This window comes from Finegoldia magna (genome assembly GCF_003182075.1).
Classification (GTDB): domain Bacteria; phylum Bacillota; class Clostridia; order Tissierellales; family Peptoniphilaceae; genus Finegoldia; species Finegoldia magna.
In genome coordinates, this window is record NZ_QGTH01000002.1 from 1 (window position 1) to 114396 (window position 114396).

General features: G+C 32.9%; 100 protein-coding genes, 1 tRNA gene, 1 other RNA gene, 2 pseudogenes and 2 other annotated features. Of the genes and pseudogenes, 14 read left to right on the top strand and 90 right to left on the bottom strand.

Features of this window, described 5'->3' with window-relative positions:
- Positions 1 to 131 precede the first annotated feature (131 nt).
- The 11 genes from hcp to DES33_RS01225 form a co-directional block, all read right to left on the bottom strand.
- Positions 132 to 1793, bottom strand: a complete 1662-nt coding sequence (gene hcp, locus DES33_RS01175; RefSeq protein ID WP_110057878.1) for a hydroxylamine reductase — start codon at positions 1791 to 1793, stop codon at positions 132 to 134.
- Between the two features lie 89 nt (positions 1794 to 1882).
- A complete protein-coding gene (locus DES33_RS01180; RefSeq protein ID WP_094224444.1) occupies positions 1883 to 2536 on the bottom strand; it encodes a Crp/Fnr family transcriptional regulator in 654 nt (217 codons plus the stop codon).
- 83 nt (positions 2537 to 2619) lie between these two features.
- Positions 2620 to 4041: an O-antigen ligase family protein gene (locus DES33_RS01185; protein ID WP_094224443.1), complete on the bottom strand. Its 1422-nt coding sequence runs from the start codon at positions 4039 to 4041 to the stop codon at positions 2620 to 2622.
- Between the two features lie 59 nt (positions 4042 to 4100).
- Entirely contained in the window at positions 4101 to 5042 is a 942-nt protein-coding gene (locus DES33_RS01190) for a 2-hydroxyacid dehydrogenase family protein (RefSeq protein ID WP_110057879.1), read from the bottom strand.
- Positions 5042 to 5833, bottom strand: a complete 792-nt coding sequence (locus DES33_RS01195) for a PHP domain-containing protein (protein WP_110057880.1) — start codon at positions 5831 to 5833, stop codon at positions 5042 to 5044. The genes DES33_RS01190 and DES33_RS01195 overlap by 1 nt, the downstream gene beginning before the upstream one ends.
- Positions 5834 to 5884: 51 nt before the next feature.
- The gene (gene deoC, locus DES33_RS01200) at positions 5885 to 6526 is read right to left on the bottom strand and encodes a deoxyribose-phosphate aldolase (protein ID WP_110057881.1); all 642 of its coding nucleotides are present in this window, start codon (positions 6524 to 6526) and stop codon (positions 5885 to 5887) included.
- A gap of 1 nt (position 6527) precedes the next feature.
- A complete protein-coding gene (deoD, locus tag DES33_RS01205) occupies positions 6528 to 7232 on the bottom strand; it encodes a purine-nucleoside phosphorylase (protein ID WP_002835475.1) in 705 nt (234 codons plus the stop codon).
- A gap of 155 nt (positions 7233 to 7387) precedes the next feature.
- Positions 7388 to 7927 (bottom strand): ribosome hibernation-promoting factor, HPF/YfiA family, encoded by a 540-nt coding sequence (gene hpf / locus DES33_RS01210; protein ID WP_110057882.1) that lies wholly within the window; start codon positions 7925 to 7927, stop codon positions 7388 to 7390.
- A 151-nt stretch (positions 7928 to 8078) separates the two neighbouring features.
- Positions 8079 to 8342 (bottom strand): metal-sensing transcriptional repressor, encoded by a 264-nt coding sequence (locus DES33_RS01215; RefSeq protein ID WP_002841343.1) that lies wholly within the window; start codon positions 8340 to 8342, stop codon positions 8079 to 8081.
- A complete protein-coding gene (locus DES33_RS01220; protein ID WP_110057883.1) occupies positions 8342 to 8542 on the bottom strand; it encodes a heavy-metal-associated domain-containing protein in 201 nt (66 codons plus the stop codon). The genes DES33_RS01215 and DES33_RS01220 overlap by 1 nt, the downstream gene beginning before the upstream one ends.
- Positions 8542 to 10884: a heavy metal translocating P-type ATPase gene (locus DES33_RS01225; RefSeq protein WP_110057884.1), complete on the bottom strand. Its 2343-nt coding sequence runs from the start codon at positions 10882 to 10884 to the stop codon at positions 8542 to 8544. Before DES33_RS01225 ends, DES33_RS01220 begins: the two co-directional genes overlap by 1 nt.
- A 115-nt stretch (positions 10885 to 10999) precedes the next feature.
- On the opposite strand from DES33_RS01225, the gene DES33_RS01230 reads away from it, so the two are divergent.
- Positions 11000 to 12448 (top strand): nicotinate phosphoribosyltransferase, encoded by a 1449-nt coding sequence (locus tag DES33_RS01230; RefSeq protein ID WP_110057885.1) that lies wholly within the window; start codon positions 11000 to 11002, stop codon positions 12446 to 12448.
- A 79-nt stretch (positions 12449 to 12527) separates the two neighbouring features.
- Here DES33_RS01230 and DES33_RS01235 read toward each other — a convergent pair whose 3' ends face one another.
- Positions 12528 to 13046 (bottom strand): adenine phosphoribosyltransferase, encoded by a 519-nt coding sequence (locus DES33_RS01235; protein ID WP_094224436.1) that lies wholly within the window; start codon positions 13044 to 13046, stop codon positions 12528 to 12530.
- A 184-nt stretch (positions 13047 to 13230) separates the two neighbouring features.
- On the opposite strand from DES33_RS01235, the gene DES33_RS01240 reads away from it, so the two are divergent.
- A complete protein-coding gene (locus DES33_RS01240; protein WP_110057886.1) occupies positions 13231 to 14475 on the top strand; it encodes a hemolysin family protein in 1245 nt (414 codons plus the stop codon).
- Positions 14476 to 14746: 271 nt separating this feature from the next.
- On the opposite strand, the gene DES33_RS01245 is transcribed toward DES33_RS01240, so the two are convergent.
- Together DES33_RS01245 and DES33_RS01250 are read right to left on the bottom strand one after the other, a co-directional pair.
- Complete coding sequence (locus tag DES33_RS01245; RefSeq protein ID WP_110057887.1) at positions 14747 to 15355, bottom strand: ribonuclease H1 domain-containing protein; 609 nt, start codon at positions 15353 to 15355, stop codon at positions 14747 to 14749.
- Positions 15348 to 16793 (bottom strand): alpha-amylase, encoded by a 1446-nt coding sequence (locus tag DES33_RS01250; RefSeq protein WP_110057888.1) that lies wholly within the window; start codon positions 16791 to 16793, stop codon positions 15348 to 15350. The genes DES33_RS01245 and DES33_RS01250 overlap by 8 nt, the downstream gene beginning before the upstream one ends.
- An 89-nt stretch (positions 16794 to 16882) precedes the next feature.
- Between DES33_RS01250 and rlmB the strand changes: the two genes are divergently transcribed.
- Complete coding sequence (rlmB, locus tag DES33_RS01255) at positions 16883 to 17617, top strand: 23S rRNA (guanosine(2251)-2'-O)-methyltransferase RlmB (protein WP_094205355.1); 735 nt, start codon at positions 16883 to 16885, stop codon at positions 17615 to 17617.
- A complete protein-coding gene (locus DES33_RS01260) occupies positions 17607 to 18140 on the top strand; it encodes an NYN domain-containing protein (protein WP_110057918.1) in 534 nt (177 codons plus the stop codon). The genes rlmB and DES33_RS01260 overlap by 11 nt, the downstream gene beginning before the upstream one ends.
- A gap of 133 nt (positions 18141 to 18273) precedes the next feature.
- On the opposite strand, the gene udp is transcribed toward DES33_RS01260, so the two are convergent.
- The 10 genes from udp to hprK form a co-directional block, all read right to left on the bottom strand.
- Positions 18274 to 19047, bottom strand: coding sequence for a uridine phosphorylase (udp, locus tag DES33_RS01265; RefSeq protein WP_110057889.1), 774 nt, complete (start codon positions 19045 to 19047; stop codon positions 18274 to 18276).
- Positions 19048 to 19104: 57 nt separating this feature from the next.
- The gene (locus DES33_RS01270) at positions 19105 to 19620 is read right to left on the bottom strand and encodes a tryptophan transporter (protein WP_094224430.1); all 516 of its coding nucleotides are present in this window, start codon (positions 19618 to 19620) and stop codon (positions 19105 to 19107) included.
- Positions 19621 to 20011: 391 nt separating this feature from the next.
- A complete protein-coding gene (locus DES33_RS01275) occupies positions 20012 to 20464 on the bottom strand; it encodes an OsmC family protein (RefSeq protein ID WP_110057890.1) in 453 nt (150 codons plus the stop codon).
- The gene (locus DES33_RS01280) at positions 20457 to 21632 is read right to left on the bottom strand and encodes a cobalamin-independent methionine synthase II family protein (RefSeq protein ID WP_110057891.1); all 1176 of its coding nucleotides are present in this window, start codon (positions 21630 to 21632) and stop codon (positions 20457 to 20459) included. The genes DES33_RS01275 and DES33_RS01280 overlap by 8 nt, the downstream gene beginning before the upstream one ends.
- On the bottom strand, positions 21622 to 22449 hold the full coding sequence (locus tag DES33_RS01285; RefSeq protein ID WP_094205349.1) for a phosphate/phosphite/phosphonate ABC transporter substrate-binding protein: 828 nt from the start codon (positions 22447 to 22449) through the stop codon (positions 21622 to 21624). The genes DES33_RS01280 and DES33_RS01285 overlap by 11 nt, the downstream gene beginning before the upstream one ends.
- 15 nt (positions 22450 to 22464) lie before the next feature.
- Positions 22465 to 23580 (bottom strand): acyl-CoA dehydrogenase family protein, encoded by a 1116-nt coding sequence (locus DES33_RS01290; RefSeq protein ID WP_110057892.1) that lies wholly within the window; start codon positions 23578 to 23580, stop codon positions 22465 to 22467.
- 34 nt (positions 23581 to 23614) lie between these two features.
- Positions 23615 to 24736 carry an acyl-CoA dehydrogenase family protein gene (locus tag DES33_RS01295; RefSeq protein WP_094224426.1) on the bottom strand — a complete coding sequence of 374 codons (1122 nt, stop codon included), beginning with the start codon at positions 24734 to 24736 and terminating at the stop codon, positions 23615 to 23617.
- Between the two features lie 8 nt (positions 24737 to 24744).
- Positions 24745 to 25872, bottom strand: a complete 1128-nt coding sequence (locus DES33_RS01300) for an acyl-CoA dehydrogenase family protein (protein WP_094224425.1) — start codon at positions 25870 to 25872, stop codon at positions 24745 to 24747.
- A 294-nt stretch (positions 25873 to 26166) separates the two neighbouring features.
- Entirely contained in the window at positions 26167 to 29847 is a 3681-nt protein-coding gene (gene nifJ, locus DES33_RS01305; RefSeq protein WP_094224424.1) for a pyruvate:ferredoxin (flavodoxin) oxidoreductase, read from the bottom strand.
- Positions 29848 to 29982: 135 nt separating this feature from the next.
- On the bottom strand, positions 29983 to 30942 hold the full coding sequence (gene hprK, locus DES33_RS01310) for an HPr(Ser) kinase/phosphatase (protein ID WP_094224423.1): 960 nt from the start codon (positions 30940 to 30942) through the stop codon (positions 29983 to 29985).
- Between the two features lie 222 nt (positions 30943 to 31164).
- Here hprK and DES33_RS01315 point away from each other — a divergent pair, with 222 nt between their 5' ends.
- Both DES33_RS01315 and DES33_RS01320 read left to right on the top strand, forming a co-directional pair.
- Positions 31165 to 32883 carry a cell wall-binding repeat-containing protein gene (locus DES33_RS01315; protein ID WP_110057893.1) on the top strand — a complete coding sequence of 573 codons (1719 nt, stop codon included), beginning with the start codon at positions 31165 to 31167 and terminating at the stop codon, positions 32881 to 32883.
- 454 nt (positions 32884 to 33337) lie between these two features.
- Positions 33338 to 34984 (top strand): cell wall-binding repeat-containing protein, encoded by a 1647-nt coding sequence (locus DES33_RS01320; protein ID WP_094224421.1) that lies wholly within the window; start codon positions 33338 to 33340, stop codon positions 34982 to 34984.
- A gap of 44 nt (positions 34985 to 35028) precedes the next feature.
- Here the strand turns inward: DES33_RS01320 and DES33_RS01325 are convergent, their stop codons facing one another.
- The 43 genes from DES33_RS01325 to rpiB all read right to left on the bottom strand — a co-directional run bounded on the left by DES33_RS01325 (position 35029) and on the right by rpiB (position 73599).
- Entirely contained in the window at positions 35029 to 35985 is a 957-nt protein-coding gene (locus DES33_RS01325; RefSeq protein ID WP_094224420.1) for a hypothetical protein, read from the bottom strand.
- 78 nt (positions 35986 to 36063) lie between these two features.
- Positions 36064 to 37398, bottom strand: coding sequence for a PH domain-containing protein (locus tag DES33_RS01330; protein WP_094224419.1), 1335 nt, complete (start codon positions 37396 to 37398; stop codon positions 36064 to 36066).
- Complete coding sequence (locus DES33_RS01335; RefSeq protein ID WP_094203327.1) at positions 37395 to 37745, bottom strand: GntR family transcriptional regulator; 351 nt, start codon at positions 37743 to 37745, stop codon at positions 37395 to 37397. Before DES33_RS01335 ends, DES33_RS01330 begins: the two co-directional genes overlap by 4 nt.
- A 307-nt stretch (positions 37746 to 38052) precedes the next feature.
- The gene (locus DES33_RS01340; RefSeq protein WP_094224418.1) at positions 38053 to 38463 is read right to left on the bottom strand and encodes a DUF5301 domain-containing protein; all 411 of its coding nucleotides are present in this window, start codon (positions 38461 to 38463) and stop codon (positions 38053 to 38055) included.
- Between the two features lie 2 nt (positions 38464 to 38465).
- A complete protein-coding gene (gene thiE, locus DES33_RS01345) occupies positions 38466 to 39110 on the bottom strand; it encodes a thiamine phosphate synthase (protein WP_094224417.1) in 645 nt (214 codons plus the stop codon).
- Positions 39088 to 39894 (bottom strand): hydroxyethylthiazole kinase, encoded by an 807-nt coding sequence (gene thiM / locus DES33_RS01350; RefSeq protein WP_094224416.1) that lies wholly within the window; start codon positions 39892 to 39894, stop codon positions 39088 to 39090. The genes thiE and thiM overlap by 23 nt, the downstream gene beginning before the upstream one ends.
- Complete coding sequence (thiW, locus tag DES33_RS01355; protein ID WP_094224415.1) at positions 39887 to 40396, bottom strand: energy coupling factor transporter S component ThiW; 510 nt, start codon at positions 40394 to 40396, stop codon at positions 39887 to 39889. Before thiW ends, thiM begins: the two co-directional genes overlap by 8 nt.
- 72 nt (positions 40397 to 40468) lie before the next feature.
- Positions 40469 to 42295: an excinuclease ABC subunit UvrC gene (gene uvrC, locus DES33_RS01360; protein ID WP_094224414.1), complete on the bottom strand. Its 1827-nt coding sequence runs from the start codon at positions 42293 to 42295 to the stop codon at positions 40469 to 40471.
- A gap of 2 nt (positions 42296 to 42297) precedes the next feature.
- Complete coding sequence (locus DES33_RS01365) at positions 42298 to 44067, bottom strand: aminopeptidase P family protein (RefSeq protein ID WP_094224413.1); 1770 nt, start codon at positions 44065 to 44067, stop codon at positions 42298 to 42300.
- 382 nt (positions 44068 to 44449) lie between these two features.
- The gene (gene ychF / locus DES33_RS01370; protein ID WP_094224412.1) at positions 44450 to 45547 is read right to left on the bottom strand and encodes a redox-regulated ATPase YchF; all 1098 of its coding nucleotides are present in this window, start codon (positions 45545 to 45547) and stop codon (positions 44450 to 44452) included.
- Between the two features lie 96 nt (positions 45548 to 45643).
- Positions 45644 to 47974 (bottom strand): cell wall-binding repeat-containing protein, encoded by a 2331-nt coding sequence (locus DES33_RS01375; protein WP_110057894.1) that lies wholly within the window; start codon positions 47972 to 47974, stop codon positions 45644 to 45646.
- A 166-nt stretch (positions 47975 to 48140) separates the two neighbouring features.
- Positions 48141 to 48509, bottom strand: a complete 369-nt coding sequence (locus DES33_RS01380) for a Rid family detoxifying hydrolase (RefSeq protein WP_094224410.1) — start codon at positions 48507 to 48509, stop codon at positions 48141 to 48143.
- Between the two features lie 9 nt (positions 48510 to 48518).
- Complete coding sequence (gene rsfS / locus DES33_RS01385) at positions 48519 to 48821, bottom strand: ribosome silencing factor (protein ID WP_002835520.1); 303 nt, start codon at positions 48819 to 48821, stop codon at positions 48519 to 48521.
- Positions 48822 to 49397 (bottom strand): bis(5'-nucleosyl)-tetraphosphatase (symmetrical) YqeK, encoded by a 576-nt coding sequence (yqeK, locus tag DES33_RS01390; RefSeq protein WP_110057895.1) that lies wholly within the window; start codon positions 49395 to 49397, stop codon positions 48822 to 48824.
- Entirely contained in the window at positions 49387 to 49986 is a 600-nt protein-coding gene (gene nadD / locus DES33_RS01395) for a nicotinate-nucleotide adenylyltransferase (RefSeq protein ID WP_110057896.1), read from the bottom strand. Before nadD ends, yqeK begins: the two co-directional genes overlap by 11 nt.
- Positions 49979 to 50269, bottom strand: a complete 291-nt coding sequence (locus tag DES33_RS01400; RefSeq protein ID WP_002835523.1) for a YhbY family RNA-binding protein — start codon at positions 50267 to 50269, stop codon at positions 49979 to 49981. Before DES33_RS01400 ends, nadD begins: the two co-directional genes overlap by 8 nt.
- A gap of 8 nt (positions 50270 to 50277) precedes the next feature.
- Positions 50278 to 51543: a GTPase ObgE gene (gene obgE, locus DES33_RS01405; RefSeq protein WP_094205327.1), complete on the bottom strand. Its 1266-nt coding sequence runs from the start codon at positions 51541 to 51543 to the stop codon at positions 50278 to 50280.
- Between the two features lie 126 nt (positions 51544 to 51669).
- On the bottom strand, positions 51670 to 51957 hold the full coding sequence (gene rpmA, locus DES33_RS01410) for a 50S ribosomal protein L27 (protein WP_002835526.1): 288 nt from the start codon (positions 51955 to 51957) through the stop codon (positions 51670 to 51672).
- Positions 51957 to 52298: a ribosomal-processing cysteine protease Prp gene (locus tag DES33_RS01415; protein ID WP_094205326.1), complete on the bottom strand. Its 342-nt coding sequence runs from the start codon at positions 52296 to 52298 to the stop codon at positions 51957 to 51959. The genes rpmA and DES33_RS01415 overlap by 1 nt, the downstream gene beginning before the upstream one ends.
- Positions 52298 to 52606 (bottom strand): 50S ribosomal protein L21, encoded by a 309-nt coding sequence (gene rplU / locus DES33_RS01420; protein ID WP_094208313.1) that lies wholly within the window; start codon positions 52604 to 52606, stop codon positions 52298 to 52300. Before rplU ends, DES33_RS01415 begins: the two co-directional genes overlap by 1 nt.
- A 12-nt stretch (positions 52607 to 52618) precedes the next feature.
- Positions 52619 to 52691: a sequence feature (ribosomal protein L21 leader region), on the bottom strand.
- Between the two features lie 20 nt (positions 52692 to 52711).
- On the bottom strand, positions 52712 to 53716 hold the full coding sequence (locus DES33_RS01425) for a ribonuclease E/G (RefSeq protein ID WP_110057897.1): 1005 nt from the start codon (positions 53714 to 53716) through the stop codon (positions 52712 to 52714).
- Entirely contained in the window at positions 53713 to 54309 is a 597-nt protein-coding gene (locus tag DES33_RS01430) for a P-loop NTPase family protein (protein ID WP_110057919.1), read from the bottom strand. The genes DES33_RS01425 and DES33_RS01430 overlap by 4 nt, the downstream gene beginning before the upstream one ends.
- On the bottom strand, positions 54290 to 57616 hold the full coding sequence (locus tag DES33_RS01435) for a penicillin-binding transpeptidase domain-containing protein (RefSeq protein WP_110057898.1): 3327 nt from the start codon (positions 57614 to 57616) through the stop codon (positions 54290 to 54292). Before DES33_RS01435 ends, DES33_RS01430 begins: the two co-directional genes overlap by 20 nt.
- A gap of 8 nt (positions 57617 to 57624) precedes the next feature.
- Complete coding sequence (gene mreD, locus DES33_RS01440; RefSeq protein WP_094224404.1) at positions 57625 to 58116, bottom strand: rod shape-determining protein MreD; 492 nt, start codon at positions 58114 to 58116, stop codon at positions 57625 to 57627.
- Positions 58117 to 58971, bottom strand: coding sequence for a rod shape-determining protein MreC (mreC, locus tag DES33_RS01445; RefSeq protein ID WP_110057899.1), 855 nt, complete (start codon positions 58969 to 58971; stop codon positions 58117 to 58119).
- Positions 58972 to 59967, bottom strand: a complete 996-nt coding sequence (locus DES33_RS01450) for a rod shape-determining protein (protein ID WP_110057900.1) — start codon at positions 59965 to 59967, stop codon at positions 58972 to 58974.
- Positions 59968 to 60639, bottom strand: a complete 672-nt coding sequence (gene radC, locus DES33_RS01455; RefSeq protein WP_002838846.1) for a RadC family protein — start codon at positions 60637 to 60639, stop codon at positions 59968 to 59970.
- A gap of 2 nt (positions 60640 to 60641) precedes the next feature.
- A complete protein-coding gene (locus tag DES33_RS01460; protein WP_002835538.1) occupies positions 60642 to 61154 on the bottom strand; it encodes a Gx transporter family protein in 513 nt (170 codons plus the stop codon).
- The gene (locus DES33_RS01465; RefSeq protein WP_094224399.1) at positions 61154 to 61531 is read right to left on the bottom strand and encodes a NusG domain II-containing protein; all 378 of its coding nucleotides are present in this window, start codon (positions 61529 to 61531) and stop codon (positions 61154 to 61156) included. The genes DES33_RS01460 and DES33_RS01465 overlap by 1 nt, the downstream gene beginning before the upstream one ends.
- Positions 61532 to 61692: 161 nt before the next feature.
- Positions 61693 to 62334, bottom strand: coding sequence for a pyroglutamyl-peptidase I (pcp, locus tag DES33_RS01470; protein ID WP_094206821.1), 642 nt, complete (start codon positions 62332 to 62334; stop codon positions 61693 to 61695).
- A gap of 11 nt (positions 62335 to 62345) precedes the next feature.
- The gene (locus tag DES33_RS01475) at positions 62346 to 63332 is read right to left on the bottom strand and encodes a 5-oxoproline transporter, DUF979 family subunit (RefSeq protein ID WP_110057901.1); all 987 of its coding nucleotides are present in this window, start codon (positions 63330 to 63332) and stop codon (positions 62346 to 62348) included.
- On the bottom strand, positions 63325 to 63999 hold the full coding sequence (locus DES33_RS01480) for a DUF969 domain-containing protein (protein ID WP_002838831.1): 675 nt from the start codon (positions 63997 to 63999) through the stop codon (positions 63325 to 63327). The genes DES33_RS01475 and DES33_RS01480 overlap by 8 nt, the downstream gene beginning before the upstream one ends.
- 186 nt (positions 64000 to 64185) lie before the next feature.
- Positions 64186 to 65037 carry an RnfABCDGE type electron transport complex subunit B gene (locus tag DES33_RS01485; RefSeq protein ID WP_094208305.1) on the bottom strand — a complete coding sequence of 284 codons (852 nt, stop codon included), beginning with the start codon at positions 65035 to 65037 and terminating at the stop codon, positions 64186 to 64188.
- A gap of 10 nt (positions 65038 to 65047) precedes the next feature.
- Positions 65048 to 65629, bottom strand: coding sequence for an electron transport complex protein RnfA (locus DES33_RS01490; RefSeq protein ID WP_094205310.1), 582 nt, complete (start codon positions 65627 to 65629; stop codon positions 65048 to 65050).
- Complete coding sequence (rsxE, locus tag DES33_RS01495; RefSeq protein WP_094205309.1) at positions 65629 to 66258, bottom strand: electron transport complex subunit RsxE; 630 nt, start codon at positions 66256 to 66258, stop codon at positions 65629 to 65631. Before rsxE ends, DES33_RS01490 begins: the two co-directional genes overlap by 1 nt.
- Positions 66259 to 66268: 10 nt before the next feature.
- On the bottom strand, positions 66269 to 66841 hold the full coding sequence (locus tag DES33_RS01500; protein ID WP_094223212.1) for an RnfABCDGE type electron transport complex subunit G: 573 nt from the start codon (positions 66839 to 66841) through the stop codon (positions 66269 to 66271).
- On the bottom strand, positions 66838 to 67809 hold the full coding sequence (locus DES33_RS01505) for an RnfABCDGE type electron transport complex subunit D (protein ID WP_110057902.1): 972 nt from the start codon (positions 67807 to 67809) through the stop codon (positions 66838 to 66840). Before DES33_RS01505 ends, DES33_RS01500 begins: the two co-directional genes overlap by 4 nt.
- A gap of 3 nt (positions 67810 to 67812) precedes the next feature.
- Positions 67813 to 69141, bottom strand: coding sequence for an electron transport complex subunit RsxC (gene rsxC / locus DES33_RS01510; protein ID WP_094224394.1), 1329 nt, complete (start codon positions 69139 to 69141; stop codon positions 67813 to 67815).
- 28 nt (positions 69142 to 69169) lie between these two features.
- A tRNA-Leu gene (locus DES33_RS01515) sits at positions 69170 to 69255 on the bottom strand.
- Between the two features lie 29 nt (positions 69256 to 69284).
- Positions 69285 to 69926, bottom strand: coding sequence for a lytic transglycosylase domain-containing protein (locus DES33_RS01520; protein ID WP_110057903.1), 642 nt, complete (start codon positions 69924 to 69926; stop codon positions 69285 to 69287).
- Entirely contained in the window at positions 69923 to 70531 is a 609-nt protein-coding gene (coaE, locus tag DES33_RS01525) for a dephospho-CoA kinase (RefSeq protein ID WP_227930577.1), read from the bottom strand. Before coaE ends, DES33_RS01520 begins: the two co-directional genes overlap by 4 nt.
- Entirely contained in the window at positions 70518 to 73145 is a 2628-nt protein-coding gene (gene polA, locus DES33_RS01530) for a DNA polymerase I (protein WP_094224392.1), read from the bottom strand. Before polA ends, coaE begins: the two co-directional genes overlap by 14 nt.
- A 1-nt stretch (position 73146) precedes the next feature.
- Positions 73147 to 73599, bottom strand: a complete 453-nt coding sequence (rpiB, locus tag DES33_RS01535) for a ribose 5-phosphate isomerase B (RefSeq protein WP_094224391.1) — start codon at positions 73597 to 73599, stop codon at positions 73147 to 73149.
- Between the two features lie 106 nt (positions 73600 to 73705).
- Here rpiB and ssrA point away from each other — a divergent pair.
- Positions 73706 to 74067: a transfer-messenger RNA gene (gene ssrA, locus DES33_RS01540) on the top strand.
- A gap of 48 nt (positions 74068 to 74115) precedes the next feature.
- Here ssrA and DES33_RS01545 read toward each other — a convergent pair.
- Positions 74116 to 74448: a hypothetical protein gene (locus DES33_RS01545; RefSeq protein ID WP_094208301.1), complete on the bottom strand. Its 333-nt coding sequence runs from the start codon at positions 74446 to 74448 to the stop codon at positions 74116 to 74118.
- 229 nt (positions 74449 to 74677) lie between these two features.
- On the opposite strand from DES33_RS01545, the gene DES33_RS01550 reads away from it, so the two are divergent.
- Together DES33_RS01550 and DES33_RS09885 are read left to right on the top strand one after the other, a co-directional pair.
- Positions 74678 to 75838, top strand: a complete 1161-nt coding sequence (locus tag DES33_RS01550; protein WP_110057904.1) for an iron-containing alcohol dehydrogenase — start codon at positions 74678 to 74680, stop codon at positions 75836 to 75838.
- 86 nt (positions 75839 to 75924) lie between these two features.
- The gene (locus DES33_RS09885; RefSeq protein WP_265334470.1) at positions 75925 to 76050 is read left to right on the top strand and encodes a hypothetical protein; all 126 of its coding nucleotides are present in this window, start codon (positions 75925 to 75927) and stop codon (positions 76048 to 76050) included.
- Between the two features lie 639 nt (positions 76051 to 76689).
- Here DES33_RS09885 and DES33_RS01555 read toward each other — a convergent pair.
- The 3 genes and pseudogenes from DES33_RS01555 to DES33_RS01565 form a co-directional block, all read right to left on the bottom strand.
- Positions 76690 to 83300, bottom strand: a pseudogene (locus tag DES33_RS01555) (S8 family serine peptidase).
- A gap of 431 nt (positions 83301 to 83731) precedes the next feature.
- Positions 83732 to 84568, bottom strand: coding sequence for an ADP-ribosylglycohydrolase family protein (locus DES33_RS01560; RefSeq protein ID WP_110057905.1), 837 nt, complete (start codon positions 84566 to 84568; stop codon positions 83732 to 83734).
- 84 nt (positions 84569 to 84652) lie between these two features.
- Positions 84653 to 86446 (bottom strand): oleate hydratase, encoded by a 1794-nt coding sequence (locus DES33_RS01565; RefSeq protein ID WP_110057906.1) that lies wholly within the window; start codon positions 86444 to 86446, stop codon positions 84653 to 84655.
- Positions 86447 to 86655: 209 nt separating this feature from the next.
- Between DES33_RS01565 and DES33_RS01570 the strand changes: the two genes are divergently transcribed.
- Together DES33_RS01570 and DES33_RS01575 are read left to right on the top strand one after the other, a co-directional pair.
- Positions 86656 to 88341 (top strand): M3 family oligoendopeptidase, encoded by a 1686-nt coding sequence (locus DES33_RS01570; RefSeq protein WP_094224386.1) that lies wholly within the window; start codon positions 86656 to 86658, stop codon positions 88339 to 88341.
- Positions 88342 to 88441: 100 nt separating this feature from the next.
- On the top strand, positions 88442 to 88747 hold the full coding sequence (locus tag DES33_RS01575) for a hypothetical protein (protein ID WP_094224385.1): 306 nt from the start codon (positions 88442 to 88444) through the stop codon (positions 88745 to 88747).
- 30 nt (positions 88748 to 88777) lie between these two features.
- Here the strand turns inward: DES33_RS01575 and radA are convergent, their stop codons facing one another.
- From radA to DES33_RS01620, 9 genes and pseudogenes are all read right to left on the bottom strand, one after another.
- Positions 88778 to 90139 carry a DNA repair protein RadA gene (radA, locus tag DES33_RS01580; RefSeq protein WP_110057907.1) on the bottom strand — a complete coding sequence of 454 codons (1362 nt, stop codon included), beginning with the start codon at positions 90137 to 90139 and terminating at the stop codon, positions 88778 to 88780.
- 1 nt (position 90140) lies between these two features.
- Positions 90141 to 92561, bottom strand: a complete 2421-nt coding sequence (locus tag DES33_RS01585; protein WP_110057908.1) for an ATP-dependent Clp protease ATP-binding subunit — start codon at positions 92559 to 92561, stop codon at positions 90141 to 90143.
- The gene (locus DES33_RS01590; RefSeq protein WP_110057909.1) at positions 92558 to 93553 is read right to left on the bottom strand and encodes an ATP--guanido phosphotransferase; all 996 of its coding nucleotides are present in this window, start codon (positions 93551 to 93553) and stop codon (positions 92558 to 92560) included. The genes DES33_RS01585 and DES33_RS01590 overlap by 4 nt, the downstream gene beginning before the upstream one ends.
- A complete protein-coding gene (locus DES33_RS01595) occupies positions 93546 to 94145 on the bottom strand; it encodes a hypothetical protein (RefSeq protein ID WP_110057910.1) in 600 nt (199 codons plus the stop codon). The genes DES33_RS01590 and DES33_RS01595 overlap by 8 nt, the downstream gene beginning before the upstream one ends.
- Positions 94146 to 94155: 10 nt before the next feature.
- A complete protein-coding gene (locus tag DES33_RS01600) occupies positions 94156 to 94617 on the bottom strand; it encodes a CtsR family transcriptional regulator (protein ID WP_002835572.1) in 462 nt (153 codons plus the stop codon).
- A 158-nt stretch (positions 94618 to 94775) separates the two neighbouring features.
- The gene (locus DES33_RS01605) at positions 94776 to 95033 is read right to left on the bottom strand and encodes a type I restriction endonuclease subunit R, EcoR124 family (RefSeq protein WP_227930580.1); all 258 of its coding nucleotides are present in this window, start codon (positions 95031 to 95033) and stop codon (positions 94776 to 94778) included.
- A 168-nt stretch (positions 95034 to 95201) separates the two neighbouring features.
- On the bottom strand, positions 95202 to 95660 hold the full coding sequence (locus DES33_RS01610) for a Csac_0668 family 2Fe-2S cluster-binding (seleno)protein (RefSeq protein ID WP_486320521.1): 459 nt from the start codon (positions 95658 to 95660) through the stop codon (positions 95202 to 95204).
- A 43-nt stretch (positions 95661 to 95703) separates the two neighbouring features.
- A complete protein-coding gene (locus DES33_RS01615; RefSeq protein WP_002841437.1) occupies positions 95704 to 96231 on the bottom strand; it encodes a thioredoxin family protein in 528 nt (175 codons plus the stop codon).
- Between the two features lie 299 nt (positions 96232 to 96530).
- Positions 96531 to 96713, bottom strand: a pseudogene (locus tag DES33_RS01620) (N-6 DNA methylase); the annotation flags it as partial.
- A 475-nt stretch (positions 96714 to 97188) separates the two neighbouring features.
- Between DES33_RS01620 and DES33_RS01625 the strand changes: the two are divergent.
- Positions 97189 to 98436 carry a PDDEXK-like family protein gene (locus tag DES33_RS01625; protein WP_110057912.1) on the top strand — a complete coding sequence of 416 codons (1248 nt, stop codon included), beginning with the start codon at positions 97189 to 97191 and terminating at the stop codon, positions 98434 to 98436.
- 70 nt (positions 98437 to 98506) lie between these two features.
- The gene (locus DES33_RS01630; RefSeq protein ID WP_094224380.1) at positions 98507 to 98752 is read left to right on the top strand and encodes a 7(1) septoil knot domain-containing protein; all 246 of its coding nucleotides are present in this window, start codon (positions 98507 to 98509) and stop codon (positions 98750 to 98752) included.
- A gap of 408 nt (positions 98753 to 99160) precedes the next feature.
- Here the strand turns inward: DES33_RS01630 and DES33_RS01640 are convergent, their stop codons facing one another.
- From DES33_RS01640 to DES33_RS01685, 10 genes are all read right to left on the bottom strand, one after another.
- Positions 99161 to 100102: a 2-keto-3-deoxygluconate permease gene (locus DES33_RS01640; RefSeq protein WP_094224379.1), complete on the bottom strand. Its 942-nt coding sequence runs from the start codon at positions 100100 to 100102 to the stop codon at positions 99161 to 99163.
- Positions 100103 to 100117: 15 nt separating this feature from the next.
- On the bottom strand, positions 100118 to 101302 hold the full coding sequence (locus DES33_RS01645) for an amidohydrolase (protein WP_094224378.1): 1185 nt from the start codon (positions 101300 to 101302) through the stop codon (positions 100118 to 100120).
- Between the two features lie 252 nt (positions 101303 to 101554).
- Positions 101555 to 102670: a 5-methyltetrahydropteroyltriglutamate--homocysteine S-methyltransferase gene (locus DES33_RS01650; RefSeq protein WP_094224377.1), complete on the bottom strand. Its 1116-nt coding sequence runs from the start codon at positions 102668 to 102670 to the stop codon at positions 101555 to 101557.
- Between the two features lie 23 nt (positions 102671 to 102693).
- The gene (locus DES33_RS01655) at positions 102694 to 103536 is read right to left on the bottom strand and encodes a MetQ/NlpA family ABC transporter substrate-binding protein (RefSeq protein WP_094224376.1); all 843 of its coding nucleotides are present in this window, start codon (positions 103534 to 103536) and stop codon (positions 102694 to 102696) included.
- Between the two features lie 11 nt (positions 103537 to 103547).
- On the bottom strand, positions 103548 to 104204 hold the full coding sequence (locus tag DES33_RS01660) for a methionine ABC transporter permease (RefSeq protein WP_094224375.1): 657 nt from the start codon (positions 104202 to 104204) through the stop codon (positions 103548 to 103550).
- Positions 104204 to 105208, bottom strand: a complete 1005-nt coding sequence (locus DES33_RS01665) for a methionine ABC transporter ATP-binding protein (protein ID WP_094224374.1) — start codon at positions 105206 to 105208, stop codon at positions 104204 to 104206. The genes DES33_RS01660 and DES33_RS01665 overlap by 1 nt, the downstream gene beginning before the upstream one ends.
- A 50-nt stretch (positions 105209 to 105258) precedes the next feature.
- Positions 105259 to 105517, bottom strand: a binding site (T-box leader).
- A gap of 99 nt (positions 105518 to 105616) precedes the next feature.
- Entirely contained in the window at positions 105617 to 106684 is a 1068-nt protein-coding gene (locus DES33_RS01670) for a hypothetical protein (protein ID WP_110057913.1), read from the bottom strand.
- A gap of 5 nt (positions 106685 to 106689) precedes the next feature.
- The gene (locus DES33_RS01675; RefSeq protein WP_110057914.1) at positions 106690 to 109218 is read right to left on the bottom strand and encodes a ribonucleoside-diphosphate reductase subunit alpha; all 2529 of its coding nucleotides are present in this window, start codon (positions 109216 to 109218) and stop codon (positions 106690 to 106692) included.
- 168 nt (positions 109219 to 109386) lie between these two features.
- Positions 109387 to 109992 carry a P-loop NTPase family protein gene (locus tag DES33_RS01680; RefSeq protein WP_110057915.1) on the bottom strand — a complete coding sequence of 202 codons (606 nt, stop codon included), beginning with the start codon at positions 109990 to 109992 and terminating at the stop codon, positions 109387 to 109389.
- Between the two features lie 2 nt (positions 109993 to 109994).
- A complete protein-coding gene (locus DES33_RS01685) occupies positions 109995 to 111680 on the bottom strand; it encodes a hypothetical protein (RefSeq protein ID WP_110057916.1) in 1686 nt (561 codons plus the stop codon).
- Between the two features lie 188 nt (positions 111681 to 111868).
- Here DES33_RS01685 and DES33_RS01690 point away from each other — a divergent pair, with 188 nt between their 5' ends.
- Positions 111869 to 112561: a DUF554 domain-containing protein gene (locus DES33_RS01690; protein ID WP_249033604.1), complete on the top strand. Its 693-nt coding sequence runs from the start codon at positions 111869 to 111871 to the stop codon at positions 112559 to 112561.
- Positions 112562 to 114396 lie beyond the last annotated feature (1835 nt).

The window sequence follows — 114396 nt, forward strand, 5'->3', positions numbered from 1 at the left end:
AAATATTCTAGTACTAATTTTATTTTAAATTCTTTTGTGTATTTTGGCATACAAAAACCCCTCCATCCGTATTCCGGATTTTGGGGTTCAGGTTACTGCGGACTCTTAATTTTACAAGCTTTTATAAATTTTTATTTTGTTTTTATTCCAAATTTTTCCATATCTTCATCAACTTCTCCTATTGGAGCAATTCCAAAATTTTCTACCAAAACATTGGCTACATTTGGAGATAGGAATGCAGGAAGAGTTGGTCCAAGATGAATATTTTTAACGCCTAAGCTCAAAAGTGCAAGTAGTACGATTACTGCTTTTTGTTCATACCATGCAATGTTATAGCTAATTGGTAAATCGTTGATATCATCAAGACCAAAAGCTTTTTGTAAAGCTTGTGCTATTACAACTAAAGAATAAGAATCGTTACATTGTCCTGCATCTAAAACTCTTGGAATTCCATTGATATCTCCTAAGTTTAATTTATTGTATCTGTATTTTGCACAACCAGCAGTTAAAATAATTGTGTCATTAGGCAATGCTTTCGCAAAATCTTCGTAATAATTTCTACCTTTTTGTCTTCCATCACAACCTGCCATTACTACAAATTGTTGAATATCTCCATTTTTAACAGCTTCAACAACTTTATCTGCCAAAGCTAACACTTGATTATGTGCAAATCCACCGACTATTTTACCGTTTTCGATTTCTTTTGGAGATTCACATTTTTTTGCAAGTTCGATTATTTCTGAGAAATCTTTGTGACCATTTTCATCTGCTACAATGTGTTTCATTCCAGGATATGCTGCAACGCCAGTTGTGAATACTTTGTCTTTGTAAGAATCTTTTGGTGGAGTTATGCAGTTAGTAGTCATCAAGATTGGACCATTAAATGATTCGAATTCCTTGTCTTGTAACCACCAAGAATTTCCGTAATTTCCCACGAAATTATCGTATTTTTTGAAAGCTGGATAATAATTTGCAGGTAACATTTCACTGTGAGTATACACGTCTACTCCTGTGTTTTGAGTTTGTTCCAAAAGCATTTCCATATCTTTCAAATCATGACCCGAAATTAAAATCGCAGGATTGTTTCTAACTCCTATGTTTACTTCTGAAATTTCTGGATTTCCATATGCAGATGTATTAGCGTTATCCAAAAGAGCCATTGCTGCTGCACCATTAGAACCAGTTTGTAGTGTAAGATCAATCAAATCTTCTACAGATAAACTATCGTCCATTAATTTTCCAAGTGTTTCTTCCATAAAAATGTCGACATTTTCATCGAACTTACCAAGAACATTTGCATGTCTATTGTAGGCTGCCATTCCCTTCAATCCGTAAGTAATAAGTTCTCTAAGACTTCTCTTATCGTCATCCAAAGTATTCAACACGCCTATAATTTGTGATTTTAATTTTAACTCATCATCGTCTTTTTCGTTATACAAAGCTGCCTTTGACAAGTTTTCTTTGTCATCTAAGCCTTCGATTAATTTTTGGTTCAAATCGATAGTTTCTTTTACTTTTTCTAACAAATCTTCGTAGTGGAAGTTTGCATTAGTAATTGTAGTAAACAAATTATTGTTGACATAAGAATGTAAATCAGAGATATCTTTGTTTTCTTTTCTCATTCTAGTTAGGATTTCGCCTAATCCTTTTGTAACCCATACAAGCAAGTCTTCGATGTTTGCTACATCTGATGTTTTACCGCAAACCCCTTTTTTTGTACATGCGATGTTTTTTGCTGTTTCTTGACATTGATAACAAAACATTTCTTCATTTTTTTCAATAGTTTTTTCCATTTTATTTCCCCCTTGATTAAGTCTAACTTATGGTTTAATTATAATTAATTTACAGAATGGGTTTCTGTAACATAAGTTACATTTGTTCATTACAATAAGTTTTCCAATTGTTCTCTGTTTTTAATTTTAATTTTAGATCCGTTTAATTCTATAAGACCACTATCTTCCATGCTCAACAATTCCCTTGATAATGAAGGTCTGGTCGTAGCCATAAAATCTGCCATCTGTTGTCTTGTCATTCCAGTACTTGATACGTCTTTTTTTTCTGTTTGAATTAAAAAAGTTGCGATTTTTTGCCTCAAAGAAAAACTAGACAACAATCTTACCTTGCTATTTAAGAAAAATGCTTTTTCTGCAAGAATCGTTATAAGATTAGTCATAATTTTGTTTTTAATCGGAGTGGAGCTTTCAGATATATCGAAAAAACTTACAGGAATTTCAAGAATTTCGCAATCAGTGTTGCACACTAATGTAAAATCGCTGATTTTATTCAAATATGAATACACCTCAGCCATTACTTCCCCATGATTTTTGAAAATATTCACGACAGTGTTTTTCCCATTAATATCCGTCTTTTCAAGACTGAGCTTTCCGCTTTTCAAAACGTAGATTTTATTGCAAATATCTCCAGGCGAAAAAACATACGAATTTTTGTTGTATTTGTTTATTATCGAATTTGATTCAATAAGAAATTGTTTAAATTCTTCTTCTGTAAAATTTTTAAAAAGTTTTGAATTTATCATTTAATCACCATTATTTTTATACCCAATAATTTTATATGTACACTAAAAAACGCACCAGAATTTTCATTCTAATGCGTTTGGTTTTAAGCATATGGTAAATATTTTTTGTCGTCTGAATTGTAGAATGTAGCCATGCCATATCCTATACAGAAAAATAATGATGCCAGGTCATAAGCTGATCCACTGACTAATATCATAAATGCATTCCCAATTATAAATATTAATAATTCTCCAGTTATTTTTTTAGTTTTAATTTGCTTAATAACTCTAATAAATAACAACATAATACATAAAATAATTGGAGTAGCTAATAAAAATCCCAAATCAGCAAACATTTCTAAAGCAAAATTATGCGGATAAATTCCATACTTCATATTAAATCCAAAAGATCCTAGTCCTTTAAATGGTCTATTCTTCGCTTCGGCAAAAGCTAATTTATACAAACTTACTCTATCTCTTATATCTAATTTTTTTCCATCTTTAGAAACAAGCTCTTTTTCTACCCATTTATGATTATTTATTGGCTTCGGATCACTAACTAATTCATTTATATCTTCAGTTGTTAGTATACCCGTTTCTGAAGTTTTTATCTTTCCTTCTTCAATACTTTCAGTTATGACATCAAATCTGCCTTCACTAACTTTTGGAATTCCATAATTTATTTTTGGCAGTTCTATACTAGGAATTTTAATATTTCCAAATACAAACACACACATTACTAAATATATAGCAAATAAAATTTTAGGTTTCTTAGCCCATTTTTTATCTTTTATAAGCAAAATAATTAATATTATATAAAAAATTAATGAACCTAAAATCGCCCCTCTAGTTGTAGCAATTTGTATCATATACCATAAGAAAAACGCCATAATAATTCTAAAACCTGGATGAACATTGATTTTTTTATTAAAAATACTATATTCTATACTTACAAAACCATCTCTGTAAATATTTAATAATATTGCAAACATCATAGGCATCCAAGCATAAGACAACGACATATAGCTCATTGCTCCTAAATTTCTAGTCCAATAAACATCTTTCATATCTAATGAAATCTTAAAATAGCATATCATTGCTGGAATTGTTATAATAGATAATTTTTCCATCCAATAAAAGAAGTTTTTTTCCAAAGAACGCTTATTAATGTAATGACCTATTAAAAATGCGGGTATACTGAAAATTATAAATCTCTGCAAATATTGGATAATTTTTGTATTTATCCCCCATAATGCAAAAGCATAGACATATATTAATAACCAAATAAATATAGGTGTGTAATTTTTAAGCTTTTCTTTTACAAAAAATTCTTCCTTATACATATAAAATAAAACCCAAAGAAAATAACAAACATTTACTAAGATAAAAATTATTTTCCTGATTTTGCTATCAGCTCCACCTAATCCTAGTGGATATAATGTCATATTAATTAATCCATCTAAAATAAATGGAAGAGGTAAAAACCATAGTTTTTTTAAATTAATTGTTCTTTCTGTGTCAGTCATAAATTCCCCTTTTCATTTTTTTACTAAATTAGTATACCATAATTAAACGCGATAATAAACTAATTTACTTTATTTTTAGGGATTTCTCCGTTTTTAAATTGCATAATATTGTCAAAAGTAAATTCTCCCATTTGAACACGTGCAAGTTTAGTAGCATTTCCCAAATGAGGCGCCAATAAAATATTCTTAGCATTTCTCAAATCTTCTGAAATTTTGGGTTCAAATTCGTACACATCCAATGCACAACCAGCAATTTTCTCATCATTTAATGCATTTATCAAATCTTGTTCGCTTATAACTTTGCCACGAGATGCGTTGATTAGAAAAGCAGTTTTTTTCATTTTTGAGAATGCTTTTGCATCTATTAAGTGATGTAATTTTTCGCTATAAGCTGTGTGTAAAGTTATTACGTCACTGTTTTCAAGTAAATAATCTAACTCTACTTGCTTTGCCCCATCAACTTCCCTTTTGCTTCGATTGTAGAATATAACATCCATATCGAAAGCTTTGGCTTTTCTCATAACTTCAGTTCCAATTCTTCCAAGTCCAATTATTCCCAAAGTTTTCCCTTCCAATGTTTCTCCCAGACCATACACAGGCTTCCATCCTTCGAATGAATCGTCGTAGCAATCAGAATTCATTTTTGTAATATTTCTGAGTAGATCTATCATCAAACCAAAAGTCAATTCTGCAGTTGATTTTGTCGATGCAGATGCAGGTGCGTTTGTGACAATTATTCCTTTTTCTTTTGCGTAATCAATGTCAACATTGTCAAAACCAGCGCCGTAATTTGCAATTATTTTCAAATTTTTAGCTGCATCGATAATTTCTGAATCAATTTTTTCACTCAAAGGGCACACTAATCCTTCGACATCTTTTATTCTGGTTTTCAATTCTTCCTTCGACAAAAAGTCCAAACTATCGTGATAATCTACTTCAAAATTCTCTTCATATTTTTTTTTAATTTCTTCAGGGATTCTATTAGTAATCAAAACTTTCATTACATATCCTCCATTTTTATTGTAGTCATTTTTCTATTTTCAAACATCGCCAAATACTTTGCATCCACACTTTTTAATAATTTGAAAGCATCATCAAAGTGATATCTGTAATAATTTTCATAATGCGCATCGCTACCAACTGAGAATAATTTGCCCTTCATTTTTACATATTTTTTGAGCGCAAATGTGTAATATTCTAAGTTGTCGTATTGATACACGCTTCTTGTGTTAAGCTCCAATGCTTTTTCATCATTAATAAGTTCTGCGAAAACTTTTGTCAAAAATTCATCCACAATATCCATATTTTTAGATTCCAATTTATTAAGTCTTAATGCGTAATCAATGTGTGTTAACACGTCAAAATCTTTGAAATTATTCACAGCTTCCAGCATTTTTTCAAAATAATTTGTAAGAAACTCTCTTTGAGAATAATCTTCTGGCTTTGGATTCATAAAATCTTTGCCTCCATATTGATGAACTGATAGAAGTTGAATGTCATAATCTCTGCTGTTCACAGTGTTTTTGATTTTCTCTAAGTTTTCTGTTGTGTATCCAATTTCTATTCCTTTTAAGATTTTTTGTGAACTTTTTTGGTTGTGTTCTTCAATCACTTTTACGTATTTGCCATAATCAATGTCCACATCCTCAACTCTACCATCATTATAGGTAAATCCATAATCCAAGTGTTCGGTTGTGATAATGTCACCTTTTACAAGTTTCAAATAATTTTCAAATTTTTCTTTACTATCGAATGAAAATTCCGTATGACAATGTTGATCTCTATAATACATATAACTCCTTAAATGAACGAAAAGATGCTAAATAACTAGCATCTTTTACAATTATCCTTCTACTATTTTAATACCGCTTGATGCTCCGATTCTATCTGCTCCATTTTCTATCATAGATAAAGCTTCTTCTCTAGAATGAATTCCACCACTTGCTTTTACCATAGCTTTGTCTCCAACAGTATCTTTCATCAATTTGACATCTTCTACTTTTGCTCCTCCTGTTGAAAAACCTGTAGAAGTCTTCACGAAATCAGTGCCGCACTTCACGGAGATTTCACAAGCTTTTTTCTTTTCTTCATCAGTTAATAAACAAGTTTCGATAATTACTTTCAAAACTTTTCCTTTTGTAGCATCTCTTACAGCTTGGATATCTTTTTCAACATAATCATAATCTTGTTCTTTTAATTTGCCGATATTGATAACCATGTCGATTTCATCTGCACCATCTTCGATTGCTGTCTTTGCTTCAAAAGCTTTTGATTTGATACTCATAGCACCAAGTGGAAATCCCACAACAGTGCACACCAAAACGCTTGAATTTTCCAAAGACTTTTTAACCAAAGATGTGTAACAAGAATTTACGCACACGCTTTTAAAATCGTATTTAACTGCTTCATCGCAGATTTTTTTGATGTCAGCTGATGTTGCATCTGCTTTTAATAAAGTGTGGTCGATATATTTATTTAATTCCATATTATTCACCTAATTCCAATGCTATTTCCATCATTTTTGTAAATGATGTTTGTCTTTCTTCAGGAGTAGTTTGCTTATCTGAATGGAATGAGTCAGAAATTGTCAAAATAGTCAAAGCTCTTGCGTTGTTTGCTTTTGCTGTCAAATACAATCCGTAGCTTTCCATTTCAACTGCTAACACGCCCATTTTTTCCCATTTTTTCCATTCTTCAGATTTTTGGTTGTAGAAAATATCTGCTGAGAATACATTTCCAACGTGAACGTCGATGTTTTTTTCTTCTGCAACATTTACTGCTTTTCTCAACAAATCATAATCACAAATCGCTGAAAAAGTTCCTTCCAAATCGAATTGGTGAGCAAAGTTGGAATCTGAACAACTTCCCATTGCTATTACGACATCGTACAAATCAAGGTCTTTGCTGTAAGCTCCTGCTGAACCAATTCTAATTAGATTTTCTACTCCGTATTCGTTGATAAGTTCGTAAGAATAAATTCCTATAGATGGAATTCCCATTCCAGTTCCCATAACAGAAATTTCTTTTCCTTTGTATTTTCCAGTGTATCCGAACATATTTCTAACTGCGTTGAATTGTTTTACATCTTCCAAGAAATTATCTGCAATAAATTTCGCTCTCAATGGATCTCCTGGCAATAAAACTGTTTTTGCGATATCTCCTTTTTTCGCTTCGATATGTGGTGTTGACATAATTACCTCCTAATAATTTACAATGACAACATCAAAAATTTTTCTGATATATTTTTGATTGCATTTTTTCTTAAACTGATTTTAACATTATTTCCACTTAAATAAGAGAGAAATCCTGTTTCTCTCTTATTATATCATCAATTTGAACATTTTTGCTATTTTTCAAATCCTGGAACTAATAATCCGTAGTTGCCATCTTTTCTTTTGTAAACAACATTTACATTATTAGTTTTTGAATCCAAGAACACGAAGAAATCATGATCGATTAATTCCATTTGCATGATAGCTTCTTCCTTGTCCATTGGTTTGATTCCAAATTCTTTTGTCTTAACGATTGCACCTGTTGGGATTTCTTTGTCGTTGTTTTCTTCAACAGCTTCAAATCTTATTGAATTACTTTCTGTAAATCTCTTTTGTAATTTTGTTTTGTGTTTTCTTATTTGTCTTGCTAACGCGTCTTCAACTCTGTCGATAGCTGTTTTAATATCTTCGTTGGATTCTTCCGCTCTTAAAACAACTCCTTTATCTAAAATCATAGTGACTTCAACTCTCGCTTTATCTTTTTCTTTTTTGAATACTACACGAGCTTGTTGTTCATCATGGAAATATTTATCTAACTTGTGTAATTTAGATTCTGCCATTTGTTTCAAATCATCAGTCAATTTGATATCTTTTGTTACATAATTAAGTTTCATAAAATTCCTCCTGTTTATGAATTAAGAAATAATTTCTTATTTTCTTATTCTATATATACCCAATTTACATTTTTGCAAACGATACTAATCACTAAATCAAAAAAACAAAAAACTTCCCCTTACAAATTTTCATTTGCTGGGGAAGTCTTCGTTATTTGATATATTTGTCAATAATGTTGATTACTTCTTCGATTTTTTCATCTGCATTATCATTTTCTATTGCATGTTTAACGCATGTTCTCATGTGTCCGTTTAAAATGTCGATGTTCGCTTTTTTCAATTGACCAATACAACTCAAAATCTGAGTGGAAATATCCACACAATATCTGTCCTCTTCAATCATATTTACAATCGCATCGAGTTGTCCACGAACAGTTTTGATTTTTTTGAGGGCTTTTTGTTTGTGTTCTGTCATTATTTCACAGTAGCCTCAAATCCTATTTCATCAATAGCTTTGATGATGTCATCTTCATGAAAATCGCCTTCAACTACAGCTTTTTTGTCTTCTAATGAAACATTTACATTTGTAACTCCATCGACTGATTTACAAGCCTTTGTAACTGATTCTACGCAATGATTGCACACCATATCCAATACTTCAAATTCTTTTTTCATTATTTTTCCTCCTTAAAATTTTTAATTCTTAACGAATTTGTAACTACGGTTACCGAACTGAACGCCATTGCAGCACCTGCTATCATTGGATTCAAAAATCCAAATGCAGCAATCGGAATACCAACAACATTGTAGAAAAACGCCCAGAACAAATTCTGTTTTATTGTTTTTATTACTTTGTGACTTAATCTAATAGCAGTATTAACTTTATTTAAATCGCCATTTATAATTGTGATGTCACTCGCCTCAATCGCAACATCAGTACCAGTTCCAATAGAAAATCCAACATCACTTGTTGCAAGTGCTGGAGCATCGTTTATTCCATCTCCAACCATTCCTACTTTTTTGCCTTGATTTTTCAAATCCAACACTTTATCTGATTTGTCTTTTGGCAAACATTCTGCTATTACATGGTCGATGTTAGCTTTTTCTGCTATATGTTTTGCAGTATTTTCGCTATCACCAGTTATCATATATACATCGATATTATCGTCCTTCAATTTTGCAACAGCTGTTGGTGAGGATTCTTTTATTTTATCTGCAATCAAAATATATCCGTAAAATTCATCGTTCTTTCCAACAAGAACAACTGTATTTCCTTGAGATTGATATTTTTGAATATCTACATTGACATTAATATTATTATCTCTCATCAATTTTTCATTGCCAATATAGTAATTGTCATTATTTATTGTAGCTGAAAGTCCTTTACCAGTAATCGAATCGAAATTTTCAACTTTATAGAACTCCGAACTATTTTTTTCATATTCTTTAACCACAGCATCTGCAAGTGGGTGCTCTGAATTTTTTTCAATTGAGGATACAATTTTTAAGAAGTCTGTATCTTTTGATTGGTAATCTACAACTTCTGGTTTACCATTTGTTATTGTTCCTGTTTTATCCAAAATAACTGCATCGATTTTGTTTGCAGTTTCTAAAACTTCAGCACTTTTTATTAGAATTCCAAGCTCTGCGCCTTTGCCGCTTCCTACCATAATAGCTGTAGGAGTTGCAAGTCCCAATGAACAAGGGCACGCTATTACAAGAACTGAAACTGAATTTAACAACGCTCTGTCGAATTGTTTTGTCACAAAATAAGTGATGGCGAATGTAATCACAGCGATTACAATAACAATGGGTACAAAAACAGATGAAATCTTGTCTGCTAGTCTTTGAATTGGCGCTTTGTTGGATTGTGCATCTTCCACTAATTTCACGATTTGACTTAGAACTGTATCTTCGCCAATTTTTTTCGCTTCAAACACAAATGATCCATTTTTATTAATCGTAGAACCAATACATTCATCTCCAACTTGTTTTTGTACAGGCATCGATTCTCCGGTAATCATAGATTCATCAATCGATGAGCTTCCTTCAATTATAATTCCATCAACAGCGATTTTCTCTCCTGGTTTTACAAGAATTTTATCTCCAACCATTACATCTTCAATATCAGTTTCGATAGTTTTACCATTTTTTATTACGTTTGCTTTTTTCGCTTGAAGTCCCATTAATTTACTTATAGCATCAGTAGTTCTAGTCTTCGCTCTTTTTTCGAAAACTTTTCCGAGTAAAATCAAAGTGATAACAACAGCAGACGATTCAAAATACAATTGGTCAGATCCTATTAATACATGATAAATCGAGTAGAAGTAGGCAGCACTTGTTCCCAATGCTATTAGAACATCCATGTTTGCTCCTCCACCTCTTAATGATTTGTATGCATTCACATAATATCTTCTTCCGATGTAGAATTGAACCACAGTTGCCAACGCCCATTGAAAATATCCGTTATTTAAAATCGTGTGAACTCCTGCCATGTGAAAAAACATCGCTGAAAATAAAGGAATTGAAAAAATCGCAGAAATTATAAAATCACGTTTCAATTTTTCGTATTCAGTTATATTTTTTTCGTTAGCTATTTTATTGTCTGTTTTTATTTCTGCAGAATATCCTGCTTTGTCGACTAATCTTTTTACTTCAGAATTGGTCTTGTATCCCTCATAAAAACTAACCGTAAGTGAGTTTTGCAACAAATTTACGTTAACATCCTTGAAATTATTTTTGTTCAAAACTTTTTCAATTCTAGATGCACATGACTGACAACTCATTCCTTCGATATCAAACTTCGATGTCTTCACCGGAACATCATATCCCGCTTTTTTTATTTTCCCTACGATAGTTTCTATATCGTATCCTTCTTTTAATTTCAAATATGCGTATTCTTGAAGCAAGTTCACGTTAACTGTGTCTATATATTCGTATTTACTTAATACTTTTTCTATTCTAGCCGCACATGATTCACAGCTCATGCCTTGTATTTTTAATTTTATTTCTTCCATTTTTCTCCTTTCTATCCCCCCTACTGGTGGTATGGTTATTATATAATATTTAAAATACTTTGTCAAACATTTGAATTTGGATTATAATAATCATAATAAAATATGGAGGCAGATTATGGATTGGAAAAATTATGAAAATTTAAGCATGTTATCTGATTTCTACGAATTTACAATGATGGATGGATATTTGGAAAACAATATGGAAGATGAATATGCTTATTTTGATTTGTATTTTAGAAGAATTCCAGACAACGGAGGATTTGTTATCGTTGCGGGATTAGAAGAGGTAGTTAAATATATTCAAAATTTGAAGTTTGACGAAAAAGACATCGAATATTTCAAGAGCAAGAATATGTTCAGCGAAAAATTCTTAGATTATCTTAGAAATTTCAAATTTGAATGTGATGTATGGGCAATGCCTGAAGGTTCAGTTGCATTTCCTAACGAACCTTTGATGATAGTTCGTGGACCTGCTCCACAAGCGCAATTGATAGAAACTTTCGCACTTTTATCAATCAATCATCAATCATTGATTGCAACTAAAACGAATAGAATTGTTCATGCAGCTGAAGGAAGAGTTGTTATGGAATTTGGCGCAAGACGTGCGCAAGGTGTGGATGCTACAGTTCTAGGTGCAAGAGCAGCTTTCATAGGTGGTGCTACTGCTACAAGCAATACTTTAACAGATATCACTTACGATGTTCCTGCTTTTGGTACAATGGCTCACTCATGGATTATGATGTTTGATTCAGAATACGAAGCTTTCAAAAAATACGCCGAAATTTTCCCAAATTCTTGCTCACTTTTAGTGGACACTTATAACGTTTTAAAATCCGGTGTTCCAAATGCGATAAAAGTTTTTGACGAAGTTTTGAAACCTCGTGGAATTAAGAATATGTCCATCAGAATTGACAGTGGTGACCTTGCTTATTTATCAAAACAAGCCCGTAAAATGTTGGATGATGCTGGATATGAAAACTGTCAAATCATGGCAAGTAATTCACTTGATGAATACACAATTTCTGATTTGATTGAACAAGGAGCAAAACTAGATGGATTTGGCGTTGGCGAAAGATTAATAACTGCAAAATCAGATCCAGTTTTAGGCGGCGTGTACAAATTATGTGCGGTTGAAAAACCTAACGGAGAAATCATTCCTAAAATTAAAATCAGTGAAAATATCGAAAAAATCACAACTCCTGCATTCAAAACAGTTTACAGAATTTACGACAAGAATAGCGGCAAAGCAGAAGCTGATTTGATAACTCTTCACGATGAAAAAATCGACGAATCAAAGGATTTGGAAATCTTCCACCCTATTCACACTTGGAAGAGAAAAACATTAACCAACTTCACAACAAAAGAATTGTTGGTTAGAGTGTTTGACAAGGGAGAATTGGTGTACGACCTTCCAACATTAGATAAAATAATCGAAAGAAAAAATGAACAAATTGCTGAACAATGGGAAGAAGTAAAAAGATTTGAACATCCTCATTTGTTCCACGTCGATTTGTCACAAAAATTGTGGGATATAAAATACAATTTATTAATGCAAAGCAAATAGTAAATTTAGCACAACCATAAAATTTTGGTTGTGCTTTTTTTGCAATTAAAAATCCACATGCATGACATGTGGATAAGATTTAGATATCGTATTGTACTAAAGTATTGATGTAATAATTTTTGTTAACATCTCTTCCGCCAAGTTCAGTGAGTTCAATCAAAAATTCCATAGCAGTGATTTCGCCACCGTTTTTTTCAACTAACTTAGCTACTGCATTTACAGTTCCACCTGTTGCCAATAAGTCGTCAACTATAGCAACTTTGTCGCCTTCATGAATCGCGTCTCTGTGTACTTCTAATTTGTCGGTACCATATTCCAAATCATAAGAATACTCTGACACTTCTCCAGGAAGTTTTCCAGGTTTTCTAACAGGAACAAATCTAACTCCAAGCGCATATGCTACAGCTGATCCGAACAAGAATCCTCTAGCTTCTGGAGCTGCTATCACAGTTATCCCTTTGTCTTTTAAATCTTCTACCATAAGGTCTACTGCGTGTTTATAGGCTTCTTTGTCGTTTAACAATGTAGTAATATCTTTGAATGAAATTCCTTCTTTTGGAAATCCGTCTATAACTCTAATTTTCTCTTTTAAATCCATTTTCATCACCGTTTCTTTTTTACTGTATTATCTACATCTATAGTATACCATATTGAGGGATTTGTTTGTTGTTAAATTATTTTTAGTTTTCTAAATCGTTATGTTTTTTATTTAAAAATTTTGTCAAAATATTTTATTTACAACTATATTTATATATGTTACGATATGTTTGGAGAGTGATGTAATGGACAGTTCGAGTGTCTCGCAAATAATTGCGTTAGTGTTCTTGGTTGCAATGTCCGCCGTATTTTCATCAAGTGAAACGGCGATAACATCTGTAAGCAAAATAAAAGTTCGACAATTAGACCAAAAGGATAACAAAAATGCACATTTACTGAAGAAACTGCACGATAATATGCAAACTACCATATCTACTATTTTAATTGGTAACAACATTGTAAATATCGCAGCGAGTTCTATAGCTACAATTTTATTCACAAATATTTTTCATCAAAACGGAGCTTTGATATCTACAGTTGTAATGACTGTATTTGTATTGATTTTTGGTGAAGTTATACCGAAAACAATTGCACAATATAAAAACAAATCCGTAGCGCTGAAATTTTCTAGATTCATTTATTTTTTGACGATAATTTTTAAACCAATTGTAAAAGTATTGAACATCTTAACTCGTTTGGTAATCAAGCTTTTCATTGGAGAAGACGAAGATAGTTCGACACTTACCGAAGAAGAACTAAAAACTTTGGTGGAAGTTAGTGAAGAAGAAGGCGTACTGAAAAATCAAGAAACTGAAATCATGATAAATGCACTGGAGTTAAAGGAAACTCTAGCAGTTGATATTATGACTCCAAGAACTAGCATGGCATCAGTTGATATTGAAGATGCAGAAAATGATTTAAAGGAAATTATCAAAAATATTACTTATTCTAGAATTCCTGTTTACGAGGACAATATTGACGATATTATAGGCGTTCTTCACATAAAAGAATTAGCGCACAAAATCATCGAAGATGACCGAGATTTTAAAGTCAGAGATATCCTAAAACCAGCATTTTATGCTTATGAATACATTCCAGTAGTGGATTTGTTCAAACAAATGAGAACTAAAAATATTTCCATCAGTATAATTATCGATGAGTACGGTGGAACTAGTGGAATTGTAACGATGGAAGATATTTTGGAAGAACTTGTCGGAGAAATCGACGATGAATACGACCACGAAAAAGAAGTAACTAAACTTAGCGACAACGAATATTTAGTCGATCCTGAAATGAGAATTGATGAAGTAAACGAAAGATTTGACCTTGACATTCAAAGCGACAAATTCGATTCAATCGGAGGATTTGTAATAGAATTATTGGACAGAATGCCTAAATCAAAAGATGAGGTTGAATTTGAAAACTTGAAATTCGTCGTAGTCAATGTTGATAAAAGAAAAATTACACAACTAATGATAATATTCAAATAATTTGCTCTCACGATATTCGTGAGAGTTTTTTTTGTGGGAAAAGTTCCAAATATAATAGCATAAACAAAAAGTAGAAAATCATTTTTGCACGAACATCTGACTACATAAATTAGTGATTTCAAAATCTCGAACTACTAAAATCCAAAACTCGAGCAAGGCTCTCAAACAGTTGGATTTTATAACGTAGTTCTTCGATGAGAAATCACAACAATTTATTCCGTATGATGTCCTTAGCAAAAATGTAATCTACTTTAATTTTTTTAATACTTTATTATTTCCCTATTCCCAACGCCTCTTTTGCCAATTCATCAGCCATATCGTTATAAGTATCGTTGGAGTGACCTTTAACTTTTACAAAATTAATATCGATTTGAGGCTTTATTTCGTCGATAAATTTCTTGTAGCTTTTGGTTAAATTATTGTTTGTTTTCCAGTCGCCATTAGCCCAACTTTCAATCCCTTGATAATCATAAAAAATCGTGATTTTGTTCATTTTAAGTTCGACTGCTTTTTTAATTGCAAATACCGACCCACTTACTTCTCCCGATACATTTCTATGCGTTGAGAATTCTGATTTAGGAAATTTTTGATTGAATTTGTCGATTTTACTATTGTGAAACAACACACAACCAAAACTATATTCTCCCGTATCTTTTTTGAATGATCCATCTACATAAGCCACACACTCATTTTCATTTAAGTTATCAATGGACGCTACTTTTTTATTATCTTCGCCATTTATAAAATTATCTGCCTCTTCTTTTGTCTTAAAAGATTTGAAAATCGCTCCCTTAAAACCATTTACTTGTTGTTGGCACTCTGACCAACTATTGTATATCCCAGGATTTCTCCCAATTTTTACTGCATAAAATTTACCCATTACATACCCACACGCTCAAAGTTCCAGCTCCCACTTCAAAATCTCCGAATCCTTGATCATCGATTACAATTTCATTAGAATTTGTTCCAGTGATTTCCGTATACTTTTTACCTGCATTTTCCTTTCCTACATTCATTCTCAAAGTGTTGATGTCACCCGTGCTGATTACAACAGCCATTGGATTGTGAAAATCATCGCCGTGTCTAATCCAACCTATCAAATTTTCATTTTCCATGTAATCTGTCTGTTCTCCAAATGCGTAGTGTTTTCTGATGTACATCAAATTATCTATAATATCCTTTTGCCCTTCGATATTAAATTCTCCACCTATTTTACAATAATCGCCGTAAAATATGCAAGGATATCCGTCTTTTCTTAGTAGAATCAAACCATACGCTATCTTTTTAAACCAAGGCTCTACAAATGACTCCAACGATTGACCAGGTTCGCTGTCGTGATTATCCACGAATGTAACCGCAATGGTTGGATGTTCTTGAACCAAAGTATTGTCGAAAATTTTTCTCATATCAAATTTATCGCCCATTTTTGATGCAGAATACATATTAAAATGAAGTGCCACATCAAACAAATCCACATCGTATTTCGTATCGTACAAATAATGATTAGTGTTGTCCTTATCTTGTAACCAATATTCACCGAAAAAATAAAAATCGCGATTAACAACATTTTGTATATGTTTGGTGAAATCAATTATAAATTCATCGTCAATGTGTTTAAGCGCGTCGTATCTGAAGCCGTCCACATTAACATAATTCACAAACCATTCTCCCCATCTAAAAAGCTCATCTTTAACATCATGATTTTTGTGGTCAATATCTGCAAACATCAAATAATCGAAATTTCCTTTTTCGTTGGAAACATTCTTGCTAAACCCTTTGTTTTCTCCAGCGACTTCAAAAATTGCTTTCTTTTGTTGTTTATTATCAAAATCAACTCCATTAAAATGTTGGAAATGCCACACAAACTCAGAATATTTTCCATTCCTACCTTTAAAATCAAATCCAGTCCATGCTTCAATATCATAAGCATCAGTAATTCTTTTCGTCCTGTCGTTAGGATCCACTTCGTAAGCCTTAAAAGTTTCTGAGAAATCAGCTCCAGCTTTGTGATTTAAAACTACATCTGCATACACTTTTATATCATTTTCGTGCAAAACTTCGATTAATTTTTTCAATTGTTCTACAGTTCCATATTTCGTGCGCACAGATCCTTTCTGATCAAATTCTCCCAAATCGTACAAATCATACACACCATAACCAACATCATTAGTTCCTGTTGCTTTAAACATTGGAGCAAGCCACAACGCATCAATACCTTTTTCTTTTAAATTCTTCGCTTCTTTTGTCAAATTTTTATAATAATTTCCATCGTCTGGTAAGTACCACTCAAAAGCCTGCATCATTATTTCGTTTCCCATTTGTTCCTCCTATTAATTGTAAGAAATTGCTTTATATTGTATAATCTAATAAGATTATAACATTAAAATGATAAGAATAAGGAGAATAAATGCAATATTTAGTCGGTAGAAATCCTGTTATGGAAGCTTTGGAAATGGATATGGGAGTAACCAATCTATACATACAAAAAGGCGAATTAAAAGGATTTATTAAAAAAATAGAAAAAAAAGCTTACGATATGGGAATTAAAATCGAATACGTCGATAAAAAATACATCGAAAAATTCGCAGAAAACACTGCTCACCAAGGTGTTATGGCAAAAATGCCAAGTTTCGGATATTCAAGCGTTGATGAAATGATAATTTACGCCAAGAAAAGAAATGAAGATCCCTTTTTGATAATTTTGGACGAAATAACAGATCCTCACAATTTGGGATCCATCATTAGAACTGCAGAAGTTGCAGGATGCCACGGTGTTATAATTCCAAAACACCGAGCTTGTGAAGTAAATGCAACTGCAATCAAAACAAGTGCAGGAGCTGTTTTCAATATCAAAATCGCACGTGTAACCAACATAACCACGACAATTAATTATTTAAAAGAACATAACATTTGGATTTACGGGGCTTGTGGCGAAGCTTCACAAACTCACACACAAGCTAACTTGAAAGGACCTATCGGCCTTGTAATTGGAAATGAAGGCAAAGGAATTTCGAGATTAGTCAGAGAAAATTGTGATCAGTTAATTAAAATCCCTATGTATGGAAAAACAGAATCACTCAACGCATCAAATGCTGCGAGCATTCTAATTTATGAAGTCATACGCCAAAGGTATGAAAAATAAACAAATTTATCTTTATGTCGATGGTTATAATATAATAAATGCATGGCCTAATTTGTACAAATTATCAAACGATGTGGACTTGGATAGCGCTCGTGAAGAGCTCATTGATATAATGAAAGAGTATCAAAATCTAAGCGGAGAACAAGTTTATGTAGTTTTTGATGCTTATCTTGTAAAAGGTGGAATGAGCATAGAAGAAAAGCGTGATAATTTGACGGTGATTTACACAAAAGAACACGAATCTGCAGACCGATACATTGAGAGAAAAGTCAACGATATGAAAAAGCACGACAAAATGTATGTGGCAAGCAACGATGGAATGATTCAACGAATTATTTTATCGCGTGGAGGAATTAGAATTAGTGCCAATGAACTTTGGAAAAATTATCTAACTTTAAAAGAAAACCTCAGAAGATCTAAGCTAAGGAAAAGAAAACAATCTACTGAAAATATTGTTACTATAGATGATGAAATTTATCAACAATTAGAAAAACTTCAAGATGAAATAAAAAAACAAAACTAGGTTATGTGACCTAGTTTTGTTTTTTAACATAAGGAGATACCCATTTAATGGATAAAATGAAAACGTTATTAACTGTTTTTATTATATCATCCTACATATAATTTGTCAAAATTTAAAATTAAATTTCTAACATTTATTCTTGTTTATCTTTCTCTATCAAGTTTTTTATTGCTTCAATTGCAACTTTAATGGCTACATCAGTATCATGACACACAGGATTGTCTAAGTGTTTTTTCTCACGTTCTTGGTTCGCTACAACCAAAAAACAAGATCCACATTTTACTCGAAGGTAATTTGCAACTACAAAAAGAGCTGCCGATTCCATCTCACTTGCCAATGTGCCAAGCCTTTTCCAAGCTTCCCATTTGTTTAATAAATCGTATGACACAGGCATTTTTTCTGGCTCGTGTTGTCCATAGAAGCTGTCTTTGCATTGAACAACTCCAACGTGGTAATTGTGCCCCAAATCTTTTGAAGCTTTTACCAACGAATTTGTCACATCTAAGTTTGCAACTGCAGGAAATTCTATCGGAGCGTATTCTTTACTCGTCCCTTCTGCTCTTATAGCAGAATTTGCTATAACCACATCAGAACTTTTGACATCTTCTTGAATTCCTCCACAAGTTCCAACTCTTATAAAAGTATCTGCACCTGCTTTGACAAGTTCTTCCATCGCAATTGCTGCAGATGCACCTCCGATTCCAGTGCTAGTTACGGAAACTTTTTCTCCATTTATAGTTCCAGTGTATGTTACATATTCTCTATGATCTGCTACTAATTTTGCATTGTCAAAATACTTTGCAATTTTTTCGCATCTTTTTGGATCTCCTGGAAGGATTACATACTTCCCTACATCTCCATTTTTAATATTCAAATGATATTGAACGCCTTCTTCTGCGTATTTCATAAAATCACCTCTTTTTTATCTATATTACTAGTATATACTAATTTTAAATAAATAGCATTATTGAGCGTTGATTTTGACGTAATTTGTGCGATAAATTATTTTTTTGAAGAAAATTCCTACAATTGTACTCAAAACTGAAGTTGGTAAACACACTGCAACAAACATTGAAGGTAGTAGATTTGAAAAGTTTTCTGTACCCATTCCCATTGGAATTGCAAGAGATAAAAACACAAATCCACTTATCAAAGTTCCAATCGCAAATATCAAATTAGATTTTCTGCTATTTTTTCCCATTAATTTAAACAAATAAAACACTATAATTCCTGAAACTAATTTATCAATTATGTTTGGAAGCTGTCCCATTGGGAAACTTGTTGTAAAAGCTGCAATTGTCCCTGCAAACAAACTCAACACAAAAGCTTCTTTTACATTATCCATAAATAATATTGCTAAAAACATCATTACTAATAAAAAATCTGGCTTTACTCCCATAACCAACGCAGGTGTAACGTAATGAAGCAATAATCCTACACTTAAAAATATCGAACTTACTGTTAATTTTTTTGAATCCATAATATCTTCCTTTCTTTTTCTTAAAATTTTTCTCTTCTAAAATCATTTCATAAGTTCATTTCATTACACTCACCTGCCTTTATAATAAAAAAACACCTGTTCCCCAAAAGGAACAAGTGTCAAAACTCGCGTTACCATCCTAATTTATGTGCAAAAATGCACACATCTCCTTCAGATACTTCCATATCCTATCCCTGTAAAGTGAGAATCACTTTTTGAACTACTATTTTTCATTCAAAATTCAGATAACCCCATTCATATAAACTTCCCTTAGAAATTCACACCAACCATTTCCTCTCTTGAAGTTTCATTTATACTACTATCTTATCTATTGAATTTAATATTTTTAAATATTTTCTAATATTATATCACAAATAAAATAATTTACAAGTTATAAAACAGTTTTAAAATTAACATTTACCAAATCTTTTATAGAATTGTAAATCAAAGTTCTATCCAAAACTTCATCCAAAAACTCTTGTAATTCTTCTCCTTCATAAAATGAGAAGAAATAAATGTCAATATTGATTTTATTAATAATACTCTTATTTTCAAAACCAATAACATTCAACAAATACATTGGATTATCTATATCCAAGTTAACCTTAGCTTCGATATCTTGCAATATAGCATTTCTTTTCTTAGCAACCTTCGTCATCGTCAAAATCAATTCCGAAACAATAGAACTCACGAAAAAATCAATAGATGTGAATTCTTCTTTTTCTGAATCGAAAGAAATAGATGAGTCTACAGGAATACACGATTTTTCATTGTAAACTTTGACCAAATCATCGGATACAATAGCTCTGAAACTTTTTTGGAATGAATTTATATCATCATTCATATTCTTTCCTCAATTTATCTCTAGCATCAATCATTGATTGTAGTTTTTCTCTAATGTGGTCATACTCATTTACTGGTCTGTTGGAGAATGTCGCAAATCCACAGTCCGGATTTAACCACAATTTATCCTTGTCGATAAACGTAAGGGCTTCCTTGGCTCTTTTATAAATTCCATCTGTGTCTTCCTTGTCATCCAATCTTGGATTGAGCACTCCTAGACCCAAAATCACTTTGTTGTTAATTCTTTCATCTGCCAATAGTGCTTTTAATTCTCCTGCTCTTGGAGTAGAAAATTCTAACGCTAACAAATCAGCATTGATATCAGCAAATAAATCCAAAAGTGGAGTGTATGGTCCTGTCAATAAAATACTTTCGTTCTTGCTCCAGTTACCACGGCATACGTGTAGTGAAAAGATAGATTTATCCCTATCGACACTATCCATTACGCTTTTAATCAAATGTGTGGCAAACTTCAATTCTTCAGTTGGATCTTTTCTAGTTGACAAAGATGCACACATGAAAGTTCTTGGCCTTCCTTCAGTGAACACTATTTCTGTAAGAACAGGTTCATCGAATTGAATAACATCTACGCCGATTTCTTGAAGATTTTCGATTTCTTTTTTGTAAATTTCAATTACATCTTCACCCAAATCTTCTTTGCTGTCGTAGTATTTTGAGCTTACATTTGCAAGCCACATACTTCTTGTAACCAAGTATGGTCCAGGCATAGTTATCTTAACAGGTTTATCAGTCAAAGATTTCAAAAGCTTTAATTCTTCTGAAACAATATCTCCTTTGTATTCCAATTTTCCCGTACAAATAGCATTCTTAATGGATGTAGCTGGAACATCCAATGTTGTCAAAATATTTTCAAATTCTCTTTTATCATCGACATAATCTAGCATTTCTGCCATGCTCATTTGAGTTACTCCACCAAGCTTTTCAGAAATAAAAGAAACGTAATTATCTCTTTCAATTTCTCCACTTGTGATTACATCAATGTCCAAATCTTCTTGTAATTGTACAACTTCCTTGGTCTTATCGTATACCATTTGTTCGTAGTCAGAAAGGCTAATCATATTAGCCTTTAACATCCTACGAGCTTTCAAAATTTCATTTCCTCTTGGCATAGATCCTATCAAAGAGGTATTGAATAATTTATTGTTCACTATTGAATTCCTTTAAGAAATTTCCTAAATATTCATTAGCTTCAGTAATTTGTTTGAAACCATCTCTTCTGCCAGGAATCCATTCTTTAAGTCCTTCAAGATCCATGATTTCTTTTTCTTTTTCGTTGTTGTAATCCATCTTGAACATAATGTCATCAAATGCTTTGATATCTTCATCAGAAACTTCAGGATTGAATGTAAATATACAATGGTCAAAGTTATCAGTTTTATCTAAAACTTCAACTTCGTTTTTGTCTAGTGTACCATCACTAATCCAAGCATCATAATTTGTACTTAAGCAGAATGATGCATCAACTTCTCCATTAACCATAGCGATCATGCTGTCTTTTTCTCCACCAACGTGATCTCCATGTAAGCCAACACCGATATCAAATCTTTTTTCAGTGTAATCTTTACCATATTCTAAACCATTTTGGTGTAAATAGTTTATAGGAATAAGTCTTGCTTGTGGAGAGTCTATAGCCCCAAATCCTATTGTTTTGCCCTTTAAATCAGAAACTTTTTCAAAATTTCCCTTTTTAACTACTAGATAAGTCTTCTTATCTCTATCAGTATCTCTCATACATCCGATCTTATCTTTTCCGTCAGATCTCAAGTGAGCGTCTAAATGTGCTAATGGGGAATTCCATGCTCCATCAATTTCTCCATTCATTAAAGCATCTACTTGTAGTTTGTAGTCTTTGAAGAATACTCCTTCGATTTCTGCTCCATTTTCCTTGAAAAATTCTTCAATCATTTCCCATATTACTGAAACTCTTGGGGCGTAAATAACTGCACCTATTTTTAATTTTTTCATTTAATTCCTCCTATTTTATTTACTTGATAAAGACTGTCCTAACATAACATGCAACACATCTAAAGATGGTGCCATAATTTGTCCAGCGTAAGCATCTCTCATCAACTTTTCAATTTCAGTCTTTCTATTGTAACTAATTCCTCCACCCACTCTCATTGCAAGAGTTGAGGATTCCATCGCATGTTCAATTGCAATAACTCTGGAAGCTATGATTTTTTGTAAAGCATCTTCATCATTTCTATCTAATGCTTCGGCTGCATCTTCTGCTAATGTTCTTGAACTTTGTGCTTTCGAGTAGATCTTGGACAAATACATTTGAACAATTTCTATATCTGCTAAACATCTTCCATCTGGATACTTTCTATTTTTTGCATGATTTGTTGTGATTTTTGATAATCTAATATTTAAGCCAGAATATACGCTAGCTAGACCTAATAGAAAAAACTTAGTAACTATTTTCGAAACTTCAGGACCTTCTCCTTCCACTCCTAATCTATTCATGTCTGTTAACTTAACATCTTCGAGTTTCATTGGACATGAAACATTTCCTCTCATTCCAACTCCATCCCAATATTTCATATTGAAACTCAATCCTTCAGATTCCAAAGGAACTGTCCAATAAGTAGTCTTACCTTCAAAATCACATGATTTACTCAAGAACAAATAATAACTAGCAAACGTAGCAGTAGTTACCATTGACTTTGTTCCGTTAAATACAAAATAATTTTCATCTTTTATGCAAGTTGTTTCTGGATTACCAAAGTGAGTTCCTGTTCCAAATTCAGAATTAGCCAATGCCAAATACTTATTGTGATTGACTACATCATCCACAACTTTTTCATACAAATCTTTTTGTCCACATTTAATTACAGCATTCAATGCTACATTATGCATCATATAACATAATGCAGCTGACGGATTATACTCAGCAAAAGCCATAATTACTTTTTGGTGTTCCTTCGCTCCTTTGTCAAGTCCATCCATTTCTTCCGGAACCAAAAGTTTTAAAAAACCTTCTTCTGCCATTTTTTCAAATGCTTCTTTTGGAAATGAACAATCCACGTCTGAATTTTTCCCAGCCGTTTCTAAATAATTTTTCGCAAACTCTTTTGCTTGTTTGTAAATATCCATAATTTCTACCTTTTTATTGACATTTGTGTCCTATTTACTTGTTTTCTGTCGCTAAAATACCACCTAACATTACATGGAGAACATCCAATGATGGTGCCATAATTTGTCCAGCGTAAGCATCTCTCATCAACTTTTCTATTTCAGTCTTCTTATTATAAGTGATTCCGCCGCCAACTCTCATTGCAAGTGTAGCTGAGTTCATTGAATTTTCAATTGAAGTCACTCTTGCTGCTATAATTTTTTTAAGCATATCTTCGCTATTATTAACTATAGCTTCTGCTGCATCTTCTGATAGTGTTCTTGCACTTTGTGCCATTGAATATATCTTAGACAAATACATTTGAACAATTTCAATATCTGCTAAGCATTTTCCATTTGGATATTTTCTACTTGTAGCGTATTTATTAGTAATGTTTGATATTCTAATATTTAAACCAGCATATACACTAGCAAGTCCAAGTAAAAACATCTTTGTTACAACACTTGCGACTTCATCTGCTCCGCCTTCTTCTCCTAATCTGTAATCAGATGTCAACTTAACATTGTCAAATTTCATTGGACAAGAAACATTTCCTCTCATTCCAACTCCATCCCAATATTCCATATTGAAACTCAAACCTTCAGATTCCAATGGAACAACCCAATATGTCGTTTTACCTTCAAATTCAGCTGATTTACTGTTATATTGATAATAACTTGCATAAGTTGCACTTGTTACCATTGATTTAGTACCCTTGAACACATAGTCATCTCCATTTTTAGTACAGGTCATTTCTGGATTACCAAAATGTGTTCCACTACCAAATTCTGAATCAGCCAACGCCATAAACTTATTATTTTCAACGACATCTTTTACTATTTTATCAATTAAAGTTTTTTGACCATAATCCAACACTCCACTGATTCCAACATTATGCATCATATAGCATAATGCTGCAGATGGATTGTATTCAGCAAATGCCATTGTAACTTCTTGATGTTCTTTTGCTCCTTTGCCAAGTCCGCCCATTTCTTCAGGAATCAAAAGTTTTAAAAATCCTTCTTCTCCCATTTTTTCAAATGCTTCTTTTGGGAAAGTGCAATCCTTATCAGATTTTTTTCCTTCTTCTTCTAAATATTTTTTTGCAAATTCTTTTGCTTGTTCGTAAATACTCATTAAATCTCCTATAATAGTGGTTGACCTGTGATAGCTTTACCTAACCAAACGTTAAGAACGTCTAGTGATGGAGCCATAATTTGTCCAGCGTAAGCATCTCTCATTAATCTTTGGATTTCAGATGCGCAGTTGTAAGTCTTACCTCCACCTACTCTCATTGCAAGTGTTGAAGACTCAATTGCATTTTCGATAGCAGCAACTCTTGCTGCGATAATCTTGCAAACTGCATCTTCTTCACCATCAACTAAAGATCTAGCTGCTAATTCTGTAAGAGCTTTTGCACTCATACCATTAGCATAAATCTTAGCTAAGTGAACTTGAACTGTTTCAATGTTAGCTAAACATTGTCCTGAAGGGTATTTTCTCTTTAATGCGTAATCATTAGTAACTTTTGACAATCTTAAGTTCAATCCAGTGTATACACTAGCTAAACCTAAAATGAAATATGGGGCAACTACGTTAAATACTTGGTCAACACCTGAACCTTCTTCGCCGATTCTGTTAACTTCGTCTAATTTAACATCATTCATAGTCATTGGACATGAAACATTACCTTTCATACCAATACCTTTCCAATGACTCATCTTGAATTCTAATCCTTCTGATTCTAATGGAATTAACCAGTTGTTGATGTCTCCTTCTTTTTCAGTTGATGGAGTCAAAATTAAGTAGTAGCTTGCATGAGTTGCACTTGTTACCATTGACTTAGTTCCGTTGAATACGAATTTTCCACCGTCTTTAGTAACTTTGATTTCTGGAATGTAGAAGTGAGTACCAGTTCCAAATTCAGAATATGCTAATGCCATGAATTTGTTGTTTTCAACAATGTCTTTAACAACTTTTTTCTTTAATTCTTCGTTACCATTAGTAAGAACTGTCATTAAAGCTACGTTGTGCATCATGTAGCAAAGACCAGCAGTTGGGTTGCTTTCAGCGAATGCTAAAACAGCTTGTTGGTGTTCAACAGCAGTCTTTCCTAAACCACCCATTTCTTCTGGAATAAGTAATTTGAAGTAACCAGCTTTTCCCATTTCTTCAAATGATTCTACAGGAAATCTACCTTCTTCATCTGATCTCTTTGCATATGGTTCGACATGTTCCAATGCAAATTTTCTTGATTCTTCGTAAAAATTCATAAAACCCTCCTAAATTTTATATTTCATTTATATGATATCACTAATTCTCTAATAAAACCAGAAATATTGTTAAAAATTCTTCATTTATTGAAACTTTCTATAAATCCTACCAATTTCATTCTAATTTTAACAAATTAGAAAATTTCTTGATTTTTTTATTCGTCTTATCATTGAAAAATCAACGTTATAACTTTTTTAATCATTTATAGAAAAAATCTATAAATGATTATTCAAATTGTTAAATTTTTGTAATAAAAAACACCGTGAGATAATTCTCACAGTGTTTTTGTTATATTATCTATTTGTAGAATTTGGATTTACGACGTCTTCTTTCTTTGCGCCTTCTTCTTCCTTAGCTTTTTCTACAGATTCAACTTTTTTACCTTCTTTATCAAGGTTTTCTTCTTTTTCTGCTTCATCTGTATCTTCTACTGAGTTAGAATAATCCATTTCTGCCATTCTCTTGTAAGTGTTGTATCTTTCCTTAGCATCTCTTTCAGCTTCTTGGAATAATTCTTCAGCTTGTTCAGGGAATGATTTTTGTAATGACAAGTATCTTACTTCTCCTCTGATGAAGTCTTGGAATGATCCAGTTGGTTCTTTAGAGTCTAATTGGAATGGATTCTTTCCTTCTTCTGCAAGAGTTGGATCGAATCTGTATAAGTGCCAGTAACCAGCTTCTACAGCTAATTTTTCTTGACGTTGGCTCTTACCCATACCAGCTTTAATACCGTGGTTGATACATGGTGAGTAAGCGATGATTAATGATGGTCCATCATATTCTTCTGCTTCTCTAATAGCTTTTAATGTTTGATTTTGGTTAGCACCCATAGCAATTTGTGCTACGTATACGTATCCGTAAGTTGATGCCATCAAACCTAAATCTTTCTTTCTAACTTTCTTACCACTTGCAGCAAATTGTGCTACAGCAGCTGTTGGAGTTGATTTAGAAGCTTGTCCACCAGTGTTTGAGTAAACTTCTGTATCGAATACCATTACGTTGATGTTTTCACCTGATGCTAATACGTGATCCAATCCGCCGTATCCGATATCGTAAGCCCAACCGTCTCCACCGAAGATCCATACAGATTTCTTAATTAAGAAGTCTCTGTCCGTTCTTATATATTTCAATAATTCTTCAGCTTCTTCGTTGTTAGTGTTGTCATCTAAATGTTGTAAGATTTCTGCTGCACATGCTTTTGATGTAGCTACATCATCCATGTTTTCAACGAATTTTTTGAATGGTGCATTCAATGGACTTTCAATGTTCAAGTCTAAGAATGCTTGCATTTTTTCTTTTAATTGTAATCTAATCTTCTTAATAGCTAAGTGCATACCATATCCGTATTCAGCGTTGTCTTCGAATAAAGAGTTAGCCCAAGCTGGTCCTTTACCTTCAGCATTTGTGCAGTAAGGAGTTGAAGGAGCACTTGCACCCCAGATTGATGAACAACCTGTAGCGTTAGCTATAAGCATTCTATCACCGTATAATTGAGTGATTAATTTAGCGTATGGAGTTTCTCCACAACCAGCACATGCTCCAGAGAATTCAAATAATGGTTGTTTGAATTGTGAGCCTTTAACAGTTTTTTCTGCTGGCATTAAATCTTCTTTGTATCCAACTTTTTCTACAGCGTAAGTCCAATTATCTTTTTGTGCAAGATGTTGTTCTTCGAAAGGTTTCATTATTAATGCTTTTTCTTTTGCTGGACATACATCAGCACAGTTACCGCAACCTGTACAGTCTGCTGGTGAAACTTGGATTCTGAATGTTAAATCTTCAAATCCTTTACCAACTGCTTTTTTGCTTTCGAATGTTTCAGGAGCGTTCTTTCTGTCTTCTTCGTTTAATAAGAATGGTCTGATAACTGCGTGTGGACATACATAAGCACATTGGTTACATTGTATACATTTATCCATTTGCCATTCTGGAACATTAAGAGCGATACATCTCTTTTCGTAAGCTGAAGTTCCCATTGGGAATTCACCATTTGCTCTGTCTTTGAATGCAGATACTGGTAAATCATTACCTTGTTGTGCGTTCATTACACTTGCAACTTCTTTTACGAATTCTGGAAGGTTAGCGTCTTTTTCAACGTCTTCTTCAGCATTTTTCCATTCAGCTGGAACATTGATTTCTACAAGTTGATCGATACCTTGATCTACTGCAGCGTAGTTCATATTTACAATGTCTTCACCTTTTCTTCCGTAGTTAGCAACTATAGATTCTTTTAATTTCTTAATAGCTTCATCTATAGGTAATACTTTAGATAATTTGAAGAATGCAGCTTGCATAATCATGTTAGTTCTTCCACCTAATCCTACTTCTGCTGCAATCTTAGAAGCGTTGATAGTGTAGAATTTGATGTCGTTTTCAGCGATATATTTCTTTAATTTGCCTGGAAGGTGAGTGTCTAATTCTTCTTCATTCCAGATACAGTTTAGTAAGAATGTACCACTTTTTCTTAAACCTCTTAATAAATCATATTGATATACATAAGCTTGTTTTGAACAAGAAATGAAATCTGATTCATCTAAAAGGTAAGTTGAGTGAATTGGGTTGTTACCAAATCTTAAGTGAGACATTGTAACCCCACCAGATTTTTTAGAGTCATAATCGAAGTAACCTTGAGCGTACATGTCAGTACCATCACCTATAATCTTGATAGCTGATTTGTTAGCACCTACTGTACCGTCAGAACCGAATCCCCAGAACTTACATCTGATAGTTCCTTCAGGTGAAGTGTTTATAGTATCTTTTACTTCTAATGATCTATGAGTAACATCATCTACTATACCGATAGTAAATTGTGTTCTTGGTTGATCTTGTTTTAAGTTTTCGTAAACTGTGTTAATGTGAGTTGGAGTTGTGTCTTTTGAACCTAAACCGTAGATACCACCAACGATAACTGGTTTATTTTCATGATCGTAGAAACAATCTCTAACGTCAAGATATAGAGGTTCTCCTAATGAACCTTTTTCTTTAGTTCTATCTAAAACTGCAATCTTCTTAACTGTTTTTGGAATAGCATTTAAGAAATGTTCTTTAGAGAATGGTCTGTATAAGTGAACTTTTAATACTCCGACTTTTTCTCCTTTAGACACTAAATAATCAACAGTTTCTTCAATAGTTTCAGTTACTGAACCCATAGCTACTATAATATTTTCAGCATCTTCAGCACCATAGTAATTGAATAATCCGTAGTTTCTGCCTGTAATCTTGTTAATTTCATTGATATAGCTTTCAGTAATACCAACGATATCTTCATAGTATGTATTAGATGCTTCCATACCTTGGAAATAAACGTCTGGATTTTCAGCTGTACCCATAGTCTTAGGGTTTTCTGGATTTAAAGCATTTCTTCTGAATTCATCAATAGCTTCCCAATCAACAATCTTAGCTAAGTCTTCATAATCCATAACTTCGATTTTTTGAATTTCGTGACTTGTTCTGAAACCATCGAAGAAATGTAAGAATGGAACTTTACCTTTAATAGAAGAAAGGTGAGCTACTGCTGCTAAATCCATAACTTCTTGTACTGAACCTGAACATAACAATGCAAAACCTGTTTGTCTTGCTGCCATAACGTCTTGGTGGTCACCAAAAATGCTAAGCGCATGTGATGCTAAAGCTCTTGCTGATACGTGGAATACGCCAGGTAAGTTTTCTCCGGCAATCTTGTACATATTTGGAACCATCAACAATAAACCTTGTGATGCTGTAAATGTAGATGCCAAAGCCCCTGCAACTAAAGCCCCGTGTACTGAACCAGCTGCTCCACCTTCTGATTGTAATTCAGTTACTTGTACAGTTTCACCGAATAAGTTCTTACGTCCATCTGCTGCCCATACATCAATTGCTTCAGGCATTGGTGATGATGGAGTAATTGGATAAATAGTTGCCACATCTGAAAATGCATAAGCTACGTGAGCAGCGGCTGTATTTCCATCCATGGTTTTCATGTGTTTTGCCATTTATTTAACCCCCTATATATAAATAAATAAATTGTTTAATTTAAAACGGACGAACTCCGCTCTATGAGTTATTATAACTCAATAAAATCCTCATTGCAAGAATAACAAACTTCATCAAAAAATTTTATTGTGAAATTAATTTTTGTTATTTTTTAACTTTTTTCTGTGTTCTTCAGTATCTTTTTTCATATTTGCAATTAACTTATTATTTAATTCTTGTGCCGCATTATAACCCAAAAGTTTTTGTCTTTGATTTCTAACTGCAACCTCAACAATCATTGCAATATTTCTACCTGGTTTTACAGGAACTTCAAGATATGGAAGTTCAACTCCTAAAATTTCTGTAGTGTGATCGTCAAGTCCAATTCTGTCGTATTCTTTATCGTCTTGCCATTTTTCAAGCTTTATAACCAAATCGATAAACGTAGTTAATCTTACAGAACCTGTACCGTATAACCTTTGAATATCTAAAATTCCAAGACCCCTAACTTCCAAATAGTGTCTGATGTTAAGAGGAGCTTGTGCCAACAATCCTTTTTCAATTTTTCTAATTTCAACCACATCATCTGCAACAAGTCTGTGACCTCTAGTAACCAAATCTAAAGCAGTCTCGCTTTTTCCTACAGAACTGTCTCCCATCAACAAAACACCCATACCAAAAACATCCAACAGAGAAGCGTGGATTGTATCTTCCTCACTAAGAAAATATTCCAATACTTCATCCAATGCTGAGATAAGTCTGGTAGTTGTTCTATCTGAAATTAGTAGAGTTTTATCGTATTCTTCAGCTAAGTTTCTAACTTCATCAGGAATTTGAGCATAATGTGAAAACACAATACAAGGAATATCATATTCCATCATTGCTCTTACTCTTTCTTTTCTAAGCTCAATATCCATCGCCATATAATACGCAAGTTCAGCCTTACCGAACAACTGAATTCTTCTATATGGAAATTCTTCCAAGAAACCAGATAATTGTAAACCTGGTCTGTTTATTTCAGAATTTGTAATCTCAATTGTTTCGTAATCAGAACTTGTCCTTACAACGTGCAAATCTAATTTTTTAACAACCGCACTTAATTTTACTGTTTTCATAAGTTCCCTCCTTATTATATTTTATTATCTAATCTATATATAAGCAAACAATCCTCGATAATAAATGACGAAATCACAACTTAATTGTTACGTTTTTGTAATATTTAACGTTTTTTTAACCTAATTTATTACAAAAAAGTTACAACAAGTTACAAATGTGTTACAATATATTATATTAAATTTGCAGATTAAAAACTTTTAATCGTAAAATTAGGAGGAAAAATGAACAATATCAAAAAACCATTGTTAGTGATGGGATTAATGTTTACCTTTTCTGCTTTAAATGCAACTTCTTCATTTGCTGATGTTGACAATACAAAGCTTGTAGAAGAAGTAAAACATGACGCTTTAAATTACACTACAAATTTGCAAAATATAATTAAAGATCAAGAAAATGTGAATACAGAGGATTCCATCAAATCCAATGATACACAACAAACTGAAAAAGTTAATACTGAAAAAGAAGATAAAGAAGATAAAAAAGATTCTACAAAAGAAGATTTGATTGAAGGCTTTGAAGATTCAAAAGAACTTTTGAAAAAACCTGCTGAAGTAAAAGCAGTTAAAAGAGCCGATGTGAAGAAAATCACTTCATCAAGTAAGTCTGAAACAGCTACTAATATAAGAGATGAATATTTTTCAGAATCAAACACAGTTATTTTGACAAATAGCTCAACATTTGTAGATTCACTATCTGCTGTTTCACTGTCAAGAGGTAACACTCCAATATTATTTACTAACCAATCTTCTTTAGATAGTAAAACATTGGCAAACCTAAAAGCTAACAAACCTAAAAAAGTTTACATTTTAGGTGGAGAAAAATCCGTTAGCAATTCTGTAGTAAATCAACTTAAAAGTTTGGGAATAATTGTTGAAAGAATTGCTGGACATGATAGATACGAAGTTAATTCTAAAGTTGCAGCAAAAACACATAATCCAAATACAAAACAAAAAACAAATATACTTATAACTTCAGGCGAAAATCATAGTGATGCTATATCATCTGCTATTTTAGCTCAAAACAAAAAAGCTCCTATACTTTTCGTTAGAAAAAATGAAGTTCCTACATCTATAAAAGGTTATTTGTTATCTTTAAAGAGAAACAATGCTATAGGAAGTATAACAATCGTTGGTGGTAACTTATCAGTATCTCAACAAGTAGAATCTTACTTAAGAACTTTTAGCAATAATGTAAGTAGGATTGCTGGTCGTGACAGATACACTACTAACGTAAAAGTTGCAAAACAAGTTAACCCTAACGCAAAAAGAGTAATCGTAGCTGAAGGTAATGGTTACAACGATGCATTATTAATGTCACCTGTTGCTACAAAATTAAATGCTTCTTTAATATTGACAAAACCTAACGATGTAACAAGAGCAAAAGATTATTCTTCAAACGACAAAAGCTCTACTATGGAAGCATTCTTTAAGAACAACAAATCGATAGACCAAGTTATAGTTTGTGAAGGAAATCATTCAATTTCTGATTTCGTATCATCATCAATATCTGATTTGTTAGCAGGTAAAAAACTTAAAACTGCACCAAAAGCAGATGCATTATACAAAAAAGAAAAAGCTGAACTAAGAAAAAGTACAATTGAAAAATCTAAAAAGGTTAAAAAAACTGTAGATTCATTACAAGCTCAACTTGCAAAAGCAAAAAGAGTATTCACAGTAAGAGCCACAGCTTACACTTCTGATCCTAGAGAAAACGGTGGATGGAATGTAACAGCAATCGGAACTAAAATTAGACGCGGTGTTATAGCAGTAGACCCAAGAGTTATTCCTTTGAGAACAAGAGTATATGTAGAAGGATACGGATTTGCTACAGCAGAAGACACTGGTGGAGCTATTAAAGGAAATAAAATTGATGTAGTTATGGATACTAAAGCTCAATCTCGTAACTGGGGAGTTAGAAAGGTCAAAATCTACATCTTATAATATAACTACTAAGCACTGATTAAAATCGGTGCTTTTTTAATGTAATTTTTTACAATGATTTTGAGAAAGAATGTCAGTTTTCAGTCGTTACCAAATAAATTTTAAGCGATTTTTCATAAAAACCAGCAATTGTTACATTTTTTTAATAATTAAGTTTTTCAGTGGCGCATTTCATGTTTTTTTCTAAAAGTTACAAATTGGTTACAAACTATTCCCTATTTTATGGGAAGTGTGATTTTCAAGTAATTCACAAATTTTTCAATTTGTAAATAGTTTTGAGCAAATTTTACATAAAATCTAGCACATTGTGCAAATTAAACCAATAAATGTCAAATTTGTTTGAAAGTTATGAAAAATTCTTGTAAACTATTAGAGTAATTTGAATAAGTTACAAATTGGTTACAGAAATAATGAGCAATTAAAATTAGCTCATTGAAGTATATTAGGAGGATACATGAATAATTTTAAGAAGCCACTTCTTGTAATGACTTTGGCTGTATCATTATCTTTGGGAGCAAATGTTTCATTTGCAGATAATGAAAATAACAAGTCAGAAACAAATGTTAAAGCTATATTAGATAATTCAAGTAAAACTGAAACAACAACTAAGATACAAGTAAAGCTAGATGAAAATAACAAAGTAATATCTAATAAAAATCAAAATAATACAGAAAAAAAAGAAGCTGAAGTCAAATCACAAAAAAGTGCAAAAACAGAAAGAATAGACGCAAAAAACAGATTTGAAACAGCTAAGAGAATCAAAGAAAAAGAATTCAAAAATGCAGACACTGCTGTAGTTGTGAATTCAAACGAATTTTCAGATTCAATCAGTGCAACAAACATTTCAAATGGTAAATCACCTATTCTTTACACTGATTCCAACAAACTAGACAACTTGACTAAAGAAGCTTTGAAAGGTGTCAAAAAAGTCTACATAACTGGTGGCGAAAAAACTATTAGTTCAAAAGTAGTTAAAGAATTAAATGGTATGGGGATTGAAGTCATCAGAGTTAAAGGCAAAGACAGATACGAAGTTAATGCAAAATCAGCTACTACATCTCATCCAGTTTCTAATAAGAAACAAAACGTAGTTATCGCATCTGGCGAAAACTTTGCAGATTCTATTTCTTCAACTTCTTTAGCTAAGAAAAAGAACGCTCCAGTTCTTTTAGTTAAAAAGAATGAAGTGCCAAAGTCAATCAAAGAATACTTAAATTCATTCAAGAAAAAAAATCTTTTGGGAGACATTACTATAGTAGGTGGAGAAAATTCAGTTTCAAAAGCTGTTGAAAATGAACTTTCAAAACTTGCAAAAGTTACTAGAATTGCAGGATCTGACAGATACCAAACATCTGTAAAAGTTGCAAAACAAGTCGGTGTAAATTCTGAAAGAACAATCGTAGCTAGTGGAGAAAAATTTGTAGATGTACTTGCAGCATCTCCTGTAGCTCAAAAATACAACGCACCAATTGTTTTGGTTAAGAAGATGGACGTTCCAAGAAACGAAGATTACAAAACACAAGAACAAAAATCAAACTCTGTGGAATCTTTCTTTAGACAAAACAAATCAAACATCATGTACACAATGGTATTTGGTGGCAAAAATACTATCGATAATTTCGTAGTAAATGGAATTAAAGATTTGTTAGCTGGTAAATCACTACAAGCAAAACCAAAAGTAGATGCATTAGTAAATGTACCTAAAAAACAACCTCAAAAACAAACTAACAAATTAGACAAAATCGTAAATCTTGCTTACAAACAATTAGGTAAGCCTTATGTTTGGGGAACTCACGGCCCTAGATCATTTGACTGCTCAGGACTTACATCTTACCTATACAGACAAGCTTACGGAATTTCTATAAGCCCAAGTTCAAGAGCACAAGTTTCTTATGGACACAAAGTTTCCAAATCAAACTTGAAAAAAGGCGATTTGATGTTTTTTGCAACAGGTGGTGGCGGAATAAGTCACGTTGGAATTTACGTTGGTAACAACAAATTAATCCACGCTTCTACACCATCAACAGGAGTTATCTTATCAGATATCAACTCAAGCTATTACCAAAGAACATTCGTTACAGCAAGAAGATTATTAGGTTAAATTCAAAAGCAATGATTCCGATGAATCATTGCTTTTTTGATTGTCTATTTGAATTTTATAGTTTCATCATTGAAAACTCCAATTGAGTTTTTGATTTTCAAGCTGTACACGCTATCACCTATTGGAACTATCATTGTATCATCTTTTGCATCTTCAAAAAATACGAGTTTATCTTTTTCTAGATTATAAGCAATCTTATTATCCAACCAAGTCATATATTTTTTAGACACTTTAAATCTTTTCAATACATTTTCATAACCTTTAATAGTAGATTCCATTATCAACTTATCATTCTTGTACAACCTTGAATTTCCAGTTTTAAAATCGTACAAAGAATAGAAGACATCCTTATTATTCATCACAACATCAATCGGAAACTCATCTTCTGTCAAATCCCTACTGAAGATTTCCTTATCGTCCATATCCTTGACAGTTAATTTATCCTTTTCATAATGCATATACATTATAGACTTATCGTTTTTGATTAATTTCCCAATTTTGCCAGTAGATTCAAATGCGCCATTATTATTCCTGAAAATCTCACATTCAAAAAATTTAATTGGAGAATCAGAACGCAAAACCATAGCGTACACATTTTTATCCGATAACTTAGCATCACTAATATGCTCTGTTGATGTGAGATTGTTCATTCCATCATCACCTTTAATCATCAACTTAGAAGCAAAAGATTCATCTGATTTATAAAGGAGATAATCTTTATTATCTACATCGTGTATTCCGTATCCATCATCTAGTTGTACTAATTCGTCCTTGGAATCGTCGTAAATAAAGTTCTTGCCATCTTTTAACACGACAATTTTATCTCCATACAATTTCTGAATAAACTCAGAGTTCTTTAACTTATCTGTGTATTTGTTGTGAGAATCCATTTTTTTGATTCTATCTACTTTTACGCTGGATTCTACGCCCTTGTACACTTCTTTTTTTCCACACGACACAAAAATCATCATACATAATGCAACCATCAAAAATTTCTTCATAAATTCCCTCCCATATTAATAAAATATTTCTACTAATATTTATTAATTAATATATACCCAGAATTTACAAAAAAACTATTATCGTAAATTTTTATAAAACTTTTCGGTTTCTTTTACAGTTGGAAAATTAAATACAAGGTTTTTGTTATCCTTAGTCTTTATCCAAATAGCTCTTGGATTGTCGTTATGAATGTACACATCACAGTTTCCAATTCCTTTTATATTAAATTTCCCATAGGAATAGTGTTTAAGTGATGTTCCATTTAATCTAATGCCATCTGTTTTGTTGACATCTTCGATTAGCTCAACTTTTTCGATTGATTTTTTGTCAATTACAGTGGTGTAAACAGATTCAGTAATTGTGAGAGTGCTTGGTGTGTTATCTATAGTATACGTTTTTGGTAAACTCATATTTATCATCAAAAATTCAACTGAAATCAATAAAACTGCAGTCAATGCATATAGTATTTTGCCTGATAATTTTGCCCTATTAAATGTCATATTACCATTTCTCACGCTAATATCTTCAACCATTAGCCTGTCATCTTTCGGATTATAATAACCCCAAGGATCAAAGAAGTCCCCATTGTACAAGTCGCTATTAATCGCAGTTAAGTTTTTTGCTATGGTTTGATATTTAAAAAGAGCCAATATTATCGCTAGCGTGTACAAAACAATGTATGAAAAAATCGGGAAAATTCTGTAAACATCTTTTGATGAGTAATAAGCTACAACAAATCCTAAAACGATAAACATAATATATATCGCATACATTGTTTGTTGCACTTTTATGATGCTTTCTTCATTCAACTTTAAGTTTTCATCAGAATTAGTCGAATAAACTTTGGTATTTTTCCTTCCCAAAAACCATCCCGTTAATATTGTACTCACACTCATTGCGACTAGCAACAAAATGTAGACGAAGAACATCTCGCTGTTTTTGAAAAAAGCTACCAACAATACGATTTGAACTACCAGCGGAATTATCCAGGCTTTTAGTTTGATTTTCTTTTTTTCAATATCTCTTGAAGTCTTCAAATCATACGTCAAAATACTATTCTCAGTCGATATATTATTGTCCTTTTTGTATTGTCGTATTACTTTCATTGCGTTGTATTCGATAATATTTGCACTCACAAGATAAACAACTATTAAATTGTAATACACAAGCATTATCCAATCATAATCAAGCAACACAAGAAAAGATAAAACAATGCTCACCGCAAATAAAATATTCAATTTTTTCTTCGTTTTTCCCAACAAATCGACGATGAATTCATCATCTTCATAACCTTTTGGAAAATTTGTAAACAACATAAATGTATCGTTTATTTTCAATGTATATATGTTCATTCTTCGCATGATAAACAAAATAAACACCAAACTAAAAAATAAAATAAATTGCCACATCATTTTATAATTTCCTCCACTATATTTTTAATATCCTTTTGTGATTTGCCGCGAATTTTCGCTTCCATTAACAGTAGTTTCATTTCATCTTCAAATGAATTTCGTGAATAATCTTCGTCCACGCAAATCTTCGCCCCAACTCTTCTATCTATTACAATTATTTTTTCGTCCTTCAAAATATTGTAAGCCTTGCTAATCGTCATAGGATTTATTCCCAAATCATTTGCAAATTGTCTAACAGAAGGAAGTTCGTCGCCATTTTGCAAATTTCCACTAGCAATTTCTCTGATAATTTCGTTTCGAATTTGAGTGTAAATCGGAACATCACTCGTCGTATTTATGTTAATCATTCTGTCCTCCTTGTATTATTTATTATAATACAGATTAGACACAGATGCAATATTTTTTCAAAGAAAAAAGAGCGCATCGAAATGCACTCTAAATCATTACTCGTATTTAATAGTAAACCAATCATACTAAGAATATCATACGGAAAAAATTGATTTGATTTCAAATCGAGAAATCCGTTAAAAATTGTACTGTTTGAGTGAAACGAGTTTGCAATTTTAGGATTTTGAGATTTAGAAATCAACAATTTTTGAAGTCTATATATTTGTGTATGATGGTTTATCTACACAATAAATTTCTACGATAAAACTACATTGCACCGATTAATTTGTTAAACGTATCCTTGTCGATTTCCCACACTCCTTCGTATGGTTTTTCAATGTAGTATTTTTTGTTTTGATACAAATACAACGTCATTTTTTCGTCTTTTCCGTAGTAGATTTCTATTTTTCTAAAATCTTTTGTATTCGCAGGTGTATCATTGTTTGATTTTTTACTAGTTGGTTTTGCTTTTTCTTTTATCAATTTAATTGTGTCTACGATATCTTTTTTCGAAGTGATGGATGCCGTTGGTCCTTCCTTGTTTTCTTCGATTTTTGTAACTGTGATTACTTGTGAATCATTGGCGTTTGGAAGTGTTATTGGATCTGCTTTTTTGCAAGATACCATAACCAACATCAACACCATAACTAACAATACTAATTTAAATTTGTTTTTCATAATTACCTCAATTCTAAAATTTGTTTTGATTTTTCTAATAATCTGTGTGCTTTTTCTTGTGGATTGTCGTCATTCATCAACGCTCTTACGACTGCTATCCCACTTGCACCACTGTTTTTTAATACATCTATGTTATCCTCATTTAAACCGCCAATAGCGACAGTTTTTATGCTTATGCTATTGTTGATGTCTCTTAGAGTTTCAACCGATGTTATTTTCGTTTTAACGTGGGTTTTTGTCGGATAAATCGCCCCAACTCCAAGATAATCTGCGCCTTCTTTTTCACATTGGACAGCTCTGGCAACACTTTTCGCAGTTGCGCCAATAATGTAATTATCTCCCAAAATTCTTCTTGCATCTTTTATTTCCATGTCTTCATCTCCAAGATGAACTCCTGCACACTCGCTTGCCAAGCAAACGTCAATTCTATCGTCAATTAAAAGCGGCACATCAAACTTGTCGCAAATTACCTTCACTTTTTTCGCCAAGTCTATGTATTCTCTTGTAGAGATATTTTTCTCCCTTAGTTGTACCAATGTTACTCCACCTTTAAGAGAATCTTCAATCTTTGTTAAAAAAACTTCCTCATCTTTAACATTTGTCCTATCAGTAACCAAGTACAAGCTAAGATTCAACTTTTCTCGCATTTATATTCTCCTTTATTTGTTCCCATTTTATTTTGGATAAATTATCGTACAAACCGATTTTGAAAGAACTAAGTCCAACACTTTTATCCATCATTTCACAGCTAATATTCATCATGCTAATTGCTAGAACACATGATTCTATCGATTGGGATACGCTAAGTGTACACGCTATCAAACTTCCCACAACACAACCTGTCGCAGTGATTTTTGAAAGCCTTTCATCGCCATTATTAAGCAGATAAATCTCATCTGAACACACAATATCCGTATGGCCTGTTGCCACAACGATTGAATGGTACTTTTCATGCAAATTATTACAGTAATTAATCACATCAATTACTTCAAGCTTTCTTGAATCCACACCTTTTGTACTTAAATCTTTAATAAACAGTGATTCTATCTCGCTGTAATTTCCTTTTATACAAGTTATTGTGTATTTTTGCAAGATTTCTAACGTCAAATCCAACCTTAATCTTGACGCACTCACTCCAACCAAATCCAATGTAATTGGAATGTTGTTTTCATTTGCAATTCGTAGGGATTTTTTGATTGATTCTATTCTATAGTCAGTGATGTTTCCTAAATTTACCAACAGAGAATCAGAATTTTTCGTAACATCTTCGACTTCTCGTGGATTATCTGCCATAAATGGACTTTGGTTAACACTCAGAACTGCGTTTGCCATATCATTGATTGAAATCGCATTCGTAAGGCAATGAATCAGATTATTGCTGTTGTACAAATCAGAGTAAATCTCTGACATTTTTTGTATTAAATTATCCATTTATACTTTCCTTTAATTTATCTAGCATTTTATTTTTTTGCATAGCCTTTAAAAATGCGAATGCTACAGTCGCTCCCATTAAAGTCGCCAGCACAAATGATGGTGTGTAGAAAAACAAAGTCAAATTGCTTTTTCCGAAGAAAAACTTCATAACAGGAACGCTTACAATCGATCCGATTATTCCTGTTCCAATAACTTCTCCAATACAAGCCATAATTAATTTGTTCGTTCTTTTATACAAAATTCCCGACAAAAACGCCCCAAACACAGCTCCAGTCAATGCTAACGGTGGAATTGCCATTAGTGACATTCTGATTATCCCAATCAACGTCGCACACAAAAGTGCATACCATGGTCCCAAAAATACCGCACACACTATATTAACAAAATGTTGTGTTGGACAAAATCCAACAACTCTCAAAATTGGAGATATCACAACTCCTATTGCGACAAATATTGAAAGCATTATCATTTTAATTAAAGTAGAATTTTTTCTTGTCATAAAACATCCATCCTTCACTACCTTATATATTACCATCAATCAATATTTCTTTACAATAAAAAATATAGCAAATTATTGCTTAAAATAATTTACTATATTTTCTGCTGCTTTTTCATTCATTCCATCAACTTCGCAAAGCTCTTCTACACTGGATTTTTTTATTCTGTCAAGAGTTTTAAAATGTTTCATCAAAGCTTTTTTCCTTTTTTCTCCGATTAAGGCTATATTGTCTAATTCAGATTTCTTGAAGTTTTTTTCGTGAAGTTTTCTGTGATAATTGATGGCAAATCTATGTGTTTCTTCTTGAATCGCAAACAACAACCTGTACAGAGGAGTGTTCACTTTCAATCTGATTTCGTCGTTTTCGTAAATTATTCCACGCGTTCTATGCTTATCGTCTTTTACAAGTCCCAAAATCGGGATATCCAAGTTGAATTCGTCCAACACTTCTTTTGCGATGTTGACTTGACCTTTGCCACCATCCATCAAAATAATAGAAGGCATTTCATCAAAGCTCTTGTCTCTATTATCAGAATCCAAAAGTCTTCTGAATCTTCTCGTCAACACTTCCCTGTGCGATGCATAATCATCTGCACCTTCTACAGTTTTGATTTTAAATTTACGATAATCTTTGGAAGATTTAGCCCCGTTTTTGAACACAATCATACTTCCCACAGAATCCACGCCACTTGTGTTGGAAATATCGTAGCATTCAATTCTATCAATTGGTTTAACCCCTGTGATATCTTGCAAATCAAGTATTGCATTTTCACGATTACGTTCTCTTTTCAAATGTCTGGAAATGTATTTGTCCAGTCCTTCTTTTGCGTTTACTCTGACCATTTCCAAAAGGTCAGTCTTGTTACCTCTTTTAGGAATTTTGATTTCAACCTTGGAACCTTTTTTCTCAGTTAGCATTTCTTCGATAAGCTCTCTGTCTTCGATTTCAATATCGGTTAGGATTTGTTTCGGAACATAAGTCAAATCAATGTAGAATTGTTTGAAAAATTCTCCTACAATGTGTTCGTTTGATTCTTCGTATTTATTGTCGATAATGAAATGTTGTCTTTCAATAATTTTACCATTTCTCATGAAAAATACTTGAACGCATACAGTCTCCGCTTCTCTGGCCATAGATATCATATCCAAATCCAACCCCTTGGTGTTGGTGATGTTTTGTTTTTCCAAAATCACTTGGATGTTTGTGATAGAATCTCTTAGTTTCGCTGCCAATTCGAAGTTCAAATTCTTGGAGGCAGCCATCATTTTATCGGTCAATTTCTTAGTCAAGTCATCTTCACGACCATTCAAGAAATTTTCCACTTCTAACAATTCTTTGTTGTAATCTTCTTCGTTAACATCATAAACGCACATTCCGTCACAACGATTGATATAATAATTCAAACAAGGTCTCTTAAGCTTTTGACCCTTATCAAAATTCAAATTACACGTTCTGATTTTGTACGTTTCGTGAATCAAATCTATAATATCATTAACTGCATAAGCATTAGGAAAAGGCCCAAAATACTTCGCCTTATCCTTCAAAACACGTCTAGTTTTCAAGACTCTTGGAAACTTTTCGTTCGTGATTTTGATGTATGGATATTGCTTATCGTCTCTTAAAACGATGTTGTATTTCGGGCTGTTTTTCTTGATTAAGTTTGATTCCAGAACCAAAGCTTCACATTCATTATTCACGATAATATATTCAAAATATTCTACGTGACTTACCATTGCAGCGACCTTTGCGAGTTTTTTTGATGAATCAAAATATTGACCCACACGTCTTCTCAAATCAATCGCCTTGCCAACGTAGATTATCTCGTCTGTTTTATCGTGCATAATGTACACGCCTGGTTTGTGAGGTACTTTTTGCAGTTCTTTTTTTATATCAAACATTTCTATATTGCTTTTGTTTGTTGTTCAAGATATTCTAAGTCAGATCCTTCCAAGTATGGTGATAATTTTTCGTAGCATTCTTTATTGTAATTGTTCAACCATTCTAATTCGAAAGGAAGTAATTTTTCTTTGATAACAGGTCTTGTGTCAATTGGACAAATAGACAATGATTCAAATCCCAAGAATTCTCCAAATTCAGATTCTCCAACTTTGATGCAGTGCATAATATTTTCGATTCTGATTCCGTGTGAACCTTCGATGTAAATTCCTGGTTCGTCACTAGTAACCATTCCTTCGTCCATGTCTATATCGTTGTTTACGGATGAAATTCTTTGTGGTCCTTCGTGAACACCAAGGTAGAATCCCACACCGTGACCTGTGCCGTGTCTGAAATCCAACATTTCTTGCCAAATAGGTCTTCTTGCAATTGGATCTAAGCTCGATGATTTTGTCCCTTTAGGGAAGATTGTAGTCATCAAATTGATGTGTGATTTTAATGTTAAAGTATAGTGTAGTTTTTCATCATCAGTCAATTCACCAAGAGCAACCGTACGAGTAATATCAGTAGTTCCATCCAAATATTGCGCACCACTATCAACCAAATACAATCCCTTCGGTTGTAAAGTCACTGGATGATCAACTGATGGTTCGTAATGAGGAAGTGCCGCATTTTCTCCATATGCCGATATAGTACCGAAACTTAAATCCATGAACAAATCGCCTTGTTCTCTGAAATATCTCAACTTATCTGCTGCACTCATTTCAGTAACATTTCCAGTTGGAGTACCTGTTTCTACCCAATTGAAAAACTTAACCAACGCAACGCCGTCTTTGATGTAAGCATTCTTTTGATTTTTAATTTCTGTTTCATTCTTATGAGCCTTCATCAAAGTTGTAGGTTGAATTCCTTTTGAAATTCTAATATTTGAATTAATTGAATTGTAAATTCTTACATTTGTCTTAGAAGGATCCAAGAATAAAACACTTTTTCCTGGAAGCTCACTCAAATCTTCGAAGACTTTTTCGTAAGCTTTTACAGTAACACCTTGTTCTTTTAATAATTCAATCAAATCATCGTCGATTTTTTCATCATCAATGTACAAATTAGCAAAATCTTTTCCAACCAATGCATAACTTATGATAACAGGATTGTACAAAACATCGTTACCTCTAATATTGTAAAGGTAGCAAATATCATCCAAAGAGCCTATAAAATTGTAATCACAATCGTTAGAATCCATAAAATATCTTAACTCTTTTAATTTTGTCTTAGTATCCTTGCCACAATATTTTACATCAAATGCATAAGCCTTTGAGTTTGGTTTTTCTGGACGATCTTCCCAGATATCACCAACAAAATCCACATCAGTGATTATCATTCTATCGCCAAGATTTTCCAACCATTGATAATAATCATTGTAGTCCAAAGTAAGACCATCAACTCCTATTTTCCCACATTCGCCGACATTTTCATTCAAATATTCAATTAAAGTTGGAACCCCAGGTTCACCCATCTTCATCAATTCTACAGTAGATCCTTCAAGTTCCTTAGCAGCTTGAATAAAATATCTTCCATCAGTAAACAAAGCCGCTTTTTTCTTCAAAATTACAGCAGTTCCTGCACTACCACTAAATCCAGTAATATATTTTCTAGTCTTATAATAATCTGCTAAATATTCAGATGTATGAGGATCGCTCGATAATACAACATACGCATCGATATTTCTTTCGCTCATTTTTTTTCTTAGCTTTTCTAATCTTTCTGTAATCATAAATTACCTCCTCGTAGTTATAATAATTATATCACAAAAAATAACGATGTTTATTTTCACGCTAACAATAAAAAACTAGGTAAATTATGCTAATAAAAAAATCAAAACCAATTAGCACAAATATCTGTCTCCAAAAATAAACAAATTCAAAGCTTATGAAGCTAAAATCTCAAACTCGTGCTACGCACTCAAACAATGAGATTTTTTAACGCTTCATTTCGCTAGAATTTGTAATTATTTTTTACGAATGATATTCTTAGCTAATACGGTTTTGATTTAAATTCTAATATATTACCAATACCTTTAACTGGTTTTTGATATCTATTACCAAAATTATCCGCAGTTAAACTCAATTGGTGTTTTTTACTACATAAAAACTTTTCTATACATTAAATCTAAAATGAACTACATCTCCATCTTGCATTAAGTAGTCTTTTCCTTCCAATCTCATAAGACCTTTTTCTCTGACTGCAGGCATAGATTTTAATTCGATCAAATCATCGTAATTTACGATTTCTGCTCTGATGAAACCTCTTTGAATATCTGTGTGGATTTTACCAGCTGCTTGTACTGCAGGAGTATTTTTCTTGATAGTCCATGCACGAGTTTCATCTTCACCAGTTGTTAAGAAGCTCATAAGTCCAAGCAAATCGTAACTTTGTGTAATCAAATCATCAATTCCTGATTTTTCAAGACCAATTGCTTCCAAAAATTCCTTCTTGTCTTCTTCGCTATCCAACGCAGAAATTTCTGATTCGATTTGCGCAGAGATTACAACTACTTTTGCATCTTCTGATTTTGCAAAATCTTTTACTTTTTGAACCATTTCGTTGTTTTCGTAAGCATCTGCTACTTCATCTTCACTTACATTGCACACGTAAATTATTGGCTTTACACTCAAAAGATTGAAGCTTCTCATAAGTTTCATTTCATCTTCATCCAAATCCAAGATTCTGATAGATTTTCCTTCTGATAAAACGTCGTAGATTTTTTCAAGGAGATCTACTTCTTCTTTCAAATCCTTATTACCTTTCAAAGCTTTTCTAGATTTTTCTAATCTTCTTTCAACCATTTCCAAATCAGACAAAATAAGTTCGTAATTGATAGTGTCTATATCTCTAAGTGGATCCACTGATCCATCAACGTGAACTATGTTTTCGTCTTCAAAACATCTTAGAACTTCAACAATAGCATCGGATTCTCTAATATTTTCCAAAAATTTATTTCCTAAACCTTCTCCCTTACTTGCACCTTTTACAAGACCTGCAATGTCGTAAAATTCGATAGTCGCTGGAATAATTTTCTTGGAATTAAAAAGTTCTGCTAATTTATACACTCTTTCATCAGGAACATTTACAAGTCCGATGTTAGGATCTATCGTACAGAATGGATAATTCGCCATTTCTGCACCTGCTTTTGTTATCGCATTAAAAAGTGTGGACTTTCCTACATTTGGAAGCCCCACAATACCTAATTTCATATCATTCACTCCTTTTAACTAACTCAAATTTTACCATATACCATATTTTTTGTAAATTATACGCATTCAAAAAAGAGCTCTTTTCAGAACTCTAATTTAAAAATTATTTAGTTTAGCATTTTTGATAATCTTTGGATAGTTTTTGTAGGAATAGTTCATATCCACTCCGCCTTCTCCAGTATCTGGAACGCCTTTTATTTTTGATTTATTTGTGAATTGCCACATTCCATAATCTGGTGTGAAGCAGTTAGGACTTGTAACGTGCCAATGTGCAATCCAAATGTCGTAATCTTTCAATCTATTTTTTTCGAATTGGTTGTTAATCCAATATCCTGAGCTGTACAATCCTGTGTAGTATCCATTCTTTTCAAGAATACTCATAAAGGCAATCGCCATATCTGTTTTTGTTTTTGTTGGAATTCTTCTTTGTGAAGGATCTTCGAAGTCCAAATATACTGGGTATTCGAATTGTTTTTTGCCCAATATCTTCATAAATCTGACAGCTTCTTCTTTAGCTTCTTCTACGCTCATAGCATAAGAATACCAGTATGCCCCTACATTTAGTCCTGCTGCTTTTGCATTTCTGTAGTTTTGTTGGAATTTTGAATCTTCCCCGCTGTATCCAGAACCAGCTTTTAATATTACAAAATCCATTCCATTTTGCTTAGCTAGTTTCATGTTTACATTACCATTATATTTAGAAATATCTGCTCCTTGTTGAAATACTAATCTGTATTTATTAGGATTAAACATTCCAAAATCATCAATTTTTGCATATCCTTTAAATCCATTTATATCCAATTGCATCCATCCATTATTTAAAATATTTATAACTTGCATAACTGTTGAAGTGTTGATATTTCTCACAGATTTTGCAGAACTGTTTGCAGCATTGTAAAGTTTTGTTGAGTGCTTTGCAACCACGAAATCGTGCAAGCCTATCGCTTTATCTTCTTCGATAATATCTGATTGATCCTTTACAACTGGTGGCTTTGGTTTCGGCTTTTCTGGAGTTTTTGCCAAAACATTTTTAACAGTACCATATACGTTGTTATCGATAGTTCTGTATCCACCAACAATATATACATCCTTGATCGACTTTTTGAAGTTATTCAAGAATGCTATGACACTTGTGTCTAATTTGCTTCTTGAACTCAATAATATCGGTGCATTTAATTTTTGGGCCAACGGACTTATAGCAAGTGCATCTGCAAAATCTTCACCACTTGCGATGAACACTTTATCCTTGTTCATAGAATTAGCCACTTTTACAGATCCATCGTATCTGTTTCTGCCACTAATTCTACTAACATTTTTGCCAGTTACTGATTGGATATATCTAACTGTAGCCGATGAGATGGATTGTCCTCCACCAACAACTGTTACTTTTCCAATACTAGATTTATTTCTAAGTAAATAATCTCTTGTTTGTCTGGACAAAGTTTTTCCAGAACTCAACAAAATCTTAGCGTTATTTGAATAAGCGTAAGAAGATGCGTAAAGTGGGTCGCTGAAGTTTTCTCCACTTGCAATAACTACGTTCTTTTTCTTGCTCATAGCTGCAACCTTTGCGCTAGTTTCGTATCTGTCTCTTCCAGCAATTCTAGTAACTTTATTTGAGTATTTCTTTAATATGTTTTCAATTCCAGAACTAATGGATTGTTTACCACCAAGAAGATATACTTCTACAGGGTTAAGTCTTTGAATTTCATTTCTTGTTGCTGTTGGAAGTGAGTCTTTTTCTGTGTATAAAATAGAATATTTTCCATCAGACAAAGTCGTTGCACTCAATGCATCAGCGTATTTTTGTGCATTAACAACAATAACCTTCTTAGCATTAGTAAATTGTTCTCTTGAAATTCGTGCAGCAGATTCGTATCTGTTTTGACCTGCAATTCTAGAAGGAATGATTTGTCCAGCAGAATTTAATGCTTTTACTTCTTCATCTTGCGCTTTTTTGTCATCAGTTTCTTCAGAAACTTGTTCTTCTGAATTTCCCTTTGATACAGATTTCTCAGTTTTAATAGGCGAATCTTCTAAGACTTCTTCTGTATCTTTTATATCTGATTTTTCAGATACAACTTCTTTTTCAGTTTCTTCTTCATCTTTTGTAGACTCAGAAGCTTCTTTTTTTTCTGATTTTTCCTTAATATCTTTATTTGAATCTGTAGATTTCAAATCTTCATGATTCAAATCATCATTTTCCTTTTTTTCATTTTGTAAGTTGTCTACGTTAGCGTATCCCAATTTAGCTTTCTTAGTCAACTTACTTTGATTGTGTGTGCTAATCGATGTATATTTGGCACTAAGCTCGTTTTCTACATCTTTCTTGTCGTTTTCTGTTTGAGCCATAGATCCTGTAGAAATCATTAATGACACAGACAGTGCAACAAACGATACCTTAGCAATATCTTTTAAGTTCTTCATAGATACAACCTCCTAATATACATACATAATATCATAAAAAGTTACAAAATGGTATCAATTTTGATAATTGTTGACATTCAAAACGAATTAATACAATTGCTTAACAATTTAATACGATTTAAACAAAAAAAATCCCCTGAGTAAAATCTACTCAGAGGAAAAATTCTTAGTCTAATTCAGCAATTGCTTCTATTTCGATTATTGCTCCTTTTGGAAGAGCTGCAACTTGAACTGCACTTCTAGCTGGTTTGTGTTCTCCAAAAAATTCTGCATAAACTTCGTTCATGTCAGAAAATTGTGATAAATCTTGCATGAACACGCCAACTCTTGCGATGTTTTCAACTTTGCCGCCTTCAGTTTCGATAATATGTAAAATATTATCTAATGATGCTTTTGTAGCTTTTTTTATATCAGTTTGTAATTCTCCATCAACGATTGGAAGTTGTCCTGATACATAAATTGTTTTGTTAGCAGATGTTGCTTGTGAATATGGTCCAATTGCAGCAGGTGCTTTGTCTGAATGTAAAAATTTCATACTGTCCTCCTAATTCCACAATCTTTCTATATCGTAGAAAGAACGTGCTTCTTCTGTAAATACATGTACTATAATATCATTAAGATCTAGCAAAATCCAGTTACCTTCGCTGTAACCTTCTTTTCCTAAAATCTCAAAACCATTTTCGTCGCACACTTTTTCCACTTCATCAATAATAGATTGAGCGTGGTTAGGTGCATTGGCAGTTGCAATCACAAAATAATCTGCAACAGCTGAATCTAATTTCAAAGTTACAATGTCTTTTCCAATCTTATCGTCTATTGCTTTTTGAACTAACTCTAATTCAGTCATCTATACTCCCTTCAATAAATAATTTCTGACATTAACACTAGTGATAGATATTTCCCTCTCACCTTCTATAAGATATTTTATCGTATCATCTAGTGATTTGACAATTGCTTTATTCAAATTTATTTTGGATAATCTTCTGATTTCATCAACGTCATCATGATCTCTCTTATCTTCGGTCTTATCAGACAAGTAAATTATTTTTTCGAAATCAGTCATATTAGTTCTTCCAGTTGTGTGAAATTCTATCGCATCCAAAATCTCTTCGTCATTCACGCCGTATTCCTTGTTAGCGACAATTCTACCCAAATAGCAATGCAACAACTTAGGATTATCCATATCAGAATTTTTCCCTCTTAAATTTCTAAGCTCTTCAAATTCTTTCTTGTACTTATCCAAATACATTTCCTCGTTGTTTTTTGCACAGTCGTGGAGAAGCGCCGCTAATTCTATTTTTGCAGAGTCTTGATTGTAAAGCTTTGCTAATTCAATAGCTTTATCCCTCACTCTCAAAACGTGTTCGTATCTTGTTTTTTTGAGCATTTTACTCAAATTATTTTCTATTTCTTTAACTTTCATATAATTTGTTTCTCACAATATATTCAAAAACTTGATTTGGCACGAAATACCTAAAATCTTGATTTGTTTGAACTTTCTCTCTGATTTTTGTAGAAGAAATATCTATAAAACTTGTGGAAATTTTCTCCACAAAATATCCCTTTGATTTTAAATCATCGATTTTTACATCTAGTTTGGACATCTCTTCTTGTCTTCTAATACAAGCCAAAATCTTAGTATTTTTCAAAAAATCTTCTGCATTCTCCCAAGTTTCCACACTCATTAGCGAATCTTCGCCCATTATGAAATAAAAATCATAGTCGTAATTTTCTCTCAAATATTTCATAGTTTCCCATGAATATGTCACGCCATTTTTGTTGATTTCATAATCACATACATTAAACTTCTTGTTATCCTGTGTGGCAATCTTCGCCATTTCAAATCTTTTTTGTTTGTCTGTGACATTTTTATCTTGCTTAAAATTCGGATTACCAGTAGGAATAAACCATACTTCATCCAAATTTTTGTAATTAATAGCTTCCATAGCTAATATCAAATGTCCTATATGAATGGGATCAAAAGTCCCACCCATTATTCCGACTTTAATCATCTAAATCTATTACCTTGTTTTCAGACTCTCTGTAAATTGTTAGAATATTTCCCATATATCTGACAAATTCACAGTCAAGTTTTGTCAATATTTCGTCTATCAACATATCTCTATCGTCCAAATTATTGTTGAGAATTTTAATCTTCATGACTTCTCTCTTGTTCAAAGTATCATCGATTTGTTTCAAAGTATTTTCTGAAATTCCACCTTTGCCGATATTTACAAGTGGTTTGTAACCGTGAGAAATCTTTTTTAATTTTGCTCTTTGTTTTGGTGTTATCATTTTATCTCCTATTCGTAAAAATCAAATTCTACATCACCGATAACTACGTTATCTCCATCTTGAATTCCAAGATCTTTTAATTGTTGGATAACTCCCTTGTCTTCGAGAACTTTTTGCAAGTGGTTAACAGATTCGTACACTTCAAAGTTTGTTCTGTAAATCAAGTTTTCAATCAACGGACCTTCGACAATGTAGTTTTCGTTTTCTTTTCTAACTTTGAAATCAGGTTCCTTTTCCTCTTCAAAGTAAACGTATTGTTCATCCAATGTAGAATAATCATCTTCTATGCTATCCAAAGTATCTGCAATCAAATACATAAGTTTGTCCACATTTTCAGTTGTAGCAGCACTTATCTCTACGATTTCATCAACTTTGTCAGAATATTTTTCTCTGAATTCTTTTATATTATCTTCTGCTCCTAGGTCAGTTTTATTCAAAACCACAAGCATTTTTTTATCATTCAATTTGATATTGTATGAAGCCAATTCGCTATTGATAAGTTCAAAATCTTCGATTGGATTTCTACCTTCACTTCCAGAAATATCCAACACGTGAACTAAAATTTTAGTTCTTTCAATATGTTTCAAGAAATCATGACCAAGTCCCAATCCTTCACTTGCTCCTTCAATTAATCCAGGAATATCTGCAAGTACAAAACTTTTCTCTCCTACTTTGCACACTCCAAGATTTGGTTCAAGCGTTGTAAAGTGATAATTTGCAATTTTTGGTCTTGCGTTTGACATTATCGACAAAAGTGTAGATTTCCCAACATTAGGAAGACCGATTAAACCAACATCCGCTAATAGTTTTAATTCTAACTTAATTGTTTTTTCTTCTCCTTTTGTTCCAGGCTCTGCAAATCTTGGCGCTTGTCTTATAGATGATTTAAAATGAACATTTCCTTTTCCGCCTTTGCCGCCTTTGCAAATTACAAATTCTTCCTTATCGTGTTTTACATCGTAGATAACCGTATTTGTATCGTAATCTTTAACCAAAGTCCCAACTGGAACTTTAAGAATTAAATCTTCGCCTTTTTTACCAAATTGTTTTTTATTTCTGCCGTCGCCGCCACTTTCAGCTTTGTAAATTGATTTGTAACTATAATCCATCAAAGTTTTAATGTCTTTGTCGCCGACAATTATAATACTACCGCCATCTCCGCCGTCGCCACCTGCAGGGCCTCCTGATGGTTCGTATTTTTCTCTTCTAAATGCAACAGAACCGTCTCCACCTTTTCCAGCTTTTAGTTCTATCTTCGCTACATCTATAAACATTTTTCACCTCTTTATTAATGCTCACTATACTTGTAAGTTTACATTATTTTCCACTAAAAAAGCAACACCTTACGATTATAAAAAGGAAATCCAATTTATAATCATAACAAAGGTGTTGCTAAAAAATTAAGCTTCTTTTGGATATACAGAAACTTGCTTTCTGTTTTTACCAATTCTTTCGAACTTAACTACTCCGTCAATTTTAGTGAAAAGTGTATCGTCTCCACCCTTTCCAACGTTGTTGCCTGGATGTATTTTTGTTCCTCTTTGTCTAACTAATATGTTACCAGCTAGAACGTATTGGCCGTCACCTTTTTTAGTTCCTAATCTTTTGGATTCGGAATCACGACCGTTCTTAGTAGAACTTACTCCCTTTTTACTAGAGAATAATTGTAAATCTAATTTTATCATCATTACACCTCCCGATAGTTAATTTTCAAGTGTTTTATATTTTCGTTTCGTATTGATTCCAGGGCGAATACCAATGATTTCATCAAAATATCCACCTGAATCATTTCAGTCTCATTTAGTAAGTCATAGTTTATTTCGAAGAAAGCATCTCCGCTTTCAAAATGAAATTTCAACTTATCAGAGTCAAGCTTAAGTATTTCAGTAAATGTGTTGACAGTATTAATCAGATAAACACTGATAGCACTGCAGACCACATCATTTCCATAGGATCCATGATCAGCATGACCAGTTGATTTGACTTTTACAAATTTTTCGTCTTTTCTAAAAATATCGACAGTTACCATTAAGCATCAATTTTTTCGATTTTAACTAATGTATATGGTTGTCTGTGACCTTTTTTCTTTCTGTAGTTTTTCTTAGCTTTGAATTTGAAAATAACAATTTTCTTGTCTTTCTTTTGATCCAAAACTTCAGCTGAAACCTTAGCTCCTTCTACTACAGGGCTTCCAACTTTAACATCGTCTCCAGCTACCATTAATACTTGATCAAATTCGATTTTATCGCCTGCTTCAGCTTCGATTTTTTCAACTTTAATGACATCTCCTTCAGAAACTTTGTATTGTTTTCCACCAGTTTTAATAATTGCGAACATTTAGTGCACCTCCTCATTTTTAAGACTCGCCAAATCTAGGTACTTTTGAAGTTTAAAAACCCGATTCGAGCGGTTACACACCAAATAATTGTACAGTAATTTCATTTATTTGTCAAGTTTTACTGTGAATTCTAATAGATTTAAATTGCTAAATCCATGAAAATTTATATTCGGTTCACAAAATTCATTTTCAATAAAATCTGATAACTTTTTGTTGTCACCTTCACGGACACAATCAACAATAACCATTCCCACCATTTTCTTCAAATAAATCATCTGATGAATTTTCTTCAAAGCTTTTGTGTTTAGTTTGTGAAAATAATCCTCACTCATTATCATTTGAGAAGAATTCACATCCACAACCCACATCGCCTCAGTTTTTTGAATGACAATTTCTGCGTTATTGTCCAGTTTTATTATTTCTGAATTTTTATCTATTATATCACGACTTATCAAATTATCATAGTTATAATCGTAATTTTCATCAAATTTTACATTTAGAATCCCCTTGTACTGTCTGTAAACTATTCTGTCATTAGTTATCAAATAATCCACATCTTCTTCTTGAATTATTTTATCCACTGGATTTTTCTTGTACAAAAGTTTTGGAATCGGAAGGAATTTCTTCTCTGTTTCAATGTAGTGTAATTTGTTTACAATGAATTTCATTTCTTTTTCTTGTTGTGACTTTTCTTGTTTGAAGAAATCTTCTCCCACAATTCCTGTAAATGTGTATTTTTGCTTGAAACCATCGATATTTTTGTATTTTTGTTTGCCTTCAAATGTTAATTTGTCGCCGTTTGTGTATTTCAAATTTTCTGTTTCAATCGTAATTTTGGTTGTGAATTTGGGGTATTTATCACCAATTGATTCTTTTGTCATCTGAACTATTATTTCGTCAGATGGTTTCAAATTTTTGGTGAACTTTGTATTATTCAAAAATCCTGTTTTCTTTTTGTCGTATTCTATAAAAAACGCGTCGAGTTTTTTATCATATTTTGTGATTTTGGCTACATAGATGTTTCCAAGTTCACTGTCGTAATCTCCCAATAATTTAAGCTCATCATCATAATATCCCCAAGTGTTTTTGTCTATGAATAGATATTTCATCTTTTGAAAATCCTATCGAAAAATCCGATTTTCGCTTCTTTGTCTTGTTTGTAATTTTGGATAATTTCAGTTAGTTTTTCATCGACATTTTCAGAATAGGAATTAATTTTCTTCTCGTATTCTTTTGTGAACTCTAATTTTCCAATGTATCTGTAATCAGATTTTCTTTTAGATGATGAATCCGTAATTTGATACAATTTTTTTGCGTGAGATTTTTCTTCATTTCCCCACATTATTTCTTCATCAAATTCTATTCCAATATCTTCAGTGAATATTACAATGTCAAACTCATTTAATTTATCCAATAAATTTTGGTAATCATCAATTGTAGCAGAATATTTGTCGGGTTTTATGGTTGAAGGTATAATGTATCTATCTTCTTTGATTTTTATCATGGATTTCTTGTAATCGACAACCTGACTCAACACATCTAGTGTGTCATAAACGCAGTAATCCTCCACCCCTAATGCGTATTCTATTTCTCTTGATTTTTCAGAATTTACTATTAAAATTTTTCCGTCTAATAAATTACAAAGGCTTTGTATCAACAAAGCCTTTTTTTGTAATTGTGAATTAACGAGTACTGTTTTCATACATATCATTCTCACTCTCAGTATTTTCTTGTTTTTCGTCTTTTTCTTTTTTTAATTTCAACGCTTCTGCCATTATATCTCTTGTCATTGGCCCATTATTCGTGCTCGTTCCACCTTGCATAATAACTGTTACCACTGCAACTTTAGGATTTTCAACTGGAGCAAATCCAATCATCCATGCGTGGTTATCATAAGTCTCTCCAGTTACTGGATTAACCCCAACTTGGGCTGTTCCTGTCTTAACTCCCGCAGAAACTGGGAAGTTTTTAAAAGTATTTTTTTCGTAGCCTTCAGTCGTAGCCAAGTGAAGTCCTTTTCTGATATATTCCAAATTTTCGTAATTTTTCAATTTGATTCTTTCACTTTTCTTTTCGTTTTTAAATAGCGATGTGGAATTGTCATTGGATTTTACTTCATTTACAAGCGATAACTTGTTCAAGTATCCATTATTTGCAAATGCAGAAATATATCTTGCCATTTGAAGTGGCGTGTATGCGTTCTGTCCTTGACCGATAACTACGTTCAACATATCACCGATATTCCACTTTGATTGGCTCAAATAATCGAATTTGATTTTATCGGCGAACGAATTTCTCTCTCCGTCCAATTTCTTTTCTGCATCAAATCCCAAACTATCCAATGTATTTATAATATTGCTTCTCGTTTGAAGATTTTTATCATCTGCTAATAGTACTATTTTATCGATTTTGGATTTCATTTCCTTTGGAGTAAATACTTCTCCTTCTTTTACATATTTTTCCGCATTTTTTTCCAAAAATCTTCTGAATATTGCTTTGAAGTTATTTTCTTTTATTTGTGGGTCTGGAACTGTTCCAGAATTTTCTGCTGGAATATTGATATCTATTCCAGTTTTACTGCCTAGTCCAAGTTTTCTTGCAGTAGACACTAATTCGTCAACACTTAATTGGTACCCCAAATCTCTGGAACGTCTTTGATCCTTTCCAAGTGCTAGAGAATAATAATAGTAGTTACAACTGTCCCTTAGTGCTTTCATCACATTGTCGCTACCGTGAGTTCCTTTGTGTTCATTCCATATCCAACAACCGAATATAGAACCGCCGACATCTACGTATCCTCCGCATTTTATTTCATGATAAGGATCAAATCCACCCTCTAATGCTGCAAGAGAAGTATTAAGTTTGAAAATAGAACCTGGTTGCATCGCAGCTTGCATTGGAATGTTATACAAAGGTCTTGGGGATATTGGATCTTTTGGATCTTCTGCTTGTAAACTTTCCCAATCAGTTTGTGAAATCCCAGTTGAAAACAAATTTGGATTATAAGATGGGAATGAAGCCATTGCAAGTATTTCTCCAGTTTCAACATCTACTGCAACTGCTGCACCACTTTTTGCATTTTTATATCCAGCTAAAGTTTTGTCGCCCCATTCGGATACATAAGTTCCTCCAGAGCTTACGGCTTTTATAGATTTTTTCAAAGATTCTTCGGCAACTCTTTGAACATTAGTGTCAATACTCAAATACACATTGTCGCCAGGAATTGCTTTTTTCTCAGACAAAGTTTCAGTTCTATTTCCTTTGCTGTCGACCATAACTCTCAAAGATCCGTCTTGTCCTTTTAATGCATCTTCCTTGCTTTCTTCAATTCCAGTTTTACCAATCAAAGCATCCTTGCTGTAGCCTTTTTGTTTTACGTATTCTTCAATTTCTTTCTCAGTAGAAATCTTTCCGATATATCCCAACACGTGACTTAGTTCTTCACCATTAGGATAATATCTAACTGACCTTGTCGCTACCTCTATTCCTTGGTTTTTTCCAAATCTTTCCTCGATGCTACTCACGGATTCTTCCCTTAAATTGTAGCTTAGAGCGATTGGCTCATAACCTTTTTGTCCTTTGTTTTTTAATTGATTGTAAATACTTACGATGTTGTAGGCATCGTATTTTGAATATTTTTCGCATTTATTTTTCTTCAAAATTTCTTCATACAAAAGCTTAACATCAGAATTTATTTCCTTGTCGTAACTCTTGTAGAAATCTTCCATATTTTTTTCGTAAATGTATTTCCAATCATTAACACTAATCGAAGGATTGATGTTGTTTTCAGTGTTTACCGATTGAGCAATAAGTTTTATATCATCGTCTGTGATGAACTTATACGCCAAATTATTTGAATTCAATAAATCTGCAACGTGTTTGTATGGATCTGTAGACTTTTTACTTTCTGTGACAAACTTAGCCTTAACTTTTGGATTTTGCTTGTCTTTTTCATCCAAGCTAAACTCTACATTTGTTTGTATTCCGTTTTTCTTGAGTAAGTTTAGGGCTTTTTCCAACACGATAGTTTTCTTGTCATCTTCTACATCTACTTTTTTCAAAAGCTCAACTATAGTATTGTCTTTTACAATATTTACAAAATCGTCAGCAGCTTCTGTTTTAAAATCAATTTTGTTGGACAACTTCATCATTTCAACTTTCTTCTCCAAAAGTTTTTGGTTGTCTTTGAGTTCCATATCTTTCAGAACGATATTATCTTGAAGATTTTCCTTTTCCAATTCCTTGTAAACCATCGACCTAATGACGCTGTCGTTCAAAAGTTTTCTGATAATTGATTTGTCTTTTTGAATTATCGTAGCAATCGCAGAATTAACATCTGAAGTTTCCTTTAGTCCGTGTTTTTTTAGTAACTTCACGGTTTCTTTGTCATTTGTATCGAACTTTGTATTATCTTTACGATCCAATTTCAAAGTCAAACCTTTTGAACGAAGTGCATTCAAGCAATAATCCAAGACTGTTTTCTTATAAATTCCTTGATTAGTTTCTTGTGTGTAAGTCTTATCGATCAGATTTGCCATTATGTTTTTATCCATGACAATTGATGCCACTTTATCAAGCGGTGATTTATCTTCTTTCAAATAATCGTCCGTATTTCTGTAAGTAAAAGCGTTAAGTGCGATTGGAAAATCTTCGGTGTTCATCGAACCATCTTTTTCCAAAATTCTCGATAAATTCAACAATGCGTCATTACTATCGTCAAGCTTCATTTGTTTGATTTGATCTTTGTACAAATTAGCAACATATACATTTTTCGTCGTAGCTAACAATTCTCCGTTTCTGTCGTAAATATTTCCCCTAGGAGCAGGGATTTTGACTTCACGAAGTCTATTATTCTTGGCAATATCCCTGTAGTAGTTTCCTTTAATCAATGTCAAATGCATCAATTTCAAAGTAAGTACGGTCATCATTATCGCCAATATCACAATAATTATCGTAAATCTATCGTATTTTTCAAGTTTTTTAAAAAATTTATTGTCAAATTTCTTCATTTTGTACCTCAAATAAACTTAAATTTTGGAAATTTAAATATCTTTTTGAACAATTTAAACAAAACATAATACAATAGAACATTTAAAATCATTTCGATTAAAATCGGTCCTTTTAAATAAGCTTTATTGAATCCATTTCCTGTAATATAGAGTACAAAATAATGAACGAGAGTGTAGTACAAAGTCACAAAAAACGTAAGTATCATACCACTTCTTGGATCTTCTTTGTTAATTCCTGCTTCGCTATTTCCAATTAAAAATCCTGATGTAAAATAAATCAACGCTCTTACTCCAATAACTGGACTGAATATCGCATCCTCAATTAGCCCAATTACCATACCGTTTAACGAGCCTGTATACGCACCAAACCCAATGGACAATAACACTACTATCGGTATGGAAATATTCGTGTACACATTGAACACTGAAATTCTGGAAAGAAGTGTCGCTTGGATTATGATGTCCAACAAAACTATCAAAAATATTTTTAATTTGTTCATCTAATTCACTCCTTGTCCATCAACTATAAGAACGCGGTACATATTGTTGAAGTTGATTTGGGATTTACATTTGACAATTTTGGTGAAATTATCCTTTGTCTTGATAACCTCTGTTACTTCACCGATTTTGATATCTCTCGGATACACTCCTCCAAGTCCCGATGTTGTGATAATATCTCCAACTTTTACATCAGCATTAGAATCGTACATATATCCTTTTAAAATATCTTTTTCTTTTTCATTCAAAATCCCAACATCTTCGCTCTTTGCTAGTCTAAACCCTACGTTGTTTCCACTATTCATAATAGTGTCCACTTTGCTATGGTTAAGTCCAACCTCCGTTACAACTCCAACTAAACCTTTTTCGATTCCATCATTTGAAGACACAGCCTCTATCACGATGTCACCTTTTTTGATTTTATCCATTGAGCCTTTATCTATACTAAATCTAGTAAAAATATTCCCAGGATCTTTTCCTGTTATGAAAGCTTTTGTTTTTATAGTCCTATCCTTACTCAAAAGTTCGTATTCTTCTTGCAAATATCTCTTGTCACTTATAACTTTGTTCAAATTATCTACGTTTTTTCGTAGTTTTGCGTTTTCTACCGTTAATCTTTGATTATCTTCACGCATTTTTTTAGTTCCAAAAACATAATGAACTGATTCCTTGAATTTGGAGCCTATCACATAAAACATTTTGTTAACAGGAGTAATCACTGTTCCTATCGCGTTTTCCCCAATAGACATGTAAGTTTTATTATTGTTTGATATTGTAATAGTCAATATGAGAAACAAAGTCACCGCAAAGAAGAACACTCTTTTTCTAAGCTTATTATTATATCCAAACTTAGCCAATTATTTGTCTCCCTTCTTTAAGAATTTGCCAATACCAATTCCCGTGCAATCCATCGGACTGTCCACTTTCAACACTTTAATTCCCAAAACATTTGTGATGTATTCATGAATGTAGTCGATAAGACTCACTCCACCTACAATGTAGATTCCTTCTGCAATAATGTCGTTTGCAATATCCGGTGGAGTTTTCTCCAAAACTTTTCTCAAAGCTTCGATGCACATATCTGCTATTGGCACAATCGCAGGTGTAATATCCTTCGCTCTAATCTCAACAGATTTTGGCATCGTGGATATCACATCAGTTCCCCCGACAATCATCGTGTTGTTTTCCCTGTCAGAATTCAATGTCGCAATCTTAAACTTAATCGCTTCTGCTGTTGAAATACCGATGTTAACTCCAAATTTTTTCTTCAAAATTTGTTTTATTTCTTGGTCAATATCTTCTCCACCGCTCTTGATGCAGTAGCTTGTAACAATTCCACCCAAACTAATCACAGAAGCTTCGATTGTACCTGCGCCTATGTTTAAAACAATGTGTCCCGTTGGTTCATCTACATCGACACCCAATCCTTTAAGAGAAGCGATGTTTTCTTCAACCAATTTTACACTTCTCGCTCCAGAATTTAGCGCCAAATCTTCCACGCTTCTTCTCTCAACATCCGTCAAAGATGCAGACACCGATACACACACTTCTGGTTGAAAAACCGAAAAATTTGGTCTCGCTTTTTTAATAAAATACGAAAGCATACTAACAGTCGATTCAAAATCAGCTATAACGCCGTTTTCAATTGGACTTATCGCCACGATATTGTCAGGGGTTTTTCCAATCATACTTTTCGCTTCAGTTCCCACTGCGACAATATCGTAATTATTTATATCTATAACTACAACGCTAGGTTCGTTGATTATTATTTTCCCATTTTCATCGGAAATAATGGAATTAGAAGTTCCCAAATCAATTCCCAAACCCTCTTGTTGAAATTTAAATAATTTCATTTAAAAATACATTCCTTTCCTCATACTCAGACTATCGTTTGAGCTAACGATAATATGATCTAACACTTGTATTCCTACCAAATCTCCCACTTTATCCAACCTTTTTGTGACCTCGATGTCCGCATTTGATGGAATAAGAGAACCTGAAGGATGATTATGTACTAAAATAATCGAATTCGCTCCCTTCTTAATAGCAGATTTGAAAACTTCTCTAGGATGAACGATAGATTGATTGATAGTACCTTTGCTGATAAGTTCTTTGGAAATAATTCTATTTTTTGTATCGAGAAGTAGTGCATAGAAGTTTTCCACATCGCAACTCCCAATCTCATTACAAAAAATCTCTGCAACGCTATCTGGATCATTCAGACTGAAACTATCCATCGCTTTTCTCAAGGCAAGTCTTCTTCCTATTTCAATTCCAGCTAAGATTGATGTAGCCTTTGCCATCCCAATTCCCTTTATTTTCATTAATTCCTCAACGCACAAATCCTTATAATCATTTTCGTTAATGTAATCGATGACTCTTTTGGATAGAATTTCCACTCCCTCTTCTTTTATTCCAGTCTTCAAGATGATTTGCATCAATTCTTCATCGCTCATTGAAGAAATACCATTGATTTTCATTTTTTCTCTGGGTCTTAGGGACTCATTCATTTCCTTAACTCTCATTGTTATCTCCTATTATTAAACAAATAATTTTTTTGTTTAGAAAGTGCATTTGTTAGGTAATTTGAAGTAAGTCCCACAAAAACACCCGTAAATATACTCAAAAACACCAAAATTGGCAAATAAACCAAAATTCTAAGATTGTTCAGCATAATTGCACACACCAAAACTTGCGATAAGTTGTGGGTAAAAGCTCCAAACAAGCTAACGCCAATCAACGAAAAATATTTTCTCAAATATTTGTTGACCAAATACATCACAACAAGTGAGCTTACAGCTCCAGCCAATGAATAGAAAAAGCTTATAACAGCCCCTGTGATTAGCATTAGTAAAAATGATTTTAAGATTCCTATTACAAGAGAATCCCTAAAACCAAAAACAATTAAGCATGTTAGTATTACAATGTTGCTAAGCCCAAGTTTTGCACCAGGCATTACGATTGGAAGTGGAATCATTGACTCAATCAAGCTTACTACCAATGCAACTGCCGTTAAAATAGGAATATGTAATCTTTTCATCAATAATTCACCACATCAATATCATCTTTGTTTTGTTTGTTAGCCTTAATTTCTACAACTAATTTGTTCGGCAAACAAACAATAACATCCCCTGGTTTATCTATCTTTCCTTTTAGCATACACAACTTGTCCGGACAATCAGATTCAGTAACTGCAACACTGTATCCATTAATATGAACAACGTTGTGACCGTATTTATTATCGATTTTATAATCATAATGATCGATTGGAAGTGTAATTTGTTTAATTTCTTTTCCATTCACTTGAATTGAAACGTATTTGTCTTGTGAATTTACGTTATTAATATTTAAAATCACAAACAATACAGCTGAAAAACACAACAAAAATCCAATCAAAATTTTATCATATTTAGTCATTAAATTCTCCTTTAAACTACCTTATAGTTTATCATTTTATCGTGTATCTTTTCAAGATTAAACAAAAATGAAAATTCGTTTGCAAATAAAAAGAACTTCGAAACTCAAATGCTTCGAAGTTCTTAAATCAAAATTTTTATGATTTTAAATCATATTTTATTTTAATGAGTTTTTCCACCTGTAACTTTGATGTCTTCATCATTGTCTATTACAGCTTCAATTGCTTTTTCCAATGCTTTTGCAATTGTATCCAAGTTCATTGAAGCAGTGTGTGGTTTATCTAAAACTTGTTCTGGTAAGAATGGAATGTGAATAAATCCAGTTCTCATATTAGGATATTCAGTAGCTCTTACATGAGCCATTCCGTATGCAACATGGTTACATATGAATGTTCCTGCAGTGTTTGATACAGATGCTGGAATGTTTGCAGATTTAATGTTTTCAACCATTGCTTTGATTGGAAGAGTCAACAAATATGCATCAGGGCCATCTTCGGCGATTTTTTCGTCGATTGGTTGGTTTCCTTCGTTATCTTTAATTCTACAATCGTCAACGTTGATTGCAACTCTCTCTACAGTGATGTCTTCACGTCCACCAGCTTGTCCGACTGATATTACAACATCTGGTTTAACTTCTTTTATCTTTTCTTTTAATTTATCTACACTTTTCCCAATAACTGTAGGAATTTCTATTTTGATTATTTCATTTCCTTTAATTGAATCAGGTAACAGCTTAACTGATTCAATTGCAGGGTTGATTTTTTCTCCGCCAAATGGATCAAATCCAGAAACTAAAATTTTCATAAATTTACCTCCTAAAATGCTAATATCATTAATAATACAACATGAACAACTATTAGAGCTAAAGCAACTGGAAGTTGCGCTTTAATAACTCCGTTTTTATCTTTCATCTCTAAGATTGCAGCTGGCACTATGTTAAAGTTTGCCGCCATTGGTGTAATCAAAGTTCCGCAATATCCAGCAGTCATACCAAGTGATGCTACAACAGCAGGATTTGCTCCTTTTGCCATCAATAATGGAACACCAATTCCTAGAGTAATAACAGTAAATGCAGCGAATGCATTACCCATTATCATCGTAAATACAACCATTCCAACAATATATGCAACAGCTGCTGCAAATACTCCCGCATCGCCTACAATTCCAGCAGCCAAGCTACCTATTAGCTTTCCTACCCCTGCAGATGCAAATATAACTCCCAAACCACCTAATAATTGTGGTAGTAATGATGAAGATCCAACTTGCATCAGCATTTTTGTAGTGTCTTCTGCAGTTTCTTTTGCTTTTGGTTTTGCGATAATAATCGCAATAATCAAAGCCAATATTGATGAAATAGTAAGAACTTGTGCAGCTGACAATGAGAATATTCCATCAGTGTTTTTCAAAGGAATCTTAAAAGATTTCAATTGCGATAAAAGCATCGCACTAATTCCCATTACTAAAGCTGGAATAAAAATCTTTCCTCCAACTTTTTCAGCATTTTTCATTCTTTCTTCTTCTGTTAGTTCTTTAAATTCTGCTGGCTTGATTTGGTTAGCAATTGATAATACTCCCAATAATAAAAGTATAACACCTACAATTATTCCACCAGATTCTACATTTCTTACCAAGAATCCTCCACCAGCAAACAATACTCCAAGTAATATCCAAAAAAGCATTGTACCAATCTTTGCTTCTTTGTTGAATCTTGCACGAATACCAGTCATTATGCAGATAATTCCACATAAGATGTATGCTATCTCATCAAGAGCTATTTTATTATCTACAAAAAAATCAAGCATTTTTCATATCCTTTCTAAGTTTCATTTCAAAAACAGCACATTGTATAAGTGCAATAATCAACATACTAACACCAGCAAATATAGACCATTTTGCTATTTCCGCCGTATCCAATGGGAATCCTGCATCTTTTAAAGTAGTTTGCATTAAAAGTACACCAGATGCCAATGGAAATATATTTTGTCCGTAGAAGTTACCATAGTTTTCTACAGCAGCAGCAAGACCTTTTAATTCATCAAGTCTTACTTCTGTCAAATCAACTTTCTTTCTTGCAGCACCTTCTGCCATTGGTAAAATCAATGGACGTATAAATTGAACGTGTCCACCAAGTCTTAAAGAAAAAGCAGCTGCTATCCATCTAATGAATAAGTAAATCCATAAAACTGAAGCTGCGCTAGCCATTTTAAATTTCGATATAAAATCTCTAGCCTTTTCCTTTAGTCCGTATCGTTCCATAATCGCGATAACAGGGAATGAAATCAAGAACAAACTCATCAGTCTATTATTAACAAATCCCTCTCCCATAATTTTCAAAGTGCCCGTTAATCCAAGACCTCCCGCAAGACCTGTAACAAGACCTGCCAAGAGAACTATTCCCAAAACATCTAGTTTTAGTGCGAATCCAACGACAATAATTAATATTCCTATGAAAACTAAATATTCTCCCATATTGCTCTCCTTAATTTTTATTAGCCAAACAAAATTTGACTTCTTAAAATTATACCCGATACTTTTTTATTTTAAACTTTTAATTACATTATGTTTTCAATTTTGATGTTGTGTTATCTTTGTTTGTTAAATTCAAGATAATTAAACGTAAAAAAACAGACCGTAAAATTTACGGTCTGTAAAATATTAAGCTTCTTTAGCAGGTGCTTCTTGAGCTTTTGCCTTAGCTTGTTCTTCTTTTATTTTAAGTCCTGGATAAATAGCTTTTGTAGGACATTTATCTACTGCTTTTTGAACTTGTTCTGGATCTAATCCTTCAGCATTGTTGAAGTGAGCTAAGTTATCTTCAACGCTGAATCCATCTGGACACATCTTAGCACAAATTCCACAAGCAATACATCCAACTTTACAGTATTGTCTTACATCTTTACCTTTATCGTGACTGTTACATCTTACATAAACGTCTTGATCGTAGTCAACAAGTTTAATAATATTTCTTGGACAGATTTCAATACATTTTTTACAAGATGTACATTTTTCTTTATCTACTAATGCAATGCCATTTACAATGTGAATTGCATCGAACTCACACACATCCACACAGCTTCCGCAACCCAAACATCCGTCTGGACAAGTTTTACTTCCACCTTGAAGATTATGGTTAACTCTACAATCCATAATACCTTTGTATTTGAATTTTTCAGTAGCATATTCTGGAGTTCCTTGGCACATTACACACGCAACTTGCTTTGCAGAATCTACTGCATCAGCTCCCATGAATGCTGCTAGTTTGTCGGCAGTTTCTTTTCCACCAACTGGACAAGAATTACAAGGTGCTCCTTTGTTTACGATGGCATCTGCAAGTCCATCGCAACCTGGAAATCCACAAGCACCACAGTTTGCGCCAGGTAACATTTCTCTTACTTTAAGTACTCTTCTATCAACTTGAACTTCGAATTTTTTAGATGCAAAACCCAAAAGCAATGCAAATAAAATTCCTAGTGCTCCTAAGATTATAAATGGAGTTAAAATTGTCATTTATTACCTCCTATACCAATCCGCCGAATCCGAAGAATGTCATCGCCATTAATCCAATAGTAATAAATGCGATTGGTACACCTTTAAAACTTTCAGGAATATTTTTGTTCAATGCGATTCTTTCTCTGATTGCAGCTAATAAAGTTATCGCTAAAATGAAACCTAGTGAAGCACCAATAGCACTTGCTAATGTTTCAATTAAGTTGTATTTTTCTTTTACGTTTGCTAATGCAACACCCAATACTATACAGTTTGTAGTTATAAGAGGCAAAAACACACCAAGTGCGGAGTACAAGTTTGGACTCATTTTCTTTAATGCCATTTCTACGAATTGTACCAATGTCGCAATAACCAATATGAACACTATCGTTTGTAAGTATTCAATGTGAAATCTTTCTAGTATTTGAATTTGTAGAACGTAAGTAACGACAGATGCTATTGTGATTACAAAGAATACTGCCATACCCATACCAATAGCTGTTTCTGTTTTTGAAGATACACCTATCAATGGGCAAAGTCCTAAGAATTGACCAAATACGTAGTTGTTTACTAATAAGTAAAGAACTATTATTTTAAATATATTTGCTAACATTAGTCTTCACCTCTCATATTGTTCTTCTTTCTTTCTTGTCTTGATAAGAAAGAATTGTAAGTAGCTAACAATATTCCAAGTACTATGAATGCTCCTGGAGCTGCTGACATAATACCAATTGGAGGAATATCTCCTATTACAAGTTTACCTAAGATTTTTCCTGAACCTAATAACTCTCTGATGAATGCAACCAATACGATTACAATACCATATCCCAATGCATTTGATATACCATCTAACAATGATAAGAATACGCCATTTTTAGATGCGAAAGATTCGGCTCTCGCTAAGATTATACAGTTTACAACGATTAGAGGAACGAATGCTCCTAATGAAGTGTATAATGCTGGAACAAATGCTTGAAGCATCATTGAAACTAATGTTACGAATGTTGCGATTACAACTATATATGCCGGAATTCTTACTTTATCCGGAATAAAATTTCTAAGTAATGATATTACTATGTTTGAACAAATCAAAACAAATGCGAACGCCGCAGTCATACCAATTGCATTTTCTACAGATGTTGATACACCCAGTACAGAACACAAACCTACCAATTGGATTAAAACTGGGTTGTTCTTAAGAATGCTGCTTTTGAAAACTTTAGCCGCTTTACCTTTTTCCATAATTTCCCTCCTATTTTAATCCCGCATTAGCTTTTTGAGATACGTTCAATGCGTTTTTGGCTGCTGTAGTGGAATAAGTCGCACCACTTAGAGCTTGAATTTCGTTGTCAGCTTCAGGTTTTTTCACAGCTGATATTTCTTTTTCCATAGATTTCCCAATAACTGAATCTACGAATTCTGGATCTCCAATTCTACTTCCAATTCCTGGAGTTTCTTGTGATTCAAGAATTGAATATCCAACGATTTTGTTCTCATTGTCTACACCAACTACGAAAACAACATTTCCTGAATATCCACCAGCTCCAATTGCTTTGTATACATGACCTACAGGTTTTCCACCTTTGATAGCTTCTTGTACGTCATCTAAATTTTCGTCTTTTGCTTTCAAATCTTTAATTTTTGCTTCATCAAGTGGTTTAAAAGATTCCGCTTCAGGAAAAGCTACTTTCAAAGATTTTTTATAATTTTCTAATCTCTTAGCTTCGATAATCGGTTCTGTAACTTGGTTTGCAAATGCGAGCACTAACGCACTTATTGCTGTTATTACGAACAATCTAATAGCTAAATTTATTGAACTTCTCATATTCCTTGTTTACCTCCTCTACCAATTGGTGTTGGAACTGTATATTGATCGATAAATGGTACAGCACAGTTCATGAAGATTATCGCATAAGATACACCTTCTGGAAGGTTACCAAATTGTCTTATGATAGCTGTAAAGAAACCACAACCAATTGCAAATATAATTTGTCCTTTTGGAGTAACTGGACTAGTTGAATAATCTGTAGCCATGTAGAATGCACCCAAGATTAAACCACCAATAAATATGTTCATGAATGCATCTTGAATTCCTACGCCGCAAATAAGTAATGTTACAAATGTTGTTGCAATGTAAACTAATGGAATTCTAAGATTAATTACTCTTCTGTATAATAGATAAGCCACACCGATAAGTAATGCCAGCGCACTAACTTCACCGATTGTACCACCCATGTTTCCTAAAAATGCATCCATAAAGCTAACTGGTTGACCACCTGATAAAACAGTCGCATAAGTTTCTGCATCCACTGCTTTTTGTGTTAATGGAGCAGTGTAGTTACTCATTGCTTGTGCCCAACTTGCCATTATGAAAGCACGTCCTGCTAATGCAGGGTTCATAAAGTTTGATCCAATTCCTCCGAATAATTGTTTTACAATTATAATAGAAAATACCGATCCTATAATAATCATTGGAATTGGTAATGTAACTGGCACGTTAAATGCCAACAATATACCTGTAACAACAGCTGATAAATCGCTAATTGTAGAAGGTTGTTTCATTATTTTTTGATAACAGTATTCTGATAAAACGCAAGCTGCAACTGCTGCCAATACCAAAACTAAACTTCTCATTCCGAATTCGTAAACACTCACTATCAAAGCAGGAACTAAAGCAATAATAACATCAAGCATAATTCTTTGAATAGATACTGCACTTCTTTGATGAGGAGCAGCTTCTACGATTAAATGAGATAAGTCGTATTCTTTTTGTACAATTTCTTTATTTTCCATAGACTATCCCCTTTTCCTTTGTTGTGCTTTTAATTGAGTCTTTGCGTGTACAATTGCTTCAACTAATGGTCTGTTTGATGGACAAACATAGCTGCAAGTACCACATTCTATACAATCATTCAAATGCATTTTTTCTGCTCCTTCAAAATCACCGTTCAATGATTTTAATTGCAAGAACAATGGCAATAAGCCGATAGGACATACATCCACGCACTTAGCACATTTAATACAAGGTTCTGGAGAAGCAAGAGTTGCATCTTTTTCATTCATAAAAATAATTCCGCCTGTTGTTTTAACAGTTGGAGCATCCAAATTGTATTGACAAGCACCCATCATAGGTCCACCAACGACAATTTTGTATGGAGTTTCTTTGAATCCGTCACAATAATCCACTAAATCTTTGAATTTAGTGCCGATTGGAACGTAAATATTCTTAGGTTCTTTGATAGCTGAACCTGTCATTGTAACTATTCTGTGAGTCAAAGGAATACTGTGGACTACAGCATCGTAAATCGCCATAGCACTTGAAATGTTCAAACCTTGAACTCCTCTTTCGTTTGATCTTTGAGCCTTCGAAATCTTCTTACCAGTAATTGCATTGATAAGTCTTCTTTCGTCCCCTTGTGGGTATTTAGTTTTAACAGCACAAATCGAAATATTTGTTTCATCTTTTGCAGCATTTTTCAAAATTCCGATTGCCTTTTGTTTGTTATCCTCAACCCCTATGTATCCTTTGTCACAATCCATCAATTTCATGATAATTTTCAATCCACCGATTGCTTTTTGAGGATATAATTCCATATTAAGTTGGTCACTAGTTAAATAAGGTTCACATTCTGCCCCATTCAAGATTACTTCTTCGATTTTTACATCTGGTTTTTTCTTCATCTTAATGTGAGTAGGGAATCCTGCTCCACCTAAACCTACTATACCAGCTTCTTTTATTCTTTCTAGGATAACATCTTTTGATAATTGTGTGAAATCATCATTTGTTTCAGTGTATCCTAATTCGTTTAAACCGTCTGATTCGATTACTACAACTTCACCTTTTTGACCATTTGACAATACCATCTGCTCAATTTTCATAACCTTTCCACTAACTGAACTGTGAACAGGTGCTGAAATAGTCGCTTTAGATTCACCAATTTTTTGGCCCACTTTTACCTCATCTCCTACTTTTACTGTAGGTGTACAAGGCGCACCAATATGTTGATGCAATGGAATATAAACCATTTTAGGTTCAAAATTTGTATCTAAAGGACTATTTTGAGTATAGGATTTATGATCATCCATGTGAAATCCGCCTTTAAAAGTCAGATTTTCTAAACTCATTTTTTCACCCCTTTAATAAAATAAAAAATGGTGCAGAGAAAGAGACTTGAACTCTTACGGGATTACTCCCACTGCCCCCTCAAGACAGCGTGTCTACCATTCCACCACCCCTGCGTGATAAAGACCTTTTCTACAAAGGTCTTTTAATATTTATTAATAATATTTTTGATTAATTTAATGTAATTTTTGCCCCAAACTTTGAAATTTTTGTGCATATTTTCTTCTAGCTTAGTATCTTCGTAGAAGATCTTGTAAATATTGTATTGGTTTTCAACCTTTACAACGTAGTATTTCGTCTCAGAAGATGGAATATCGTCTAAAGTTTGACCATCTTTTGAAAAAGATTCGTTCGACAACCATTCTTTTACATTTCCAATTCCGCCGTTATAAGCTGCAATCGCCAAATCGTGGTTTTTGAAATGATGCAACAAGTACGATAAATATGCAGTACCCATCTCAATGTTTTTGTCAGGTTTTTTCAAATCATCCATTGTAAAGTGAGTATTTCTCATATTGTTAATACTTTCAGCAGTGTCTGGCATCAATTGCATAAGCCCCAAAGCTCCAGCCTTTGATTTTACACTTGGATCAAAGTTAGATTCAACTTTAATGACACTCATAACCAAAAGTGGATCAACGTTGTATTCTTTTGAGTATGTATTAACTAAATCGACATATTTCACTGGCCTTGTCACTGTAGAATAAGCGCTCACGCCAAATCCAACTAAAAACACAATCACAATAATAGAAATAATCGTGATTAAAAATCTTTTAATAAATTTCATAATTTTTTCCTATCTATTAGTTCGTCAACTTTGAGTATTAAATCTGATTCAGTCGTGTTGTTTACAATAACTTCGTCAAATTCATTAATTCTTTTCTCATAATCTAGCTGAGAATTAATTCTTGTAACCGCAGTATCGTAATCAAAGTTGTTTCTATCGATTATCCTTTGAATTCTAATGTCCCTATCAGCTACAACTACCCAATCTTCATCGACTTTGATATATTTGTCAACCAAATTTTTGCTTTCCAAATACATAGAAATTTCTAGAAAAATCAAATCAGACTTTTCCTTCTTAATTCTTTTTACTACTCTTAATATTATATCAGTATGTGTCAATTCTTCAAGCTTTTTTAATAATGTTTTTGAATTAAATACAATGTTGGAAAGTTTCTTCCTATCGATGTTAGAATTTTCGTCCAAAATTCCTTCGCCAAACTCATCTATAAGCTTGTAATAAAGATCTGTTCCTTGTTCATAGATTTGGTGAGTAATCTCATCCAAATCTACTACAACAAAGCCTTTTTCTCTGATTCTTTTGCACACCGTACTTTTCCCACTGGCGATATTGCCGCAAACTACAATGATTTTTTTATTTTGCATCATACCAATTATCTGCGCTGTTAATATCAATCTTCATATCGACCTTCAAATCAACAGCATGTATCATGACATCCTTCATTATTTCTAGAACTTTTTCTCTTTCATCTTGTGGACAATCCACAATAAGCTCATCGTGAACTTGCAAGATTAACTTGGCTTTTAGATTTTCTTCATTCAATCTATTGTAGAATTTGACCATCGCAACTTTAATGATATCCGCTGCTGATCCTTGAATTGGCGTGTTGAGTGCTACACGTTCTCCAAAGCTTCTAACATTGTAGTTTTTGGATTTTAGTTCTGGAATGTATCTTCTTCTGTTCATAATAGTTTCAACGTAGCCTTTTTCTTTACCAATTGCAACTATATCTTCCATGTATTGCTTGATACCTTTGTACGTGTTCAAATAATTTTCGATGTATTCCTTGGCTTCTTTTCTAGTTATGTGTAAATCTTTACTCAAAGAATAATCTCCAATTCCGTAAACAATACCGAAGTTTACAGCCTTTGCGTTGGATCTTTGAAGTGATGTTACCTTGTCAAAATCGACTTTGAACACTTCGCTGGCAGTTTTTCTGTGAATGTCTGCTCCGTTTTTGAATGCATTAATCATCACTTCGTCGTTTGCCAAATCAGCCAATACCCTTAGCTCTATTTGAGAATAATCCGCATCCAACAGTACACTTCCTTTGATTGGAACAAATGCTTTTCTGATAAGTCTTCCTTCTTCAGTTCTGATAGGAATATTTTGCAAATTAGGGTTAGTAGAACTAATTCTTCCAGTTTGTGCGATAGTTTGTTGGAATGTAGTGTGGATTTTGCCGTCTTCTTTGATTAAATCAACCATTCCATCGATATATGTTGTTTTGAGTTTCGCGATAGTTCTGTATCTTAAAATGTAGTCGATGATTTCGTGTCTACCACTTAAAGCCTCCAAAACTTCTTGATCTGTCGATGGACCAGTTTTGTTCTTTTTTATTACAGGAAGTTCTAAATCTTCAAACAACACTTCTGCCAATTGCTTTGATGAATTGATGTTGATTTTCTTTCCAATGAGTTCTTCAACACTGTCTTCGATTGATTTTATCTCGTCTTCGAAAAGTTCTCCCATCTCAACCAAAGTTTCTTTTTCTACACAAACTCCCGTAAATTCCATATCGCACAACACTTTTATCAAAGGAATTTCAACATCTCTGTAAAGATGCATCATATCCTCTTCTTCGATTTCAGAAATCTTTTCGTACAATTTATTTGTGAACATCATGTATTTTACTACGTAATTGTCGATTTCTTTGTCATCTGATTCCAAAATAGTCTTCTTGGATCTGCCTTTACCAGTAATATCTTCAAGCGGCTTGAAATCATAGCCTATAACTTTAGGGTCAGACCTTTCCATGCTATAACTTGTCTTCGAAGGATCGAGCAAGTATTCTATGATGACAACATCGTCGTAATTGTACGAAATGTCGATGCCATAACGCATCAAATGATAAATACATGGCTTGATATCAAATGATAGCTTGTTGATGTCTTTTGATTCGAATTCTTCCTTAAATGATTTTACAATGTCTACGTTTCTTGTGATGTACACCTTATCAGTATAAATCGCAAAAATCACAGGCTCATTGTCGACATAGTAACCATCGTTAAACAATGCAAAAGTAAACTTTTTATTTTCTTTAATATAAGCTTTAATCTCATCTACATTTTCATCTAAGTTTTCGTATTCAAACTTTACACTAGATTCTTCGTTTGGAAGTTTTTTGATAAAACTATTGAATTCTAGTTTAGTAAGAACTTCAATCAAATGATTCTTATCAGCTTCTTTTATATTACAATCATCAATTCCAAATCCCATTAAATCTTTTGGAACATCTATGTTTATCGTTCCAAGTTCTCTACTTAGATATGCGATTTCCTCACCATCGATGACTTTTTGTTTTGTTTTCTTGCCTGATATTTCATCTACGTTCTCGTACAATCCTTCAATACTTCCGTATTTTTGAATGTATTTAAGAGCAGTCTTCTCTCCAACTCCATCAATCCCCGGAATATTGTCTGATTTATCCCCCATCAAGCCTTTCAAATCAATCATTTGCTTAGGAGTAATTCCGTATTCTTCTTTTAAAGTATCCACATCGTAGATTTTTATTTCAGTAATTCCTCTTTTTGTAAGAACAACTTTTGTATTTTCGTCGATAAGTTGAAGATAATCCTTGTCACCAGTCAATAAATACACATCGTAGTTTTTTGATGAAGCTTGTTTTGCCAAAGTTCCAGCGATGTCGTCTGCTTCATATCCTTTTAAATCAATGTATGAAACTCCCATTGCTTGTAACAATTCTTTAAGCATATCGAATTGTGCGATAAGTTCTTCTGGAGTTTCTTGGCGATTACCCTTATATTCAGAATATTTTTCGTGTCTAAAAGTTGGCTCTTTTCTATCAAAACATACAACCACAAGCTCTGGATCGAGTTTATCCATAACAGAATAATACATATTCATAAAACCAAACACACCATTAGTATGCACTCCGTCTTTTGTAGTCAAATCTCTGATAGCGTAAAAGCCTCTGAATAAAAGCGATGAACCGTCAATAATTAAAGCTTTTTTTGACATTTTATAATCCCTTGTTTTCTTTTTCGAAAGCCATTATCTTATCCACTCTTCTTTGGTGACGACCAGCTTCGAATTCATTTTCCAAGAAAGTTTTGATGATAAGTTTCGCAACCTCATCTCCAATTACACGCGCTCCGATGCAAAGCACATTTGCGTTGTTGTGATTTCTACTCATTTTCGCACTGTATACATCAGACACACAAGCTGCTCTTATTCCTTCAAATTTGTTCGCTGCCAAGCTCATACCAATTCCTGTCCCACAAATCAAAATCCCTAAATCAGAATTTCCTTGTTGGATTTCTTCGCAAACCTTCTTCGCATAATCTGGATAATCTACTGAATCAGCTGAATTTGTTCCCAAATCCATAACTTCATTTCCTAAACTTTTTATATATTCAACCATTGAATCTTTTAATTCAAATCCACCGTGATCGGCTGCTATTGCTATTTTCATAAAAACCTCCAAATATTTTATTAATTACATTTTATAATATGTTTATGTATTTATCAATTATTTGAAGAATTACACATTTTATGATAAAATATAGTTACAAAAATATGGGGATGTCTTGGTTTCGACAGGGATATTGAAGTTTGAATAGCGAGTCGTTTTCGTCTACAAACGTAAAAAAAGGACAACTAAATATAAACGCTGAAGATAATAACTTCGCATTAGCTGCCTAATAACGGCGGCCGATTCAAAAACTAGAAAATCGTCCTGCGTTTTCTTTTTGAATCTCAACTAATTAGCAGGAACATCTCGTATATTTTCCTCTGGTATATGAGATTATTTAAGAGGATATATCAATCATAGTTTTGTCAATTAAATTTTGATCGACGAATAAAACTTAATTGACTGCACTCGGAGAAGTTCTTAGGGATATATTTTTGGACAGGAGTTCGAATCTCCTCATCTCCACCACTAAAAAAGGTAGCCTTATATAGGCTACCTTATTTTATTTGCTTTTTGTTATTTCAATTCATTAATAATTACTGTCGAATTATCTCCTGCAAACACGTTGTGTTTCAAATTAGTTTGCGTATCAATGTATTCGATGCATTTGTCATCGTAAGTAAAATCAAATTTGCCTGATTTCTTGAAAATTTCTTTTCCTTCTGCGTTGTAAATTATAATCTCTCTTTTGATTCCACCGCTGTACTCACTTTTTACATTTTTCTTAAATCTTTGAAATCCTGCTGATTTGAACACCAATGCACTGCACGACGCCAAAAATATAAGTACAACTACCAAAATAATCCATATTTTTTTCTTCACATTTTTCGTTTTATTTTCTTCTGACATTTTATTCCCCCTTTTTGATTTCCCAAATTTTTATGAAACTCTTTTCAAATTATAAAAGAACGTTTTAAAATATCGTTGTTATTTGTCGTGCTAAAATACTTTAACACTATATGATTTATTCGTTAAATATTTCGTTTTTTATTTGACTAAACGATTCCAATATTGATATAATATTATTATAGCAGAAACATATAAGTTTTTGTACAAATTACAAAAGGAGTGATTTATTATGGCAAACGGAGTACTTCATATTCCAGGTTTTATTCACTTTGGAGAAGGAGCTTTTTCAAAATTAAGTGAATTAAAAGGTAAGAAAGCAATCATAGTTACAGGCGGTAATTCTATGAAGAAAAACGGTTTCGTAGACAGAGCTTGTGAAGAATTGAAGAAAGCAAACATGAAAGTATGTGTTTTTGATGGCGTTGAAGAAAATCCATCAGTTACAACTGTTGAAGCAGGCGCTAAGAAAATGCAAGAATTCCAACCAGATTGGATTGTAGCATTAGGTGGCGGTTCTGCAATGGACGCTGCAAAATGTATGTGGGCTTTTTATGAACATCCTGAATTAAAATTCGAAGACATTATCGAACCAGGATCACTTCCAGAACTTCGTAAAAAAGCAAAATTTGTAGGAATTCCATCAACTTCTGGTACAGCAAGTGAAATCACAGCATTCTCAGTAATCACTGACACAGAAAAACACATCAAATACCCATTGGTATCTGACCACATCGTTCCAGACATCGCTATAGTAGATCCAGTCCTACCATCTAAGATGCCAAAATCAGTTACAGCAAATACTGGTATGGACGTTGTAGCACACGCAACTGAAGCATTAGTATCTAATATAGCTAACGATTATACTGATGCACTTGCAATTCACGCATTGAAATTGGTATTTGAATATTTACCAAAAGCTTGTGAAAATCCAGATGACATGGAAGCTCGTGAAAAAATGCATAATGCATCAACAATGGCAGGTATCGCATTCACATCAGCTTCTCTTGGTTTAGTTCACTCATTAGCACACAAAATTGGTGGAGAATTTGGAATTACCCATGGACTTGCTAACGCAATTCTACTTCCATACATCACACAATTTAACAGAAAAGCTACTGACAAAGTTGATTGGATTGAAAAAGAATTAAATGTTGAAGATTATCCAATCGCTGTTAGAGAATTAGCTAAAAAAGTTGGTATTCCACCAACATTGAAAGAAGTTGAAGAAAAATTCGGATTTAACAAAGAAAAATTTGACGAAGTATTAGATGAAATGAGCAAGAACGCTTATGAAGATCCATGTACTTTGACAAACCCACGTGAATCAAATCCAGAAATAGTTAAAATGATATATACTCACGCTTACAACGGCGAAGATATAACAGAATAAATTTAATAGCAAAATAATTTATGTATAAAATCTGAACTGACCTCAAAAGTTGGACCTAAAAACTAACTTAAAGAGGTCAGTTTTTAATGGCAAAATATAGAACAGAATTTAAAGTAAAAGTAGCAAAAGAATATTTAAAATCTAGCATATCATATAAATATTTATCAGAAAAATATTGCATACCTGATAAAGGTTTAATAATAAGATGGTAAATGACTTTAGAGAAAAAGGCATAGAAGGACTAAAACTCAAAAAGAGAGGAAAACCTCCAAAAATGCTAAAGTCAACAAAGATATCAAAAGATATCAAAAGATATCAAAAAAGATTCATCATAAAACTTAACTAATTTAGAAAATAATTCATTAACACAGTCACAATTAAAATAAAAAATAAAGAAAGTAGAAGAAAAAAACTATTGGCTTCAATTAGAAAATGATGCAAAAAAAAAGATAGAATTGTCTCAAATGACAGATGCAGAAATAAGACAATTACTGAAACAATCGGGATTTTAAGAAATAAATACAAATTAAAAGACTTGTTAAAATACTTTAATCTTCCAAAATCAACATATATGTATTGGCAAAAACGCATAAATAGACCAAATAAAGATATGGAAATAGAAAACAAAATACTCATCCTACAAATGACAAGTAGGGAAAATAGCAGACAACAAAATAAAAAGAAACTTTAAAGTATAAAAACCATACACACAAATAACAACTGACATGGGTAGGGTATATGAAAAGTTTTGTGTATCAGCTCCTCCTGATTACTATTATATCAGGAGGATTCTATACACAAACTATTTCACAGTCTCTTAAAAAAACTAAAACTTTTGTATTGCTATACTATTATTTCTCTTCGTTTTTGTCTTTTTTCTTAAATCCAAAGAATGCACCTGCTACTGACATAAATCCTGCTGCCGACATCATTATGATTTCGCTAATATTCCCAGCTTTTGGTAATATATGCTGATTTTTTCTAATCACATTACCTTTAATATTTCTGCTTTTATAAATTTTATTAGGTGAATTTGTTTTGTCAGTAGTCTTGTTGATTTCAACTGTTGTAACGGAGTCTTTTTCACCTAGTTTATAAGCTTTGTCGTTCTTTTTGTTTGAAGATTTACTAGTCTTTATTTCTTCTTTTTCATTTGTTTCAGACTTATCAACATTAACATTATTTTTGCTTTCAGAGCTATTTTTTTATCATCAGAAATTTTAACTTCAGTATCATTAGCTAAATCCGATTGATTTAAATTATCGTCACTTGATACGTCTGTTGAATCTTCTATTTCTTTTGGTTGGCAAGTATTTTCTTGAGACGTTTCCTTTTTCTTATTAATATCGAATGTAGGTTTGTTTTCTTCTTGTTCTTTTACCTTAATTTTCTTAAAAGTTGGATTTATTGTTGTTGCTTTTGTTACGAACAAAACATAACCTGATTCTTTTTTGTCCTTTACTCCTGAAATTTCCCAGCCATCAAATTGATATCCTTCTGCTACTTCTCCATTATAAGCTGGAAGAACGAAATCTTCACCTTTTACTAGTTCATTATCCTTATTATCTATAGTAAGCTTGACTTTTTCTGGCTTGATAAGCTCTACCGTTCCAGTATTTTTGTCTAAGTTAAATTCTTTTACTGTAGTATTTCTTGCAAAGTCTTTTACTACAAATTTGATTTTTAATTCACTATCTTTGATATCTTTAATATCATCTAGTGATTTGTATTCTTTTCCATTTACATAGATGTGTTGTTCTTGTATTTCTCCATCTTTGTTATTATCTCTTTTATCAAATATGTTAAATTTAATAAATTTATTTTTTGCATATTCAATAGATATTTTACCATCTTCGCTCATCTCAACTGTAGGTTTTACATTATCATATAAGAATTGATAGTGAACTCCTACCGCCTTTGCGTTCATTGAAGAATAACCTGTTTTTAAGAATACATTTCTGTCCATATCTTTAACTTCATCTGGGAATCCATTTGCCTTATAATCTTTCATTCCCCAATCCATGATATCCCCATCTTTTACATCAAGTTTTATATTAAAGTCTCTTGTATTGTCAATGTGTAAATCACCATATATTAAATAATTATCTACAACTGACTCATTAACTCTCATTTCCCAGTTAAATCCACCTTTATCAGAAATTTTTCCTTTTAGATAAAATTCTGGATTTCTTACGTAAATCTTATTAGATTTAGAAGGATTAAAGTAATTTTTATCCATTGATAGATTCACAGGCTTTGTATCGATAAATAGCATTGCACCGTCTTCTTTAATGGCTTCAACGTTTGATTTATCATCTCCGATATATTCCTTGCCATCTTTGCCAAGAAGAACTAGTTTATAAGGATCATCTACAAGCTTTCCATCCTTATCTATAGCCTCTCCCTTATCATTAGTTTTGAATTTGAATACTTGGTATCTAACTATATTAAAACCATCCAATGCTGACATAAGAACCGATTGAGTGCTTCTTCCATCTTGAACATTTCTACTATCACAGTAGATTGTTTTTTGTGATAGGACCTTGATGTTAGGGGCAGTCTTTTGGATTTTTTCTATATCTGCCTTGCTATAAACTCCATTGCCATCGAGCATGTCAGTTTTTCCTGGGTTAAATGTAGTAACTCTTAGGGCATATCCCTTTCTTACAATCATATTATCATTTAATACATATTGACCCTTTTCTTGATCGAAGAACATCTTGTTTGTATCCATCTTGCTTGGATCTTGTGGTTTTTGTTTTGTAAGCTCACCTTCACCTAGTTCGATAATATTTCCGTAGCTTGAAGCATATGGTGAAGCTTCCTCTGCTTCATCCTTCTTTTCTGGCATCCTTATTATAGTTTTAGCTTTTGTTTGGTCCTTATCTTTTACAAGGATATTCATATCTCCAGTAAAGGATAGACCATCGACTACATCATTTGTGTTTGCAAATAAGTCAAAGGTTAGAGTTTTTGTTTGTGGGTCGTATTTACTTGCCTTAATTTCTATTAATTTAAAGTCATTACCATAGTAAGCCTTAGCATCTTTTGATACATTACTTACTTTTCCAAGAATTTCAAAATGTCCATCCTTTGATGGGCTTAATACTCCACCAAGCTTTGATTTAACATCATCAAGTTTCTCAGTTTCATATTCTAGAGCACTTCCATCTTCATAGGCTTTTATATTTCCATTTTCATCATATTGATAATCAAGTTCTACTGTTCTTTTTCCACCATTTACATAGTCGTATTCTTGCTTATATTTCTTTTTAACTAGTTTCTTTAGGTCTTTATCTTCAAAGCCTCTAACAGTAGAGATTTCTTTGTTTAACTCTAGATTTGAAGGTCCCTCTATAGGATTTTCATCAAAAGTATCTTTCTTTTCTTCTGCCTTATTTGAAGCTTCTGGACTTTGAGCATTTTTGAGTTTTTCTTCAGAAATTTCACCTAGTTTTTTGTAAGAAGAAGCATCTGTCTCAGGATCTACTAGGTAATAAGAAATCATTCCTTTTGCGTCAGCTTTATTATCAAATTTAATCCTATGGATTTTGGTGAAGTTGCTTGCACCATCTAGGGCGATTACCTCTATGATTTTTCCTCTTAAATCTCCAGCTCCTTTAATTTCGTAGATAGTATTTCCTTTTTCATCAAGCTTTCTGTGTCTTCCTTCGCCTTCTCCTGCATATTTAACATCAAGGTTTCTTTCAACATCACCATTCTCGTCAACTATAGCTGCACCTGCATACCATACTTCGTTGGCTACTTCTTCAAATTTATCTGGATGGTTCTTTTGATCTCTTACAAACAAGGTTTCGTTTTTATACTTATCTTTTACCTTGTGGTAGGTATCTTTTGCTATTAATTTGATTTTGTCTGGATTAGAGAAATCAACATCAACAATTGTTGGAGCTGTATTGTCAATTTTTACTGGTATATAAGAAACTTGCCATGGATAATCCTTGGTTAATCTATATTTGAACTTGTAGAAGTATTGACCCTCAGCTATTGGTTCAAATTGACCCCTAAGTTTTGTTTCCAAGTCTTGGTTATTATTATCATCATTAGCGCCTTCTTCTCTTCCTCTTGGGTTGTAGATTAATCCATCCCATTTTAAATCTCCCATAACTTTTAGCTTAGAAGATTTTATACCCTTAGCGTCATTTCTCTTAGAGTTTAAGATACCTCTAATAAAATGCTCTTTAGTTATTACTTTAAGATCTTTTTGACCTTCTCCTTCTTTATCGGTATTTACGATTGATATTTGTCCTTCTTTTGCACTTCTTAGAACAAGTGGTGAAGGGGTTAGCCCTCTTTCTATTTGTACTTCTTGAGTTTGTCCTTTAGAATCGAGTGGGTAAACTCTTGCTACTTTTGAGCCGCTATTAGATGCATCAGTTAATCCTTGGTTGTTATTTAATGCAAATAAGTCAGGGTCTTGATCAAGTGATTTTGTATTTCCATCTTTTCTGTTTTGGATAACGGCAGCTGGATTGAATTTATCGATGTCGTGTTCTCCACCTATACCCTTATTCAAGGTTCCAGGTATTTTTGGTTTACCATCGTCATCATAACCTTCCATTGTCTTTGATTTTGAACCTTCTTCCCAAGCCCACTTGTCAAGGATTGGCTCCTTGTTCCAATTTCCAGCAAAGCCCATAAGTGGCATTGATAGAGATGGTTGAAAAACTGTCTTGTTTCCCTTACCGCACATTGCCTCAACTTCTTCTTTAGATTCAAATCTAATGAAGGATTCTACAAATTTATTTTTATCTTTAGCATCTCCAACATCTATTACAGCATTTAAGTCAAAACTTGAATTTGGTTTTATGGTAAATGTATCGTATTCGAATGTTATCTTTGCTCCATTAATTACTTCAGGATGGATTTCTGGAACAATTTGTTTTCCATCTTGAGATTTTTCATCCTTGTAAGTTTCATCAAGTTTTAGTCTATTGGTTAAGAAATCTGTTGTGATTGCAGATGATGAAGCTTTAAATGTTAGAGGTCTATCTGATGTATTAATTAATTTAATTGTGAAATATTTTTTATCGCCCTTAATCTCTTTAAGTGAAATAGATCCATATGAATTTACCAAACCTTCAGAGTCTAAATTCTTAAAGCTAGCTATAACGTCATTTCTTAGTGCATTAGCTACGTTAATAAGACCAGCGCCTTGTTGTCTTGGTGAAGCATAATATAGTGATTTCTCCTTCCAACCTGTTGGATCCATCATAGGTCTTGCTGTGTTTTGTAAGGCAATCTTTGTAAGAGTAGTTAAGTCGATTTTATCGTCACCTGTTAGGTTTTTTAAGACAGGTTTTGCGAGCATCTCTTTTAGTTTTGGTCTAATCAATACTGTTGATGCTGCAACTACTGGTGTTGCCATACTTGTTCCTGACATATAACCATAAGTTGACTTGCCGTCAATTACATTTAGAGTTGATTTGATGTTCTTTCCTGGTGCTGATACATCTGGCTTTAGGAGGAGGTCAACCCTTGGACCCCAAGATGTAGAAGCTGCTGGAACTATTACTTCTTCCTTGTAAAGTTCCTTATCTGTATCAGGAGCAAAGTTAAAGGCTAGCTCTTTCTCATCACCAAGCTTTGGACGGTTTTTGTTGAAGCTTTCCATGTCAATTGGATAGTATTGGTCAAGCTTATCTTTGAAGTCTTCCTTTTTATTTCTTTTAACCTCTGTTTTATTTGCTGGATTAATCATATTCCAAATCTTTAGACCATCATCACCTGATACTGAAAATACTTGACAAGTTGTTCCTTCATCTTCTTCGTAACCCATGGCTGGAAGCTCTGTCCAGTTATCTCTGTTGTAGTAGTTAACTGTATTTACAACCATGATTGCACGAGCACCCTTATCGGCAGCTTTTTTAAAGGCATATTTTAAATCTTTGGTATAGATTCTATCCATAACGGCAATTTTGCCTTTAAGATTAAGACCAACTAGATCTTCATCTTGACCCTTGCCTATATAAACAAATTTTACTTTGTCAGATAGCTTGCTTCCGTCTTCATTTCTAATAATCTTATCCTTATCGAAGAAGGTACCGATATTTCTATACTTAAAGCTTTCTCCACCAATATTGACCTTGTCAAACTCTACTATTTGATTTTTAGCTGATGCGACCGCGATAGCATCTTCATGTGCAGCAGTTCTAGTTACATTGCCTGTATCAATCATCTTTAGTTGGTTATTTGCAGCCAAGTCCCATGATGAGCTTGATGCAGCTGTTGCGTAGTTTCCAGTTGCTACAACCATAGGAATGCCAGCTTTTCTCAAAGCTCTAACAGCCTGCCAATATTTTTCTCCTACTAGTCCTGTTCCTGTAAAACCTGATGATACAGATACTACATCGACCTTATGCTTGATTGCATCTTCAATAGCATGAAACATCGTTTCATCACCGGCAAATCCATCACCTGAATCAGAATACATCTTATAAGAAAATATTTGAGCGTTTGGAGCAATCCCATCAATACCATTATAATTAGCTATGTCCTCATCAGTATCATTTCCAGCAAGAATTCCTGCTATATGCATACCGTGTGGATCATGATAATCTGAACCATCATCATATTTTTCGACAGTGATTTTGCCACCATTATAATAGTTAAAAGCGTGAGGTATTTTATCACTCAACCAAAAGTACTTGTCAGTTCCTTGTAAATCATCTTTCTTATATTTCATCGATGATTTCGCATCTTCGTCAATTCTCATGGCTTTGTGTCTGTAATCAGTTCCAGTATCAATATTTGCAATTACCATTCCTCTACCATCAAAGTTTTTGCCAAATTGAGCATTGATTGCTTTTAGGTAATCTATGGATTCATCAACTCCTATTTCCTTTCGAGCATTGTTCATCATCGGTTGAATTTTTTGTGATTTTTCGACTGATGAAATGCCTTCAATAAGTTTAATTTTGTCCAAATTATCTCGATTTGTTTCTATAGCACAACCATTGAAAATCGTATTATAAGTATACAAAACTTTAGTATTTTTAAAATTAGATAGTTCTTTAATTGCTTTCTGACCATCCTCCTTATTCCTAAATTCAGCTATGTATACAACTCTATCCTCTTCTTTTTTAGAAATGTTTAGAATTTCATCTGCTTTATGCAATTCATTTCCTTTTGATACTTCTTTGTTTGAATATTTGTTATCGGAAGTATTTTTATTATCAATTACAGAATCCTCTTTAATATCTTCTTTGGTAATTACTGATAACTTTTCATCGTTTGTTTTGTTCGAATTTTCTTTATTGACTTTTAACGTCTCATTCGTAAGCTTATTTTCATCCTGCTTATATTCTATAGATTTTTCCTTATCAATAATATTTTTAATATCTTCAGTTTTTGCAAAAACTGTATCACTGCACATAAAGGAAACTGATGAAACTGATAAAGCTGCAACAAGAGTTGCCTTTATAATATCTTTTTTTTTCATAAATCCTCCTAGATTAAAAAATATTAATTTTACTTATGGTATAAATTGCAAATATCGATATTGAGTCCCATTTTCAAAAATTACGTTCTAAATTTTACTACTTTTTTTTTATTTAGTCAACATTTATAAGACCTCTAATATAATTATTTTTTTAACTTTATATACATAAAACGCATAATAAAAGTATATTAATAATTAAAAGATATATTAATAATTTTAAAAACAGAGATTTCATTAATAATTAAAATATAAAAACCTTTATCATTTTCCTAAATATGCATTTAAAATAAATAATGTATTTATAGTTATGCTTTAAGTATAACTTTTTATGTATTTTTTGACATATTAAAATCCTCCTGATTATTGTCTTATCAGGAGGATTTCTCATACAAAAACTATTTCACAGTCTCAAATAAATACATTCAACTAATTTATATTTTATTTCGATCATCATTCACATTTCCGTCGCACAAATACTCTACGAATTTTTCAATTTGCTCTTTTACATTTTCGTCGATTTTTTCAATCCACCTTTTAGGAATTGTAGAATATCCATGAATAGATCCACTGATACTCCCAGCAATTGCAGCTATCGTATCGGAATCTCCTCCGTGATTTACAGCGTTTATAATGCAATCTTCAACAGAATTTTCCTTTGCCCAATAAATCGCATTATTAAAAGTGTTTACGATATATCCCGATGGTTTGAGAAGTTGTTTATCTTCAAGTTCATGAGTTTTTCCATTGATGTTATCGCGTATGATTTGTGTGTATTCTCGTAAAATTTCATCACACATTTCGTTATTGTGAGTGAGTCTTCCTTGTTTTATGTTCAGTTCTTCTGAGTTTTCGTTATCTAATAATGCACATGGAAGTGCTCTCATCAAGCTTCCGTTTCCAAGTGCTGTTTCATCTTCTTCAATAAAAATTTCGTATTGAATGTAGTGTTCGATTGCACGTCTACATTGATTGCCAATATCTCTAGGATGTGTATTGTACCAATCGACAAATAATTTCATGGTATTTTTCTCAAAATTATCACGGTCATTTTCCATCAATGAGTTCATAATACAAATACTCATATCTGTATCATCGGTGCATTCTCCTGGATTCAAATCAAGCCATCCTCCACCTAATATATCAGTGACTTTTCCGTAGATTTTTGAAATTTCGTCTTCAGTCATAAATTCAGTAGTAGCTCCCATGCTATCACCTATTGCAAAAGCAAAAAGCGCTCCTTTGATTCGATCTATTTTCCTTCTGTCCATATTTTCATCCCCTTTTGTATATTTTATTACAAATTAAAACAAAAAAATATCCCCAGAAAATAAATTCCAGGCATATTAATAAATCTAAATCAAATTATTTTCTTTTAACATTAATTCGATATCAGTGTCTTCTATTTTCTTTCCAATACTATGAGCTAACAATTTTGGAATTGGTAGGTCAGGTTTTTCGTAATCATTAAGTGCACTAACTGCATTTAATAAATATCTCAAATCGTATCTTGAAGCGTAAACTTCTGGAATTCCCTTTTCAACATGACACAATGCATATACAGCTTCCATTGCTGTTCTTCCAGAATATTCTGTAGTAAATACAGTATCTCTGCCAGGTTTGTCCAGTGTTTCTGCAAATTGTCCAAGGAATGCAAAGTTCACAGCTCCTTTAGGAACAACGTAAGGTCTGTCGCCAAATTCACGAGGTTCAAAATGACTTGTAATATATGGCATCATTACAGGAATTGCTGAACAATCTTGTGATAATTGATCGATTTCTGCTTCAGGAACACCTATATGATACAACCATTCTTTTGTGATTTCTTTTCCTGTACAATCTCTCATAGGTTTTTTGATATAATTTCCGTCTTTGTCAGTAAATAATCCGTAAACCCAAACGCAAATATCTTCTTTTGGTTGACCAACATATTGTGGTTGTCTGTTAATCGTCCAGCTCATCAACCAATTTGAATCCTTAACAGTTACGATACCACCTGTAACTACTTTTCCTGTGTAAGGATTTCTCTTAGTAATATTTTCGATATAGTCGATAACTTTACCACCATGAACAGTTACTGTACAAGATTCCCAGTTAGTTCTTTCAACATTTTTACAGAATTTGTCAGGTTTGCCGAATTCATCTGATTTTAATGCTATATTCCTCCATAAATCCCAGCTTCCACCAAGATCAGCACTCAAAGTTGCTGCAGTCTCATCGTCACCGTAGCTTGATGATTCAGTCATTGATCCATTAGTTATAAATACCAAATCATTTTCAGTTAAATCAATTGATTTGTCTTCACCTTTACTTGATTCCATTACCAATTTTGTAGCAACTTTCTTATCAGCAGTTATATCAAAATCAACATCTTTTACAGTGATTCCGTATTCAAATTTAACACCTTTTTCTTCTAACCATTTAACTATCGGTTTAACGATAGATTCGTATTGGTCGTATTGAGTAAATTGAAGAGCTGAAAGTGTAGGAAGTCCTCCAACATGGTGGATAAATCTGTTCAAATACAATTTCATTTCCAAAGCACTATTCCAGTTTTGGAACGCAAACATTGATCTCCACAAAATCCAGAAATCACTATTTAAAGTTTCTTCTGAGAAAACTTCATCAATTTGTTTGTTTTGTAAGTTTTCATCTTTTGTAATTGTAAGCTCTGCAATTTCCTTCAAAGCTTTGTCTGATAAGTTGAATTTTTCTTCATCATATCTTTTACCATTTTCATGAGTTATACGACATTTACTGAAATTTGGATCGTCTAAGTTAGTGTAGAAGAAATGATCTATTATTGATTCCTCTGGATTTTCAGATGATGGAACCGCACTGTACAAGTCCCACAAAGTTTCAAAATGGTGACCCATTTCTCTACCGCCTCTGGCAACATATCCTCTGTGTTCAGTCTTAAATTCTCCATCCAAACTTCCACCAGGCAATTCTAATTGTTCAATAAAAGTAATATTTTCGCCTTTCATGTGAGCATCTTTTACTAAAAATCCACCCGCAGCCAATGCAGCAATACCAGTACCTATAATGTAGGCTTTCTTATCATCTATATCTTTTGGCTTTCTTGCGTGAACTAAAGAGTGATAATTTCCATTAACAAACTTTACTCTTTCATCATAACTATTATTCATTAAATAACATCTCCTTTTCTTTATAAGAAAATTTTAAGCTGGTGGAATCATCAGTTCAAATCTCTTACTTTTTTTATATACCCACTTTTTTAAATTATCTAACACTGTTCCCTATATTTTTTTATTGTTTTTTTCTTAGAAATATTTATCAACCATAAAAACATTTACATAGTATAAAAATATGATAAAATAATTTTAGAGGTGAAAAAATGAAATTTACAGAATACAAATACACTAGACCTAACTTCGAAGAAGATAAGAAAAAGGTCGAAGATTTTATCAAAAGATTTAACGATTCCACAACTTCTGAAGAACAAATCAAAATCATGGAAGAAATGGACAAATACAAGAAAACATTAAGCACTAATGTCAACCTTGCCTACATTCGTCACACGATCGATACAAATGATGACTTCTACAAAGAAGAACAAGATTTCTTGGATGAATACATGCCACATTATTCAGTGCTTGACACTAAAATGTACGAAGCAATCGACAACTCCAAATTCAAAGACGAATTGGTTAAACATTTCGGACAACATTTATTTGACTTAATAAGCTGTCAATTGATTTTTAATGAAAAGGCTGTTCCTTTTAAGCAAAAAGAAAACCAATTAACTACTAAATACAACAAATTAATAGCATCTGCTCAAATCGAATTTGACAATAAAACATTGACATTGTCACAAATGGCTCCTTACACACAATCAAAAGATCGTGATGAAAGAAAAGATGCCACAAGAAAAATCTCAGAATTTTTCGCAGAACATGAAAAAGAAATCGATGATATTTACGATGAAATGGTTCACGTTAGAACAGATATGGCTAAAGCTTTGGGATTTGATTCATACATTGAATACCAATACAAATCATTAATGAGAACTGATTACGACAAGAATGATGTTGCAAAATACAGAGAATTTGTCAAAAAATACGTAACACCAGTTTATCTTGAATTGAGAAAGAAACAATCAAAGAGAATTGGCATTGAAGATATGAAAGCTTACGATAACAACGTAATGTTCACTGATGGTAACGCAAAACCTCACGGAGAAAAAGACTTCTTGGTAGATAACGCTAAGAAAATGTACTCAGAATTGTCACCAGAAACTAAAAAATTCTTCGATTTTATGTATGAAAGAGAATTATTCGATTTGGAAAGCAAAAAAGGTAAAGAAGGCGGAGGATATTGTACTACAATTGAAGATTATGAATCTCCATTCATCTTCGCAAACTTCAACGGAACTACTCACGATGTCGAAGTAATGACTCACGAAGCAGGTCATGCATTCCAATCTTATACTTCAATGGACGGAAGAATTTTCGAATACATCTGGCCAACATTTGAAGCTTGTGAAATCCACTCAATGAGTATGGAATTTTTGACATGGCCATGGATGGAATTGTTCTTCGAAGAAGAAACTAACAAATTCAAATTCTCTCACTTAGATGGAGCTATCAGTTTCATTCCTTACGGTGTAACTATCGACCATTTCCAACACTTCGTATACGAAAATCCAGATGCAACAGCTGAAGAAAGAAAAGCAAAATACCACGAAATAGAATTGATGTATCGTCCAAACTTGGATTATGATGATGAATTCTTGGAAAAAGGAACTTGGTGGTACAGACAAGGTCACATCTTCAATAACCCATTCTATTACATTGATTACACATTGGCACAAGTTTGCGCATTCCAATTCTTATTGAAATCAAGAAAGAATCGAGAAGAAGCATTCAAAGATTACCTTGAAATCTGTAAAGTTGGTGGAAGCCAATCATTCTTCGGAATAATGAAAGCTGGTAACATCAAAAACCCAATGAACGATGGAGTTCTTGAAGAAATCCTTCCACAATTATTGGAAATATTAGACGAAATAGAAAAAGAATTATAATTTTGAGAGTGGACTATGTCCACTCTTTTTTTGTATATAAGAATTGTTTTTTTTATAAAACGTTATATAATTAAATTAAATAAAAAGTTTGGAGGCTTTTATGAAACGTAGCAAATTATTTGTAATTTTTTTATGTGCTGTAATGACGTTCTCATTCACAATGTGTAAGAGTAAAACTATGTATTCTTACAATCCGTATTCTGAAAGATACGGCATTGATTCTGATGATGATTTGAAAAAGGCTATGCAGTCCATGAAAGAAAACGAAGATTATCCAATTTACAAGGATGGTCAAGAAGAATCCAAAATCCACAGACAATATCTATTGGATTTGTATGATAAAAATGATTTGTCAGCTATAAAAACCTATATTGATAACAATAAATTAATATTAGGAAAGAATTAGAAAAAGACACTCTATTTTTGTGAGTGTCTTCTAAAATATATCTGATATTACAGATCTTATACTATCAAATTGTTTGATTTCAAGATCGTATTTTTGTGTTAGATTTGTGTTTTGTGAGATGTAAACTTTTTTGTATCCCAATCTTTCGATTTCTTTTAATCTGGTTTCTATTTGTGGAACTCTTTTGATTTCTCCTGTCAATCCAACTTCTCCAATGAACACAACATCAGATGGAATTGGTTTGTTCATAAGTGATGATGCAATTGCCATTATTATGGACAAATTCACGGATTGTTCTTGGATTTTGATTCCTCCTGTGGTTTTGATGATGACATTCTTGTCGTACATATTCATTCCAGCGCGTTCTTCCAAGATAGAAATCAACGTATTCAATTGGTCTTTACGAAGGCTATCCCCTATTCTTTGAGGATACGGAGTGAATGATTTGGACACCAATGCTTCAACTTCGACAACCAAAATTCGTGACCCTTCTTTTATTACAGAAAGCGCTGCACCATTTACATCTTTTTTCCTTTTCGTGACGAAATAATCAGACGCATCGGTGATTTCTTTTATTCCATCTTCTTGCATATTAAACAGTCCAATCTCTCCAGTTCGACCGAATCTATTTTTTGTCGTTGTCAACAATCTCAATGGATCGTCACTTTCACCTTCCAAATAAAGCACAGTATCCACCAAGTGTTCAAGCGTTCTAAGCCCTGCCATTTCGTCTGATTTTGTCATATGCCCAACCATAATCGCAAGAGTTGGTTTTTCGGGATTTTTGCAGATTTCTACAATTTTATTCGCACATTCAACAGTTTGCACAGGAGAGCCTGGACGTGAAGTGTACTCACGAAGCTGAAATGTTTGAATACTATCCAAGAAAATCACATCCGGTTTTATTTTGTGAATAGAATCCAAAGCGTTGTCCATGCTTGTCGTTGAAATTAACCAAATATTTTCCGGGATTTTTTCCATAGTTCTCATCGCGCGTTGTTTGATTTGAGATGTGGATTCTTCTCCAGAAATGTAGAGAACTTTTATATTTTTAGAAGCCAAATCATTTGCTAGTTCAAGTAGCAAAGTTGATTTTCCAGCTCCTGGTCTTGCAGTTAGAATTGACACGGAATCTCTGACAAGTCCCCCACCAAAAACTCTGTTCAATTCAGTAATCGACGATTGAATTCTTTCCGACGAATCAATCTTTACATCGACCAATTTAACCGCTTTTGAAGATTTGGTCGAACTTGTTGTTCTAGTATTTGATTTTTCATCTATGATTTCTTGTTCTTGCATAGAACCCCAGCTGTTACAACTGGGGCATTTTCCTATCCACATGGCTTGCTCGTAGCCACAATTTTTGCACACGTATTTTGTTTTCTTTTTCATATTATTGTTTCACAGTCTTTTTGCGTCTTACATATCTTCTAAAGCTAACCTTGTCGTTAACCACAGTTATAGTTGTTTTTCTATTTTTGTCGATATCTCCGTTCAGAATCTTGTCGGCAAGTTCATTTTCAATATCCGTTCTGATAAGTCTTTCAAGTGGTCTTGCTCCGAATTTCTTGTCGTATCCTTTGTCTACAAGATAATCCAAGATTTTTTCGTCATACGAAATTATCAAATCATTCTTCGCCATTCTCTCAACCAATTCATCCATCATTAATCCAGCAATTTCTTTTATATTTTCCTTGTTCAAATTGCTAAACACGATAACATCGTCTAATCTATTCATAAATTCTGGCTTGAACATCGACTTCATTGCATTGTTGATAGTCTCTTTGTTTCTGTTGTATTCATCAACTTCAACATCTTCTGCTGTATTAAACCCAATTACGTTTTTGCTTTCAAGTTCACTTGCGCCAATGTTTGATGTCATTATGATTACAGTATCTTTGAAATTTACCACGCGTCCTTTGGAATCTGTAAGTCTACCGTCGTCCAAAACTTGCAAAAGCGTGTTGAAAACATCTGGATGAGCCTTTTCGATTTCATCAAACAAAATAACAGAGTATGGTTTCGTACGCACCATATCAGTTAATTGTCCACCATCATCGTGGCCAACATATCCTGGAGGAGATCCTATCAGTTTTGATACGGAGTGTTTTTCCATATATTCTGTCATGTCAATTCTAATCATCGCATTCTCATCATTGAACAATTCCTTAGCAAGTTTCTTTGCCAAATATGTTTTACCAACACCAGTTGGTCCGACAAACACAAATGAACCAATTGGTTTGTTCGGATTTTTGAGTCCAACACGTGCTCTTTTAATTGCATTGGAAATAGAATCAATAGCCTTGTCTTGTCCGATGACAACTTTTTTCAAATTATCAGCCAAGAACAAATATTTTTGTGATTCTGATTCTGTTAGCTTAGACACTGGAACTTTTGCCCAGCGTGACACGATATTTGCTATTTCATCGAATCCAATTTCCAATTTGTTTTCGTCTTGGTTTTCTTCTTCCATTTCTGCTTCTACTTCCTTGATTGCATCTCTTTTTTCTGCTGCAAGTAAAAAGTCAGAATTTTGAATAGCTTCTTGTTTCTCTTCTTCTAATTCTTCTAGAATTTTCGCATAATTTTTGCCACCAGTGAAGTTTTTCACTCTAACCATCGATTGAGCTTCATCTATTAAATCTATTGCCTTGTCTGGCAAATATCTGTCGTTCAAATATCTGTGCGATAATTCAACACTCGCTTTGATTGCTTCGTCACTAATTAGAACGTGATGGTGTGATTCGTATTTGTCCTTCAATCCTTCAATAACTTGAATAGAATCCGAAACAGAAGGCTCATCTACCATGATAGTTTGAAGTCTTCTCTCAAAAGCTTGGTCCTTTTCGATAGTTTTTCTGTATTCATTGATAGTTGTAGCTCCGATTATTTGCAAATCGCCTCTCGCCAATGATGGTTTCAAAATATTTGATGCATCCAATGCGCCCTCTGCACCACCAGCGCCCATCAACGAATGAAGTTCATCTATAAACAAAATTTTGTTTTCAGAATTTGACAAAGTATCGATAACTTTTTTGATTCTTTCTTCAAAATCTCCTCTGTATTTTGTTCCAGCCAACAACGCTGCCAAATCCAATGACAAAATCTCCTTGTCCTTGAAAATATCATTCACATCGCCGTTGACAATCTTTACAGCCAAACCTTCCACGATAGCAGTCTTTCCGACACCAGGATTTCCAATCAACACAGGGTTATTCTTTTTACGTCTAAGAAGAACTTGAATAATCCTTTCGATTTCGTCCTCACGACCGATACATGGATCGATCTTTCCTTCTTTCGCCAATTCGTTCAAATTCTTAGTGTACTTTTCAATTTCACTTGGCTTAGAAGAATTAGCTGACGAGTCGTTGACATCTCCCTGTTCTCTCTTCATCTTCATGAAGAAATATTTGCGAAGTTCCGCTGTCAATTTCATAATATCCACGCCTGTTTTTTTCATCAAATGATTAGCGTAGTTAGAACTATCCATGCAAAGCGCTGCCATAATGTGTTCTGGAGTAATCGCCCTTTCTCCGTAAGTGTTGGACAATCCCACAGCTTGAGTGATTATTTCTTCAAGTTTCGGGCTAATTCTTTGATTAGTTTCCTTGCTGTCTCCATAACCCAACTCATCTATAATTAAATTTCTAATTTTTTCGTAATTTCCACCGTGTTTTTTCAAATATTGAGACGCCTTGAAATCAAACTTGAACATAGCAAGTAGCACATGCTCCACTCCAAGATCCGCGTGCTTCAAACTAATTGCCTCATACACAGCCTCAGTTCTTAAATTATAAATATCTGATTTTCTCAATTTTTCACCTGTCTTTCCAAAGTATCCTTGATGATTTCGCTTCTCAAAACACCAATGTTTTGATTCAATTTATTGTTTTCGCGAAATTTTTCAAGCTTCAACTTATTTGTCTTATCGTACAAGTCCAGAATATCATCTACATTGAAACCATCGACTATGCCAAAATCGATAGCTATCAGTAAATCTCCAATCCTGTTCATTCCTTCAATTTCATCCAAAACTCTTGAATATTTTAGCATCGACACGCTTCTCAAAAGGTCATCCTTAAACTCAGGATTATTTTCGAATAAAATGCGTCTGTTTTCAATTTCCTTTCTAGAAATCGAATCAATCAAAAGCGTCATATCATTGATAATATATTCAGGATCCATCAAATGACCATTAGTCGTAAGCCTGTAAATAGAACTTTTCGTATTAGAATTGAAGGCTTTCTCAAACATATATCCTCTGTATCTTGCAACATCTTGAATATCATCAATCTTGTTGAAATACTCTAAAGCCTTCAAGTTCATACACACGCTTACATCCATCATACATCCCGAATCGTAGAAATCATCTGACAAATATCCAAAATCAATATCAAAAGCAAAGTTCAATTTATCATTCAATTTTTCTTCAATATTCAGACATTTTTCGTAAATATCTCTTAAATTTTTCCCAAAATCGTAAGCAGTAATACAAATGTGGTCATTATCTGCCAAAGTAAACACGCATTTTTTATCGCTATTTATGATAACTTCAGGAGACACATCCTCATAATAAGCACTGGAAATGTATCCTTGTTTTCTCAGATAATCTCTGTTCGTACTTTTAGTATCCTTAAAAGAATAAACGCTAGACTCCTTCAAATATTCCAGATTATTCAATTCTTTTTTAATATCTGATTTCATATCGTCGCAAGAATCCGTATCTATAACCAACATAAAATTATAGTCCGACAAATTTCTTCTCAACGACACATCAGATTTCATTACAACACTTGAATTATTCATAACATTTTTCCCTATACTCTTGTAATTTCAATTCCAAATCGTCAATCTTCGTTTGAATATCGTGACACTTTTCAAATTCCTCATTATCCATTGCAATGAAAAGCTCATCAGACAAGCTATCCAACTTCTCCAAAATTTCCTTTGCCTTTTCAAAATTCTTAGGGAATTTGCCCCTGTAATATTTTGGATAGCTTTTAGAATTTCTCTTATCCATTATGAAATCTCTGAAATGATCGTAACAATATTTGCAACCAATCGATGAATAATTCTTCAACTCATCAAACGGCATATTGCACACTGGACACACACTCTTATCGTCAGCATCTTTCTTTGAAGATTCTTGTACCTTTTCAAAAGGCAAATGTTCCACCACATCAGAAATTTGCTTTGCGATTTCTTCAAAAAGCTCCTTGTTTTCGTTCAATTCTTGATCAGAATCAAACTTAAAATCAGAATTCGAAATAATCTCATTCTTCAAATTATTCATATATTCTTCATAGCAATCATGACACAAATTCACATCACGAGCACCAAATGGCCCCACGATTTTAACTTGAATAAAAGCAGGTTTGCCACAATTATCGCAATTCATATAATCACCTCTATCTCATAAAAGCCAATAACATATTCTTCAATAAATCAGCCCTCAGAATATTCCTGTCATTAAAATCCACCTTCGACAAAGTATTATCCTCTAAAGCGTGAACCATAACCAAAGCTTCCCTTTCAGTTATCAATTCCTCATCCAAAAGCATATTAATAATATTATTCGACTTATCCTTTGTAATTCTATCTCCAATAACATTTTCGACAATCTCCTTAATCGGATTACTGTCTTCAATTGTTAATTTTATTATTTTAACATATCCACTTCCACCGCGTCTACTTTCAATATAATAACCCTTGTACGGAGTAAATCTAGTAGTCAGAACGTAATTAATTTGCGATGGAGCACAATTAAACTGATTGGCAAGATCATTTCTTCCGATTTCGATGAAATCATCGTCAGTGTTACTCAACAACTGCTTCAAAAAAGCTTCAATGCTGTTACTAAGCCCTGCCATACTATCACCTCTTTTGACTTTCTCTGACTAATTAAATAAAAAAATTTATCTTTCTTAAATTATACCATCTTTGACCTTTCACTTCAACAAGAAAATCCTACAACATTTCTAATATTTTCAAAATAAAAAGGAAAGCTATTAAAGCTTCCCCAATTAAATTATATTCCCACAAAAACTTCTACAATTTTTTCTATTTTTGTTAGTACAATTTGTTTTTTCTTTTCCCTTGCACCTTGTCTACGAGATGTTGGTGGCAAGATTTTATCCAATCCAGTACCAGCATAATCCACGAAACCTTTCGCAATTGATTTGTTGATAAAATGATATGCTCCTTCTTTTAATTTTTCTTCTTCAACAAGAACTTTGCCATTCTTTATCTGTAAAACCTTCCATATATTCTTCGTAGCTTTTTTCAAGAATAATATTTACACTGTTTTCATCGTCAAAAGTTTTTATAGCATCTTCTGTAGCCTTTTCCAAATCCCTGAAACACACAATATTTCCAAAATTTTTAATTCTATAGTTTTTTATTATTTTTAATTTTATTACTGTTGTGACGTACTTTATAAATTATGTGTTGCAAACTATTCTTTGCTATTTAATGCTCTATTGATGGTTTCTTGAATAAGAGGACTACAGCATTTACCCAAAGGATTGTTAATTTCGCACTTTCCATTTTTCATTGCCCCTGTAAGTCTAATAATATCTTTAATATTCTTTGCACCATCATCTAAAACAGCGTTTATAATTTGTTGCTCTGTAACTTGGTTGCAATAGCATATATATTTGGGATTTGCATTCTTTTTAAACCATATAGGAACTTTTACCTCTTCCTTATAAAAAACTCTTTCATTGTTTATGTTATAATACACGACATCACAATCTTCATTCATACATAAATAGTAAGTTTCTTCATCTACAACCTTTCCCCTAAGGTTTTCTGATACCATATGCTTTACAGTTATATTCTTAACCTTTTCTCCTATTTCGTAACATTTGGGGCAATTTTCTTTTTCTTCCACTGTACCAGTGGTTTTTTGTATTGAACCTCAGCAAGATTGATTTATCTTATTTTCTTGACTCACTTTATTTCCTCCTTCCTAAATAAATATTATTTCTATAGTTAATCAAGATATCTAATACCTCTTTCAATGTATCTACAATATATTCTCCCTGTCGGTATCTCCTTTTCTCTACTATAACTCGAACTTGGTCCTTAGATTCAACCACATCTATTATTCTTTTAGGATATTGAACCCATTTCCCTATCTCCTGATATTCTTGATTCATAATAATAAATGTTGGTGTAATAACTTTTTCATTAGGCATAAACTTACTGTAACTATCTGTATCTATTACTTTAAGTTTTATATTTTCATTATTTTTTTCTAACCAATGAACTACAGGAATATTAATTATAGAATCAATACACCAGTTTTCTCCAATCGCAAGTATATTAAATTTGCTTGTTATACTACTAACCTTTTCTAAATATCTCTCTAAATTTAAATAATTTCTTATCGCATTATTAGCATAATTCTTATATCTATCCTGAGCAGTATCGTAAAATTGTTGAAAAGTAACTCCAGAGTTAAATATTTGCTTGTATTTCAAATTGTCACTTCCTCCTAAAAAAGTAAGTTACTCCATATAATTTACTTACTATTTATCTAATTAAATTTTACCCTTTGCTCTACTAAGATATTCAACTTGAACATAACTATACTGATGCGTAACTAACTATTACCTTAAATATGATTGTATTAGATAATTATCAACTATTCAAGAGCTAATGTCCTTACCTCTCATGCACTGCTCACAGCAATTAGACCCTAATTACTCTAAGCAATGCACGAAATATATTTAGTTAAAGTTCCTGAAACCGTTGATTTATTAACACAAACTGCACCCATCACTATTATGACACGTTCCCCACATGTCGGATCGTATACTTTGTTAATGCTTGTTTTGCCGTCCATTACAAGCTTTGCCAAAAGCTTTGACACTGTTTGTGGAGTGAAGAATTCTCCTCCTGATTTTCCTGCATTACTTGCATAGTTGGATATCAAATATTCGTATGCGTCTCCTATGACGTCTCCATTTGTTTTTGCAAAGTTAAGTGTGCCAGGGTCAGCATTATTTTGGAAATTATTTCATTTTGCTTTTGGGGGCCGGCCTAATTTTTTTAACAAAGGTATATGTCTTCAAATAAGTTTTCTTAGGCTGGGTCTGATTGTTCCAGGTCACGAAAGCCTTGTTGCAAATCTTCTAGTGAAATCTTTTATTTTTTATTTCCTTGACTAGGGCGCCAAAGTTTTTGGTAGAGCTCTTGTGTCCTGATCATTGTATACCTCCGTCTTTATTTTTTTCTTATGTATAAGACTTTATTTAATTCAACCACATAACTTTACTAAATATGCTATTACAAACCATTTTAATACATTATGCAAAAAGGTTTATTAAAAGGATCCTTTGTCTTTTGCTAAATTAAAGACTATAATTATACTAACATGATTTAATTGATTACAACACAACTGAAATCCAGTTATAAATATTTTTTAAGGGGTTTTTATGAATAATTTTTTTTACGAGCTAAAATTAATCTACAACAAATACAAGCTTTTGGATAAGATGAAGTCGGATTTTAATATTTTTTCCCAACTTTTAAATCCCTATGATGAGGTTAACCTCCACTCCAAACTTATTTATTCGATTTTAAACGATTGCAAGTTTAAAAAAGAATTTATGTTGAGCTTTTTAAAGACTACAGACATAATATCAGCTGATGATGTAAGTCCTAATGATTTTAAAATCATAGATGTTGAGAGAGAAAAAATTTTTTCAAATGGACGATTGGACTTATTTATTTCTTGCAAGGTCAAGGATAAAAATTATGTAATCATTATTGAAAACAAAATTTTTGCTCGTGACCAATATGAGCAAATGGACAGGTATATAGAATTCGCTAACAATTACCAGGCCGATATCAAAAAAGTTTTTTACTTGACTCTTCTTGGCAATGCTCCATCTGAGGATAGTGCAAGCAACTTAGACCAGGTAAATTTGATTTCCTATGACAATGAAATTTTAACCTGGATTGAAAATTGTATTAAAATTTCTGCCCGAGAGCCTGCCCTTAGGGAAGTGCTTATTCAGTATGCAGACTTGTTAGAAAAAATAACTGGAAAGGATGTAGATTACACTATGGATGTTAAAAACTTTTTATTGGAATCCCCTGAAAATTTTAATATGGCAAACAGCATACAGCCTGCTATCATCGATGCCAAGACAAACCTACAAATGAGGTTTTGGACTAAACTTGAAAATTCTCTAGACGAAATGTTGAAAAATTTCCCTGACCTCAATTATAGAAAAGTCGATCGAGACGAAGACCTTGGGCCATTTAATCCTTGGTATTCTGAAACAATTATAAAAAATTTCTATCACAAGGCTAAAAAAACATCTTATTATGGAATTATCTACAGTTTGGGCCAAGTTAAAGATATTGGGGAACTATTTTTAAAATTTGAATATGATAGAAACTGGTATTTATACTATGGGCTAAGACTTCAAATCAAAAATATAAACACAGAGTCCAAGTCATATGAATTACTTAAAAACAAACTTATAAGTAGTGATTATAAATTTTCAGATTGGTGGTTCGGATGGAAAAGTATAAAGGCAAATGAAAAGGACATTAATTTCACTGATATGGACCCTGACCTTGTATGTATTCTAATGGACGACGATAATCTTGATAATCTAATTAAAAAGATTACAGAAAAAGTCGAAGCCTTTATCCATATAATTGTAGATTAATCTTGTCTTATTTTTAGTTTGTGTAAACAAGCTAAGATTAAATAAAAATTTTATTCTGAAAAGAGCTATTATGAGCAAATTAAACAAATCCTATTTTCAAACTCTCAAGGGCAAGAATCTTGCTTTCAAAGAGGTAAAGTCGGGCGAGGATATTTCCGTCCAAATCGTTAAAAACTTCCCTGACTTCAAGGTGCAAGTTTTAAAGAGCAGGTCTTTTATAAAGGATACGATTAAGGTGAAATTCATTGAACATTTCCTAGATGTAAAAATCCAAGTTGTCGATAAATTTGGCGACTTCTCAATCTACATGCAATAATTTTACAAGCAAAAAACGGTGGATAACCACCGCTTTTTTATTTGCTTTTTATTTTTTCCTTATCCACGGAAGGATTCTATTTACTTTTTTACAGTATTCGATGTATTCTTTGCCGAATTTTCCGCGCAACCATTTTTCTTCTGTCGCTGTCATTAGTTTGTAGCATTCAAAGGAGACGCCCAAATTTTTCTGTGAAGTTCCGCTCTTTGTGCTGATTCGTTATTTTCATTTGATACTACTGACATTTTCATCTCTCCTATTTATGTTAATTTCTTATTATGTTTTTTAAAATTTTATGTAATATTTCATTTTAATTATATCATATAATTAATTGACTATATTGTGTTTTATCTTTATTTTCTTGCAATAAAAAACCAACACATTTTTAAAAATGCGTTGGCTTTTGTTTTATTTATTCTCTTCTTTTTGTTTTTCTCCAGTGTATAGTTTATTGCACAAGAATGGTGAAACAAACGATGAAATTATTACGCCGAATGTTACAATGGCTGCTGCTCTTGGTGCATAAACTGTTAATGAAGGATCATTTGCTGCCATTATCATTGGAATACTTGCAGATAATCCTGCAATTGTAGACAATCCACCTGCGGATACTCCATCTCTTTTCAAAACTTTTCTTTCGACAAATAGCATTGGCAAGAATATCAAAATATAATAAACTACTGCCATTATTACTCCTGAAAATCCTGCTTTGACTGCTTCAAATAAATCGATGCTATTACCAACAGACCAACCTAGAGCAAAAATCATGAATGGCATTCCTGTTGAGATAAATTTTCCCAAATCTTTGTCTATATTTCCTATTGCAACTCCTAAAACCAATGGAATTACCAATGAAACTATTGACATGTAATCCACACTTGTCGGTTGAGAAAGTCCGAAAATAAGCATTGCTATGGCTGGAGTTGCAAAAAGCGATATAAATCCGAACGCTGACATGTCAACTTCATCTCCACAGTCTTCCATTATTGCCAAGAACAACGAAGGATTTAGTGATGTTAATGTACAAATAAATCCTATTAAACTAATTCCTAAAACTCCTTGCATACCAAAAAATTTGAAAAACAAAATTGCAAATAAAGCTGTAACTGCTGTTCTTACTAAAATTAATAGTCCATAGATTTTAACCACACTTTTGATACTACTCAATTTGACTGTACAGCCAGATATAAATATTGTAGCTCCTAAAATGAATCCCAAACTCGATGGGCCAAAGAACGATTCAGTTACTCCACCGATTTTGAATAGATTCGGGAAAAATGTATGGATTAATGCCGATATCATCATCGGCACTAATAACGTTCCTCCAGGAATTTTTTTCATTAATTTCATAATAAAATCCCCCTTTTATTTTTCGTTCAAATACTTCAAAGCCACAGCTCCCATTGCCTTTGCTGCGATAATCATAGAATCTTCGTTGATTGTGAATTTTGGATGGTGATGTGGATATGCTTTGCCATCTGGTTTCGCTCCAATATAGAAGAAACTTGCTGGAATTTTTTGTGAATAATATGAAAAGTCTTCTGATTGTGCTTGTGGACCACAATCTTCAACGCCATCAACTTCAGGAATGTTTGCTTCTTTTACAGCATCAACCACAAGTTGTGTCATTTCATCGTCATTCATCAAAACTGGATAATCATTTTTGTAATCCAATTCGATTTCACAACTATATGCCTTTGCCAATCCTTCGCAAATATTTTTAACTTCTTTTTCTATAAGTACTCTTGCATCATCAGACATGCATCTAACGTCTCCTTCAAGAGTTACTGAGTCTTTAATTATATTAAATTGACCTTTACCATCAAATGAACCAATAGTTACAACGCCTGGAGTCATTGGGTTTAGTCTTCTTGAAACAATAGTTTGCAAACTCATAACCAAATTACTAGCAATAACGATAGCATCATTTGCTTCGTGAGGTGCAGCGCCGTGTCCACCGGTTCCTTTTACTGTCGCAACGAATTTCGCACGAGCTTGTTGTGTAGGACCCTTGTGGTAATAGACTTTCCCAAAATCCAATTGACTCATGACGTGACATCCAAATATATTATCAACGCCATCCAAAACGCCATCTTTAATCATAAAACTTGATCCTCCTGGTGGCATTTCTTCTGCTGGTTGGTGAATGATTACAATTTTACCGGAAAAATCATCCTTCATTTCTACCAAACAATCTGCCAAAGTCATCATATATGCAGTGTGTGCATCGTGACCACAAGCATGCATTACGCCCTTATTTTTAGAAGCATAGTCAAGTCCAGTATCTTCTGTAATTGGAAGTGCATCAAAATCTGCCCTCAAAGCTACAGTTTTTCCTGGCTTACCAGAGTCAATCGTAACCTTTATTCCATATCCTCCGATATTTTTTTCAACCTTTACATCATTGTTATTTTCATAGTGCTTGTAAATATATTCACTAGTTTCCTTTTCTTCATAAGAAAGTTCAGGATGTTCGTGAAGCCATCTTCTGTCATTAAACATATCATCTTTCTTTGAATCAATCAAAGAAAATAATTTATCATAATTCATATAAAATTCCCCCTTCTTACTTCTATATATACCCAATTTTTGATAAAAATTATCCATTGGGAATGTTTAAGTTTAATTGTCGACTGCTTTGAAATCAAAAATAAAGTCCTAAATTATTGGTCAGTCTGTCTAAATTATATCCTCAATTTGTTCTAACCTATGAACACGTTGATATATTAACAGTATAATAACATAAAAAATTACAGGCAATTTTCATTGCCTGCAATTTATAAAAATGAGATATATGATTACTTATTTTCCCCAAACTTTTTCAGCTATTTTTTTGATTAATTTTAGTTTTTCCCATTGTTGGTCAACTGTTAATATGTTTCCATTTTCGTTAGATGAAAATCCACATTGTGGACTTAGACACAATCTATCAAGAGATATGAATTCAGATGCTTTGTGAATTCTAGCGATGATTTCATCTTCGTCTTCGAGTTGTCCTCTTTTTGATGTGATAAGTCCAAGTACAACTTTTTTATCTTTCGAAACGTATTTCAATGGTTCAAATCCGCCGGATCTTTCGTCGTCGTATTCAAGATAAAATGCATCTACGTTTTCTTGTGCAAATAATATTTGTGCGATTTTATCGTAGGCACCACTTGCTGCATATGTTGATTCGTAATTTCCTCTGCAAACGTGCGTTGTTATTGTCAAATCTTCTGGTCTGTCTTCAAGTGCTAAGTTATTAATTCTCAAATATTTGTTAGCTTCATCATCCAATGAAACTGATTCGCCGTATTTTCTGTTGATATAATCAGAATCTACTAACATTCCCCATGTGCAATCGTCAAATTGTATGTTTCTGCATCCTGCTTCATACAAATCCTTGATAACTTGTTTGTAAGCCCTCGCGATATCTTGTTCCAACTTTTCATAATCTGGATAGATTTTTTTCGTAATTTCTGCATTATCTTCTCTGAATAATTCTACAAGTAATTGTGCTGGTGCAGGTATGGTTTGTTTTGCGATTGTGTTTTCATCTTCGAATTGTTTTACGAATTTGAAATGTTCTACAAATGGATGATTTTCGCCTGTGATTTTTCCTTCAACTTGTACTGATGTATGGTAAGTTTCCTTGCCATGGAAATAATATCCATGGTCAAGTTCAACTCTTTTTATTCCGTTAAGTCCCCAGAAGAAATCCAAATGCCAGCTTTTTCTTCTGAATTCTCCATCAGTTATTACGTGATAGCCCAATTCCTTTTGTTTATCAATTAATTGTTTGATACATTCATCTTCAATTTCTGTTAGTTCTTGTTTTGTGATTATTTCTTTTTCGAAGTCCGATCTTGCCTTTAGTAATTTTTCATCTCTCAAGAAACTTCCTACATAATCATATCTAAATGGTACGTGTAAACTCATTTTCAATCTCCCCCTAATTATTTCTATTTTGCTGGAATTATTTCTCCATCAAATTTTTCTTCAATATATTTTCTAACTTCGTCTGATTGGAATGCTTCCAATACTTTCTTGTAAGTTTCGTTGTCTTTGTCTTCTTCTCTTGCAGCTATGATGTTTGCAAATGGGTTTCCTTCTGATTTTTCGATTGCAATAGCATCTTTCTTTGGTGATAATTTTGCTTCTAATGCAAAGTTTGAATTGATTACAGCAATTGCAGCGTCTTCGTATGCTCTTGGAATAGTTGCTGCTTCTACAGCTGTGAATTTTAAGTTTTTAGGATTTTCCGCAATATCTTTTTCAGTAGCTTCTAATCCTGCATTTTCTTTTAATTTGATTACTTTGTTATCTTCTAATATTTTTAATGCTCTTGCTCCATTTGTAGCATCGTTAGGAATTATAACTTCGTCACCGTCTTTTAATTCATCTAAAGATTTGTATTTTTTAGAATATATTCCCATTGGTTCCAAGTGAACTGCTCCCAATGATACTAATTTTGTTCCTCTTTCCTTGTTGAAGTTATCCAAGTAAGGAATGTGTTGGTAGAAGTTCAAGTCAATATCTTTTTCTTGAAGTGATGTGTTTGGTGTTACATAATCATCAAATTCTTTGATTTCTAGTTCAATTCCTTCTTTTGCTAAGATTTCTTTTGCTTTTTCTGCTATTTCTTTGTGAGGTGCTGGAGATACTCCAATCACAACCTTCTTGTTTTCTGTAGTTTGTGATTCTTGTTTTGTGCTTTGTCCGTCTTCTTTTTTGCTTTCTTTTTTAGCACATGATGTTAATACCAATGCTAATGCCAATACTACTAATAAAATTTTCTTTTTCATTTTTACCACTCCTAAATATTTTTTTTGTTTAATTTATTTGAAATTTTTGTACCTGATATTTGTACAATTTCAACCAAGATTATAATTACAACTACTGCCCACAATAATACTTCTGTGTTAAATCTGTCGTAGCCGTATCTTTTTGCCAAGGCTCCCAAGCCTCCTCCACCGATTGTTCCTGCCATTGCAGAATATCCAATCAGTGTGATCATTAAGTTTGTTATTGCCAACACTAATTGTGGCAATGATTCTGGAATCAATACTTTTGTCAATATGTTAAAATTACTTGCTCCCATTGATTTTGACGCTTCAATGATTCCTCTATCCACATTCAAGAATTCTTGTTCGAATAATCTCGCCAAAAATGGAATTGCACCGACTGTCAATGGAACGATGGATGCTGATGTTCCTATTTTTGTTCCGACAATCAACTTGGATAGTGGAAGTAATACAATCATCAATATGATGAATGGAAATGATCTTGTAATGTTAACTATTACATCCAACACAGCGTATAGTTTTGGTTTTGGATTAAGTCCAGATTTTCCAGTTGTATATAAAATAAGTGCCAATGGAAGGCCAAATAAAATTGTGAAAAACGTACTAACTAAAATCATGTACAATGTCTCGCCTGTGGCTTCTAATACCAAATGTAATAAATCATCCATTATTTAACCTCCTCTACTCTAATATCATTTTCTGTCAAAAAGTCTTTTGCTTTTTGTATATTTTCTTTGTCACCGATAAGTTCAACCACTGTGTATCCAACTCCTGTGGATTGAAGTTTGTTGATATTTCCAGATATAATACTAAAATCTATTCCGGAAATTCTCGCTGCTTGTGATAATATCGGTTTGTTGTAAGACTTCTTGGAATAAGTTAATCTAACGACATCTCCCTTAAAATCGTCAGTTATTATCTCTTCTTCATCCTCTTCTACAAGCTTTCTGATGAAGTTTCTAGTAACATCTGTTTTTGGATTTTTGAATAATTCTTCTACAGAATTTTCTTCGATGATTTTTCCATTTTCCATCACTGCAATCCTGTCACAAACATCTTTTGCAACTTCCATTTGATGGGTTATCATTATTATCGTCGTTTTGTATTTGTCTACTGATTTTCTCAAAATCTCCAAAACTTGTTGCGTGTTTTGTGGATCAAGTGCGCTTGTAGATTCATCTGACAAAATCACCTTAGGATTTGTGGATAATGCTCTTGCAATTGCAACTCTTTGTTTTTGTCCACCTGATAATTGGCTAGGATAACTTTTTGCTCTATCTCTGAGTCCAATGAAATCCAACAACTCGTTAACTCTTTTTTCTATTTCATTTTTTGGAATGTTTTGAAGCTTCAATGGATAAGCAATGTTTTCGTAGACATTTTTTTGATTAAATAGATTAAAATGTTGGAAAATCATGCTAATTTCTTTTCTTGCTTCCAATAATTCCTTTTGCTTCAACGATGTTATGTCAACATCATCTATTATTACCTTTCCACTTGTCGGTTCTTCCAATCTGTTTAGAAGTCTTACAAGTGTCGATTTGCCAGCTCCTGACAAACCAATTATTCCGTAAATTTCACCCTTATTTACTTTGAAACTTACATCATCAACTGCATTAAATTCTTTCTCACTTGTATTAAAAGTTTTCTTCAAATTTAATACTTCAATCATACTCTCACCTCATTTTTATAATAAAAAAAGCCCTTATGTGACATTCATCACATAAGGGCGAATATATCCGCGTTACCACCTTATTTTTAAATACATATATACATATATACATATGCATTTTCTCATTGTTCAGTACGTATTCATACCTAGCACAAGATATCGGATGCAACCGGAAAAGTTTAAAAGCAAATGCTGTTCGACTTTTCTAACTCCAAGACCATTTTCAACAACTATTCTTTATCTCATTTCACCAAACTGAGACTCTCTGAAAAAGCATTCATTGTTCACTCTTCTTATCAACGTTAATGTTTATTTGTTTAGCTTATGGATATATAATACACGCTCCAAAAATATTTGTCAAGCTTTTTTTTAAAAAACTTTTAAAAACTTTTTATCATTTAATTTTAACTACTTAAAGTACGGATTTTTACGCAAGTTATCCAGTAATTGCCCGTAAGTTGTCCAACCCAATCCGAGATCAGAATACTTTGCGTAAGGATTGTCGATGCTGTAGTGCCCATCGCAAAATCCTTTGTTAACCAAAATAGGTTCACGAACTTTTGAATATCCAGTGTATAGTTGGTTTTTGTCACGTTCTACCTCTGGTAGTATTTCCATAATAAGTTTCGGTCTATTTTGAAATCCGTAATCTTTTGCGTTTTTGTGAGAAATCGTAGAGTGAGTAAAATCCAAGAAATACATCTTGCCATTTAATCTTGCTCTGTCGATTGAATGATTTCTGTATGGATTGGAAACTTTGTCCAACACATCGTCCGGCATTGAATCCACCCACCAAATTTCAGAATAAATTCCGCAATTATTTAGCACATCATTGGCAAGTTCACTGAACGAATTACAAGTTCCTTCTTTGTTCAACAACAAATCACAACCAAATGTCGATGAAAGTTGTGGATCGTATCTGTAATCGTCAATCAAAACTTTCGCCAAATTTTTCACCGTTTCAAAATCATCCTCGGCTTTTACTTTTTTCGTTAACTCGTTTAACTTGTCGATGTATTTGTAAGTGAATTCCAAGCTATAAGGCTCATCTCTGAAATCTTCGTTCAACACCGATTTTAATTTCATGGAGAAGATTGGTTTACCGATTGACGAATCTTTTACGAATTTCATATCGCCAACTACCAAATTATCTTCGGCAGTTTTCTTATCGTTCTTATCGTATTCATTCATGAAATTTTCGACTTGCGATTTGTCATTTCCCAGGAATACTATCTCTTCTTTGCCACGTGTTTCGTGCAATTTTTTGATGACTTTGATTAATTTGGCCTTCGTATCCACGTATTCATCGTAATTTATAGACGAATCAATTTCGCTTGGCTTTTTGCCATTTAAATCGTCTTTTGGTTGAACTTTTTCTACTGGAGCTTTAGGTTCAACTTTTTCTTGCTCTTTGTTACAACCTGTAACTCCAAGTACAAGCGCCAGGCTCAACATTACTGATAATAATTTCTTCATAAAAATTATGCACTGCAGCTATCGCAGTCCTCCACTTCTAATGATTTACTTCTAACATAATAGATGGATTTGATTCCTTTTTCCCACGCTCTGATGTAGATATTCAATATAGTTCTCATCGTATAATCAGTCGTAATATAGATGTTCACGGATTGTCCTTGGTCGATGTGGCGTTGTCTTATACTTGTAGCATCTACAGTTATATTTTGGTCCAATTCGTGGGCATTTTCGTACAACCAGAATGTTTGTGGGCTAAGTCCTGGTGCAACACGTGGGACAATTGTACCCTTCTTTTCTTCGAGGAAATATCTGCTCATTACAGGGTCTACTGCCGCAGTAGTTCCTGCTATTATAGATGTAGAACCAGTTGGTGCCACTGCCATCAAATATCCATTTCTCATTCCATTTTTCTTAATATCATGGTATAATTCGTTCCATTTTTCAGAATTGTAATCTCTTAATTTGAAATATTCACCATTTTCCCAATCAGAACCTTCAAAATATTCGTAGGATCCTTTTTCCTTGGCGATTTTATTACTTGCCTTGATAGCGTAATAATTGATTTTTTCGTACAATTTATCTGCAAATTCCAAATGCTTTTCAACATCCGAATACATAATATTGTTTTTTACTAAGCAGTGATGATATCCACTTGTTCCAAGTCCGATTGGACGGTATTTTTTGTTAGTGTACTTTGCGTATTCCAGTGGATAGAAGTTCAAATCAATAACATTATCAAGTCCTCTAACCGCTGTTTCCACAACTTCTTCTAATTCTTCATCATTGTTCACATCAATATTTCCCAAAACAAGAGAAGCCAAGTTGCACACAACAAAATCCCCCGGTTTTGTTTTTGTAACGATAATATCGTCTCCGTCCTCTGTTTCTATAGTTTCACTAATAGAATGAATTTCGCTCATATTTTGCATAATTTCTGTACACAAATTAGAAGAATAAATCATTCCCTTGTGTTTGTTTGGATTCATTCTATTTACAGTATCACGGTTGAATGTGAATGGAGTTCCTGTTTCTGTCCATGATTTTATAATAAGTCTTACCAAATCTTTTACTTTTATGCTACGTCTGGAAATACTTTCGTCAAGCACACATTCGTTGTATCTTTTTTCCCATTCGTCTCCGTAATAATCTTCCAAGTTATATCCTTTTTTCACAGAGATTTCGTGTGGGTCGAACATATACCAAGTTCCGTCTATATCGTCACGAATCATCTTCCAGAACAAATCAGGGTAGCAAACAGATGGGAACACATCGTGTGCCTTCATTCTGTCATCACCGTTGTTTGTTCTAAGTTGCAAAAATTCCAATATATCCTTGTGCCACACATCCAAGTACACAGCTACAGAACCTTGGCGTACTCCCAATTGATCCACTGCAACAGCAGTATCATTTGCAAGTTTAATCCATCTGATGACTCCACCTGCAACACCTTGGAAACCACGAATGTCGGATCCATTTGCACGAACTTTTCCGAAATACAATCCCATTCCACCACCATGCTTAGAAACTTGTGCGAAATTATTTATCGAACGATAAATTCCTTCCAAAGTATCAGGAACAGTGTCTATGAAACAGCTTGACAATTGATTGAATGGCTTTCTGGCGTTACTCATCGTAGGAGTTGCCACAGTCACTTTCAATGTGGACAAATTATCGTAGATCTTCTTTGCCCAATGAATTCTATCCTTTTCTTTAAGTGCCAAATGCATCGCAATCCCCATGAACATTTCTTGTGCAGATTCCATCACTCTGTTGTCATGAGTTTTAATCAAATATCTTTTTATAATCAAATCCAAAGCACTGAATGTGAATAACTTATCCCTGTCGTCATCAATGTATTTTTCCAATTCGTCAATATCATCATCAGTATACACTTCTCTGATGTATGAACCATACAATCCTCTCTCATCCAAAAACTTAATCTTTGATTTAAAATCTTGAAGATCGTATTGAACTTCTAACTTCTTAATATTTTGTTTCAAATTATAATTCATAAACAAAGATGCAATATATTCCCAATTTGGAGCTTCCTTACTAACAAGTTCCCCAGAAGCTTTCGACAATAAATTCACCATATCGTATTGTGACAGATTAGGCTTAACAAATGATTCAAACTTCAAATACAAATTCTCAATCGAATACCTAGTAGAATCGTAGTGTTCTTGAATATATCTAATGATTTCGATGACATCTTCATCTGTGATAAATCTTTCGAACTCTTCGATAACTTTTCTGTCTGTGGTATGTTTTGCACGATACAAAATAAAAGATTTTACAACCTTGTATTGACCGTGATCAATCAAAGTCAATTCCACCAAATCTTGGATTTCTTCCACAGTAACCACATGATTTTTCGGATACTTGTTCACAATAGTGTTTTCAATTTCTTGTGCCATAGCTTCCAGTTCATTTTCCTCTGCGTAAATTCCTACAGAAGCATAAGCTTTTTTCATGGCTAATTTTATCTTCAATCTATCAAAATCGACAATATTGCCATCTCTCTTTTTTATTTCCATTATTACTCCCTTTTATCGTGTATATAGTGGATTATAAAAACCCAACTACAATTTATAGTATTAATTCCTATTAAATATTACCACAAATCTAAGTGAAATAACACTGAAAATATAGTATTAAAATTTTTCAAAAAGCTAAAAATATATAATTTTAATAAAATGTTCAAATCATTTTACATCAGAAATGCTACTCTTGCCTAGCTTTAAAATCGGTAAATCATCAACTAATTTTTTCTTCTTGTCACACAAAATAATATAGTTAATATTCTTCTCATCAAACATCTGAGTAAGTTTTCTCATATTTTTCTTAGCAAAAATTTTTGTGTAATTATTGTAATTTTTTATAATCACAAACTGACTCTGTGCCAACACAACCTTCGCATAAAAAAGTTTGATGATAGTATCATCATCACATTCTTTTAACTTATTATCCAAATCAACATTCAGACTTTCATTCAAACTCTCAATTTTCCTGTAAATTGTCACAGGAGACATCTTCATTGAACGCAACACCAACGACAAATTATCGTACACATTCAAATGAGGATATAACATAAACTCATCCACAACATAAAATCCACGGTACTTCGATATCACATTGTTTGAAATCTTTCCATCTATTAACATATTCCCATTTGCGTATTTTACATTCATTAATACAGCTATGAACTTATCCAAAGTTATTTTATTTGAAAAAACCTGACAATTCTGAGAGATTTTCCCTGTCAAATTTTCAAAATAATTCGTACTATAATTTTCAAATACAATATCCATAACTACCTTCTAACCCTAATCTTAGTTATAATATCCCAACACAAATTGACAACAGAAAATATCGCCACAATTATAAAACCTATCAAGTAATAATAATTACTGTTAAGCTTTCTTACAAAAAATATGAGAATATCCATAGCGCCTTCATTGTAAATATCAACCATGTGAGAAAAATACACTCCAGTGAAACAAAACATCACATAAAAAGCCATAAAATTCAACAAAATCGTAACCAGATTAACCTTATTAGAATAAATCGGAAACACAACCCGTCTATAATACTCAAACTTGTTCATATCGTCATTGTGCATCAAATAATTGATATTATTAGAGAAAAATCCTATTCTTTGCATTGAATACACATTGTAAGCTGTGACTATACCTGTAAGTAACCAAAAAGTCAACCTGAAAATTAACATCAAACTTTGGTCGTGGAGTACGTATTGGTTAAAAATTCCAAATATTTTCGTAAACACAAAATCATTTGGAAACATCAGCAATGCAAACAGTGATGCAATTGACATAATACACATGAAAAGATTCAATTCCTTGTCAACTCTGGAGAAAATCCTCCACACAATCAAAGATACAATCTCTCCAATCGAAAACACCATCACACTAAGTAGAGCACACGCACACACTATCTTCAAATCAAACTGAATGTAAAATCGTTCGTAATTTTTCAGAACAAGTGTCAAATCCTCTCCCAAAACAGTTGCAATCACAACAAAAATATTAAAAGCAGCAACTATTCCACACAGTATCCAGTAAATAAGTTTAATATTATTAATGAAAAATCCTTTAACCTTTAATTTTATGTTAATAATCGACTCTCTAAAATTATTCGGACGAATTCCTTTATTAATATCTCTGACGATTTTTTTATAATTTACTATATTGATAATTTCCAAAACGACCAATATGCCAATAATAAACTCATCCAGTTTATCGATATGCGTATCTCCAATGAGAATGAACACACTCGCCAAAAATATCGCAATCATAATCAAAAACTTATACAGTTGATTGAACTGAAGCTGTCCCACACCAGGAATTAAATATAAAGCCTTGAATGTTGTATCGTAATCTTTGGGATCAACCTTCATATTTTTTCTCAAATCGTACAAATCACGCCTAAGCTTGTTCACCTCAGTATTTATTCTCTTTTTGTACACTTGCTTCAGGCTTCTCTTAACACTGTACAAATACACGCTATCCTTTGAATACTCACTTACTATGAACTCCCTTTTATTTTTCGATTTAAGATGAGCTCTTTTACTTTTCTTATCCGTGTCTTTTGAATTATCGCGTGAAAATTTATAACTCTCTATAATTTTCTTAAGATAAAACCTAAAATTAAATCCTTTTTCTATATCTCCAGAATTTTTGATAGCATCGTCCAGAAAACTCATATCATTTTCCATATCTTGAAAATTCTGAATGATTTCATCGCATCTTTCTTCTACAAGTTTATTCTTAGTGTATATGTAATTATACTGAGAAGATACATCCTTATATTCCTCATAAAAATCAATCTTAGATTGAGCTATGAATTTTTCCACAAGAACCCTATTTAACAAACTGCCATTGTGATGAGGAAGACTGTGCTTGAATCTGATGACAGAATTATCCAGTTCTTTGAGGAAATTTATCTCTTTAGTTTTGATTAATTCGATTTTTTCGTTCATATCGAACTCCTAAATTTTACAAATTATTGATATATTTTTGCTCATTTGATATGTAGCTTTTATGCAGATTATTTTATTGTGATATAATATTTACATATTTTTACCACTTTCAAATATTACATTGTTAATTAATAAAAATATTACTTTACAAATTGAATAAAATATATTATCATATTTCGTGGAGGATTATGATGTTTTACATATTAATAAATGTTGTAGCGGTTGCAGTCGCAGCCTTTTTGGGAAGACTTCTAAAATCTTTCCTACCAAAAAAACTAATAAAAAGTATAATGGACGTTGTCGCCGTTTGTATATTAATAATGGGAATACAAGGAAGTGTCAAAACGAATAATTTTATTTTTATGTTGATTTCCTTAGTTATCGGTGCTATAATAGGTAACGGTCTTGATTTGGACAAGAAATTAGCTAACCTTGTAGAGTATTTGCAAAACAAAGTTCCAGACTCATCTGGCTCGTCCATGAAAGGCGCTATTGCATTAATAATGCTACAAAATATCGGATCATTGGCAATCCTTGCTCCATTGAATTTAGGATTAAGCGGATCCGCTGACATAATGCAATTTAAAATAATATTAGACGGTATCACAACATTTTTGTTCTCAGCAACATATGGATTAACAGTTGCACTGTCAGGCGTTGTTGGACTTGTGATGAACACACTAATATTTTTATTATCAACATCACTAAGCAAAGTCTTAGTACCAGAAGTAATTGAAAACATCTCCGTAGTAGGATCATTGTTGATAGTCCTACTTGGTATAGATATGCTAGAAATCAAAAAATTCAAAATCATGGATTACATTCCAGCAATATTTATTCCAATATTTTGGTTTATCATCAAACAATTACTTCACATCTAAATTAGTTAATAAGTTAGAGGGGAAAACTCTCATGCCTTCAAAATTTTCCAGAGTTGACTCCCCTTACTCCTTTCTTATATGCGCATGATTTTAAATCATGTGTTTTTTTTATTATACCTCATTTCGAGAAATTTCAAACAAAATCATTTTTTACAAATTTTTTTAAATATTTTTCAAAAAAACTTCAAAAAAGTGTTTAAAACATTTTTCAGTGGGTATATATATACTACAATAAAAGATATCTAAATTGTAGAGCAGAACTGTTACTTTAGTTTATTGATTCCGATGAAAAGGATATATAAACAAAAATCGCAGGAATACTACCCGTTTTATTTGAAGACAAATAAAACTAGAACCTTTAAACATTTAAACTTAAAACATTAAAATTTAAAATTTTATCCTAAGTATCGAAAACTTTAGTTAATTAAAGATTTAAAGATTGATTCGTTATATCTTGAAAAGCAAGTTTATCTGATAGATTACTATTAAGGAGTGGATAAGGAAATGATCGAACCAAAATTTCAGTTTAAGTGCAGTTTGCTCGGAAAATAAGAGTTGTTTCAGAAGATGGAAAATGACTCTTATTTTTTGTGTCCATTTTCTTTCACTTCCTTCGCCGTAATTTTTAAAGAAGACTATCTGTTTTTTGATTAATTTTATGCTTTTTATATTTTGTTTTATTTTTTTTATTTCTTCCTCATGTGTGCCTTGCAATTTTGTCTAGCGACTTTTCTCAGCAATTCTCCATCCTTATCCTGCAATCCATGACTTTCGCGAAACCTTCAAGCAAACAATCGAAGCTCACTAATATCATCATATAAAATTTAATGCTTCTTATGAGCGACGCTTCGAACGATGAAATCTTCAGTTAAATTTTCTTAAAAGAAGATTTCTGAAGTGAGGCTGAGCGATTGAGAACATTAAATTTTCCCCTAGATATTTGTGCGAGATGTTTGCGTGTTTTTTGACCTACGTGTGTCTTGCAACTGTTGTCTTTCGAAAATTTTTTTATCATTTTCCATCCTCTCCCTGCAATCATCAACACGGCGAAACCTTTAAGCAAACAATCGAAGCTAAGAATATCATACGGAGAAAATAATCATAAATTCAAGCGAAGGGAGCCGTTAAAAAATTGTGCTGTTTGAGTGCGTAGCACGAGTTCACAATTTTAGGTTCACAAGCTTAGAATTTATTTATTTTCGTAGTCTAGATATTCGTGCGAGATGTTTGCTTACTTTCTGACCTGTCTGTGTCAAGCAACTGTTGTCTATCGAATTTATTTTTACCATTTTCTATCCTTTTCCCGCAATCTCAAAATCAGCGAAACCTTCGAGCAAACAATCGAAGCTAAGAATATCATACGGAGAAAATAAGCATAAATTCAAGCGAAGAGAACCGTTAAAAAATTGTGCTGTCTGAGTGCGTAGCACGAGTTCACAATTTTAGGTTCACAAGCTTAGAATTTATTTATTTTTGTAGTCTAGATATTCGTGCGAGATGTTTGCTTAATTTCTGACCTGTCTGTGTCAAGCAACTGTTGTCTATAGAATTTATTTTTACCATTTTCTATCCTTTACCCGCAATCTCAAAATCAGCGAAACCTTCAAGCAAACGATCGAAGCTAAGAATATCATACGGAGAAAATAATCATAAATTCAAGCGAAAAGAGCCGTTAAAAAATTGTGCTGTTTGAGTGCGTAGCACGAGTTCACAATTTTAGGTTCACAAGCTTAGAATTTATTTATTTTCGTAGTCTAGATATTCGTGCGAGATGTTTGCTTACTTTCTGACCTGTCTGTGTCAAGCAACTGTTGTCTATCGAATTTATTTTTACT

Coding starts and splice junctions, on each gene's coding strand:
- DES33_RS01220 (WP_110057883.1), bottom strand. CDS start 8,542: ATGAAAAAAGAATTTGAAGTATTGGATATGGTGTGCAATCATTGCGTA.
- DES33_RS01480 (WP_002838831.1), bottom strand. CDS start 63,999: ATGGGAGAATATTTAGTTTTCATAGGAATATTAATTATTGTCGTTGGA.
- DES33_RS01325 (WP_094224420.1), bottom strand. CDS start 35,985: ATGAAGAAATTTTTGATGGTTGCATTATGTATGATGATTTTTGTGTCG.
- DES33_RS01365 (WP_094224413.1), bottom strand. CDS start 44,067: ATGATTACAGAAAGATTAGAAAAGCTAAGAAAAAAAATGAGCGAAAGA.
- DES33_RS01550 (WP_110057904.1), top strand. CDS start 74,678: ATGGCAAACGGAGTACTTCATATTCCAGGTTTTATTCACTTTGGAGAA.
- coaE (WP_227930577.1), bottom strand. CDS start 70,531: ATGATGCAAAATAAAAAAATCATTGTAGTTTGCGGCAATATCGCCAGT.
- DES33_RS01190 (WP_110057879.1), bottom strand. CDS start 5,042: ATGAAAGTTTTGATTACTAATAGAATCCCTGAAGAAATTAAAAAAAAA.
- radA (WP_110057907.1), bottom strand. CDS start 90,139: ATGAAAAAGAAAACAAAATACGTGTGCAAAAATTGTGGCTACGAGCAA.
- DES33_RS01375 (WP_110057894.1), bottom strand. CDS start 47,974: ATGAAGAACTTAAAAGATATTGCTAAGGTATCGTTTGTTGCACTGTCT.
- DES33_RS01490 (WP_094205310.1), bottom strand. CDS start 65,629: ATGTTAGCAAATATATTTAAAATAATAGTTCTTTACTTATTAGTAAAC.
- rsxE (WP_094205309.1), bottom strand. CDS start 66,258: ATGGAAAAAGGTAAAGCGGCTAAAGTTTTCAAAAGCAGCATTCTTAAG.
- DES33_RS01595 (WP_110057910.1), bottom strand. CDS start 94,145: ATGAATTGCGATAATTGTGGCAAACCTGCTTTTATTCAAGTTAAAATC.
- DES33_RS01680 (WP_110057915.1), bottom strand. CDS start 109,992: ATGGATATTGTATTTGAAAATTATAGTACGAATTATTTTGAAAATTTG.
- DES33_RS01600 (WP_002835572.1), bottom strand. CDS start 94,617: ATGGCAGGGCTTAGTAACAGCATTGAAGCTTTTTTGAAGCAGTTGTTG.
- DES33_RS01275 (WP_110057890.1), bottom strand. CDS start 20,464: ATGAATGATGATATAAATTCATTCCAAAAAAGTTTCAGAGCTATTGTA.
- DES33_RS01590 (WP_110057909.1), bottom strand. CDS start 93,553: ATGAATAATTCAAGTGTTGTAATGAAATCTGATGTGTCGTTGAGAAGA.
- DES33_RS01330 (WP_094224419.1), bottom strand. CDS start 37,398: ATGATGTGGCAATTTATTTTATTTTTTAGTTTGGTGTTTATTTTGTTT.
- DES33_RS01295 (WP_094224426.1), bottom strand. CDS start 24,736: ATGAGTATTTACGAACAAGCAAAAGAATTTGCAAAAAAATATTTAGAA.
- DES33_RS01560 (WP_110057905.1), bottom strand. CDS start 84,568: ATGGACAGAAGGAAAATAGATCGAATCAAAGGAGCGCTTTTTGCTTTT.
- DES33_RS01240 (WP_110057886.1), top strand. CDS start 13,231: ATGGACAGTTCGAGTGTCTCGCAAATAATTGCGTTAGTGTTCTTGGTT.
- DES33_RS01285 (WP_094205349.1), bottom strand. CDS start 22,449: ATGAAAAAATTAAAAATAGGTGCAGTTATTTACGCCCCAAGAGTTTCA.
- DES33_RS01340 (WP_094224418.1), bottom strand. CDS start 38,463: ATGAAAAACAAATTTAAATTAGTATTGTTAGTTATGGTGTTGATGTTG.
- DES33_RS01650 (WP_094224377.1), bottom strand. CDS start 102,670: ATGAGTTTACACGTACCATTTAGATATGATTATGTAGGAAGTTTCTTG.
- rsxC (WP_094224394.1), bottom strand. CDS start 69,141: ATGAGTTTAGAAAATCTGACTTTTAAAGGCGGATTTCACATGGATGAT.
- DES33_RS01180 (WP_094224444.1), bottom strand. CDS start 2,536: ATGATAAATTCAAAACTTTTTAAAAATTTTACAGAAGAAGAATTTAAA.
- mreD (WP_094224404.1), bottom strand. CDS start 58,116: ATGAACAAATTAAAAATATTTTTGATAGTTTTGTTGGACATCATAATC.
- DES33_RS01655 (WP_094224376.1), bottom strand. CDS start 103,536: ATGAAAAAGAAAATTTTATTAGTAGTATTGGCATTAGCATTGGTATTA.
- DES33_RS01640 (WP_094224379.1), bottom strand. CDS start 100,102: ATGAAATTAATGAAAAAAATTCCTGGAGGAACGTTATTAGTGCCGATG.
- pcp (WP_094206821.1), bottom strand. CDS start 62,334: ATGAAAATTTTAGTTTCTGGATTTGATCCATTTGGCGGAGAAAAAATC.
- DES33_RS01570 (WP_094224386.1), top strand. CDS start 86,656: ATGAAATTTACAGAATACAAATACACTAGACCTAACTTCGAAGAAGAT.
- radC (WP_002838846.1), bottom strand. CDS start 60,639: ATGAGAGTTAAGGAAATGAATGAGTCCCTAAGACCCAGAGAAAAAATG.
- DES33_RS01670 (WP_110057913.1), bottom strand. CDS start 106,684: ATGAAGAAATTATTATCAGTAATGTTGAGCCTGGCGCTTGTACTTGGA.
- DES33_RS01545 (WP_094208301.1), bottom strand. CDS start 74,448: ATGTCAGAAGAAAATAAAACGAAAAATGTGAAGAAAAAAATATGGATT.
- DES33_RS01665 (WP_094224374.1), bottom strand. CDS start 105,208: ATGATTGAAGTATTAAATTTGAAGAAAACTTTTAATACAAGTGAGAAA.
- DES33_RS01250 (WP_110057888.1), bottom strand. CDS start 16,793: ATGGGAAACGAAATAATGATGCAGGCTTTTGAGTGGTACTTACCAGAC.
- thiE (WP_094224417.1), bottom strand. CDS start 39,110: ATGCGAGAAAAGTTGAATCTTAGCTTGTACTTGGTTACTGATAGGACA.
- DES33_RS01230 (WP_110057885.1), top strand. CDS start 11,000: ATGGATTGGAAAAATTATGAAAATTTAAGCATGTTATCTGATTTCTAC.
- rsfS (WP_002835520.1), bottom strand. CDS start 48,821: ATGACTGAATTAGAGTTAGTTCAAAAAGCAATAGACGATAAGATTGGA.
- DES33_RS01335 (WP_094203327.1), bottom strand. CDS start 37,745: ATGATTAACATAAATACGACGAGTGATGTTCCGATTTACACTCAAATT.
- DES33_RS01290 (WP_110057892.1), bottom strand. CDS start 23,580: ATGGATATTTACAAACAAGCAAAAGAGTTTGCGAAAAATTATTTAGAA.
- DES33_RS01185 (WP_094224443.1), bottom strand. CDS start 4,041: ATGACTGACACAGAAAGAACAATTAATTTAAAAAAACTATGGTTTTTA.
- udp (WP_110057889.1), bottom strand. CDS start 19,047: ATGAAATACGCAGAAGAAGGCGTTCAATATCATTTGAATATTAAAAAT.
- DES33_RS01320 (WP_094224421.1), top strand. CDS start 33,338: ATGAATAATTTTAAGAAGCCACTTCTTGTAATGACTTTGGCTGTATCA.
- deoD (WP_002835475.1), bottom strand. CDS start 7,232: ATGTCAACACCACATATCGAAGCGAAAAAAGGAGATATCGCAAAAACA.
- nifJ (WP_094224424.1), bottom strand. CDS start 29,847: ATGGCAAAACACATGAAAACCATGGATGGAAATACAGCCGCTGCTCAC.
- nadD (WP_110057896.1), bottom strand. CDS start 49,986: ATGATTAAAGTCGGAATAATGGGTGGGACTTTTGATCCCATTCATATA.
- ychF (WP_094224412.1), bottom strand. CDS start 45,547: ATGAAATTAGGTATTGTGGGGCTTCCAAATGTAGGAAAGTCCACACTT.
- DES33_RS01425 (WP_110057897.1), bottom strand. CDS start 53,716: ATGAAATATCTATTCATAGACAAAAACACTTGGGGATATTATGATGAT.
- DES33_RS01380 (WP_094224410.1), bottom strand. CDS start 48,509: ATGAAATTTTTACATTCAGACAAAGCACCTGCTGCAATTGGACCATAT.
- polA (WP_094224392.1), bottom strand. CDS start 73,145: ATGTCAAAAAAAGCTTTAATTATTGACGGTTCATCGCTTTTATTCAGA.
- DES33_RS01505 (WP_110057902.1), bottom strand. CDS start 67,809: ATGGAAAATAAAGAAATTGTACAAAAAGAATACGACTTATCTCATTTA.
- DES33_RS01450 (WP_110057900.1), bottom strand. CDS start 59,967: ATGAAATTATTTAAATTTCAACAAGAGGGTTTGGGAATTGATTTGGGA.
- DES33_RS01575 (WP_094224385.1), top strand. CDS start 88,442: ATGAAACGTAGCAAATTATTTGTAATTTTTTTATGTGCTGTAATGACG.
- DES33_RS01235 (WP_094224436.1), bottom strand. CDS start 13,046: ATGGATTTAAAAGAGAAAATTAGAGTTATAGACGGATTTCCAAAAGAA.
- DES33_RS01435 (WP_110057898.1), bottom strand. CDS start 57,616: ATGAAGAAATTTGACAATAAATTTTTTAAAAAACTTGAAAAATACGAT.
- DES33_RS01630 (WP_094224380.1), top strand. CDS start 98,507: ATGAGCAAATTAAACAAATCCTATTTTCAAACTCTCAAGGGCAAGAAT.
- rlmB (WP_094205355.1), top strand. CDS start 16,883: ATGCAATATTTAGTCGGTAGAAATCCTGTTATGGAAGCTTTGGAAATG.
- yqeK (WP_110057895.1), bottom strand. CDS start 49,397: ATGAAAGTTAAAGAAATAGAAAATAATTTGAGTAAAATGCTCAAAAAA.
- DES33_RS01485 (WP_094208305.1), bottom strand. CDS start 65,037: ATGACAATTTTAACTCCATTTATAATCTTAGGAGCACTAGGAATTTTA.
- DES33_RS01520 (WP_110057903.1), bottom strand. CDS start 69,926: ATGAAATTTATTAAAAGATTTTTAATCACGATTATTTCTATTATTGTG.
- DES33_RS09885 (WP_265334470.1), top strand. CDS start 75,925: ATGGCAAAATATAGAACAGAATTTAAAGTAAAAGTAGCAAAAGAATAT.
- thiM (WP_094224416.1), bottom strand. CDS start 39,894: ATGGATAATTTAATACAAAAAATGTCAGAGATTTACTCTGATTTGTAC.
- DES33_RS01685 (WP_110057916.1), bottom strand. CDS start 111,680: ATGAACGAAAAAATCGAATTAATCAAAACTAAAGAGATAAATTTCCTC.
- DES33_RS01195 (WP_110057880.1), bottom strand. CDS start 5,833: ATGTATTATAGAGATCAACATTGTCATACGGAATTTTCATTCGATAGT.
- DES33_RS01215 (WP_002841343.1), bottom strand. CDS start 8,342: ATGACAGAACACAAACAAAAAGCCCTCAAAAAAATCAAAACTGTTCGT.
- DES33_RS01465 (WP_094224399.1), bottom strand. CDS start 61,531: ATGACTAAATATGATAAAATTTTGATTGGATTTTTGTTGTGTTTTTCA.
- DES33_RS01315 (WP_110057893.1), top strand. CDS start 31,165: ATGAACAATATCAAAAAACCATTGTTAGTGATGGGATTAATGTTTACC.
- DES33_RS01400 (WP_002835523.1), bottom strand. CDS start 50,269: ATGATAACACCAAAACAAAGAGCAAAATTAAAAAAGATTTCTCACGGT.
- DES33_RS01690 (WP_249033604.1), top strand. CDS start 111,869: ATGATGTTTTACATATTAATAAATGTTGTAGCGGTTGCAGTCGCAGCC.
- DES33_RS01430 (WP_110057919.1), bottom strand. CDS start 54,309: ATGAAAACAGTACTCGTTAATTCACAATTACAAAAAAAGGCTTTGTTG.
- hpf (WP_110057882.1), bottom strand. CDS start 7,927: ATGAAACTTAATTATGTAACAAAAGATATCAAATTGACTGATGATTTG.
- rplU (WP_094208313.1), bottom strand. CDS start 52,606: ATGTTCGCAATTATTAAAACTGGTGGAAAACAATACAAAGTTTCTGAA.
- DES33_RS01660 (WP_094224375.1), bottom strand. CDS start 104,204: ATGGATGATTTATTACATTTGGTATTAGAAGCCACAGGCGAGACATTG.
- rpmA (WP_002835526.1), bottom strand. CDS start 51,957: ATGATGATAAAATTAGATTTACAATTATTCTCTAGTAAAAAGGGAGTA.
- deoC (WP_110057881.1), bottom strand. CDS start 6,526: ATGGAATTAAATAAATATATCGACCACACTTTATTAAAAGCAGATGCA.
- uvrC (WP_094224414.1), bottom strand. CDS start 42,295: ATGTTTGATATAAAAAAAGAACTGCAAAAAGTACCTCACAAACCAGGC.
- hcp (WP_110057878.1), bottom strand. CDS start 1,793: ATGGAAAAAACTATTGAAAAAAATGAAGAAATGTTTTGTTATCAATGT.
- DES33_RS01675 (WP_110057914.1), bottom strand. CDS start 109,218: ATGGAAATAAAAAAGAGAGATGGCAATATTGTCGATTTTGATAGATTG.
- DES33_RS01225 (WP_110057884.1), bottom strand. CDS start 10,884: ATGGAAGAAATAAAATTAAAAATACAAGGCATGAGCTGTGAATCATGT.
- obgE (WP_094205327.1), bottom strand. CDS start 51,543: ATGTTTATAGATGTAGCGAAGATAGAACTAAAAGCTGGAAAAGGTGGA.
- DES33_RS01260 (WP_110057918.1), top strand. CDS start 17,607: ATGAAAAATAAACAAATTTATCTTTATGTCGATGGTTATAATATAATA.
- DES33_RS01270 (WP_094224430.1), bottom strand. CDS start 19,620: ATGGATTCAAAAAAATTAACAGTAAGTTCGATATTTTTAAGTGTAGGA.
- DES33_RS01645 (WP_094224378.1), bottom strand. CDS start 101,302: ATGAATTATGATAAATTATTTTCTTTGATTGATTCAAAGAAAGATGAT.
- DES33_RS01300 (WP_094224425.1), bottom strand. CDS start 25,872: ATGAATTTTTACGAAGAATCAAGAAAATTTGCATTGGAACATGTCGAA.
- DES33_RS01475 (WP_110057901.1), bottom strand. CDS start 63,332: ATGCTTGATTTTTTTGTAGATAATAAAATAGCTCTTGATGAGATAGCA.
- DES33_RS01565 (WP_110057906.1), bottom strand. CDS start 86,446: ATGAATAATAGTTATGATGAAAGAGTAAAGTTTGTTAATGGAAATTAT.
- thiW (WP_094224415.1), bottom strand. CDS start 40,396: ATGACAAGAAAAAATTCTACTTTAATTAAAATGATAATGCTTTCAATA.
- DES33_RS01245 (WP_110057887.1), bottom strand. CDS start 15,355: ATGGGTAAATTTTATGCAGTAAAAATTGGGAGAAATCCTGGGATATAC.
- hprK (WP_094224423.1), bottom strand. CDS start 30,942: ATGAAAACAGTAAAATTAAGTGCGGTTGTTAAAAAATTAGATTTGCAC.
- DES33_RS01415 (WP_094205326.1), bottom strand. CDS start 52,298: ATGGTAACTGTCGATATTTTTAGAAAAGACGAAAAATTTGTAAAAGTC.
- DES33_RS01500 (WP_094223212.1), bottom strand. CDS start 66,841: ATGAGAAGTTCAATAAATTTAGCTATTAGATTGTTCGTAATAACAGCA.
- DES33_RS01460 (WP_002835538.1), bottom strand. CDS start 61,154: ATGAAAAGATTACATATTCCTATTTTAACGGCAGTTGCATTGGTAGTA.
- DES33_RS01625 (WP_110057912.1), top strand. CDS start 97,189: ATGAATAATTTTTTTTACGAGCTAAAATTAATCTACAACAAATACAAG.
- rpiB (WP_094224391.1), bottom strand. CDS start 73,599: ATGAAAATAGCAATAGCAGCCGATCACGGTGGATTTGAATTAAAAGAT.